General features: G+C 62.4%; 110 protein-coding genes and 1 pseudogene (1 of these 111 only partly in view). 37 read left to right on the top strand and 74 right to left on the bottom strand.

The genetic code is table 11. The features are described from left to right. Positions 1-190: 190 nt before the first annotated feature. The 11 genes from AC57B6_RS03325 to AC57B6_RS03275 all read right to left on the bottom strand — a co-directional run bounded on the left by AC57B6_RS03325 (position 191) and on the right by AC57B6_RS03275 (position 8,581). Positions 191-832 (bottom strand): glutathione S-transferase family protein, encoded by a 642-nt coding sequence (locus AC57B6_RS03325; RefSeq protein ID WP_025495952.1) that lies wholly within the window; start codon positions 830-832, stop codon positions 191-193. A 13-nt stretch (positions 833-845) separates the two neighbouring features. Beyond that, entirely contained in the window at positions 846-1,382 is a 537-nt protein-coding gene (locus AC57B6_RS03320; protein WP_025495951.1) for a chromate transporter, read from the bottom strand. Then, the gene (locus AC57B6_RS03315) at positions 1,372-1,944 is read right to left on the bottom strand and encodes a chromate transporter (RefSeq protein ID WP_025495950.1); all 573 of its coding nucleotides are present in this window, start codon (positions 1,942-1,944) and stop codon (positions 1,372-1,374) included. Before AC57B6_RS03315 ends, AC57B6_RS03320 begins: the two co-directional genes overlap by 11 nt. A 65-nt stretch (positions 1,945-2,009) precedes the next feature. After that, the gene (locus AC57B6_RS03310) at positions 2,010-3,554 is read right to left on the bottom strand and encodes a tripartite tricarboxylate transporter permease (protein ID WP_496420691.1); all 1,545 of its coding nucleotides are present in this window, start codon (positions 3,552-3,554) and stop codon (positions 2,010-2,012) included. Between the two features lie 12 nt (positions 3,555-3,566). Beyond that, positions 3,567-4,088, bottom strand: a complete 522-nt coding sequence (locus tag AC57B6_RS03305) for a tripartite tricarboxylate transporter TctB family protein (RefSeq protein ID WP_025495948.1) — start codon at positions 4,086-4,088, stop codon at positions 3,567-3,569. Positions 4,089-4,232: 144 nt separating this feature from the next. Continuing rightward, on the bottom strand, positions 4,233-4,613 hold the full coding sequence (locus AC57B6_RS03300; RefSeq protein ID WP_025495947.1) for a VOC family protein: 381 nt from the start codon (positions 4,611-4,613) through the stop codon (positions 4,233-4,235). Between the two features lie 45 nt (positions 4,614-4,658). After that, entirely contained in the window at positions 4,659-5,657 is a 999-nt protein-coding gene (locus tag AC57B6_RS03295) for a tripartite tricarboxylate transporter substrate binding protein (protein ID WP_030100173.1), read from the bottom strand. 37 nt (positions 5,658-5,694) lie between these two features. After that, positions 5,695-6,585, bottom strand: a complete 891-nt coding sequence (locus tag AC57B6_RS03290; RefSeq protein WP_496420690.1) for a substrate-binding domain-containing protein — start codon at positions 6,583-6,585, stop codon at positions 5,695-5,697. 266 nt (positions 6,586-6,851) lie between these two features. Then, on the bottom strand, positions 6,852-7,589 hold the full coding sequence (locus AC57B6_RS03285) for a GntR family transcriptional regulator (RefSeq protein ID WP_496420689.1): 738 nt from the start codon (positions 7,587-7,589) through the stop codon (positions 6,852-6,854). Between the two features lie 195 nt (positions 7,590-7,784). After that, positions 7,785-8,171: an ester cyclase gene (locus AC57B6_RS03280; protein WP_496420688.1), complete on the bottom strand. Its 387-nt coding sequence runs from the start codon at positions 8,169-8,171 to the stop codon at positions 7,785-7,787. A gap of 47 nt (positions 8,172-8,218) precedes the next feature. After that, positions 8,219-8,581 carry a hypothetical protein gene (locus AC57B6_RS03275; protein WP_025495942.1) on the bottom strand — a complete coding sequence of 121 codons (363 nt, stop codon included), beginning with the start codon at positions 8,579-8,581 and terminating at the stop codon, positions 8,219-8,221. A 254-nt stretch (positions 8,582-8,835) separates the two neighbouring features. On the opposite strand from AC57B6_RS03275, the gene AC57B6_RS03270 reads away from it, so the two are divergent. The 3 genes from AC57B6_RS03270 (at position 8,836) to AC57B6_RS03260 (ending at position 11,087) form a co-directional block, all read left to right on the top strand. Continuing rightward, the gene (locus AC57B6_RS03270; RefSeq protein ID WP_028198290.1) at positions 8,836-9,225 is read left to right on the top strand and encodes a DUF6232 family protein; all 390 of its coding nucleotides are present in this window, start codon (positions 8,836-8,838) and stop codon (positions 9,223-9,225) included. Between the two features lie 142 nt (positions 9,226-9,367). Further along, a complete protein-coding gene (locus AC57B6_RS03265) occupies positions 9,368-9,721 on the top strand; it encodes a hypothetical protein (protein WP_216751351.1) in 354 nt (117 codons plus the stop codon). A gap of 262 nt (positions 9,722-9,983) precedes the next feature. Then, positions 9,984-11,087: a hypothetical protein gene (locus AC57B6_RS03260; RefSeq protein ID WP_496420687.1), complete on the top strand. Its 1,104-nt coding sequence runs from the start codon at positions 9,984-9,986 to the stop codon at positions 11,085-11,087. Positions 11,088-11,170: 83 nt separating this feature from the next. Here the strand turns inward: AC57B6_RS03260 and AC57B6_RS03255 are convergent, their stop codons facing one another. Then, positions 11,171-13,624 carry a glycogen/starch/alpha-glucan phosphorylase gene (locus AC57B6_RS03255; RefSeq protein ID WP_496420686.1) on the bottom strand — a complete coding sequence of 818 codons (2,454 nt, stop codon included), beginning with the start codon at positions 13,622-13,624 and terminating at the stop codon, positions 11,171-11,173. A gap of 761 nt (positions 13,625-14,385) precedes the next feature. Here AC57B6_RS03255 and AC57B6_RS03250 point away from each other — a divergent pair. After that, positions 14,386-15,753: an MFS transporter gene (locus AC57B6_RS03250; protein WP_496420696.1), complete on the top strand. Its 1,368-nt coding sequence runs from the start codon at positions 14,386-14,388 to the stop codon at positions 15,751-15,753. Positions 15,754-15,849: 96 nt separating this feature from the next. Here AC57B6_RS03250 and ltaE read toward each other — a convergent pair whose 3' ends face one another. The 3 genes from ltaE to AC57B6_RS03235 form a co-directional block, all read right to left on the bottom strand. After that, complete coding sequence (ltaE, locus tag AC57B6_RS03245) at positions 15,850-16,857, bottom strand: low-specificity L-threonine aldolase (RefSeq protein WP_496420685.1); 1,008 nt, start codon at positions 16,855-16,857, stop codon at positions 15,850-15,852. A 53-nt stretch (positions 16,858-16,910) separates the two neighbouring features. Beyond that, positions 16,911-17,684: a peptidoglycan DD-metalloendopeptidase family protein gene (locus tag AC57B6_RS03240; protein WP_454807198.1), complete on the bottom strand. Its 774-nt coding sequence runs from the start codon at positions 17,682-17,684 to the stop codon at positions 16,911-16,913. A gap of 146 nt (positions 17,685-17,830) precedes the next feature. Continuing rightward, positions 17,831-18,142, bottom strand: coding sequence for a cupin domain-containing protein (locus AC57B6_RS03235; protein WP_028198297.1), 312 nt, complete (start codon positions 18,140-18,142; stop codon positions 17,831-17,833). Positions 18,143-18,391: 249 nt separating this feature from the next. Here AC57B6_RS03235 and AC57B6_RS03230 point away from each other — a divergent pair, with 249 nt between their 5' ends. After that, entirely contained in the window at positions 18,392-18,712 is a 321-nt protein-coding gene (locus AC57B6_RS03230; RefSeq protein WP_028198298.1) for a hypothetical protein, read from the top strand. Positions 18,713-18,887: 175 nt separating this feature from the next. Continuing rightward, a complete protein-coding gene (locus AC57B6_RS03225) occupies positions 18,888-19,658 on the top strand; it encodes a DUF2968 domain-containing protein (RefSeq protein ID WP_046572663.1) in 771 nt (256 codons plus the stop codon). Positions 19,659-19,814: 156 nt separating this feature from the next. On the opposite strand, the gene AC57B6_RS03220 is transcribed toward AC57B6_RS03225, so the two are convergent. The 7 genes from AC57B6_RS03220 to AC57B6_RS03190 form a co-directional block, all read right to left on the bottom strand. After that, positions 19,815-20,132 carry a DUF4148 domain-containing protein gene (locus AC57B6_RS03220; RefSeq protein WP_496420684.1) on the bottom strand — a complete coding sequence of 106 codons (318 nt, stop codon included), beginning with the start codon at positions 20,130-20,132 and terminating at the stop codon, positions 19,815-19,817. Between the two features lie 265 nt (positions 20,133-20,397). Beyond that, positions 20,398-21,807: an NADP-dependent phosphogluconate dehydrogenase gene (gene gnd / locus AC57B6_RS03215; protein ID WP_496420683.1), complete on the bottom strand. Its 1,410-nt coding sequence runs from the start codon at positions 21,805-21,807 to the stop codon at positions 20,398-20,400. A 202-nt stretch (positions 21,808-22,009) separates the two neighbouring features. Then, positions 22,010-22,633 (bottom strand): DUF938 domain-containing protein, encoded by a 624-nt coding sequence (locus AC57B6_RS03210; protein WP_030100163.1) that lies wholly within the window; start codon positions 22,631-22,633, stop codon positions 22,010-22,012. Between the two features lie 12 nt (positions 22,634-22,645). Continuing rightward, positions 22,646-23,251: a pyridoxamine 5'-phosphate oxidase family protein gene (locus tag AC57B6_RS03205; protein WP_496420682.1), complete on the bottom strand. Its 606-nt coding sequence runs from the start codon at positions 23,249-23,251 to the stop codon at positions 22,646-22,648. A gap of 125 nt (positions 23,252-23,376) precedes the next feature. Continuing rightward, positions 23,377-24,246 carry an NAD-dependent protein deacetylase gene (locus AC57B6_RS03200; protein WP_030100161.1) on the bottom strand — a complete coding sequence of 290 codons (870 nt, stop codon included), beginning with the start codon at positions 24,244-24,246 and terminating at the stop codon, positions 23,377-23,379. Positions 24,247-24,297: 51 nt separating this feature from the next. Then, entirely contained in the window at positions 24,298-24,519 is a 222-nt protein-coding gene (locus tag AC57B6_RS03195; RefSeq protein WP_030100160.1) for an oxidoreductase-like domain-containing protein, read from the bottom strand. 147 nt (positions 24,520-24,666) lie between these two features. Then, complete coding sequence (locus AC57B6_RS03190; RefSeq protein WP_028198306.1) at positions 24,667-25,431, bottom strand: SDR family oxidoreductase; 765 nt, start codon at positions 25,429-25,431, stop codon at positions 24,667-24,669. A gap of 520 nt (positions 25,432-25,951) precedes the next feature. On the opposite strand from AC57B6_RS03190, the gene AC57B6_RS03185 reads away from it, so the two are divergent. Next, the gene (locus AC57B6_RS03185; RefSeq protein WP_028198307.1) at positions 25,952-26,809 is read left to right on the top strand and encodes a polysaccharide deacetylase family protein; all 858 of its coding nucleotides are present in this window, start codon (positions 25,952-25,954) and stop codon (positions 26,807-26,809) included. A gap of 84 nt (positions 26,810-26,893) precedes the next feature. On the opposite strand, the gene AC57B6_RS03180 is transcribed toward AC57B6_RS03185, so the two are convergent. Together AC57B6_RS03180 and AC57B6_RS03175 are read right to left on the bottom strand one after the other, a co-directional pair. Next, complete coding sequence (locus AC57B6_RS03180) at positions 26,894-28,303, bottom strand: DUF2252 domain-containing protein (RefSeq protein ID WP_496420681.1); 1,410 nt, start codon at positions 28,301-28,303, stop codon at positions 26,894-26,896. 69 nt (positions 28,304-28,372) lie between these two features. Beyond that, complete coding sequence (locus AC57B6_RS03175) at positions 28,373-29,392, bottom strand: hypothetical protein (protein ID WP_474633594.1); 1,020 nt, start codon at positions 29,390-29,392, stop codon at positions 28,373-28,375. Positions 29,393-29,828: 436 nt separating this feature from the next. On the opposite strand from AC57B6_RS03175, the gene motA reads away from it, so the two are divergent. From motA to AC57B6_RS03160, 3 genes are all read left to right on the top strand, one after another. Further along, entirely contained in the window at positions 29,829-30,698 is an 870-nt protein-coding gene (gene motA / locus AC57B6_RS03170; RefSeq protein WP_030100157.1) for a flagellar motor stator protein MotA, read from the top strand. A 14-nt stretch (positions 30,699-30,712) separates the two neighbouring features. Beyond that, complete coding sequence (gene motB, locus AC57B6_RS03165; protein ID WP_183801535.1) at positions 30,713-31,702, top strand: flagellar motor protein MotB; 990 nt, start codon at positions 30,713-30,715, stop codon at positions 31,700-31,702. Between the two features lie 97 nt (positions 31,703-31,799). Continuing rightward, the gene (locus AC57B6_RS03160) at positions 31,800-32,483 is read left to right on the top strand and encodes a Pr6Pr family membrane protein (RefSeq protein WP_178370974.1); all 684 of its coding nucleotides are present in this window, start codon (positions 31,800-31,802) and stop codon (positions 32,481-32,483) included. A 116-nt stretch (positions 32,484-32,599) separates the two neighbouring features. Here AC57B6_RS03160 and mctP read toward each other — a convergent pair whose 3' ends face one another. Then, the gene (mctP, locus tag AC57B6_RS03155) at positions 32,600-34,081 is read right to left on the bottom strand and encodes a monocarboxylate uptake permease MctP (protein ID WP_030100155.1); all 1,482 of its coding nucleotides are present in this window, start codon (positions 34,079-34,081) and stop codon (positions 32,600-32,602) included. Then, positions 34,078-34,275 carry a DUF3311 domain-containing protein gene (locus tag AC57B6_RS03150; RefSeq protein WP_028198313.1) on the bottom strand — a complete coding sequence of 66 codons (198 nt, stop codon included), beginning with the start codon at positions 34,273-34,275 and terminating at the stop codon, positions 34,078-34,080. Before AC57B6_RS03150 ends, mctP begins: the two co-directional genes overlap by 4 nt. A 269-nt stretch (positions 34,276-34,544) precedes the next feature. On the opposite strand from AC57B6_RS03150, the gene AC57B6_RS03145 reads away from it, so the two are divergent. The 3 genes from AC57B6_RS03145 (at position 34,545) to AC57B6_RS03135 (ending at position 37,243) form a co-directional block, all read left to right on the top strand. After that, positions 34,545-35,954: a cache domain-containing protein gene (locus tag AC57B6_RS03145; protein WP_030100154.1), complete on the top strand. Its 1,410-nt coding sequence runs from the start codon at positions 34,545-34,547 to the stop codon at positions 35,952-35,954. 2 nt (positions 35,955-35,956) lie between these two features. Further along, positions 35,957-36,604, top strand: coding sequence for a response regulator (locus tag AC57B6_RS03140; protein WP_030100153.1), 648 nt, complete (start codon positions 35,957-35,959; stop codon positions 36,602-36,604). 96 nt (positions 36,605-36,700) lie between these two features. Further along, positions 36,701-37,243 carry a hypothetical protein gene (locus AC57B6_RS03135; protein ID WP_444513783.1) on the top strand — a complete coding sequence of 181 codons (543 nt, stop codon included), beginning with the start codon at positions 36,701-36,703 and terminating at the stop codon, positions 37,241-37,243. A gap of 3 nt (positions 37,244-37,246) precedes the next feature. Here AC57B6_RS03135 and AC57B6_RS03130 read toward each other — a convergent pair whose 3' ends face one another. From AC57B6_RS03130 to AC57B6_RS03085, 10 genes and pseudogenes are all read right to left on the bottom strand, one after another. Further along, a complete protein-coding gene (locus AC57B6_RS03130) occupies positions 37,247-38,485 on the bottom strand; it encodes an HlyD family secretion protein (protein WP_030100151.1) in 1,239 nt (412 codons plus the stop codon). Then, positions 38,486-40,030 carry an efflux transporter outer membrane subunit gene (locus AC57B6_RS03125; RefSeq protein WP_444513784.1) on the bottom strand — a complete coding sequence of 515 codons (1,545 nt, stop codon included), beginning with the start codon at positions 40,028-40,030 and terminating at the stop codon, positions 38,486-38,488. An 8-nt stretch (positions 40,031-40,038) separates the two neighbouring features. Continuing rightward, complete coding sequence (locus AC57B6_RS03120) at positions 40,039-41,073, bottom strand: glycosyltransferase family 2 protein (protein WP_496420680.1); 1,035 nt, start codon at positions 41,071-41,073, stop codon at positions 40,039-40,041. Between the two features lie 10 nt (positions 41,074-41,083). Continuing rightward, the gene (locus tag AC57B6_RS03115; RefSeq protein ID WP_260332514.1) at positions 41,084-42,595 is read right to left on the bottom strand and encodes a DHA2 family efflux MFS transporter permease subunit; all 1,512 of its coding nucleotides are present in this window, start codon (positions 42,593-42,595) and stop codon (positions 41,084-41,086) included. A gap of 83 nt (positions 42,596-42,678) precedes the next feature. Next, a complete protein-coding gene (locus AC57B6_RS03110; RefSeq protein WP_496420679.1) occupies positions 42,679-44,019 on the bottom strand; it encodes a glycosyltransferase in 1,341 nt (446 codons plus the stop codon). Positions 44,020-44,028: 9 nt separating this feature from the next. Beyond that, the gene (locus AC57B6_RS03105) at positions 44,029-44,598 is read right to left on the bottom strand and encodes a methyltransferase family protein (protein ID WP_216751365.1); all 570 of its coding nucleotides are present in this window, start codon (positions 44,596-44,598) and stop codon (positions 44,029-44,031) included. Between the two features lie 146 nt (positions 44,599-44,744). Then, positions 44,745-45,584, bottom strand: a pseudogene (locus AC57B6_RS03100) (alpha/beta fold hydrolase); the annotation flags it as partial. 643 nt (positions 45,585-46,227) lie between these two features. Then, positions 46,228-46,713 (bottom strand): hypothetical protein, encoded by a 486-nt coding sequence (locus AC57B6_RS03095; RefSeq protein ID WP_144193638.1) that lies wholly within the window; start codon positions 46,711-46,713, stop codon positions 46,228-46,230. A 22-nt stretch (positions 46,714-46,735) separates the two neighbouring features. Beyond that, a complete protein-coding gene (locus AC57B6_RS03090; RefSeq protein ID WP_216751367.1) occupies positions 46,736-47,548 on the bottom strand; it encodes an H-NS family nucleoid-associated regulatory protein in 813 nt (270 codons plus the stop codon). Between the two features lie 179 nt (positions 47,549-47,727). Continuing rightward, a complete protein-coding gene (locus AC57B6_RS03085; RefSeq protein WP_183801548.1) occupies positions 47,728-48,066 on the bottom strand; it encodes a hypothetical protein in 339 nt (112 codons plus the stop codon). A gap of 263 nt (positions 48,067-48,329) precedes the next feature. On the opposite strand from AC57B6_RS03085, the gene AC57B6_RS03080 reads away from it, so the two are divergent. Next, positions 48,330-48,653 carry a hypothetical protein gene (locus AC57B6_RS03080; RefSeq protein WP_028198325.1) on the top strand — a complete coding sequence of 108 codons (324 nt, stop codon included), beginning with the start codon at positions 48,330-48,332 and terminating at the stop codon, positions 48,651-48,653. 48 nt (positions 48,654-48,701) lie between these two features. Here AC57B6_RS03080 and AC57B6_RS03075 read toward each other — a convergent pair whose 3' ends face one another. The 3 genes from AC57B6_RS03075 to AC57B6_RS03065 form a co-directional block, all read right to left on the bottom strand. After that, positions 48,702-49,775, bottom strand: a complete 1,074-nt coding sequence (locus AC57B6_RS03075; RefSeq protein ID WP_028198326.1) for a DUF6765 family protein — start codon at positions 49,773-49,775, stop codon at positions 48,702-48,704. 390 nt (positions 49,776-50,165) lie between these two features. After that, a complete protein-coding gene (locus AC57B6_RS03070; RefSeq protein ID WP_174459555.1) occupies positions 50,166-50,513 on the bottom strand; it encodes an FKBP-type peptidyl-prolyl cis-trans isomerase in 348 nt (115 codons plus the stop codon). Positions 50,514-50,640: 127 nt separating this feature from the next. After that, positions 50,641-51,177: a MarR family winged helix-turn-helix transcriptional regulator gene (locus tag AC57B6_RS03065; RefSeq protein ID WP_042275913.1), complete on the bottom strand. Its 537-nt coding sequence runs from the start codon at positions 51,175-51,177 to the stop codon at positions 50,641-50,643. A gap of 213 nt (positions 51,178-51,390) precedes the next feature. Between AC57B6_RS03065 and AC57B6_RS03060 the strand changes: the two genes are divergently transcribed. The 5 genes from AC57B6_RS03060 (at position 51,391) to AC57B6_RS03040 (ending at position 59,549) form a co-directional block, all read left to right on the top strand. Further along, on the top strand, positions 51,391-52,962 hold the full coding sequence (locus AC57B6_RS03060) for a sulfatase-like hydrolase/transferase (protein WP_496420678.1): 1,572 nt from the start codon (positions 51,391-51,393) through the stop codon (positions 52,960-52,962). A gap of 137 nt (positions 52,963-53,099) precedes the next feature. Continuing rightward, positions 53,100-54,434, top strand: coding sequence for an MFS transporter (locus tag AC57B6_RS03055; RefSeq protein ID WP_496420677.1), 1,335 nt, complete (start codon positions 53,100-53,102; stop codon positions 54,432-54,434). A gap of 256 nt (positions 54,435-54,690) precedes the next feature. Beyond that, a complete protein-coding gene (locus AC57B6_RS03050) occupies positions 54,691-56,082 on the top strand; it encodes a hypothetical protein (RefSeq protein WP_496420676.1) in 1,392 nt (463 codons plus the stop codon). Positions 56,083-57,331: 1,249 nt separating this feature from the next. Beyond that, entirely contained in the window at positions 57,332-58,720 is a 1,389-nt protein-coding gene (locus tag AC57B6_RS03045) for an FAD-binding oxidoreductase (protein WP_496420675.1), read from the top strand. A gap of 238 nt (positions 58,721-58,958) precedes the next feature. After that, positions 58,959-59,549, top strand: a complete 591-nt coding sequence (locus AC57B6_RS03040; RefSeq protein WP_028198330.1) for a BPSL1445 family SYLF domain-containing lipoprotein — start codon at positions 58,959-58,961, stop codon at positions 59,547-59,549. Between the two features lie 84 nt (positions 59,550-59,633). On the opposite strand, the gene AC57B6_RS03035 is transcribed toward AC57B6_RS03040, so the two are convergent. Then, positions 59,634-61,193 carry a methyl-accepting chemotaxis protein gene (locus AC57B6_RS03035; protein WP_046572644.1) on the bottom strand — a complete coding sequence of 520 codons (1,560 nt, stop codon included), beginning with the start codon at positions 61,191-61,193 and terminating at the stop codon, positions 59,634-59,636. Between the two features lie 117 nt (positions 61,194-61,310). Continuing rightward, positions 61,311-61,850, bottom strand: a complete 540-nt coding sequence (locus AC57B6_RS03030; RefSeq protein ID WP_046572643.1) for a YbaK/EbsC family protein — start codon at positions 61,848-61,850, stop codon at positions 61,311-61,313. 218 nt (positions 61,851-62,068) lie between these two features. On the opposite strand from AC57B6_RS03030, the gene AC57B6_RS03025 reads away from it, so the two are divergent. Both AC57B6_RS03025 and AC57B6_RS03020 read left to right on the top strand, forming a co-directional pair. Further along, the gene (locus AC57B6_RS03025) at positions 62,069-63,385 is read left to right on the top strand and encodes a YihY/virulence factor BrkB family protein (RefSeq protein ID WP_496420674.1); all 1,317 of its coding nucleotides are present in this window, start codon (positions 62,069-62,071) and stop codon (positions 63,383-63,385) included. Positions 63,386-63,807: 422 nt separating this feature from the next. Continuing rightward, a complete protein-coding gene (locus AC57B6_RS03020; protein WP_030100135.1) occupies positions 63,808-64,992 on the top strand; it encodes a porin in 1,185 nt (394 codons plus the stop codon). A gap of 88 nt (positions 64,993-65,080) precedes the next feature. On the opposite strand, the gene ccmI is transcribed toward AC57B6_RS03020, so the two are convergent. From ccmI to pdxR, 22 genes are all read right to left on the bottom strand, one after another. Beyond that, complete coding sequence (ccmI, locus tag AC57B6_RS03015; RefSeq protein ID WP_496420673.1) at positions 65,081-66,019, bottom strand: c-type cytochrome biogenesis protein CcmI; 939 nt, start codon at positions 66,017-66,019, stop codon at positions 65,081-65,083. Beyond that, complete coding sequence (locus tag AC57B6_RS03010) at positions 66,016-66,492, bottom strand: cytochrome c-type biogenesis protein (RefSeq protein ID WP_144193972.1); 477 nt, start codon at positions 66,490-66,492, stop codon at positions 66,016-66,018. Before AC57B6_RS03010 ends, ccmI begins: the two co-directional genes overlap by 4 nt. Then, complete coding sequence (locus AC57B6_RS03005; protein ID WP_496420672.1) at positions 66,485-67,030, bottom strand: DsbE family thiol:disulfide interchange protein; 546 nt, start codon at positions 67,028-67,030, stop codon at positions 66,485-66,487. The genes AC57B6_RS03010 and AC57B6_RS03005 overlap by 8 nt, the downstream gene beginning before the upstream one ends. Further along, positions 67,027-69,195, bottom strand: coding sequence for a heme lyase CcmF/NrfE family subunit (locus AC57B6_RS03000; protein WP_496420671.1), 2,169 nt, complete (start codon positions 69,193-69,195; stop codon positions 67,027-67,029). Before AC57B6_RS03000 ends, AC57B6_RS03005 begins: the two co-directional genes overlap by 4 nt. Beyond that, on the bottom strand, positions 69,192-69,737 hold the full coding sequence (gene ccmE, locus AC57B6_RS02995; protein WP_491563951.1) for a cytochrome c maturation protein CcmE: 546 nt from the start codon (positions 69,735-69,737) through the stop codon (positions 69,192-69,194). The genes AC57B6_RS03000 and ccmE overlap by 4 nt, the downstream gene beginning before the upstream one ends. Next, positions 69,727-69,894: a hypothetical protein gene (locus AC57B6_RS02990; protein WP_167346807.1), complete on the bottom strand. Its 168-nt coding sequence runs from the start codon at positions 69,892-69,894 to the stop codon at positions 69,727-69,729. The genes ccmE and AC57B6_RS02990 overlap by 11 nt, the downstream gene beginning before the upstream one ends. After that, entirely contained in the window at positions 69,891-70,634 is a 744-nt protein-coding gene (gene ccmC, locus AC57B6_RS02985) for a heme ABC transporter permease CcmC (RefSeq protein WP_496420670.1), read from the bottom strand. The genes AC57B6_RS02990 and ccmC overlap by 4 nt, the downstream gene beginning before the upstream one ends. A 5-nt stretch (positions 70,635-70,639) precedes the next feature. Then, positions 70,640-71,308, bottom strand: a complete 669-nt coding sequence (gene ccmB, locus AC57B6_RS02980) for a heme exporter protein CcmB (protein WP_252890469.1) — start codon at positions 71,306-71,308, stop codon at positions 70,640-70,642. Then, positions 71,305-71,946, bottom strand: a complete 642-nt coding sequence (gene ccmA / locus AC57B6_RS02975; protein WP_235430046.1) for a heme ABC exporter ATP-binding protein CcmA — start codon at positions 71,944-71,946, stop codon at positions 71,305-71,307. Before ccmA ends, ccmB begins: the two co-directional genes overlap by 4 nt. Positions 71,947-72,011: 65 nt before the next feature. Continuing rightward, a complete protein-coding gene (locus tag AC57B6_RS02970) occupies positions 72,012-72,629 on the bottom strand; it encodes a NapC/NirT family cytochrome c (protein WP_496420669.1) in 618 nt (205 codons plus the stop codon). Between the two features lie 8 nt (positions 72,630-72,637). Continuing rightward, positions 72,638-73,117, bottom strand: coding sequence for a nitrate reductase cytochrome c-type subunit (locus AC57B6_RS02965; RefSeq protein ID WP_496420668.1), 480 nt, complete (start codon positions 73,115-73,117; stop codon positions 72,638-72,640). Positions 73,118-73,126: 9 nt separating this feature from the next. Further along, complete coding sequence (gene napA, locus AC57B6_RS02960; RefSeq protein ID WP_496420667.1) at positions 73,127-75,619, bottom strand: periplasmic nitrate reductase subunit alpha; 2,493 nt, start codon at positions 75,617-75,619, stop codon at positions 73,127-73,129. Continuing rightward, positions 75,591-75,926: a chaperone NapD gene (locus tag AC57B6_RS02955; protein ID WP_030100123.1), complete on the bottom strand. Its 336-nt coding sequence runs from the start codon at positions 75,924-75,926 to the stop codon at positions 75,591-75,593. The genes napA and AC57B6_RS02955 overlap by 29 nt, the downstream gene beginning before the upstream one ends. Before the next feature lie 57 nt (positions 75,927-75,983). Next, the gene (napE, locus tag AC57B6_RS02950) at positions 75,984-76,133 is read right to left on the bottom strand and encodes a periplasmic nitrate reductase, NapE protein (protein WP_030100122.1); all 150 of its coding nucleotides are present in this window, start codon (positions 76,131-76,133) and stop codon (positions 75,984-75,986) included. A 358-nt stretch (positions 76,134-76,491) separates the two neighbouring features. Next, positions 76,492-77,361: a proteasome-type protease gene (locus tag AC57B6_RS02945; RefSeq protein ID WP_106352331.1), complete on the bottom strand. Its 870-nt coding sequence runs from the start codon at positions 77,359-77,361 to the stop codon at positions 76,492-76,494. Between the two features lie 75 nt (positions 77,362-77,436). After that, complete coding sequence (locus AC57B6_RS02940; RefSeq protein WP_028198336.1) at positions 77,437-78,237, bottom strand: transglutaminase family protein; 801 nt, start codon at positions 78,235-78,237, stop codon at positions 77,437-77,439. A gap of 12 nt (positions 78,238-78,249) precedes the next feature. Further along, the gene (locus AC57B6_RS02935) at positions 78,250-79,200 is read right to left on the bottom strand and encodes an alpha-E domain-containing protein (protein WP_028198337.1); all 951 of its coding nucleotides are present in this window, start codon (positions 79,198-79,200) and stop codon (positions 78,250-78,252) included. Between the two features lie 192 nt (positions 79,201-79,392). Further along, positions 79,393-80,802: a circularly permuted type 2 ATP-grasp protein gene (locus tag AC57B6_RS02930; protein ID WP_028198338.1), complete on the bottom strand. Its 1,410-nt coding sequence runs from the start codon at positions 80,800-80,802 to the stop codon at positions 79,393-79,395. Between the two features lie 396 nt (positions 80,803-81,198). Beyond that, on the bottom strand, positions 81,199-81,651 hold the full coding sequence (locus tag AC57B6_RS02925) for an HU family DNA-binding protein (RefSeq protein ID WP_028198339.1): 453 nt from the start codon (positions 81,649-81,651) through the stop codon (positions 81,199-81,201). Positions 81,652-82,122: 471 nt separating this feature from the next. Beyond that, positions 82,123-82,881 (bottom strand): tetratricopeptide repeat protein, encoded by a 759-nt coding sequence (locus tag AC57B6_RS02920; protein WP_496420666.1) that lies wholly within the window; start codon positions 82,879-82,881, stop codon positions 82,123-82,125. Next, a complete protein-coding gene (locus tag AC57B6_RS02915) occupies positions 82,878-84,923 on the bottom strand; it encodes a bifunctional 2',3'-cyclic-nucleotide 2'-phosphodiesterase/3'-nucleotidase (RefSeq protein WP_496420695.1) in 2,046 nt (681 codons plus the stop codon). Before AC57B6_RS02915 ends, AC57B6_RS02920 begins: the two co-directional genes overlap by 4 nt. Before the next feature lie 188 nt (positions 84,924-85,111). After that, positions 85,112-86,590, bottom strand: a complete 1,479-nt coding sequence (gene pdxR / locus AC57B6_RS02910; RefSeq protein ID WP_496420665.1) for a MocR-like pyridoxine biosynthesis transcription factor PdxR — start codon at positions 86,588-86,590, stop codon at positions 85,112-85,114. A gap of 112 nt (positions 86,591-86,702) precedes the next feature. On the opposite strand from pdxR, the gene AC57B6_RS02905 reads away from it, so the two are divergent. After that, on the top strand, positions 86,703-87,140 hold the full coding sequence (locus tag AC57B6_RS02905) for a carboxymuconolactone decarboxylase family protein (RefSeq protein ID WP_496420664.1): 438 nt from the start codon (positions 86,703-86,705) through the stop codon (positions 87,138-87,140). 77 nt (positions 87,141-87,217) lie between these two features. Here AC57B6_RS02905 and AC57B6_RS02900 read toward each other — a convergent pair whose 3' ends face one another. Both AC57B6_RS02900 and AC57B6_RS02895 read right to left on the bottom strand, forming a co-directional pair. Continuing rightward, positions 87,218-88,762, bottom strand: coding sequence for a peptide MFS transporter (locus tag AC57B6_RS02900; protein WP_496420694.1), 1,545 nt, complete (start codon positions 88,760-88,762; stop codon positions 87,218-87,220). Positions 88,763-88,861: 99 nt separating this feature from the next. Then, entirely contained in the window at positions 88,862-89,395 is a 534-nt protein-coding gene (locus tag AC57B6_RS02895) for a hypothetical protein (RefSeq protein WP_253044977.1), read from the bottom strand. Between the two features lie 383 nt (positions 89,396-89,778). Between AC57B6_RS02895 and AC57B6_RS02890 the strand changes: the two genes are divergently transcribed. From AC57B6_RS02890 to AC57B6_RS02860, 7 genes are all read left to right on the top strand, one after another. Continuing rightward, positions 89,779-90,351, top strand: a complete 573-nt coding sequence (locus AC57B6_RS02890; RefSeq protein WP_028198344.1) for a cupin domain-containing protein — start codon at positions 89,779-89,781, stop codon at positions 90,349-90,351. A gap of 181 nt (positions 90,352-90,532) precedes the next feature. After that, complete coding sequence (locus tag AC57B6_RS02885) at positions 90,533-92,149, top strand: peptide ABC transporter substrate-binding protein (RefSeq protein ID WP_496420663.1); 1,617 nt, start codon at positions 90,533-90,535, stop codon at positions 92,147-92,149. A 16-nt stretch (positions 92,150-92,165) separates the two neighbouring features. Beyond that, complete coding sequence (locus tag AC57B6_RS02880) at positions 92,166-93,104, top strand: ABC transporter permease subunit (RefSeq protein WP_028198346.1); 939 nt, start codon at positions 92,166-92,168, stop codon at positions 93,102-93,104. Between the two features lie 3 nt (positions 93,105-93,107). After that, positions 93,108-94,022 (top strand): ABC transporter permease, encoded by a 915-nt coding sequence (locus AC57B6_RS02875; RefSeq protein ID WP_028198347.1) that lies wholly within the window; start codon positions 93,108-93,110, stop codon positions 94,020-94,022. A 1-nt stretch (position 94,023) separates the two neighbouring features. Continuing rightward, the gene (locus AC57B6_RS02870) at positions 94,024-95,019 is read left to right on the top strand and encodes an ABC transporter ATP-binding protein (RefSeq protein WP_178370955.1); all 996 of its coding nucleotides are present in this window, start codon (positions 94,024-94,026) and stop codon (positions 95,017-95,019) included. After that, positions 95,016-96,068, top strand: a complete 1,053-nt coding sequence (locus tag AC57B6_RS02865) for an ABC transporter ATP-binding protein (protein WP_496420662.1) — start codon at positions 95,016-95,018, stop codon at positions 96,066-96,068. The genes AC57B6_RS02870 and AC57B6_RS02865 overlap by 4 nt, the downstream gene beginning before the upstream one ends. Before the next feature lie 297 nt (positions 96,069-96,365). Next, positions 96,366-97,061 (top strand): hypothetical protein, encoded by a 696-nt coding sequence (locus AC57B6_RS02860; RefSeq protein ID WP_028198350.1) that lies wholly within the window; start codon positions 96,366-96,368, stop codon positions 97,059-97,061. Positions 97,062-97,125: 64 nt separating this feature from the next. Here AC57B6_RS02860 and AC57B6_RS02855 read toward each other — a convergent pair whose 3' ends face one another. Further along, positions 97,126-98,004 (bottom strand): IclR family transcriptional regulator, encoded by an 879-nt coding sequence (locus AC57B6_RS02855; RefSeq protein WP_030100113.1) that lies wholly within the window; start codon positions 98,002-98,004, stop codon positions 97,126-97,128. Positions 98,005-98,307: 303 nt separating this feature from the next. Here AC57B6_RS02855 and AC57B6_RS02850 point away from each other — a divergent pair, with 303 nt between their 5' ends. The 7 genes from AC57B6_RS02850 (at position 98,308) to AC57B6_RS02820 (ending at position 105,207) form a co-directional block, all read left to right on the top strand. Then, positions 98,308-99,399: an ABC transporter ATP-binding protein gene (locus AC57B6_RS02850; RefSeq protein WP_028198352.1), complete on the top strand. Its 1,092-nt coding sequence runs from the start codon at positions 98,308-98,310 to the stop codon at positions 99,397-99,399. After that, the gene (locus tag AC57B6_RS02845) at positions 99,392-100,306 is read left to right on the top strand and encodes an ABC transporter permease (protein WP_183801572.1); all 915 of its coding nucleotides are present in this window, start codon (positions 99,392-99,394) and stop codon (positions 100,304-100,306) included. The genes AC57B6_RS02850 and AC57B6_RS02845 overlap by 8 nt, the downstream gene beginning before the upstream one ends. Positions 100,307-100,322: 16 nt before the next feature. After that, positions 100,323-101,117, top strand: coding sequence for an ABC transporter permease (locus AC57B6_RS02840; protein WP_028198354.1), 795 nt, complete (start codon positions 100,323-100,325; stop codon positions 101,115-101,117). Positions 101,118-101,140: 23 nt separating this feature from the next. After that, positions 101,141-101,545 (top strand): (2Fe-2S)-binding protein, encoded by a 405-nt coding sequence (locus tag AC57B6_RS02835; RefSeq protein WP_496420693.1) that lies wholly within the window; start codon positions 101,141-101,143, stop codon positions 101,543-101,545. Continuing rightward, complete coding sequence (locus AC57B6_RS02830) at positions 101,542-102,975, top strand: FAD/NAD(P)-dependent oxidoreductase (protein ID WP_496420661.1); 1,434 nt, start codon at positions 101,542-101,544, stop codon at positions 102,973-102,975. Before AC57B6_RS02835 ends, AC57B6_RS02830 begins: the two co-directional genes overlap by 4 nt. Continuing rightward, on the top strand, positions 102,968-104,095 hold the full coding sequence (locus AC57B6_RS02825) for an NAD(P)/FAD-dependent oxidoreductase (protein ID WP_496420660.1): 1,128 nt from the start codon (positions 102,968-102,970) through the stop codon (positions 104,093-104,095). The genes AC57B6_RS02830 and AC57B6_RS02825 overlap by 8 nt, the downstream gene beginning before the upstream one ends. A gap of 65 nt (positions 104,096-104,160) precedes the next feature. After that, positions 104,161-105,207: an ABC transporter substrate-binding protein gene (locus AC57B6_RS02820; RefSeq protein ID WP_496420659.1), complete on the top strand. Its 1,047-nt coding sequence runs from the start codon at positions 104,161-104,163 to the stop codon at positions 105,205-105,207. Here the strand turns inward: AC57B6_RS02820 and AC57B6_RS02815 are convergent, their stop codons facing one another. From AC57B6_RS02815 to AC57B6_RS02795, 5 genes are all read right to left on the bottom strand, one after another. Continuing rightward, positions 105,208-105,507 carry a hypothetical protein gene (locus AC57B6_RS02815; protein WP_028198359.1) on the bottom strand — a complete coding sequence of 100 codons (300 nt, stop codon included), beginning with the start codon at positions 105,505-105,507 and terminating at the stop codon, positions 105,208-105,210. A gap of 60 nt (positions 105,508-105,567) precedes the next feature. After that, positions 105,568-106,503 carry a 2-dehydropantoate 2-reductase gene (panE, locus tag AC57B6_RS02810; protein WP_028198360.1) on the bottom strand — a complete coding sequence of 312 codons (936 nt, stop codon included), beginning with the start codon at positions 106,501-106,503 and terminating at the stop codon, positions 105,568-105,570. Between the two features lie 163 nt (positions 106,504-106,666). Beyond that, positions 106,667-107,668: a nucleoside hydrolase gene (locus tag AC57B6_RS02805; RefSeq protein WP_178370950.1), complete on the bottom strand. Its 1,002-nt coding sequence runs from the start codon at positions 107,666-107,668 to the stop codon at positions 106,667-106,669. After that, a complete protein-coding gene (locus tag AC57B6_RS02800) occupies positions 107,665-108,054 on the bottom strand; it encodes a cytidine deaminase (RefSeq protein ID WP_030100106.1) in 390 nt (129 codons plus the stop codon). Before AC57B6_RS02800 ends, AC57B6_RS02805 begins: the two co-directional genes overlap by 4 nt. A gap of 14 nt (positions 108,055-108,068) precedes the next feature. Further along, positions 108,069-109,346, bottom strand: coding sequence for a NupC/NupG family nucleoside CNT transporter (locus AC57B6_RS02795; protein WP_030100105.1), 1,278 nt, complete (start codon positions 109,344-109,346; stop codon positions 108,069-108,071). A 127-nt stretch (positions 109,347-109,473) separates the two neighbouring features. On the opposite strand from AC57B6_RS02795, the gene AC57B6_RS02790 reads away from it, so the two are divergent. Further along, a complete protein-coding gene (locus AC57B6_RS02790) occupies positions 109,474-109,602 on the top strand; it encodes a hypothetical protein (RefSeq protein ID WP_423803298.1) in 129 nt (42 codons plus the stop codon). 6 nt (positions 109,603-109,608) lie between these two features. Here AC57B6_RS02790 and AC57B6_RS02785 read toward each other — a convergent pair whose 3' ends face one another. The 3 genes from AC57B6_RS02785 to AC57B6_RS02775 form a co-directional block, all read right to left on the bottom strand. Then, positions 109,609-110,793 carry a thiolase family protein gene (locus tag AC57B6_RS02785; protein ID WP_496420658.1) on the bottom strand — a complete coding sequence of 395 codons (1,185 nt, stop codon included), beginning with the start codon at positions 110,791-110,793 and terminating at the stop codon, positions 109,609-109,611. An 84-nt stretch (positions 110,794-110,877) separates the two neighbouring features. After that, on the bottom strand, positions 110,878-112,317 hold the full coding sequence (locus tag AC57B6_RS02780; RefSeq protein ID WP_496420657.1) for an efflux transporter outer membrane subunit: 1,440 nt from the start codon (positions 112,315-112,317) through the stop codon (positions 110,878-110,880). A 10-nt stretch (positions 112,318-112,327) separates the two neighbouring features. After that, positions 112,328-113,536, bottom strand: partial view of a DHA2 family efflux MFS transporter permease subunit gene (locus tag AC57B6_RS02775; protein WP_106352317.1) — the 3' portion only. Its footprint extends 363 nt past the window's final position; the window shows 1,209 of its 1,572 coding nt (coding positions 364-1,572); the start codon falls outside the window, past its right edge; the stop codon is at positions 112,328-112,330.

The following is a 113,536-nucleotide window of genomic DNA, read 5'->3' as shown; positions in this document are numbered from 1 at the left end:
CCCCACCTCGTGGACTAAAGAAACAGCCCCGCTTTTTATTAGGATCACTGAAATTCAGTCTAGGTTGTCAAATGCGTAATGTCAACACTTTACTTTTTTACGCGCCGGCCGACTCGAGGACCATACATCCGACGCGACATACCGTTCAATTGGCCGATACCGCTGTACGTGCCGCCATTGCCTTACATCGTCATCGCTGCACGGCGATGCGATAGGCTGGACGATCAATTACTCTTCCCAGCCAGTCCACGAGGAACGGCCGTTGGGCGTACGTCCCGAGAACATCGGCGAACTCCAGCGCCAGGTCGAACCAGCGAACTGCGGCCAGCGCGACGCCTATATCCGCAACCGTAAAGTGCCGCTGCGCAAGAAAGAGTTGGTGACTCAGCGCATCATCCACAATTCGGAGCAGACGAGCAGCTTCCAGATGCGAGGCTCTTATCGCGTCGTAATTGCGCTCGGCTTCCGGCACTCGCGTGAGGCCCAGAAATGCGACCCGCAATGTGGCCCACAGCGTCCCCAGTTGCCAGTCCATCCAGCGCTCGACCTCGGCACGCGCCGCCGGATTGACCGGCAACAATGCCCTCTCCTCGCGCGATGACGCGAGATAACGAACAATAGTGTTCGACTCCCATAACACAACGTCACCGTCAACAAGTGTCGGCACGAGGCCGTTCGGATTTAGCGCAAGGAACTCCGGCGTATCTACCACGCCGAACTGCAGGCCTGCGTCGATGCGCTGAAAATCACGTCCTTCATTCAGACCGAGCTCTGCCAGACACCACATGACCTTCTGGACGTTGATCGAGTTACGTCTGCCATACAGTTCCATGGATATCTCCCGATCAAATCATTGCGCCCAGACCGGCATGCACAAGCCCTGCCGCAAACAGCACGGCGAGCGGATTCATTCTGGGCCGCGCCACGAATAGGACCAACGCAATGGCCGCGAGGCCCCAGACAGTCCACGTTGCGGACGACGAACGCAGCACCGAAAACGCACTGGCGAGAATCAGCCCGGTTGCGACCGGTGCAAGTCCGCGCTCGGCCGTTCGATGCCACGGGTGCTGCTGGTGCCGCGTCCACGCGAGCGTTGCGCCGTACGCAAGTACCGACGACGGGACAAAAAGCGCCAGCGAAGCGACAGCCGCGCCAGGCCAGCCAGCCGCTTTCCAGCCGATCAGCGTAGTGAGCAGCGCGCCAGGCCCGGGGGCGGCCCGTGATATGGCAAACATATCGACAAACTCGGCCTGTGTTACCCAGCCGTGAATCACCACCGCCTGCTGGTTGATGTCGGCGACGATACTCTGGCCGCCACCAAGCGAGAGCAGGGAAAGCGGTACAAACACAACGATCAATTGCAGATACAGGTTATCGCGCACGCTGCCCACTCCTCGAAGCAATGACCAAACCCACTGTGCCAACGATGATCGCGACCGGCACTAGCGGCAAGCGCAGGATACCGACAGCAAGGAACACGGCAAGGATCAACACCAGCGGCCAGCGCTGATCCGCAAGCAGCGCACGCGCGGTGCGCAATCCCACCGACGCGGTCATCCCCACCGCGGCAGCGGCTACACCTTCAAGAAACCGGTGTAGCCACGCAAGCTGTGAAAACTCGTGAAATATCGTCGCGAGCAACACGATTACACCCATAGGCGGGACGAGCAACGAGGTAACCGCCACCACGCTGCCGATGGCACCCTTCATTCGGTAACCCACGTAGATCGACAGATTCACGACATTGGATCCGGGCAAGATCTGCCCGAGCGTCAGCGCGCCGAGAAACTCCTCCTCGTTCATCCAGCCACGCTGCGTGACGACTTCGCGATAGATCCACGCGGATAGGCCGCCCCCGAAGCTCGTCAAGCCGACACGCGCAAACAGCAGCAGGATCTGCAGCAACGAAGCATCGGTCGCATCACGTCTCGTCGCTGCTTGCACGTTTGTCTACCTTTGTTGTCCGGGAGAGGGACTCAGACCGGGTGCGCAGCGCACCCGGAACTCATTCAATGCCGCTCGTTGGCGAGTCGATGCTCCGCCATCTGCTCCTCAGCTTCATGCAGCAGCTTCGTCGACCGCTTACGACGGCTCCAGATCGATGCGATGACGCTAATTGCCGCGCAACCAAACAGGCCGGCCGCGATGGGACTGCGTACGAACGTGCTCGGATCGCCCCCTGAAATCGTCAGCGCCTGACGGAACGACTGTTCAAGCGTATGACCGAGAATCAGGCCAAACAGCAACGGCGCCTTCGGGATGTCGAACTTGCGGAACGCGTAGCCGACGATGCCAAAGAAAAGCGCGAGAAACAGATCGAATACATCAGTGTTGAACGAGTAAACCCCAGCCGAAGCGATGACCAAAATCACACAAAGAAGCACGCCAGGCGGAACATACAGAATGCGCGAAAGGATCCCGACGAGTGGCAAATTGAGTACCAGCAGCATGATGTTGCCGATATACATGCTCGCTATCAGTCCCCACACAAGATCCGGCTGGGTATGAAACAGCATCGGCCCGGGCTGGATACCGTACATGATGAACGCACCCATGATCACCGCGGTCGCGCCGGAACCGGGGACGCCAAGGGCCAACAGATGCACGAATGCGCCACACGTATCCGCATTGGTCGCCGCCTCCGGCGCCGCGACGCCTTCGATCGCGCCCTGACCAAATTCCTCGGGATGCTTCGAGATTTTCTTCTCGAGCACATACGAGAGCATCGCCGCCAACGTGCCGCCGAGTCCGGGCGCCGCACCGCAGATGAAACCCACAATCGAGCCACGGAAGATCGCCGGACGAGCGCGGCGCCACTCCTTGCGCGTGAACCACAGCTTGCCTTCCACCCGCACCGTATGCATCGTACCGCTGAGCGTCCCTTCAACCATCCGGCTGACCTCCGAAATCGCAAAGAGGCCAACCACAACGACCAGGAAGTTCACGCGGTCCTGCAACTGTGTCAAACCGAGCGTGAAGCGCGGTACACCGCTTTGCAGATCGATACCGACCGTCGCCAGGCCGAGACCCATGAACACCGCCATCATGCCCTTGGCTAGTGAATCGCCAGTCAGCGCGCCAACGGTCGAGAGCGCAAAACAGATCAACGCGAAGTACTCCGCAGGACCAAAATGCAACGCGACGGCTGCAAGCGGGGCGGCAACGAACGAGAGCGCAGTCACGCCCATCATCCCCGCGATAAACGAACTGACAGCCGCAATCGCCAGCGTCGCAGCCGCGCGGCCCTTTCTGGCGAGCGGATAGCCGTCGAGCACAGTCATCACCGCGGCCGCGTCGCCGGGCGTATTTAACAGAATGGCTGTGACCGCGCCGCCATACATGCAGCCGTAGTAGATGCCGGTGAGCATCATGAGCGCGGAGGTCGGGTCCATGCCGAACGTGACCGGAATCAGCAGCGCGATGCCGGCAGACGGGCCGATGCCCGGCAGATGGCTGATCATCGTACCGATGAATACGCCTATGAGCGTGTAGAGAAGATGCATAGGCGTCGCGGCGACCGCGAGTCCATGCAAAATGCCATACAAACTGTCCATGATGCGAGCGCCTCAGAAAGGGAGGAAGCCCGTCGGCATCGGAACACCGAGAAGCTGGGAAAACAGCAGGTCAAAAAACACCGTAACACCCAGCGCGATCGCGAGATTCGTCTTTAGACGGTTGCGATTGAAATAGATGAGCAGGCCGAACAGGAAGATCGACGTAGCAAGGAGGTATCCGACGCGTTCGAAAGCCAGGTAGTAAAGCGCCGTCCATGCCACCATTCCAATCAGGATGAGCGGATGATTTTTCGATTCACGCGCACTACTAGCGTGCTGTACTTCGGCAGACGCTGCGGACGCAGGTCTCACGGGCGTATCGATATGCGAATGCGAGCGATGCCTGTTACGCCCTTCAAGCAGCAACGTTAGTGCGGACGCAATGAGCCCCACACCGACAAGTGCCGGAAACGCCTTAGGGCCGAGCGGGTCGCTCAGTCTGACCTCCGGCAATCGCATGTCCATGTAAAGATAGACGACGGCCAGTGTAATCACGCAGAATGCGAGCCACACGTCGCCCTTGATGCTTTTCATGTCTCCTCCGATTCGACCCCGGCACGACCGCCAGAAAGGCAGTCGCCGCCGGTTCGTATAGCAAGCGGGGCCGCGCAAGCCGCTGCAGATTACCTGTCATCCACTGCGTGCTGCCAGTGCCATTCGCGCCTTATATCCGGCGCTTCACTTTTCGTTGTAGCGGCCAGGCCTCACGACTTCAGCGATCGTGCCGTCCGGCGCGCGAAACTTGAGCGCACCCTCGCCCTTCGCGGACAGGATTTCGCCGCCGTATTGCTTGATCCGCTCAGCGGCAGCTTCCTGGTCGTCGACTGTGACGCCCCAGTGATGCAGACGCGGACCGGCTCCGGCTAGTTGAGCTTCATGCGAATCCTCGCTGTCGTACTTCATGAGGGTGAAGTCTATGTGGCCGTCGGTCATGTGGCGCGAGATGTGTTCGCGATTACGCCCGGTCTTCACTTCCGTGAAACCAAATACTTCCGTGTAGAAACGTGTGGCCGCCTCGAGGTCATCGACCTTGACTGCGAGGTGAACGATGCGTGACATATGGTTCTCCATGTCGGTAGGTGCTACGGGTTAAGGGAAAGCGCGTTATTTGGCGAGGCCGAGATCGGTCAGCAGCGGGCTGAGGCGATCACGCTCGCCGTGAAGGAAAGCTCGTGTCTGCGTACTGCTCTGATAGTCTGCAGTCCATAGATTACGCTTGACGGCCACGGCCCACAGCGGCGACGCAGTCGCTTTCTGGAGGACGTTATCCCACCATGCAATCTCCGCGGGCGTCATGTTCTTCGGACCGACCAGTACGCGCCACGTCGTGAAGGCGACGTTCGCGCCCTGCTCCTTCCAGGTCGGCACCATCGCCAGCGCACCGTCTTCCCGTTTGTCGCCGGAGATTGCAATCAGGCGCACTCGGCCCGCCTGGCTCGGCCCGAGCACAACCCCAGCCGGAGTCGCGGAGACGGTGACGTGCCCGCCCATCAGCGCGGTCATTGCCTCGCCACCCGAGTCGAAGAACACGACTTTCATCTTCTTCGGATCCTGACCCACGCTCTTGACGACAAGCGCCGCCGCGTCGTGGCTCTGCCCGCCCGGGGAACTCGACACCCCCATCGTGACCGACGAGGGGTCCTTCTTCAGCATCTGGATCAGATCCGCGCCTGACTTGATCGGCGAATCGCCGGGCGCTGAGAACACCACCTGCTCCGTGACCAACACGGCCAGCGGCGTTACATCGTCGATGCCGACGGTACTCAGTCCGGTGATGCGGTTCGTGATCAGGGGCAGCGCCTGGACGGAGACGTAATGGCCGTCGCCTTCGTGTGAATTGATGTAAGCGATGCTGACCGTGCCGCCGCCACCTGGCCGGTTCATGACGGTTACCGGTTTACTCGACAGCTTTTCCTGCTGGATGACGCTCTGAAGCGTGCGGGCTACGAGATCGAGCCCACCGCCTGGCGCGCTCGGCACGACAATCTCAATCGGCCGATGCGGTTGCCACGCGTCAGCCGCGCGGACATGTGCGGCATAGATTGAGATCAGCGCCGCGCAGACCCCCCACATGACGCCAGCTCTTCCAAGTCTCCTTCTCATTACATCGTCTCCTGTTTTTTTGGCGCTCTGTAGTCGCTTAGAAATTGAATGAGTCAAACGTACTGGCAGCGAAAAGCCGCTCCATCGGCACCTCCTCGCGAATCAGACCGTCGCTTTTGGCGTAACGCTGCAATGTATCGAGATCGGCGCGATTCTCCTTCACGCCGTAGCGCCAGTAGTCGTTACCCATCACCGATTTCACACGCTCGAATTCGGAAGTGATCCACGGATGCATGACGCGCAACGTGTCGGTGACCGCAAGTTCAGCCAACGCCAGATCCCGTGACTTCCTGAACGCCGCATATACGTTGACCGGCAGCCATGGGTGCTGGTCGACTAACGTCCGACGGATGCCGAGCATGTGCATGGGCGGAAAAAGGCCTGTCTTGCCGAACCACGCTTCCTCGTCACTCCTGAAGTCTGGAAAGAGCCGCTGTACGCGTTCGTTGCGACCGAAGCACGACGGCGGCTTCGGCGCGATTACAGCATCGATCTCACCGGCATCAAGCATTCCTGAGAGCGTCTGCTCGGCGCCTATCGGCTCGATACGGATATCTTCCGGCACGCTGTACGGGACGCGCGCCTCACGGCCCGCCTGTTCCAGCCCCCCGACAATCCAGTTCACATCGCGACTATCAACACCGTATTCGTCACCGAGCATGCCGCGCACCCAGATTCCGGCAGTTTGCTGGAAATCCGGTACGCCGATGCGACAGCCCTTGAGCGCTTGCGGAGAATCGATACCGCGATCGGTGCGCACATAGATCGCTGAATGGCGAAACGATCTCGACAAAAACACTGGCACACCGATATAGCGGCTTTCTTCACGCGCCGAAGTCAGTAGATGCGTGCCGAGCGATAACTCGGAGATGTCGAATTCGGCGTGCCGAAACGCGCGCTGAAAAATCGCTTCGGCAGGGCCGCTCATAAAATTGATCTTGCAACCTTCGATCACGACCTTTCCGTCAAGCAGAGCGCGCGTTCGATCGGTAACCTGGCAAGCCAGTGATAGTTCAAGCATAGGAAAAATTGCCGTAGGTTGATGTGAAACCCGAGCACAGCCGTCAAAGTATTTTTTGCACTACTACCAATATGGAGTACAAATTAATCCGCTTGCACTTGACCGTTGCTAGAGCAGCCATATGTATCCGTCAGGTCCTGTGAATCACTATCGGCTTGCACCGCTCTACTTCGTCAAGGCGTTGCGCTACTGGTTTCCCGGCGATCCCCATCCGCTCCGGCGGTCGCCATTCCGTCCAGCGCCATAAGCATCCGCTCCTTGCCTTTCGACACGTGGCTGAAGCTCGTTTCATAGCCCAGGGTCGCATTCCCGGACTTCAAGGCACTGACGATTTCGCGGTGCTCTTCATTCGACTCCAACAGCGCACCGCGCTGAACCAGTCCGTGCACGCGGAACAGATGAAATTCCTTGACGAAGCCGCGATACAGCTTCGTCAGCCGCGAATTGCCGGTCGAGCGCACCATGTAATCATGGAACTCCAGATTCAGCGGATCAAAGCGCGAGAAGTCGCCTTTCTCCGCGGCTTCCTGCATCTGGTCGACATACGCATCGAGTTGATTTGCCATTTCTTGCGTCAGAATCGGCGCAAGTAACGACGCTGCCAATGCCGTAAGCCCCGCGCGCAGATCGTAGACTTCGATCGCGTCGTCGCGCGTTACGCGCTGGATGAATACGCCTCGTTGCGGGATCAGGTATACGAGTCCCAATTCGGCTAGCGACCGACACGCTTCCCGTACAGGACCGCGACTTACGGAAAGCTTGTCGGCAACAGCCTTTTCGTTCAGCCGCTGTCCAGGTTTGAGCTCACCGCTCAGGATCATTCGCTCGATCTCGTGCTGGACGACACCGGTCAGCGTGTTCGCCCGAAAGTCAGCAAGAGAGACGGTGGCAGGATTGTGGTCGGTTTCCATGAAATGCAGTCTAGGGAGCCGCCGCAAAAATGTCAACATTTTATTTTTTCATTCCGCTGTCACCGGGACTCGCGTAGCAGAAGGAACATGCGTCAGTCGAGAATACCTATTCCGCCGCTAGTCGCTCCATCGATCAGGCGCTGAACGCCCAGCAGACGAGCGCTGACTCGTGCCGACGTCAGCGTCTACATGACGTTACAGCTGTTTTTCAATTGCAGCCTTATCGATGACCGACCAGACTTCCTGAATCTTGTCGCCGCGAAACTCATAGAAGACGTTTTCGGCGAACGCAACCCGTTTGCCGTTCACGGGAAGTCCGAGAAACGCACCGAGGGGAGCACAGTCGAAATGCAAACGGCTGGCAATGTGCGGCGGCTCGCAAACGAGGAGTTCAATCTCGAAGAACAAGTCCGGAATTTCGCGGAAATCTCTTTCAAGCATCTCGCGATACCCTGATGCGCCGATCGTTTTCCCGTTGTATCTCACGTCGTCGCTGACAAAACGTCCGAGCTTCGACCAGTCCTGCGCGTTCAGGCAGGCAATATAGTCTCGGTACACTTCCGAAAGATTGACTTCACCCATTGTCATTTCCAGCCGACGCCCGCGAACGCGATGTTCCCTGTACATGATCAGTGGAGTAACCGCAACCGCCCGTCCGGGTCCTGCGCAATGCGTGAACACCAATGCAGCGGTCCACCCTGCTCCGTAGACCAGTCTTCGTCCAGACAATACCGCCCGTCATCGGCAATCGACCAACGGGCCGCAGCTTTGCGTACTCCCTGTTTCGACCCGGGCTTTGGAAGTCGGCTAACTGTCGCGGTGCCGTCCGCGCCATTGGTCCATTCACGAACGCCACCGTTCTGCCCGATGCGACTCATGGTCGATCCCGGCACCGTAGAAAGCGCCTGCTCGCGCGTTAACGCCTCGCCCTCATCCGCCAACGCGCCGGCACTGATGAAGCAGACAGCCAACAATCCGATAAGAGACCGCATATTCCCTCCACATTTCTTTCGCTTTACACACGTAAGGACTCGGGAAACGCTTCTACAAAATTGCGCGGATTGACTGGCTTGCGGTTAAGTCTAGTTCACTATGTCGACATATGCATCTGAAGGGGCGATTCCGACCCGATGCGGGCAGCCAATTTCTTGAAATCGGACGCCCATCAGGCCGGCTTCAAATCCATAATATTAGTCAGCCAAAGTCTGGTACGCTGCGCCCTTTGCTACCGCTTGCATTGGACCCGATGGATACCCCTTTCAACGATCGCGGCGTGTCGGTCACGCGTAACGCACTGTCATCGGCCGGCCAGGTCTTTCCGCTACGCGACATTGTCGACGTGCAGGTCGTCACCGTGCAGAAGAACAAGGTCCTGCCATACACGATCTCGCTCTTTGGACTCGCGGGCGCGATTGTCGGCGGGATATGGCGCTCGCCCGTCGGCATGGTGTGCGGCACGATGCTGATCGTGGTTGGCTGGCTCACGTGGGCAACCCAGGACGTCACGCACCGGTTGATGGTGCAGACCGGCAATGGAGAACGTGAAGCCCTTATGAGCATCGACCGCGAGTTCGTCGAACGCGTTGCGGCGGCCGTGCACGAGGCGAAGGCAGCCGCTGCGGCGCCAAAGGCCTGAGTCGCGGACGCACGCAGAACGCCGGCGCGCGTTAACACAATTTTGATTCGCGGCGCGGCAGCTTTTGCGCGTCGTTGAGGTGCGCGCCGCTAGAGTGGTTGGGTATCAACAACGCGCGCCGCCTCGCCGAATCGGCGCAACCATGATGCTCACGTCAGTAGCAACGCCTGAAATCTCCACCACTCGCGCACCCCGTGCACCGCGCGAATTACACACTCCCCGCCGCACGCATATCGTCGTGCCGCTCGTCATCATCGACGTCACCGTGCCGGGCACCTCGTCGGCCAATGGACGGCGCGCGTTGCATGCCGCGCTCGGAGACGATCTGCGTCTGTACGTCGTGACCGTCGATCGGCAGCACGAGCGCGTGACCTTTCGTGTCGAAGTCACCTCGCGCACGCTCGACGACGTGATCGGCCTGCTGGCGGCCACGCTCGATCGCGCCACGCTCGGTCGCGCGCAAGCCACCGTGATCCGCCGCCCGCGCGTCTTTTGACATAGATCAACGTTTGCACGGACGACTGGCCAGTCGTCCGCAGACCTTTACACATCTTTGCAATTGCCCGCGAGTGGCCATGTAGAGTCGCCGCTCCTGTTACCGCGTGTCCCCTCCCGCAGGCCCTCGCAAGCGTCCCGGTTTCCCCGCCCACGCCACGGCAATCCAGTGAGATTGCCATCAGTGCTGTTCGAGTTGTCCACCCCGCAGCTCACCATGCATCGCCTTCGCCAGGGACCCGCCTTTTGCAAAGCGTGATCCTATGTCCTTGTCGTCTCTCGATGCCGCACGCCGGCATGCCGGTTCTGATTTCCTTGCTCAACTACGTCGTTCAGCCGCAGCAGCGCTGATCGCGGTGGGCGCGCTCGCCGCACTGACCGGCTGCTCCGTCACCTTCCCTACCCCCACACCGCCGCCCGCTCAGGCCGCGCTGATCAACGGCGGCAACGACGGTATGCTGATCCCGTTGCATGTGGAGCGCGCGGACGAAGATCACGCGCGTCTCGGCCTGCCGGTCCAACTCGACGGCAAGGCGTTGTACATGGCGCTCGACACCGGAACGCAAGGCACGCGGGTGCTGAAATCGGTGCTGCCCGGTTCGAACTATCCGAGTGCCGGCGGGGTGAGCTCGCTGTCGTTCGCGAACGGCGTGGAAATTCTCGGCTCGTCCATCAAGCTGCCGTTCAGCGTGGCCGGCACCAAGCCGGCGCTGATCGCTGCGCAAGCGGTGGACGTCGTGCGCTGCCTGCCGAACGCTCGCAAATGCGCCGGGATGGATGGCTACACCGGTGAATTCGGCTGGGCGTTTTCGGGCATCGTCGGTGTAGGCGCCGCGCAGCCGGACGATAGTTGCTGCACTCAACCCTTGCGCGCGTTGCCCGGCAACATCGGTCAACGCTATCTGGTGCACGCCAACTTCGCGAAGCCGTATATGGTGTTGAGCCCGTCGAATACGCTTACCAAAGACTACACGATGGTGCCGATGACAGTCTCGAAAGACGGTACGGCGCAATGGCCGCGGGGCTGCGTGAACGTAGGCGGCAAGATGACCTTCTGCGCGCCGCTGGTGTTCGCCACCGGCAGCACGGGCATGATCCGCATCGAAACCGACAAAGCGCCCAACTGGACCGGCGACGGCGAAGTGGGCAGCGTGCTCGACCAGGGCAACTATGAAGCGGCTATCGGCACGGGTTCATGGGTGCATCGTTACGAAAAAGCGCAAGTCACGATCGTCAAGGCGAAGCCGGATGCGAACCGGATCGTGGTCGGTTTGATGGCAATGCAAAATATCGATGTTCTATTCGACTTCGCGAACCGGCAGCTCGGTTTGTATGCGGCCCAGCAAAGCGAACGATTCGCCCCGTGAGATTCATCGCTCGATAAAAAGGCCGTGCGAAAAAAATCGCACGGCCTTTTTTCTTTTAAGCACGCACCACAACCGCGTTCGTATCACGCCATATTGAGCGGATTCACGTGCCAGATGTTGCGTGCATATTCGCCGATGGTGCGATCCGACGAAAACTGCCCCATGCCCGCGACATTCTCGATCGCGCTCTCGGCCCATACGCGCCGGTCAATGAACCGCGCGTCCACTTCGTCCTGTGCTTTCGCAAACGCGGCGAAATCGGCAAGCACCATATAGTGGTCGCCCCAATCCACCAACGTGTGAAAGATATCCGAGAAGCGCAGTGGATCGTCCGGCGAGAAGAAGCCCGTGCGAATCTGGTCGAGCGCCATGCGCAGTTCCGGATTCTCCTCGTATAGTTGTCGCGGCCGGTAGCCGGTGGCGCGCAGGCTGTCCACTTCGTCAGCGGTATGGCCGAAGATAAAGATGTTGTCGCGCCCTACGGCGTCGCAGATCTCGATGTTGGCGCCGTCCATCGTGCCGATCGTCAACGCGCCGTTCAGCGCGAGCTTCATGTTGCCGGTTCCAGAGGCTTCGGTGCCGGCCATCGAAATCTGCTCCGACAGATCGGCCGCCGGAATGATCAACTCAGCCACGCTCACGCCGTAGTTCGGCACAAACACCACCTTCAGACGATCGCCGATCAACGGATCGTGATTGACCTTCTCGCTGACGTCGCCGATCAGCTTGATGATCGTCTTCGCCATGCGATAGGCGGAAGCGGCCTTGCCGGCAAACAGCACCACGCGCGGCACCCAATCGCGCTCCGGATTCGCACGAATCTGGTTGTAGCGGACGATCACGTGCAGCACGTTCAGCAACTGCCGCTTGTATTCGTGAATGCGCTTGACCTGCAGATCGAACAACGCATCGGGATCGAAATGCAGCTTCGTGTGATGCGCGAGCCGCTGCACGAGCCGCAGTTTGTTCTGCCGTTTGGCTTCGCGGAAAGCGTCGATAAACGCGCTGTCGTTGCGCAGCGTGCGCAATTGGTCCAGCTCGAGCAGATTGCTGCGCCAATCCTTGCCGATCTGCTGATCGATCAGCGATGACAGTGACGGATTCGCCTGCGCCAGCCAGCGCCGCGGCGTGATGCCGTTGGTGACGTTGGTGAAACGGTCCGGATAGATGCGCGCGAAGTCGGCGAAGATATCGCGCGTCATTAACTGCGAATGGAGTTTCGATACGCCATTCACCTTGTGACTCGCGACAATCGCCAGATATGCCATCCGCACACGCCGTTGGCCATACTCGTCGACCAGCGAAATGCGGCGGATCATCTCGCCGTCATGTCCCGATTGCTCGCTGACATGCTTGAGAAATCCCGCATTGATCTCGAAGATGATCTCCAGATGACGCGGCAAAAGCCGCGCAAGCATCTCGACGTCCCACGTTTCCAGCGCTTCGGGCATCAAGGTGTGATTCGTGTACGAGAAAATTTTCGTAACGTGCTGCCATGCCTTGTCCCATGGCTGATGGTGAACGTCCACCAGCAAACGCATGAGCTCCGGAATCGCCAGCACCGGGTGCGTATCGTTCAGATGCACCGCGACTTTTTCGGAGAAACGCCCGAACGTGCTGTGCGTGCGCTGATAGCGGCGAATCAGATCCTGCATCGTCGCGGAAACAAAGAAGTATTCCTGACGAAGCCGCAACTCGCGGCCGGCCGGTGTCGAATCGTCCGGATAGAGCAGCCGTGAGACGTTCTCAGACATGTTCTTGGTGTCGACCGCGTTGCGGTAGTCGCCGCGATTGAATGCACCCAGGTCGAGCTCTTCGGTGGCACGCGCGGACCATAGGCGCAGCGTGTTCGTTGCACTGGTCGCGTAACCGGGGATCACCGTGTCGTAGGCCGTGGCATTCACATGCTCGGTGTCGATCCATTCGACATACTCGCCGCGCTGCACGGTACGTCCGCCGAAGTGCACCATGTACTTGATCTCAGGCCGCGGAAACTCCCACGGATTGCCCGCCCGCAGCCAGTAGTCCGGCGCCTCCACCTGCTCGCCGTTGACGATCTCCTGGCGGAACATGCCGTATTCGTAGCGGATGCCGTAACCGAAACCCGGAATGCCGAGCGTCGCCATCGAATCGAGAAAACAGGCCGCGAGCCGCCCGAGGCCACCGTTGCCGAGGGCAGCGTCCGGCTCGATATTCACCAACATCTCCATGTCGACGCCGAGACTCGCAAGCGCTTCCTTCATCTGATCGTGAATGCCGAGCGCGAGTAACGCGTTCGTAAACGTGCGGCCGATGAGAAATTCCATCGACAGGTAATAGACGCGCTTGACGTCCTGTTCATATTGCAGGCGCGTGGTCTTCATCCAGCGCGCGACCAGCCGGTCGCGCACGGCGAGTGCGGCGGCGTGCAGCCAGTCATGCGGGTGAGCGGTAACGGCGTCCTTGCCGACACCGTACATCATGCGATTGGAAATTGAGCGCCGTAGCGCGTCGACGGTACTGTTGAGCTGGTCGAATTCCAGATCGACGGCTGTCATCGAAGCCTCCGGGAAATAGCGACACGACCTACGCAAACCGCATGGATGACGGACGGGAGGCGCGTGCCGGTCTGGCGGGTTAACAAGCAGAGTAGGACATTTTACGGCCCGTGAACATCGGCGAGCCAGAGCGGGGGTTCACGCACATGCCATGCCTACTGGAAGGTGGCGCTTCACGGATTTTGCGCACGGACGCGGTGCAAACCGCCCGCACGCGGCACTGCGCGCGTGCATCGGCCCGCAAAACAGGCAGGCGATGGCGAGGGGTGAAGGCCCCCTGCGTCGCAGAAGCATGCACGATTATTTTTTCGATGTGTGACTGGCCGATGAATGCGTTGACTGGTTCGATGCGTGGTCAAATCGGAGCACCTCGTCTGCTGAACGGTTATGTGAAGTGAGGTGTGACAAGGTGAAACGCGTGTCAGTTCGAAGACTCGAGACCGGGTTGACCGTTAGTTGCGTGTTAGCTGCAGTTTCGCTGCGTCATAGGCAGCTTACAAAGCGCCTCCGCCCCGCCAGGCTCCCAGCACGATTTCCGCGTCTCTGTAACAATCGCTTCATTCGCCGCGCGAGCCGCCTGGAACACTGCACTCGGCCTCTGCGCGCTTCGTTCCATGCAACCCTGCCACTGGCGCGCCGCGCTGTCCTTCGGACGCGCCCGGTGCTGCGCCATGCCTAACCCGACGAGCCACGCCTTGTCCGACAAACCCAGCACTGCCCGCAGCGCAACACTCGACCAGACCTTGCCGGCAGACGGTCCGATGAGCGTGGCCAACCGCCGCGCGATGGCTGCGATCATGCTCGCGGTCGCGCTCGCCACGCTCGATACCGCGATCGCCAATACCGCCCTGCCCGCCATTGCCACGGATCTGCATGCGCAGCCCGCGGCGTCCGTGTGGATCATCAACGCCTACCAGCTCGCAATGGTCGCGACGCTGCTGCCGCTCGCCGCACTCGGCGACATCGTCGGGCATCGCAGGATTTATATCGGCGGCATTGCGCTGTTCACACTGGCGTCGCTCGCGTGCTCGCTCGCCTCGACGCTGCCGATGCTGGCCGCCGCGCGCGTGCTGCAAGGTCTCGGCGCGAGCGCGATCATGAGCGTGAACACGGCGTTGATCCGCTATTTGTATCCGCCGCATCGGCTCGGACGAGGCCTCGGCACCAATGCCTTGATCGTCGGCGTGTCGTTCGCAGTCGGGCCGACGGTGGCGTCGCTGATTCTGTCGGTGGCCGCATGGCCGTGGCTGTTCGCGGTCAACGTGCCGCTCGGCCTGCTGGCTCTGGCCTTCGCGTGGCCCGCGCTGCCGCACACCGAGCGCGGCACCCACAACTTCGATCCGGTTGCGGCGCTCCTCAACGTCATCACTTTCGCGGCACTGATCTTCGCGCTTGGCGAAGCGGCCCAGCGCGCGTCGACGCAACTGGTGCTGAGCGCCGCGGCGATCGCCGTGGTGTTCGGCGTGCTGCTGATTCGTCGCGAAGCGGGTCACCCTGCGCCGATGCTGCCGGTCGATCTATTCAAGCGGCCGGTGTTTGCGTTGTCGGCGGTGACCGCGGTGTGTTCGTTCGCCGCGCAAGGGCTGGCGTTCGTGTCGCTACCTTTCTATTTCGAGGACGTGCTGCATCGCAGCCAGGTCGAGACCGGCTTTCTGATGACGCCGTGGCCGGTGGTGGTGGCATTGGCCGCGCCGCTGGCGGGCAGTCTGTCCGACCGCTACCCGCCGGGCTTGCTCGGCGCGATCGGCCTCGCGGTGATGTCGGCGGGGATGGCGTCGCTGGCCTTGCTGCCGGTGCATCCGCACGTGCTCGACATCGGCATTCGCATGGCGATTTGCGGCGCGGGCTTCGGCTTCTTCCAGTCGCCGAACCTGAAGGCATTGATGGCGAGCGCGCCGCCCGAGCGCAGCGGCGGCGCCAGCGGCATCGTCGCGACCGCGCGGCTGCTTGGGCAAACTACCGGCGCCGCGCTGGTCGCGCTGAGCTTCGGCATTGCGGGCCGGCATGGACCGACGCTCGCGCTCAGTACCGGCGCCTTCTTCGCCGGCGCGGCGAGCCTCGCGAGCGGGCTGCGGCTGTTCGCGCCTTCGCATCGCGCGGGCGCGCATGCGAAGGCGTCGGCGGATTAGCCGACTAGCCGGACTCGGCGGACTAAGCAGAACGGGCGCGCTGCCACCGCAGCGCGCCCGTTTTTTCCCTCTGCGTGCCTCTGCCTGAGCAACCGCTCAGCGCGCGGCGAAGTACCCCTTCACGGCGGCAATAAAGGTATCGATATCCGCGCGCGACACATCTTTGTGCGTGACGAAACGCGAGGCGTAGAGCATCTGCGTAAGGATGCCGCGCTCCTTGAGCCACGCTTCGAGCGGCGCGCAATCCTGCTGCGGAAACTGCGCGAACACCATGTTGGTCGCGATCGACTGCACCTTGACGTGGTCGATTGCTTCCAGGCCGGCCGCCAGATGCGCGGCGTTCGCGTGATCGTCGGCGAGACGCTCGACGTTGTGATCCAGCGCGTACAGGCAAGCCGCCGCCAGCACGCCGGCCTGACGCATGCCGCCGCCCAGCACCTTGCGCCAGCGATGCGCCACCTCGATCAGCGCCTGGCTGCCGACCAGCACCGAGCCGACCGGCGCGCCCAGCCCCTTCGAGAAACAGATCGAGATCGAATCGAACGGTGCGCACAGCGCCGCGACCGGCTTGCCCGACGCCACTGCCGCGTTGTAGACCCGGGCGCCGTCAAGATGAACCGACAAGCCGCGCTGACGCGCCAATTGCACCGCCTCGTCGACGTAACCCGCCGGCAGCACCTTGCCGCCAATGGTGTTTTCCAGCGCCAGCAGCCGCGTGCGCGCGAAGTGGTTGTCGATCGGTTTGATCGCCGCGGCGATCTTCTCGAGCGGGATCGACCCGTCGGCGGCATTTTCGAGCGGCTGCGGCTGGATGCTGCCCAGCACCGCCGCGCCGCCGCCTTCGTACTTATAGGTGTGTGCCAACTGGCCGACGATGTATTCGTCGCCACGCGCGCAATGCGCCATCAACGCCGCCAGATTGCTTTGCGTGCCGCTCGGGAAGAACAGGCCGGCTTCCTTGCCGGCGCGCTCCGCGACCGTTGCCTGCAAACGCAGCACGGTGGGGTCGTCGCCCCAGACGTCGTCGCCCACTTCGGCGGCCGACATCGCCGCGAGCATGGCCGGGGTGGGACGGGTTACGGTATCGCTGCGCAAATCGATCATGGTGAGAGCCTTGTGTGTCCCGAGGTGTCCCGAGTTTGTATCAAAAAATTAGCTTATCCGCCCGACTTCGGCAGCCACGCAAGCGGATCGACCGGCTGGCCGTTGTGGCGCACTTCGAACTGGATCGACGCCACGCCCCGGCTATCCACGCCGACTTCGCCAATGGTCTGCCCTTGCGCGACAGCGTCGCCTTCCTTGACCAGCAGTGTACTGTTCTGTCCGTAGGCGGTAATCAGCGAGTCGTCGTGCTTGATGATGATAAGCGGGCCGTACGCTTCTATCCCCGTGCCGGCATACACCACCCGGCCGGTCGCGGCCGCCTTGACCGGGTCGCCCGGATGGCCGCCGATCACGATGCCGTTCGACTTGCCCGGCGCAAAAGTCTTCAGTATGGGACCGCGCAACGGCCATTGCAGCACGCCTTGCTGCGCGACGTCGGCCTCGCCGGGCGCACCCGGTGTCGCGGTCGCACTATTCTGACCGGCAACATTGACCGGCGGTGTCACGACACTACCCGACGCCATCGGCGGAGCTACCCGCAGAACTTGTCCGGGATTGACCGGCGAATTCGCTGCGAGACCGTTCCACGCCGCAATCTCCTGCGGCTTACGGCCGTATGCTGACGCAATGGCCGCCAGCGAGTCGCCTGGATTGACGCGGTAGTAACCGGCCGGCACCGGGACCGTGGCAAGCGTGGTCGGCCGCGACGGCGCGCTGCTGTAGAACGGCGTGCTTTCCCACGGCATCGTCGTACAGCCGCTGATCAGTACGCCGAGGGTCGCCGCGATCAGCAACCGGGTCGCCGTGAATTGCCATTGTCTTGTCATGTGATTTTCCTCGACATTTTGATTCAACCGGATTCGATCAGCCCGAAGCATTTGTCGTGCCGCACGGTGCGGGCGTCACGGCGACTGTCCATTATGCCGCCGTGTGCGCCGGCTAAGGCTCCGCCATGGGCATGGTGAGACGTGCCTCAGACACTGCCCTCGGCCTCGACCACCAGAATGCGCGCCACGCCAATGGGATGCGCGACATGTTCGGTGCCCACCGACGCGTAGAACACGTCGCCTGTTTCCAGAATCGCCGACTGCTCGACCCCGCCCTCGCGATAGCGCATCTCCACGCGGCCATCGAGCACGGCGAACACCTCCTCGCCGTCGTTGACATGCCACTTGTACGGCTGATCGGTCCAATGCAGACGCGTTGTGATGCCGCGCATATTGGCGATATCGAGCGCGCCCCAGGGACGCGTCGCGGTGAAGCTCTTGCTGCGGATGATCTTCATGGCGGATAGCTGGTTGAGAAACTTACGCTGCCGGCACCTTATCCGTGCTGCATACCGGCGTGCCCGGCCCGGCAGGATCGCGCGCTTCGACTGGCCCCATTATAGGTGCTGCGGCAAGCATGGCCGCCGACATGCGGCCGCCCAGGAGCATTAGTGTGATTATTGAATCCTTTCAGCCCTCGCCTATACTCAGTCATGCTGCCGCAACGCGCCGTAAGCAAAACGCCTGAATTCAGCGAGGAGTTGGGGATGAACAAAGCCACGTTTCTGGCCGTGCAGCTCAACGTCGACGACATTGCGGCGTCGCCGGGTTTGGTCGAATTGCTGAACACGCATCTGGTTTTCGCGGCAGACGTCGCCGAGGCCGCCGACGCATTGGTTCAACTGGCCAGCATCGCGGGATTATCCAGCGGCGTTGAAGCCAGCGTTGAGATTCCGGCTCTGGCCATCGAACGGCTGCGCGAGGCGCTCGACAATCTCAGCGGTTACGACGAATCCTGGTTGCTTGCGCTGGAACCCAGCCGCGCGCTGTTCGACGAAATCGGCCGACGGCATCGCACCCTGCATTAAAGCTGCGCTCGCGGACAACCCATCCGCACCCCCGCGCACCGACGCGCACCCCGGCGCTCCCCCAAGCGCCGACGGTCCGCCAGTTTTCGCTCACCGCCCGAACCGCCTGATCGCCCGGCATACCTGAGCGTCGGCGCCATCCGAAGGTTTCGGGCGAGTCAACCGGAGGAACGCCGTGAAAAGTCTCCTGAACCGCCGTAGCGTGCTGGCAGGCCCATCGCATCTCGTGCAGGTCTCACGAGAGAACAGCGCCGATTCCGTATCGCCGGACGACAGTGAGGAGGCCGCGCTAGCTGCGGCAGCCGGCGTCGCTCCCGCCGGCTCCGCGGCCGGCTCACCCGCGGTTGCCCCGGCTGCGGAGCCGGCACGGCCGGTGACGACGTTACGGCCGGTGCCGGTGGTGCCCTCGCAAGTCAGCGCGCGCGGCGTGCAGATGGCCGACACCGCCGAAGTCGAATGGCTCGCCGAAGAAGAGGCGCTGACGCCGTTTCGCGTATTTCGCAGCTTCGCCTATTCGGTGAGCCTGTTGTTCCACGCAAAGGAATTGACGTACTACGTCGCGCTGTATCAGGACGGCTCGTTGTGGCGCGCACTCAAAGCCGCCGACCTCGAAGCTGCGGAAACCGCCTTTCATCATTTTGAGGAACAGGCAACCCGGCTTTCGGATGGCGAGACGCGCCGCGCGCAACTCGAGGCGCAAAACGAGCAGTTGGCGCGCATGATCGCCCGCTCCGAGGCTCAGGCCGAACGGCTGCGCTCGGATCTGCAACGGCGCGGCGCACAGGAACAGACCGTGTCGAACCGGCAGCATCAGGTGCGCAAGGAAGTGTCGCAACTGGAAGCGCAACGGGTGGCCGCGCAGGCACATCTGAACAAGGCGCATCGGCAGATTCACCAGCTCAATCTGACCAGCAACGAAGGGATTCCCCATTTGCCGAACCGGTGATGCCTGCTCTGAGATTGAGCTGGGATCGAGCTGAGATAGAGCCAACGGCGAAGCAGCGCCGTGAACGACAAAACGCCGCCCGGAATTGCCGGGCGGCGTTTTTTCATTGCTCGCCGCCAATCAGCCTGGCGGCGTTTGCATAAGCTTCAGCGCGATTTAGTTGCCGAAGTAGACCGAGTTGCGGTCATTGCCGCTCACCGTACGGCCGGCTTGCGAGGTGCCTGCCATCGGTGCGCCGTAGCCGCTGTTCACAGCTTGAGCGGTGCCGTTCTGAGCATCGACACGTGCTTGTGCGGCTTGCAGGTTAGCCGGGTAGTCGACATGGTCGCCGATCGGGTTGTAACCGGCCTTTTCCAGTTGCACCAGTTGAGCGCGGACTTCAGCGCGCGTCAGGGGTTGGTTCGATTGGGCAAACGAGGCAACAGGCGCAACCAGAGCAGCGGCAACGACAACAGCAGAGATAAGGGACTTCATGATGTAAACCTCCAGAACTTGTAGTTAATGCGCTTTGGGACCTGTTGTCCGTAGCGCTTAAGTAGAAGTTTAGGAGCGTTGACATGTAGGGGAAACCCCTAAAACGACGAAACTCTATTGCGATTTTCGAAACAGTAACCGGCCCGACGTACCGCCACGCTATCAGTCCGATAGCTTTCAACAATAATCGCCTATCTCGATTTCAATCGCTCATGCGGCCCGGCGCGCCTTATGGCAAGCGCGCGCCGGGCCGCAATTCAAACGATCAATTCCAGTTCGCGTGGAAGCTGCCCGGCTTGTCGATACGCTCGAACGTATGCGCGCCGAAGAAATCGCGCTGGGCCTGTACCAGGTTTGCCGGCAGGCGTTCCGAACGATACGCGTCGAAATACGCCACGGCCGATGCGAAGGCCGGCACCGGCACGCCCGCATTGACGGCGGCAATCACGACCTCGCGCAATGCCGACTGGTAGTTCTTTGCGATGTCGCGGAAGTACGGATCGAGCAGCAGATTGGCAATCGCCTTGTCTTTCGTATAAGCGTCCGTGATCTTCTGCAGGAAGCGGGCGCGGATGATACAGCCGGCGCGGAAAATCTTCGCGATCGTGCCGTAATCGAGATGCCACTTGTACTCTTCCGAGGCCGCCCGCAGTTGCGCGAAGCCTTGTGCGTACGAAATCACCTTGCTGAAATACAGCGCACGGCGCACCGATTCGATGAAGGCGTCACGCTCCACGCCCAGCGGCTTCGCTGCCGGCCCTTCCAGCACCTTGCTCGCGGCCACGCGCTGAGTCTTCAGCGACGACAGCACGCGCGCGAACACGGCTTCCGTGATCAGCGGCAGCGGTGCGCCGAGGTCGAGCGCGTTCTGGCTGGTCCACTTGCCGGTGCCCTTCTGCGCCGCGCGATCGAGGATCACGTCGACCAGGTCCTTGCCGGTTTCTTCGTCTTTCTTGTCGAAAATCTTCGAGGTGATCTCGATCAGGTAACTGTCGAGTTCGCCCTTGTTCCATTCGGTGTAGACCTTGCCCAACTCTTCGTTCGACAGGCCGACCACCTGCTTGAGCACGGCATAGCTCTCGGCGATCAACTGCATGTCGCCATATTCGATGCCGTTGTGCACCATTTTCACGAAGTGGCCCGCGCCGTCCGGTCCCATGTACGCCACGCACGGCTCGCCGTCCGGCGCCTTGGCGGCGATCTCGGTGAGGATCGGGGCGACCAGGTCATACGCGTCGCGCTGTCCGCCCGGCATGATCGACGGGCCTTTCAATGCGCCCTCTTCGCCGCCCGACACGCCCGTGCCGATGAAATGCAGGCCGGCCTTCGCCAGTTCCTGATTACGGCGGATGGTGTCGGTGAAATGCGTATTGCCGCCGTCGATCAGGATGTCGCCCTTATCCAGCAGCGGCTTGAGCGATGCGATCGTGGCGTCGGTCGGTTCGCCCGCCTTGACCATCAGCAGAATGCGGCGCGGCTTTTCCAGCGACTCCACGAATTCTTCCAGCGTGAAAGCCGGCACCAGCTTCTTGTCCGGATATTCGGCGATGAGTTCGTCGGTTTTCTCGCGGCTACGGTTGTACACCGACACCGCGTGGCCGCGGCTTTCGATGTTGAGCGCCAGATTGCGGCCCATGACCGCTAGCCCCACCACGCCGATTGCCTGTTTGCCCATGTGAATTCTCCAGAGTCCAATGAATGTCGAGACGCCGCGCCGGAAGGAACGTCGGCGGGACGTCGAGGGTGAAAGGATAAAAGAAATGCCGGCTTGCCGCTCGCTGGCGCTCATGGGCGCCACGCAAGCGGAGCTTTGCGCCGCGCGTGGCGCTTCGGGCGTCCACGCGCGGTCAATCGTTTTGTCAGACTCGTCCGACCCGTTAGCGTTTCCTGAACACCAGACTGAAATTGTTGGCCGGCATCGCGATGGGTTCGTCGCACACCAATCCAAGCGACGCGCCCAGCGCTACCACGGTTTCCATTTCGCGAACGCCCCACGCCGGATCACGGCTGCGCAACTGCCAATCGAATGCCTCGTTGCTCGGCGAGGTATGCGCGCCGCCGCGTTTGTAAGGGCCGTACAGATACAGTACACCGCCCTCGGCAAGACGGCGGCTCGCGCCGTCGAACAGCGCTTGCGTCGCGCTCCACGGCGAGATGTGAATCATGTTGATACAGACCACGGCGTCGAGTTTGCCCTGCGCGTCGACACCCCAATCCGCCTGATGCACGTCGAGAGCCAGCGGCGCGCGCACGTTCGCCAGCCCTTCGTGCGCGGTCCATGCGGCAATCGACGCGCGTGCATCCGCATCGAGGTCGCTCGGCTGCCAGTCAAGCCCAGGAAGCGCGCTGGCGAAACACACAGCGTGCTGCCCCGTGCCGCTGGCGATTTCCAGCACGCGGCCGGTGGCGGGCAGCACCTCGCGCAATACGGCGAGAATCGGTTCGCGATTGCGTTCGGCAGACGGCGAGCGTTGCCGCAACGCCGGATGGGAATCGGTCATGTTCACTTTGTTTCAGTACAGCGCCGTTCGCACGCGTTCGGCGAGCTCACGGTCATAGGTCACCGCATCGAACTGCACGCCGTTGATGCGCCGGTGGATCTCACCCGCGCTCGGCAGGCGTGAACGTTCGACATAATGCGCCGGATCCCACAGTTTCGAGCGCACCAGCGCCTTCGAGCAATGAAAATACACCGCGTCGACGTCGATCAGCAAAACGGTGCGCGGCAGTTTACCTTCGACGGCGAAACTGTCCAGCAATTCCGGATCATTGGAAATGCGGCCGCGGCCGTTCACGCGCAAACTTTCGCCGACGCCCGGAATGATGAACAGCAGCGCCAGATGCGGCTCGGCGATGACATTGCGCAGACTGTCGACGCGATTGTTGCCGATGCGGTCCGGCAGCGCGAGCGTGCGTTCGTCGATCACGCGCACGAAACCCGGTGCGTCGCCGCGCGGTGAACAGTCGAGGCCGTCGGGACCGGCGGTGGCGAGCACCACGAAGGGCGCGACCTCGATGAACGCGCGATAGTCTTCGTTCACGTAGGGAATCTCTTTGTTCACTGCGCGCTCGTGAGGCTGACCGTAGATTGCTTCGAGCTGTTCGATCGTCGTCAACATCGGCGTTCCTTTGGTGTGGCGGTTTCTTGTGAAAGCAGCGCTGCGTGGGATAAGGATTATCGGCGATTTACGCGGGCCGCGCGGTTTCCGGCAACCAACCCACGCAACCTGCCCCCGCTGCGTAACTAGTCCAGTGCGAGACGGCCCGCGAGCGCGGTCAGCGTATCGGCACACGGTGCGGCGATTTTCAGCGACAGCAGCGGATCGGCGCGCGTGCGCCCCAGATTGATCGCAACGATCGGCTTGCCCTGCTTCTGCGCCCACACGCAGAAGCGGTAGCCGGAATAAACCATCAGCGATGAGCCGACCACCAGCACGGCGTCCGCCGCATCGAGCGCATGCGAAGCCGCTTCGACACGCTCGCGCGGCACACTTTCGCCGAAGAACACCACCGACGGTTTCAGCAAACCGCCGCAGTTCGTGCATGCCGGAACGCGAAAAGATTCCAGATCGTGCCACTCCAGATGCGCGTCGCCGTCAGCCGCGGTTTCGGCAGTGACGTTCAGCAGCGCGGGATTCCCGGCTTCGAGCGTCTGCTGGATCGACGCCCGCGTATGCTGCATGCCGCAGTCCAGGCATGTCACGCCATCAATGCCGCCGTGCAGTTCGATCACCTCGCGGCTGCCCGCGCGCTGATGCAAACCGTCGACGTTCTGCGTAACGAGCGTCGGCACATGGCCCGCTGCCTCGAGCCGCGCCAATGCGGTATGCGCGGCGTTGGGCTGCGCGTTGGCCACGACCGGCCAGCCGACCATGCTGCGGGCCCAATAGCGCTGACGCATCGCGGCCGTGCCGAGAAATTCCTGCAGCGTGATTGGCGGCGAACGCTTCCATGCGCCGTTGTCGTCGCGATAGCCTGGAATGCCTGAGTCGGTGCTAATGCCCGCGCCGGTCAGCACGAACAGACGCGGATAGCGCTGCACGAAGGTATGCAGGTCGTCCAGCGTGTGCGATGCGGTGAAGGGTTCGACGTATGCGGACTGGGGGTCGGTCATGACGGGGAGAAGGTGTGGGCTGCGGCCTGGGTGTGGAAGCTGAAACGCCAGTTAGCGGCGCGTGCGCGGCTTGCTCTGCCGCTCGCGCGCGGTTCGCGCCGCCGGCACCGCTTGCCTTGCTTGCCATTCGGCGAGCGCTGACTGATAGCGCTCGAGCGCTTCATCGTAGAGATCGAAGACACACGGATTGCAGCCGCTATGACAACAATCTTCGAGCTCGGGCTGCACGGGCGGCACCGGCTGCGGGTCGTCCTTGGGTGTGGCTCGGGGCACGGTGAATCGCTTTGTCGAAAAGGCGGGAAACGCTCAGTATAAGTTGATCTCCCGCGCGGCGCGCGGCGGCGCTCCGGGCTGAACGCGCGCCTGCAAAGCCCGCCCAGGCCGCTCCTGCAAGCCGCTCGCCCCGCGAAGCCCCGCCTTTCAGCCTCTGCCGACGAACGGCATCTTGCTCGCCATGATCGTCATGAACTGCACGTTCGCCGACAACGGCAATTCCGCCATATGCAGCACCGCGTCGGCCACATGTTGCACGTCCATCAACGGTTCGACCGCGATTTCGCCGTTTGCCTGCGGTACGCCTCGGGCCATCCGCTCGGCCATCTCCGTCGCGGCATTGCCGATGTCGATCTGCCCGCACACGATGTCGTATTTGCGGCCGTCGAGCGAAACCGCTTTCGTGATGCCGGTAATCGCGTGCTTGGTCGCGGTATAGGCGATGCTGTTCGGCCGCGGCGCATGCGCGGAAATCGAGCCGTTGTTGATGATGCGGCCGCCCCGCGGCGTCTGCGCTTTCATCAGGCCGAAGGCCGCGCGCGTGCAGAGAAACACGCCGGTAAGATTGGTGTCGACCACCGAGCGCCATTCTTCGATATCGAGTTCGTCGATATCCACCGGCGAGCCATTGCGGCCCGCGTTATTGAACAGCACGTCGAGCCGGCCTCGCCACGTGCGGATCGTGTCGAACAGCGCGGCGACGCTGTCGGCGTCCGTCACGTCGCAAGCCACGGCAAGCGCGTCGCCACCCCGTTGCCGCGCTTCTTCGGCCACGGCGTCGAGCGGCGCCTGGCGGCGGCCGGCCAGCGCGACGCTATAGCCGTGTTCCAGCAGCCTGAGCGCACAGGCTCGGCCGATGCCGCTGCCCGCGCCCGTCACCAGCGCCACTTTCCTGATTCCCGTTCCTGTCACCACGACTCTCCTTGTTGCGTAGATGCGCTGCACGCGACAGATCTGACAGGGCCACGCTGTCGATCAGTCCGGCGGATCAATGCAGCGCCCGGTCGTTCGGGTTCGCGAACAGCGACTTCCTATCCGCCGAAAGCGGATAGTTTGGCCTTAGCACCATACAGCAGCGGATCGTCCATCACAAATGCAAAGGCACGGCCGGTCTTCACGTTGAGGAAGGATTTCGAAAACGCAACCTGGCCGTTCTGGATCAGCGGAATCGATCATCCGGCGGACCGACGCAAGCGCATGGATGCCTGACCGGTAAACCCGGTGAAGTCAGCGCTGAGGGACGGGCCACGTTGCCCGGCGTGAAATCACGGACATCGCGACGCATAACGTCTTTCAACGTGCTTTCATCAGTTGTCTTTCCGGTGCAACCCGATGCCGATCGGCGCATCAATGGTATTGTTCGCCGTTGCGCGCCGCATGCGCAATTCAAGCTCTTCCCCGGATGGTGGAAGGAAGACAGGAAGCACGCTTTATGAACCAACTCTTCACACAGCCGCAAGGTGCTGAGGCCGCGCCGCAGCGCCGCTGGCCGCGCACCGGCTACCCCCCAATGCTCACGGCCACCGCCGCCTGGCACGTATTGGTGCTGGCCGGATGCCTGCTGATGCCCTCGGCGTGGCCGTGGTGGCTGGCCGCGATCTTCGCGAATCACGCTATTTTCACCGTGGCCGGCCTGCTGCCGCGCACCTCGCTGCTCGGCCCTAACTGGACTCGCCTGCCGGTCGGCGCGCGCAACGCGGACGCGATCGCATTGACCATCGACGACGGTCCCGATCCCGTCGTCACCCCGCAAGTGCTCGATCTGCTCGACGCCTTCAAGGTGCGCGCCACCTTCTTCTGCATCGGCGAGAAAGCACAACGCCATCCGGAGATCGCACGCGACATCGTTGCACGCGGCCACGCGCTGGAAAACCATTCGCAGGTTCACCTGCACACGTTCTCGATCACGTTTCCAGCCGCACTCACACGCGAAATCGACGCGGCGCAACGTACCTTCGAAGCATTGAGCGGCGAGCGCCCAATGTTCTTCCGTGCCCCGGCGGGTTTGCGCAACATCTTTCTCGAGCCCGTGCTGAGCAAGCTCGATTTGCGGCTCGCGGCGTGGACGCGGCGTGGTTACGACACGCGCGAGCGCGATCCGCAAGTCGTCGCGCACCGGCTGCTCGACGGCCTTGCCCCGCGCGACATTCTGCTGCTGCACGACGGCAATGCCGCGCTCACCATCGACGGCAAACCGTTGATACTCGCAGTCCTGCCGCGTGTGATCGACGAAGCCCGCCGGCGGCATTTGCGTTTCGTGACCCTGCGTGAAGCGCGTATCGACGACTGAATCCGCGCCCTTTCGCAGGGCTTAGCCGCTGGCCCGGCGGCGAGCCACGCAAACGCCCCCTCGCATCCTTCTCACACGCGGCGGTTACACCCGAAAATCCGCCGCCATGTCTTCGTCCGTGCGCGCCTCGAGCTCGCCGCTGCGGCAGGCTTTCAGAAACACGTCGTAATCGCGTTCCACCTGGTCCGCGTAGCTGGTGGCATAGCCGGTGAGGGATTCCGCGAACTGATCGCCACGGCCGATGTACGCACTGACTTCGATCGCCTGGCCACTTGCCTTGGCATGCGCGCGCGCCATGATCCAGCCGCACAGTTTCGCGTAGCCTTCGAGGAGGTCCGTGTCGAACAGCTCGATGTTCGCCGACAACTTCATGTCGCGCAGTTGCCGGAAGTAGAAGTGGCGCCCTGACGGCCCGCTCGCCCAGCCGAGAAAAATATCGCTCGCTGCCTGCAGCATGCGCTGCCCGCGAACCACCCGCTCGCCGTCATGCTTGAGCGAGGGCGCCTTGTAGTACTGCGCGATCACCGAAGGCCGTGCCTCCTTAATCTGGATGAACAGCGGCTTGCCCATGTGATCGACGTTCAGCAACACCAGACAACGTGTACCCACGCTGCCCACGCCCACCACCTTGAACACCAGGTCCTGTGCCGTGAAGTGGCTCAGCAACTCTCGCCGATCGTGCGACAAGGTTTTCAGGTATTCGCTCCACGTCCGCTCGATCAGCTTGCTCCAGTTGGCAGTCGTGAACCAGTCGTCGTCGGCAGAAAACAGCGTATTGACGCCATGCACATGAAAGAGCCCGGGCGGCGCATCGCGAATCGACCAGCGATTGCCATCGAATTCGGCCATTTTCTCCAGCAGACTTTCGTGGGTACGGCCCGCCGCTTTCTCCATGCCGCGGCGCACGACGCGGCGACGCTCCGGCGTCAACGCTGTCTCGGCCATCAGATCGAAGGTGATACGGTCGTACCAGAGTTCGAGCGCGCCGCATTGCGCGTATTGCGCCATACGGTCGCGATATTCGGTGGCGGCGGTCATCACCAGATGCTCGGCCGTGCCGCGGCTCAGACGCATATGACGCGCGGCCACTACGAGGCTCGCGGTCAGGCGCTTCAAGTCCCATTCGAATGGGCCCGTTGCCACTTCGTCGAAATCGTTCAGGTCGAATACGAGTTGACGCTCCGGCGTCGCGAAGCCGCCGAAATTCATCAGATGGCCGTCGCCGCATATCGGCATGGAGAGACCTGTGTCCGGCACCCGGCTCAGATCGTGAGCCTGAATGATCGCGGTGCCGCGAAAGAACGTGAATGGCGACACAGACATGCGCCCGTAGCGCAACGGCACGAGCTTTTCGACCCGCCCTTCGCTGCTTTGCTTCAGCAGCTCGATCGGGTTGCGATGCAATTCGCCCACCGTGCGATGGCTCGACCGCTTCGAGTGCTCGCGGGCGGCACGGCCACGAGCCTCCCGTTCGGCGATGGTGCTGGCTCTCATGTTCTTCTCCGGTTCTTGTATGAATTTACTATCGGTTCCAAAGACTGCTTCTGCCGGCACGGCGGGCTGTCACCAACGGTAGCCCACACCGCCGAAAATCACGTCCGAATCGCGATCATAGCTTGTGACCACCCGATTCCACGCGATCCGCGCTTCCCAATGGTCGGTCAGACGATAAGCACCGGCGATCGTCACGAGGCCGGAAAACTTCCCGGCGCCCGGCCCCGGCGACGCGCTGTTCTCGTTTTCGTTAATCGCGTAGTAAGCGCCGAGTCCGAGTCCTAGCGTTACCTTGTCGTTGAGGAAGGCACGCGTCGCCCAGAGCTGGCTGGTCACGCCGTCGCGGCGGGCCACCTTGCTGCTGCCTTCGTGAAGATAACCGAGCGTCACGTCGAGGTATTTTGCGAGACCGCGACGGTACTCGATCGCACCGCCCAGCGCGCTCGGCGAGCTGGTTGAATTGACGATGGTCTTGCCGAGATACACCGCGACTTCATTGTTGGTGACCTTGTGCGTGCTGCCGCTTGCCCAGTCGCGCGGACCGGGCGTGCCGGGAGCATCGAGCTGATAGCCGACGCCGAACATCAGGCTTGTCGCATCCGGCCCGCGTTGCACGTGCACGCGATTCAACTGCAGTTGCGTGATCCACCGGCTCGACGCGTAGTACGCCGCGCGCACGCTATACACGACACCCCAGCCATGCGTGTCCGAATAGCTTCCGCCCTGCACGGCGGTGGTGGTGTCAAAGTAACGGTATGGCCCGATGCCTGCCTGCAGGACGAACTGCGGACTTCCCACGGGAATGCGGCCCCATAGCTGGATCATCTGGCCGTCCCTGTGATGGTCCGGAATGTGTCCTTCATTGAGCCACGTGAAACTCGCGGCAAAGTATTGCCCGAGCCCTTCCTGATAATTAAATGCCCAGGTGTAGGTGTTTGTGCTGCCCGCGCGAGAGCCGCCACCGAATAGGGAAAACTCCTGCGCGTGACCCGCAGTAGACACCAGCAGAAGTCCAAACCCGGCAGCGCACGAGGCCGCCTGGATTGCCAGTCTGCGGCTCACAGCAAAGTTCAGATTCCGCTTGGGCATTGCATCTCCGGATAAGTCGCTTTGACTGCCGGCATTCATGGCCCGGCAAAAAAAACCGATTAGCGGCAAAAAGCGCCAGAACCGGCTGTCATTACAAATTGATTGCCATGCTAGCAGACCACTCGGTAAAAATGCCACCCCATGCCTTTCGAGCAATCCGGTCATGCAGCTTATTCCTCCGCCGTTCAGTCCGTGGATACAAAAACTGGTTGTGATCGCAACGACCTCCTCTGATACGACGGACAGAATTACCTGAAATTGAGCCGATGATTAACCATATGACGAATACTTAGCTTTTCACGGATGCGCGCACTTCAGACATCGCGAATCCGGCCGTTTACCAGTACATACGGAATATTAGCGGCGAGCCCACAAAATCCCTTTAAATAGGGCATGTTCTAACGAACATGCGTCGCGCAAGGTAAACGGAGAGAGCATGTTTGTCGCAATTGGCTGGGTAGTGGTAATCGCTTCTGTAATCGGCAGTTTTGTCGGTGTAGGCGGGCATCTTCCCGCGCTCATTCAACCGTTCGAACTGCTATGCATTTTTGGTGCGGCGATCGGCGCGTTCGTTGTAAGCAATCCGACCTCTACGCTGAAGAAGACCATCAAGGCCATTCCTTCGTGTTTTAAAGGTGGCGGATATACAAAGGAAAAATATCTCGAACTGATCGCGCTGCTTTACGAGTTGCTTCAGAAGGCGCGCAAGGAAGGCATGATGGCGCTCGAAACCGACGTCGCCGCGCCGGAAGAAAGTGTGCTGTTCCAGAAGTATTCGCACGTATTGAAGGACCTTCATCTGCTCGACTTCATCGTCGACTATTTACGCATGATGTCCGGCGGCAACGTGAACGTGCTTGAAGTGCAGGACCTGATGGACGAAGAACTGGCTACGCATCATGCGGAGTCGTCGGTGGCGGCCAATGCGATTCAGAAGATGGCCGACGGCTTGCCGGCATTCGGCATTGTTGCCGCCGTCATGGGTGTGGTTCATACGATGGGTTCAGTCGGCGCACCGCCGGCCGTGCTTGGCGAAATGATCGCCAGCGCCCTGGTCGGCACGTTCCTCGGCATTCTTCTCGCCTATGGTTTTATCGGGCCGGTCGCCGACCTGCTCAATGCAAAGGGTCGCGCCGAAGCCAAACCTTATCAGTGCGTGAAGGCCGTGTTGCTCGCAGCGCTTTCCGGCTATGCACCGCCAATCGCCGTCGAGTTCGGCCGCAAGGTGCTGTTCACCGCCGACCGTCCTAGCTTCCAGGAGCTCGACGACGCCGTGCGCGCCACCAAAATGCCGAAATCGGCCTGACGCGGAGCGGCATCATGAATGAAAGAAGATCGCGCGCGTCCCGGCAGGACGAGGCGCCCGCTCCCGTGATCGTGCGTCGCGCGAAAAAGGGTGACGACCATGGCGCGCATCACGGCGGCGCATGGAAAATCGCCTACGCCGACTTCGTCACTGCGATGATGGCGTTCTTCCTGCTGATGTGGCTGCTCGGTTCGACCTCGAAGTACGACAAGCAGGGTATCGAGGACTATTTCAACACCCCGCTGTCGAGCCTGCTCGGCGGCACCGAGGGCACGGCAGCAGCACGTCCTAACGTCATCCAGGGCGGCGGCCGTGACATTTCCGACAGCCGGCCCGGCGACGGCAAGAAGAGCCAGACCGAACCAACGCCGCCTGCGAAGGTTCCACCTGTCGTCGCGCCTGCGGACGCCGCACGGCTTCAGCAGTTGAAGGAGAAGCTTGGCGCCATGATCGAGCAGAGCCCGGCGTTAAGGGCATTCAGGGATCAGATTCGCATTTCGATCACGAATGAAGGTTTGCGTATCGAGATAGTCGATTCTCGGAACCGACCGATGTTTCCGTCCGGCAGTTCGAGGTTGCAGCCTTATGCCGAAACGATCCTGACGCAGATTGGCGCTGCGCTCAACGACGTGGAGAATCGCATTTCGATTGCCGGTCATACGGACGCGGTGCCGTATACCGCCGGTCCGGAGGGTTACTCGAACTGGGAGCTGTCGTCCGAGCGGGCCAATGCCGCGCGCCGCGCGTTGGTGGTCGGCGGCATGCACGACGAAAAGCTGCTGCAGGTGCGCGGACTGGCCGATGTGTTGCCACTGAACAGCAATGTCGCCGACGAGCCGACTAATCGGCGGATCAGTATTCTTGTGCTGAACAAGGCCGCGGAACTCGCGTTTTTCCACGACGGCGGCCGCACGACGATTGACGAAACGTCGCCCGCAAGTTCGGCTATACCCGACGTAGTGAGCCGTTTGCAGCCGGTCAGCGTTTCACGTAGCACACCATAGAATTTTTATTGGGCAGAGGTTGGGTGCGGATCGACTTCGGCTCGTGGGCTTTTAGTGCTTGCTGCAAAGCGCATGAGGTGTGTATAGAATCGTTCGCATGCGCCCTGCCCCAGATCATCACCATGAGCCCGAGCTTCCGCTCCACACGCCCAGCGTCTCGTCTGTGACGCTGGCGGCGATCATTGCCGTGATCGCGTGGATTTCGATCGTTGCGCAAGCCGACCTGACGATCGACCGCACGCTAGCCCGCGGGCTCGGCGTGCTTGACGGGGTTGCGCGGATGAGCAGTTACCTCACCAATCTTACGGTATTAGCGTGCGCGGTCTGCTTTACCTGCGTAGCGTTACGAGGACGCAGCCTGGCGATCATACGTTTTTTTCGACAGCCAACCGTCGTGACCGCGGTCGTTGTCTACATGGCATTTGTGGGAATTGCCTACAACCTGCTTCTACGCGGAATGTGGTCGCCGAGGGCGTACAGGCTGCTGCTCAACGAATCTTTGCACAGCGTTTTGCCGATGCTGACTGTGCTTTACTGGGTGTTATTCGTACCGCGATTTCATTTACGGTTACGGCATTGCCTGCTGTGGCTCATCTATCCCGTCGCGTACCTCGCCATCACTTTCTGGCGTGGGAGTTTGTCGGACTTTTATCCCTATCCTTTCATCAACGTCGACGTGCTCGGCGTCAGACACGTCGTCGTCAATTCCGCCCTACTGTTCGGGGGATTTCTGATGTTGATGGCCGTGTTCGTGGGGATCAACTTTAGGCGTAGACGCTGATCGCTCACCGTCAGTCCACCCAGGAAGAAAAAAGCAAGCGGTAAAAACGAGGAAAGGCGCGAACAATCGCGCCTTTCCTCAATCGATACAGTCTTACGTGCAGTTAGTGCTGCGCCTCACACCGCCGCCACAACCCTGCGCGGCGACAAAACCGACACCACAAAACTCACCACAATATTAGCTGCCAGGGCGATCAATCCGATATAAAGCGGATAGGTAGCACCACCGACATGCAAGGCAAACACCGGCTTAAGTCCTTGCGAAATAGCCAACCCAGTCCCCAGCACGATCCCCACCAGCCACCCAAGAAACAACCCTGGCGTATTCAACCGCCGCGTGTACAGCGAAAACACAATAGCCGGGAAAATCTGCAGAATCCACACCCCGCCCAGCAGTTGCAGATCAATCGCATACTGCGTCGGCAGAAACACGATAAACAGCAGCGCACCGAACTTCACGACCAGAGAAACAACCTTGGCGGTCGAAGCCTCCGCCTCAGGCGTGATATTCGGCGAGACGAGAGGACGCCACAAATTCCGCGTGAACAGATTGGCCGCGCCAATCGACATGATCGCCGCAGGCACCAACGCGCTAATCGCAATGGCCGCAGCCGCAAAGCCGACAAACCACGACGGAAACAGCGTATTGAACAGCGCCGGCACCATGTCGGACGCCGACTTGACATGCACACCGGCCGCAATCGCCATATACCCAAGCAACGCAATCAACCCGAGCAACAACGTATACGCCGGCAGGAAAATCGCATTCTTGCGCACCGTGTTAGCCGACGAGGACGACAACACCGCCGTCATCGTATGCGGATACATGAACGCCGCCAGCGCCGAGCCCAAAGCAAGCGATGCATAAGCAGTGAACTGCGTCGGCTTCAGAATGATCCCGGTCGCACCGCCCTTGGCCTTGAAATACGTATCGGCAGCGTCGAACACATGCGCATAGCCACCGAGCTTCGCCGGAATCAGCCAGACCGCCGCGATCACGACGATATAGATCATGATGTCCTTGACGAAGGCGATCATCGCCGGCGCCCGCAAACCGCTTGCATACGTGTACAACGCCAGAATCACGAAAGCGACGATCAACGGCATCTCGCCGGTCACGCCAAGCCCCTTGATCACCACCTGCATGCCCACCAGTTGAAGCGCGATATACGGCATGGTCGCGACAATACCGGTGATCGCCACCGCGGCCGGGAACCACTTGCCGCCGTATTCGCCCTGCACGTAGTCCGCTGCCGTGATGTGATTCTTCGCATGCGCGATCTTCCACAGCTTGGGCATCACCGCGAACACGAACGGATAGACAATGATGGTGTACGGCAACGCAAAGAAACCATACGCGCCCACCGAATACACCAGCGCGGGCACCGCAATCACGGTATAAGCGGTATAGAAATCGCCGCCCACGAGGAACCACGAAATCACCGTGCCGAACTGGCGGCCACCCAGGCCCCACTCGTGCAATTGCGTCAGGTCGCCCCGCTTCCAGCGCGCGGCAAAAAAACCGATCACGGTGACAAGAACAAAGAATGCGATAAAGACGGTCATCGCAACCGGGTTCACAGGATTGACATCGCTCATTTGACACCTCGGTACACGACGTAAATCAGCAGCGAGGTCAACGGAACCCACAAGAACTGATACCAGTAGAAGAACGGAAAGCCGGCGAATGAGGGCCGTGTGTCGTTATAGAACGGCAACCACAGCAACGCGATGTACGGGATCAGCAAGACGATCCATAGCCATGAACGGCCGGAAGATTGGGAGGTCTCCACGAACTTCTCCTAAGTCTATTATTGAACCCGCGCGCCTCGGCTTTTGGCCGGGCACGCGGAAAACCAGTTACCTGATATTAGACGGCAAAACCGGTGTTTGCTTTTTGCACGGCACCAATCCGCCACCGCCAGGTGCACCGCAACAACGCGCCAGAAGGCGCGGCACGCCGCGGGGATGTAGTATTCGCCTTCGTGGGCGCCGTCACAAGCGCGCAACTACGTAAGCCAGCTACGTAATACTACGTAGCCCGTCGGCCGTTCTCTCTACGATGAAACTCAAAGCAAAGATTGTCCTGCTGGCGATCGTGCCCTTTCTGGCGGCCATCGCCAGTATTGAAATCGGTGTGCGCCGGGAAGCCACGGCGCTCGCCGAAACGCAGCACGCGACCACTCAGGCCGCCTACATGGCCAGCAAGGAAATCGAGCTCAAACACTATGTCGAGCTCGCGACCACGGCGATCGCCCCGCTCTACGACGCGGGCCGTGACAACGCACGCGACGATGCGATGCTGCGCACCCGCGCGCTCGACATTCTCGAGAAAATGGACTTCGGCAAGGACGGCTACTTCTTCGTCTACGACATGCACGGCCGTACGCTGATGCATCCGCGCGAACCCGGCCTCGTCGGCCGCGACCTCTGGGCGCTGCGCGATCCGAACGGCACGCCGACGATCCAGCAACTGCTCGCCGCGGCCTCGCGCGGCGGCGGTTATGTGCGTTACGTCTGGCATCGACCATCGACGGGCAAACTGGCGTCGAAACTGGGCTACGTGGTGCCGCTCGAACGCTGGGGCTGGATGATCGGCACCGGCATCTATCTCGACGATGTCGATGCAACACTCGCGCATATCGACGCAGGCGCGGCGGCCAACATCGATCGCACGATGCAGTGGATCGACGGCATCGCGGTGGCCGGACTCTTCGTGATCGCGTTGTGTGCGCTGGTGCTCAACGTCACCGAATACCGCAGCGCGGACGCAAAACTCAAGCGGCTCGCGCAGCAGGTGGTCGACTCGCAGGAAAACGAACGGGCGCGCCTATCGCGTGAATTGCACGACGGCATTAGTCAGATGATGGTCTCCGTCAAGCTGCTACTCGAATCGGCATTGACGCGCTTCGAACGCAGCGAGGCACGTGTCCCCGCTGCAGAGGCCGCGCTATCGACAAGTATTGCGCGGCTCGGCGACACCCTGCGTGAAGTGCGCCGCATCTCTCACGCGCTGCGTCCCTCCATGCTCGACGACCTCGGCTTAGCGGCTGCCCTGGAACAGCTCACCCGCGAGTTGAGCGACCAGTCCGGCATCGAGATCGGCTTCACGCAGATCGCCCATACCCATGCCGCGTCTCTGCCGGAAACGGTGAATACCGTGCTGTTCCGTATCGCCCAGGAAGCGCTGACGAATATCGTGCGGCATGCGCGTGCATCGAGCGCGGCGCTGTCGCTGGAGGTATCGAGCGACGCGGTCACGCTGACCATTGCGGACAACGGGTGCGGTTTCGACGTCGCGCACGCACTGGTCAATCCGCACGCGGGTGTGGGCCTGCGCAATATGCGCGAGCGGCTGGACTCGCTCGGCGGCAAGCTGTCGCTTAGCTCGCAGGCCGGTCATACGATCGTGACCGCGCGCGTGCCAGTGGCAGCGTCCGTGCCTCAATCGCCGGTCTTGCAGGAAACCTGATGATGAATGACATGCCCCTCGCCATCGCACGTTTGATTCTGATCGACGACCACCCGCTGGTCCGCGACGGCTTGCGCGCCCGGCTCGAAGCCGTGCGCAACATCGAGATCGTCGGCGAAGCCGGCAATGCGCAGGAAGCGCTTGCGCTCGCCGCCAGCCACGAACCCCATCTGGTGCTGATGGACGTCGGCATGAACGGCATGAACGGTATCGCACTGGCCGGCCTGTTTCATGAGCGCTTCCCGGCAATTCGCGTGTTGATGCTGTCCATGCACGACAATCTCGAGTACGTGACCCAGGCGGTGCGCGCCGGAGCCAGCGGTTACGTACTCAAAGACTCACCGGCCACCGAAATCATTCAGGCAATCGGCGCGGTGCTGGAAGGCAAGACATATTTCAGCGCCGGGCTGGGCGCAAGATTGATTCAGGCCTCGGCGACGCAGTCGCCGATTGAACGGCTCACGCCGCGCGAGCGCGATATTCTCGATGCGCTCGCGGAAGGTCTGTCGAGCAAGCAGATCGCGCAACGCAACGATTTGTCGGTGCGCACGGTCGAAACGCATCGGCTGAATCTGAAACGCAAGCTCGATATCGAAGGCCAGGCCGAGCTGATCAAGTTCGCTGTCGAGAATCGTCGTAAGAATCGTTGAGCATCCGAACCGCCGCTGCATAATCTCGTCCAGGTAGCCGGAAATCACTGCCGTCGATCCGTCTGCCGCACGCTCAACACCCTGGAGCCGAAGACGATGAAACGCCTGATTCGACCGTACCTGGCAGGTTTTCTGGTCTGCATGGCCGCGACGCACGCCCATGGCGAAGCGCAACGCGTCAATCGCGGGCACGACCCGTTCTTTCAGATATCCAAAGCAGTCGGTGACTGCCCGGTACCGCTGGGCCCGCTCGAGACCGAACAGGAATGGCTCGACGACAGCCATTACCGGATCGAGCGCGGCAATAGCTGCTGGGTGGAAGGCCGGTGCCGTCTTTCGAACGCGTACCTGTACGACGCGGAAATCGCCGAGGCGGTGCAGCGGCGGCTCGCCAATATCAGCTACGCCACCCACTGGCGCGAACAGTCGACGCTGTGGCTCACGCTGCAACGCCGCTTCATTTACGTGCAAGGCTGCGTCGCGCCAGGCTTCGACAAACAGACGTTCCTTACGGAACTCGCGAAAACCGCGGACGTCGACCGCGTGATCGACGACACCACAAGCAACCCGCACGCAGCGGCCCTTCCCTACAGAACGCTTGCTGAGCCGGATAAACCGGTGATCGACCCCGGCAACTAGTCGCTATTGAGCAGCGCCACCCCGGTCGCTGTTGTCCCGGATGATCTGCGCGATCAACGCGTCGGCGTCGCGCGAAACGTTATCGTGGACGCGGGTACTCAACGTGGCCGCCGGCGTATCGTTGCCGATCAGATGACCGCTGCGCACGTGCGTATCCACCGACACCTGCATCGAGAGACCGAGTCGCAACGGATGCGCAGCGAGTTCGGCAGGATCGAGCGAAATCACGATCGGCACGCGCTGCACGACCTTGATCCAGTTGCCGGCCGCGTTCTGCGACGGCAACATCGAAAACGCACTACCCGTGCCCGCCGAGAAGCCTTCCACGTGCCCGTGATACACCACCTGCGAGCCATACACGTCCGACACGATGCGCACCGGCTGACCCACCCGCATGCTGCGGATCTGGCCCTCCTTGAAATTCGCTTCGACCCATAGACGCTCGAGTGGAATGATCGACATCAGGGCGAGTCCTGGCCCGACCTGCTGGCCGATTTGCACCGAGCGCTGCCCAACCGTGCCATCGACGGGAGAAACCACGGTGGTGCGCTGCAGGTTCCGATACGCAAGCCGCAACTGCGCGGCGGCTTGCAGAACCGGCGGGCTGGCCTCGACCGGAAATTTTCCGCCGAGCGCGCGGGCAGCATCGAGCTGAACTTGTGCCGAAGCGAGATTCGCTTGCGCAACCGCCACCGCCTCGCGGGCGCGCGCCAGTTCTTCCGGCGAGACCACTTCCACCGACGCATGATCGCGCGCCGCCAGCGCGCGTTGCGCCAGCGCCAGTTCGGCGCGGCGCGCATCGATCGATTGCACGTAGAGCTTGCGCGAGATCGTCGCGTTCGCCACCTGGCGCACAGCGAGTGTCAGTTGCGCTTTGGCCTGCGCGAACGCGGCGGCCGCTTCCGCGTCGTCGAGTTTGACAAGCGGCTGACCGGCGCGAACCTGACGCGTGTTGTCCACCAGAATATCGGTGACCGTGCCGGGTATCTGCGCGGCGATCTGCACGATGTTGCCCGCCACGTAGGCGTCGTCGGTCTCCTCGAAGAAGCGCGCGCTCAACCCCCAATACGTTAGCCACGCCAGACCGGCGAGCGCCACCACAGCGAAGAAGACAGCAAACCGGCGCCGCCGCGCAGTCCGTTTCGAATCGTGCGCGTCACCCGGTATGCCTGCCCCGTCTGCCGGATTTGCCTGCTGCTGGGTCCAGCCGGCGGCATGCTGTGCCTGTTTATCGTTGTGCATTCAATCGAAGTGCGTATCCGTGATGCGTGCGTGAGAGGGAAAGGTCGGCTGATAGTGCGAGATCGGCGCGCCGGCCACCTTGCGTACGTCGAAGCCGCCGCCGAGCGCGCCCACCAACGCCACCTGCAGCATTCTGCGGCGCCCCTGTAGATCGATTTGCTGCGCGCGCTCGTCGAGTAAGGACAGGTCTGCCAGCGTCACGTCCTTCTGCATGCCGATACCGCGACGGTGCCGCTCCTCTGCAATCGCGACGATCTTTGCGGCTGCGTCGACCGCGCGGGTCTGCTCCGCGGTGAGCGTATCGACCGTGCGCAACGAAGTCAGTTGACGCGCAACGTCGCCGAGTGCCTCGTCGATCGTCTTGTTGTAAAGAGCGATCGCGGCGTCGACGTTGGCGTAATCGCCGCCGAGTTGGGCGCGCAGCCGGGTCCGGTCGAAGATCGGCAAGGAGATCGCCGGTCCCACCGAGCCGGTCAGCGCCGCGCGCGAGAAAAGCGCGGCGGGCGTCAACGCCGTGAGCCCGGCAAAGGCAACCAGATTCACGTCGGGATAAAACTGCGCCCGCGTGGCGTCGATATTCGCGAGTGCGGCTTCGGCCCGCAGACGCGCCGCCACGATATCGGGCCGGCGGCCCAGCAGGTCCACCGGCAATTGCGCCGGCATTGGCGCGTCGGCAGCCGCTGCCAGTTGCGGACGATGCAGCGACAAACCCCGCTCCGCTCCGCGTCCCGTCAGCACGCCGATCTGCAGTTCGGTCAGTTTGATGCGTTCGTCGTTGAGTGCCTGCTGCGAAGCGAGCCGGCTTCGTTTAAGTGCTGCGTCGGCCGAGTCGTAAGCGTTATCGATGCCGCGCGCACCCCGCTCGCGCAACACCGCATCGACGCTATCCGCAGCCTGCTGTTTTTGCAGCAGTATGTCCTGCATGGCATATCCGCGGTCGAGTTCGCAATAGAGCGTCACGAGCGCAACGGTCAACGTGAGCCGTGCCTGCTCCGCATCGACGCGCGCCGCATCGCGTGTGGACAGCAGGCTGCCGGTCAGCGCGGCATTCTTGCCCCACAGGTCGAGCTGGTAGCTCAACCCGGCGAACAACGCCGCCGGCGAGACCACCGGATCGTTGAACAACTGCACCGGAATCTGCCGACCGCCAACCGACACATTGGCCACGTCGTCCGGTTGCGGCAAGCGGGCCTTGCTGAGCGTCGCGCCCGCCGTGCCGGTAAGGCCGGTGAGCGAAGCAAACTGTTCGAGTTGGGCCTGCGCGGTGCCCACCCTCGCCCTGGCGATCTGCAGGTCGGGACTATTCTGCAACGCCTCAGCAACCAGTTCATCCAGTTGCGGATCGCGGTAGCGTTTGACCCAATCGGGTGCGGGCCACGTGCCGTTCGCGTTCGGCCCGATAGTCTGGACAAGCGCATCGGCGGATGGTTTAAGCGGTGTAACGCTAGTGTGCAGACCCGCATCGCTCACGCAACCTGTCAGCGCCGCTGCAATGAGCAAAAGCGGTAAAAACAGCGGCAAAGAGCGCGGCAAAAGCAATTGCATAGACTGTCTCACGACTGCCAGGTACGAGATACGACACGCGCTACCGTGCGCGCTCCCGGCTCCGGCGTGCTCATCCCGGTGACCATCGCCGGGTCAGCCACAGTAGCTGCGTTAGCCGCCCTGGCCACGTTGGCCGCGAGTCGCGGACGCGTCCGCTCCAGCGGCCCCATGCGCCCGAAGAACCCATCGAAAACACCCTGCGCAATTGCTTTGAGCTTCGCCGCCTTATCTTTCTCCAGCAGCAGGATCTGCACGATTTGCCAGAGCGTCAGCACGTTCGGCACGTTCGCGACCGGCAAACGCAATCCATATTGAAGCGCCAGATGCATTGCGTTTCGCGCGCTGTAATAGCGGCGGAAACCGGGGTGATTCATCGTTGTCAATTCCAGGGAACCCAGTTTGTGACGGCTCCGCGCGCCAATCCGATGCAGCAGCACGAGCGACGGCACGACATACACTGGCACATTACGCAGTAGCGCGCGCAAGCAGTACTCGGTGTCGACATGATCGATAAACAGCGCTTCGTCGAAGCGGCCAAGCCGCGCGAACGCCTCGCGAGACACGACGCAGCCGGACGAAATCAGAAAGGCGCAGCGCTGCAACGGCGCGTCGGCCTGTATTGCCAATCTTTCGACCGCCAGCCCGCTGGTCGCGAGTTCGGGGAGGAAGCGCTGGTCGTTCTCATCGAAGATACGCGGGCCGGCGAGGAACGCCCGGCCGCTCATTGAGGCGCACCGCTCGCGCATCACCGTGAAGTAGTCGGCAGGCGCCTCGGAATCCTGGTCGAACAGCGCGACCGCCTCCACACCCGAGTCGAACAGCGTACTCAAGCCGCAATTGAAGGCGCCCGCAATGCCATTGCGATTACCGTGATGCTGCAGCGCGACGCCCGCCTCTCCCAACATCATCGCGGCGCGCGCGTCCGGCGAAGGCGAGTTGTCGACCACCAGCAGACGATCGCACCTGTCGCGCATCGCCACCGCGCGTGCGAGTTGCGCTTCGCTCGGATGAAACAGAATGATCAATGCGCCCAGGATCGTCATTGGAAGTTCCTCAGTGACCTAAAGCCATCGCCGCACCGCGCTTTGGACGCGTGAGCCACATCATCGCGGCGAGCACGAGGCAGGTGACGCTTGCCATGTAGAACATGTCGCCGGTCGCCATCATGTAAGCCTGTTGCTGCACGACGTGATGCAAGGTGGCGAGTTCGCGCGCGCCGTCGATACCCATGCCGTGCAGGCTCTGAACAAAGCGCTGCGTATTGCCGGACGATTTCGTCACCGACTGTGCGACAACGTCGTAGTGATACAGCGCGCGGTTGTCCCATAGCGTGACACTCATTGCCGTGCCGAACGCCGCCGACAGCGTGCGCAGGAAATTCGACAGACTGGAGGCCGCCGCGAGCTTGTCGTCGGACACGCGCGAAAGCGTCGCCGCGGTCAACGGAATGAAGAAGCACGGCAAGCCGATTCCCTGAACCAGACCCGGCGTGATGATCTGGGTAAAGGTCATGGTCAACGTGAAATGCGCATCCCACCACAGCACGCCCGCAAACACGAGAAAACCGAAAGTGGCCAGCACGCGTGCGTCGAAACGGGCCGCATAGATGCCAACCAGAATCGAGAACACCAGCGCCAGCACGCCGAGTGGCGCGGTGGCAAGTCCGGCCTGATACGCGGTGTAGCCCATCACGGCCTGCAGCCAGAGCGGAAAAATCACGCCGACCACCGAAAAGCTCATCATGCCAAGCGCAATGATCAGCACGCAGAACGAAAACGTACGGTCGCGGAACAGGCTCAGATCGATCACAGGATGCCGTTCGCCGGCCTCCCAGATCAACAGCGATACGATCGCCAACCCGGCGACGATCGCGAGCGTCAGGATCAGCGGCGAATCGAACCAGCCGCGATCATGTCCAAGATCCAGCACCATCTGCAGCGAGCCGACACCGACCACCAGCAGAAGAATGCCGGGCAGATCGATCGGCGCCGCCTTGGCAGCCGGTGCGTCGGGGCGCAGCATCGTCATGCACACCGCAAACGAGAAGATGCCGATCGGCAGATTGATCAGGAAGATCCACGGCCACGAAAAATTGTCGATGATCCAGCCGCCCACCACGGGGCCGAAAATCGGCGCGAGCAGGACGGTCATCGCCCATAGCGCGAGTGCCACGACGCGCTTGTCCGGGGGAAAGGTGCGCAGCAGGATCGTTTGCGAAAGCGGCACCATCGGCCCGGAGAAAAGCCCCTGCAAAGCGCGGCATACCACCAGAAGATGAAAATCGCCGGCCACGCCGCACAACAGCGACGTCAACGTGAAGAGCACCACCGCGCCGAGAAACAGCCGCGTTTCGCCGAGCCGGCGCGAGAGCCAGCCTGTCAACGGTACGGCGATAGCCGCGGCCACGGAGTACGAACTGATTACCCAAGTGCCCTGGCTATTGGACACGCCGAGGCCGCCGGAGATCGCCGGCACCGCGACGTTCGTTACCGTCGAATCCAGGACTTCGATGAAAGTGGCCAGCGACAACGCGAACGTCAGCAAGGCGAGTTGTGCGCCGCGCATACGGGGTACGCTGTGCTCGCCTGCGGAGTCCGGGCCAGGGCCAATGGCATGCCCTGTATCCGCCGACAGCGGAGGAGCGGCGCTCATACGCTATGTCCGCTGGCGGCCAGTGCCGGCGACGCCGTGCGGCCGACAGTTTGCTCGCGCACGGCGGCCGGCATGAACGCTTCGATATAGCGTGCGGCGGTCTCGCAGCCGTCCGGCGACGCCGCGAGGCGGTCCTGCACGCGTCCGCACTGGGTCGCGATCGACGGGCTGCCAAGCACTTGCCTCAAGGCACGAGCAAGCGCTTGCGGTTGCAGCGGCCTGTCCAGCCGAACGCCGCATCCACTCACGACGACACGCTGTGCGTTATCGAACTGATCGTGCGCGAACGGCGTGACCACCTGCGCAATACCGGCGGCATACGCCAGCGCAGCAGTGCCGATGCCGCCGTGATGCACGAGCGCACGGCAGCGCGGCAACAGCGTCTGCAGCGGGACGTAACGCCGCTTGAGCAACGCGCCCGGCGCGTCTGCGCGCACATCGGTCTCAATAGCAGCCGCTTCGGTTTTGGACGCATCCGGTGTCAGAAGAATGCCGCGCAGCCCACCTTCCCTCAACGCCGCGCTCACGGCATTTGCATAGCGTTCCTGATCGATCAGCGTCGAGCCCGCTGTGAAAACCACAGGCCGCTCGCCCGCAGCGAGAAATGCGTCGAGTTGCGGATCGGGCGCGATCGCGCTCGTGTCGTTGAACAGCGGAAACCCGCTGAGGCAGCGCGGCGCCGGCCAATCCGGTTGCGCTTGCGCGAACCAGTCCGGAAACAGACACAGCACACCGTCGGTCGAATGCAGCCACTCGCCAAAAATGCGCCGCACCGGTGCGAGCCCCAGTTCCGCGCGCACCCCATTCAATGCGGGGCCGCAGACCTTGTCGAGCACCTGTCGCTCGATCAGCCTCAGCAGCGCCGTTTTTACAGCCAACGGCAAGCCACGCGGAATCGTCAGACGCGGGTGGGTGGGCGGCGCATGCGCGGACAGCAGGGTCGACGGCGACACCTGCACCGACACGAACGGCACACGATACAACTCCTGCATCAGCCGTGCGGAAAAAGCCCATAACGTGCCGACCAGCACAGTATTGCTATCGGTCAACGCGGCCAGCGTGTCGAAATGCGGTCGCAGTGTCGGTGCGATCACCGCCCATAACGTCCGGAACGAAGTACGCGGATGCCATAGCGCCGGGTTCGCCATCGCCGCTTCATATTCAGCGGCGGTGCCGATTGGCACAAAAGCAAAGCCCTGGCGCACGGCAGCTTCCGCGAACGGAGGATGCGTGCAAAAGACGATCTCATGGCCGCGCGCGGCCAGCGCCGCACCGATGCCGAGCAACGGATGCACATCGCCGGCCGAGCCGATCGCGGTAATGATGACCTTCGCCATTCGGGCAGCTCAGAAGAGACCGGGAATCAGCGCAGCGACGTCGCGGCGATACTGTGAATACGCACGGCCGAAGTGCCCGGTCAGCCAGCTTTCCTCGACCCGCACCTTGTACGCCAGCGATGCGAAAATCAGCGATAGCCCGACTACGCCACGCCATTGCGCGCCGATCAGCACGGCCCCCAGAAGGGCCAGCAGGCAGCCTGTATAGATCGGATGACGAACCAGCCCGTAAGGCCCGCTGCGCACCAGTTCATGCCCTTCCTTCAGCGTGACCGACACGCTCCAGTTGGTGCCCAGATGCAGCCGCGCCCACACGGAAAAAGCAAGCCCGGCGAGGAGCACGGCGAAGCCGGCCAGCTGGAGCGGCCCGATTGCATGCAGATCGACGGACAACGCCGCTGCGGTGAAGTCCGGCAACACGATCAACGCGCCGCCGCCAATCAGCGGGATCGACTGCAACGTGCGCGACAGCGATGCCTCCTTGCGCGCGGTCTGTTTGACCCGGCTCGACGTCGCGACCCAATACAGCAGCCACAACACCCACGGTACGACAATGGCAATGCTCTGAGCGATATTCACGGTAGTTCGACCTGTTGGAACGAGTGATCGGCGGTAGTCTGCAAGGCGGCGTTTGCGATATTTGCGATGTTTGCAATAGCGGGTTGCGGCACCGGCATGGTGGGTGAGCGCGCGCCGAACGCGTCGAAGCGCTCGAGCACGCGGCCTGCCGCCTGTGCCGGCGGCGCGCCGAAGTAATCGAAAATCGCTGTCCTGACCTGGCGTAGCGCGGGCCGTCCTTCGAGATCGAGAAAGTGCCCGGCCTGCTCGATCGTGACAAACTCGGCGCGCTTCAGATGCGCGCTGAGCGAGCGGGCATCCTCAGGCGTGGTGTAGTTGTCGAGCTCGCCGTTGAGGAACTTCAATCCGCACTCGATGTTGCGAAACTCGTGCAGATAGTCCTCCGGACGAATGGCCAGAATCTGGTCGACGTGAAACGCCACCTGATCCTGCTCGTCGCGTGGGAGCGTGGAAAGATAGCGGTAGTTGTAGAGCTTCATGATGCGCGGCAGATGCTGGCCAACCGTATCGTTGAGCAGCTGCGCGGCCTTCAGATTTTCGCCGGCGGCGATGTGGTCGCGCGCCGCGGTCACATACGCGGTCATCGCCTCGTTGAGCCGCGGCGAGAACGACGCAATCACCGCGCGCCTCACGCTGGTGCGCGCGCGAGAGAGCGCAAGCAGCGACGCCACCCCGCCCCACGACACCGACAACAGGAAAGCCGGCTCGAATAAGCCTATTAGATGCAACAGAATGTCGACTTCATCATCTTTTGTAAGAACGAAGTCACACACGTTATGCGCTTTCGATTGACCCGCATAAGGTAAATCGAAACAAATCGGGTTATAGCGTTCACCGAGGTATTTGATTGTCTGCCCGAACGACGCTGTGGTAGCCAACGCGCCGTTGATCAGAATGACACTCTCGAAGGCCGGATCGAATACGTGACGTTCAACGTAGACTTTCAGGCCCGCCGGTAGCGGAACAAGGAGTTTTTCGATGGGCATGGCGTATTCGCATGCACTTGCGCAAGCAGGTGCGTACCGATACCGCGCCCGCACTCGCGGACGCCTTGCGGCCGTACTACCGGGGATCAGGCCCATGCGATCTGCCTTTGCGCCGGCAAATCCGATCCGCGACGACCGCTGCTGCACCGAAAGCATGCATCACTCGATGTGATGTATGCCGACTCTCCCTGGCGCGCGCCTGAACTCCGGCGCGCTTCAATCGAGCGTTCGATGCCTCGTAATATATTTATATGTAATTCGGCAAAGCCTGGTTCAATCTGTACCGCATGCCATCCGTTGACGCGAGTCTGCATTCACTGCGTGAAGACTTCATGTCAATATACGATGACGGAAAGCTTTTTAACACACTTCAAAAATAAAAGCTAAAAAAAGTCATTGGGCATATGTTCGAAATCCACAGAAAAATGTAATTGAAAGGAATCGGCGCCGCGTGACGCGGCGTCATGGCGCCACAGTTGCATATTGAACGACAGGACATGTGCCGGAACAGCCCGCATGCTGCGCGAGCGAGCGCAGCATGCGGGCTTGCACGCGTTGGGTAGCAGGACGTGGTGTTGTCCAGACGTCAGAACAGGACCGGGGACAAGCGGTTATACCGGCGCGCACTCGCCACCGATAGACACTACCGGACCAGCGAGAATGCTTCCCGGCTGGCAATCTCACCCGCGCCGTACACGCCAACCACCGTATAGTCGGACGCCACGCATTCGAACGTCGCGCCCTGAAACGTGATGACAAAGTGGCGTTGCACAGGACCGGGCGAAGTGACGGCCGAAATCTCGGCGGCCAGCGACGAATTCATCACTTCGTGAACCGAGTAACTACTGAGCCCAGGCGAAGCCAGCGGATGGATCTCGAGATCGGCGTCGCCTGGCGGGCCGAGCCGATGAAATACCGCATCTGGAAATAGCACGGTACAAAATGGATCGTCGTCGGAATCGAATGGTCCGAACCGTTCGAAGTCGGACTCGGCAATCGGATAAGCCAGAATCACCCGACGATCGCTGGAAACAATGAATGGTTCGGCAGCGTCGACTGCAGGCTGAGGAACAGAGTCCAGCAGGACGACATAGTCTTCCTGCTGGGGTGAATCGAGCGTGCTGGTCATCTACTTCAGAACTCCGTTGCGCTCACGCGCCGGCTTGCACCGTCGAGGTTTGCGGCGCCGCGGCAACAACCCGCTTCGCACCGGCTTTGGCTTTGCTGCCGGTCTTACGACCCGGTGTTTTCTTTGCAGCGGCGGTTTTCTTCACCGCAGCCTTCTTTGCCACGGTTTTTTTCGCAGCAGGCCTGCCGGCGCCTTTCTTTGCCGCAGTCTTTTTAGCCGCCGCGGTGCTCTTCTTTGCAGCCGCTTTGGACGCCACGGCCTTTTTCGCCGTCACGCCTTTCTTGGCAGCGACATTGCGGGTCGCGGCAGCGCCGTCGATCAGAAACTGGGTTCGGTCTTTAACCGTTGCGAGCCACGCCGGTGCCGGACCGCGTCCGCTCCAGGTGGCGCCCGTTTTCGGATCGAGATACTTCGGCGGCTGAGCACCTTTAGGCTGGCCTTTTTTCCCGGCCTTGGTGTGACTGACCGCAGCCTTGGCCGTGGACTTCAGTTCGCTCGCCCCTTCAATCAGGAATTGCGTGCGGTCTTTCACTGCGGCAATCCATGCCGGTGCGCGCCCGTGGCCTGTCCAGGTCGCGCCGGTTTTATGGTCGCGGTACTTCGGAATCGACTTGCCTGCAGCGCCTTTTGCCTTGCCACTTGCGGCACGTCCATTCAGGGCGCGCGCGGCGCGCCTCGCCTTTGCCTTTGCCTCGATGTCGGCAGTAGTCAGACCGTGCTTGAGCATCAGGTCGCGAATCTGGTCGACCGCGGCTTGTGCTTTCCTGGCGATAAGCACGTCGGCTTGTGCCTGAAGCTTCTTCAGCTTTGCCTGGATTTGCTCTAACGTGGGCATTTGATCGCTCCTTATGTAGTAATCGATCGAACTATGCCATGAATAGCGTCGGAAAGGCAGATCTATGCCGCTATAAAGGCAACAGACTCACACGAGAATGCATACCGTGGAGTACGAACCTTTCGAGTTCGCTACTGGAGAACCGTATTCTTTAGCTATTCCGATTGCCGGCGAACTACCTAAGTCGGAGTAAAAACAACAACCTGGCGATCGGCTATGTACCGCACACTGCGCATGAACCGGTACTGCTGATCGTCCGCGGTTATCCGGTTGAGTCCCAATTGCGTCAATGCCAGCATCTCGTCGGCCTGAAAGGCAGCCACTACGCCGTGATCCGTCAACTCCTCCAGCGTGCCGGACGGATCGCCAATATAGACATTGCGTACCTGCGTGCCGATCCGCATCAGAACCACACTCTCGCCTTCGTCGAGCGCCAGTTCGAGATAGCCGGCAAGCGTTCGTAATGAATCCGGTGTGGAGGCCTGGGCCTGATAGATCGCAGCATTCGATGGCGTCATTTCTGTTTCCCCATCACCCGCATAGAGAGAAGCCGGCCGCCGTGCAATGCGGCAATAACTGCTTCTACTATAGGCAAGCATTCGGAGATTCAAAGGGCGGCCATTCATTTTTTTCGCCGGTAACCCCGCGTTACCAATCTCGCAGCGCTGTTTCACCTGTGTCTGGACCGCCCTTCTACACTCCGAACCGTATTCAGAAGCAAAGCAATGACGGTTCGGCAGTACTCGAATGCATCGCACCCGAATGTGCAAGGAGAAGGAAAATGAACAAGAAGATCGTTGGCGCGGCACTTGGCCTGGCCTTTCTCGCGGCATCGTCGATAGCATCGGCGCATGTGGACATAGCCGTCGGAGTCGGCATTCCCGTCGGCGTAGTTGCGCCGCCTCCCGTTTATGCCGCACCGCCGGTCGCCTATGGTCCGGCTCCAGTCACGGTTGCCTACGATGGCTATGGTGGTTATGGTGGCTATGGAGACTGGCGCGCACGTGAGTGGCGTGAGCGCCGCGAATGGCGTGAACATGAATGGCGCCGCGAGCAATGGCGCGAGCACGAATGGCATGAACGCGGCCGCTGGGGCGGCTATTGAGATAGCGCGCTACCGCGCCATTTCCGAAGAACTCATAGTCTGGACCGTTCACGCGATCCGCAGTCCGTACGCCGGCAGAATCTCCTGCGTCGTCACGAAGCGGTGCTCCTTGACCGCGTCGTGAAAGCGCCGGTAATCACTGTTCTCAAAGACGGCGCTCCACCGGGGCCGATCCCCGCTGTCGTCGTCGGACTGCAAACCGGTAGCTTTGTATTTCCAGGAGCCGATTCCCTTGGGCACGTACTCCGGAATCGACTCTGACAGGCCGGGAATCGCGCCTGTTTTCACCGCTTCGCAAAGGGTCTGCAGGCGCTTATTGTCGTCCGGGTTCCGATTGGTGTCGAGAAGCATGGTCAGTGCGGCTCGGACATCTTCCGGCAAACCGGCGTGGTTTTCGAAATCTTCGCGCCCCGCCACGTAGGCGCGCACCGCGCGGCAAGTCATCTCGGCCGCTTGCATGAACTCGGGCAGATTGTGCCTTTTGACGCGTACATTTCTGCCGTCGGTGTAATGCCATTTCGCCCACGGCTGGTCAGGATAATGCAAGGCCGCGCCGTGACCGACAGGCAGCGCAAGCGTCAGTACATCTTCCTCGATGTGCTCGACCAGATGTTGCGTGGCGCGTTTCAGACGGGCAAACCAGCCTTCCGGCGTGCAATCTTCAGCCTCCAACATATGGACACGATTCGTCGGACTTTCGATTCCGGCGAAACCCTGGTGAGCCCACGTATCGACGTAGGTGTGAAGCGTCACACCGAGACGATGCAAAGCCGTATCGGCGCCTCGCTGCCGGATCGCCCGGCGCACCACTTCGCGGGCCACGGCGCTATCCGGCCGGCACACCGCTTTGTCTTCGAGCGTTTCCCCGACACCGGCGGGCAGAAAATGAAATGGCGCCCATACCAGCCGGTTCTGGTCATTTTCCGCGTTGGTATAGTCAAATAGTTTGTGCGCGGTGGCGAAGCGCTCGAAAGTTTCACCGCCTGAAAAACGCAGTATTCCTGACGTGGTCGCGTCGTCGACGTACTGGCAAGCATGCGCCACCGTGATTGCCTCCCCGGCTGCCATTCCGCCGATACGTGCAGCGATATAGACGACCCCGTAGTGAAAATCGATGTTCATAAAAGGCGCTCCCGACGCGCAACGAACGATGGCCAGAGATTCCGGAATGCGCAAGGCGGCAGTTGCAGCGCGGCGCACGAATAGAACGTAAACGACCGAATGCAATAGAACTTTAAAAGAAAACAATGTCGCCGGCACTCAACGAAACTCATAGGCCACGCCGACGTCACACATGATCTGATTGCGTGTGCCGTGCTACGTAACTGGAAAGCCAGTCGCAATGCGAATCGGCACGCCGTGCCGCATTGCCTCTTATTCGAACCTTCGGGCCGCAATAGCTACGGCAACGAAAGCTAATGAACGAAAAGCAGCGACGAATGCACTGCCCCAAAAGAAAAACCCCGCTTCGATCTCCGAAGCGGGGTTTTTCCTGGTGCGCATCGCGCCGTGTTACTTGACGATACCGACGAGTTCGACTTCAAACGTCAGGTCGCTATTCGCCGGGATCACACCGACGCTGCGCTCGCCATAAGCAGTGGCCGCCGGGCAGGTCAGCTTGGCCTTCTCGCCGACTTTCATTTTCTGCACGCCTTGCGTCCAGCACGGAATCACGCGATTGAGCGGGAAAGTTGCCGGGCCGCCGTGCTTCGCCGAACTGTCGAACTCCGTGCCGTTAGCGAGCGTGCCGCGATAGTTCACCTTCACGACATCGTCAGCGGACGGTTGCGGGCCCGTGCCCTGCGTCAGATGTTCAACGATTACGCCGGAAGGCAATTTTTCAGTGGTGGCAGCGGCCATTGCCGTGGAAGAAAGAACTGCCGCGGCGACCAGAGCAACGATAGATTTCAAAGCAAGTCTCCAGGTGGGTAGTGCGCGTCATTGTAGCGGATCACTTGTTGCAGCCACGGGGCTCATGCACGCAGGTTTATTCGACGTCTTCATTCAATAGCGGAATCGCCCCGGGAATTGCCCCAGGAACCGATCCAGACAGCGACTCGCTTCTGGCGATTTCGCGTTGCGTCAGTTGCGCGGCCTGCTGCTCCATCCGCTTGAGCAAGCCGTCGAGCAGATGTGCTTCTTCATTGCTCAGGCAGGCCGCGAACTCGGCGTTATAGCGTTGCCCGCTCAGGCGCGCCTGTTCGTAGGCGAGACGGCCGGCTTCAGTGAGCGTGAGCACGGTCAGCCGCTTGTTCTGCGGCAGGCGCGTTTTCGCAATCAGACCTTTATTCACCATATTGGCGACACAACGGCTCGCCACCACCATGTCGAGCGCGGCCGATTCGGCGAGCCGGGACAGACTCGTGTCGGGGTACTTGCCGACGAACGCGAGAATGCGCCAATCGCGCCGGCTAATGCCAAGTTCCCGACGAAACATCAGCCCGACGCCCTGGGTTGCCACACGCGCCAGGTTGTGAAGCCGGTAAAGCAGGAATTCATCGATGTGCTCTGGATGCTTCAGCACAGGTGTTGATCGAGGGTCGGTCGCGGACACGGTGAGCGCACATCTAACAAAGGGTTGACGGCCATTATGACGTGCTTTTGCGGCAACGGCGCCGGCCTATTGTGCATTCGCACATACATTTGATTAGGTCAATCGTCGGATTCGTTTCTAGCATCGAGTCTTCTTCCCGGTCTTTCCCATTTCAGGCCGCAAGGCCGCAGACGGTGCTTATAGATGGCGGATACCCGCAACGTTCTCTTCATCATGTGCGACCAGCTTCGCCGCGATCACCTCGGCTGCTACGGACATCCCTACCTGCAAACCCGTCATATCGACGCGCTGGCCGCGCGCGGCGTGCGTTTCGACAACGCGTTCGTCAGCTCCGGCGTGTGCGGTCCATCGCGCATGTCGTATTACACCGGCCGCACGATGAGCAGTCACGGCGCCAACTGGAACCGGGTGCCGCTCTCAATCGGGGAAATGACGCTCGGCGAATACCTGCGTCTGAATGGCCGCTCGCTCGCGCTGGCCGGCAAGACGCACGTGATGGCTGACGGCAACGGCATGCAGCGGCTCGACATCGCGCGCCAGAGTCCGCTCGGACTGCGCCTCTCGACCGGCTCGTTCGACGAACTCGACCGCTACGACGGTCACCACGAGCCCGGCAAGGAGAGCGGCTATCCGGCCTTTTTGCGTGCACACGGCTACGTCAGCGACAAACCGTGGAGCGACTTCGCAATCAGCGTGGAAGACGACAGCGGCGCGGTGCATTCCGGCTGGAAAATGCGCAACGTGCGCTGGCCGGCGCGGGTGGCCGAGCCGCATTCCGAAACGGCCTACATGACGGATCAGGCGATCCGCTACATCGAGCAGCAGGGCGACACGCCGTGGGCCTTGCATTTGTCGTACGTAAAGCCGCACTGGCCCTATGTCGCGCCGCGGCCCTATCACAATCTGTATTCGCTCGATCAATGTCTGCCGCTCGCGCGCAAGCCCGCCGAACTCGACAATGCCCATCCCGTGGTTGCCGCGTATCGCGCTCACGAAGAGAGCGCCAATTTCGCGCGCGAAGAAGTGTCGAACACCGTGCGACCCGTCTATCAAGGTCTGATCCAGCAGATCGACGACCATCTCGGCCGGCTGTGGGACACGCTCGAACGGCTGGGCCGCTGGCAAGACACGTTGATCGTCTTCACCGCCGATCACGGCGACTTCCTCGGCGATCATTGGCTCGGCGAGAAGGAACTCTTCTACGACACCGTGCAGCGCGTGCCGATGATCGTCTACGATCCGTCGACGCGAGCCGACGCCACCCGCGGTAGTGCCGAAACGCGCTTCGTATCGGGCATCGACGTGGTGCCGACGGTACTCGACGCGCTTGGCCTGCCGGCCTATGAAGAGCGCATCGACGGACACTCGGTTCTGGTACTCACGCGCGGCGAAACGGAGCATGCCGAAGGCTGGCGCGACTACGTGGTCTCCGAAGTCGACTATAGTTTCCGCCGCACACGTCTCGCACTGGGACGCAAGCCCGATGAATGCCGCGGCTGGATGGTGCGCGACACACGCTGGAAGTACATACACTGGCAAGGATATCGCCCGCAACTCTTCGATCTGGCGAACGATCCTGACGAATACAGCGATCTTGGCGCCGATGCGAGTCACGCCCCCATCCGCGCGCAAATGCATGCGAAGCTCGCCGACTGGTACGGTTCGTTGAAACAGCGCGTCACGATCGACAACCCGACGGTCGAGAGCAAGACGGACACGCACAAGGACTGGGGGGTCTTTTTCGGCGAGTGGTAGTACGGGCAACTGGCACGAAAGTACGCGCATGCGCCTCGATGAAAGCTTCAGATCGCGCCCCAGGCGCAGATTGACTCAGCGTCACACGAATAAATCATAGGCGCCCGGCACAACGTACCGGGTTGCAAGGAGACACCATGCAGCGCTCGCCCGCACTGACGCCCGACGACGCGATCTATCGCAAGATCGCGCGGCGCATCGTGCCGTTTCTATTCATCTGTTACATGGTCAATTTCATCGACCGCGTCAATATCGGGTTCGCAAAATTGCAGTTCCTGCAGGACCTGAAACTCGACGACGCAGTATTCGGCTTCGCGGCGGGAATGTTCTTCGTCGGCTACCTGCTGTTCGAGTTGCCGAGCAATCTGCTGCTGGACCGTATCGGCGTGCGCAAGACGCTGTTGCGGATCATGGTGCTGTGGGGTCTTCTGACTGTGCTGCTGATGTTCGTCAGGAGCGCGAGCGTGCTGTATCTGCTGCGTTTCCTGCTGGGCGCCGCCGAAGCCGGCTTCTTTCCCGGCATCATTCTTTATCTGACGTACTGGTTTCCCGACCGGCAACGCGGACGCATCACGAGCCTGTTCATCATGGCCGTGCCGTTGGCGGGCATCATCGGCGGCCCGCTGTCGGGCTGGATCATGGGGCATTTCCACAACATGCTCGGCTTGCGCGGCTGGCAGTGGCTATTCCTGATCGAAGGAGTGCCGGCTATCCTACTTGGCGTAATGGCGATGCTCTATCTGGACGATCGCCCAATGCACGCCAAATGGCTGAGCGACGCGGAAAAGGCCCACATCACCGCCGCGCTCGACACGGATCGACAGCAGCGCGGCGCGCGCCACGCGCCGCCCGCGCGGCTCTCCGACGTGTTGCGCAACCCGCGGATCTACCTGCTCTCGGCGATCTATTTCTGCGTGTTCATGGGGCTCAATGCGGTCGGTTTCTGGATACCAACGCTGTTGCGGCACGTCGGCGTGCAACAGATCGGCAATATCGGCTGGTTGAGCGGCGCGATTTCGGTTTGCACGGCAATCGGTATCGTGGTGATCGGACGCAGTTCGGATCGTCACGCCGAACGGCGCTGGCATGTGGCGTGCTGCGGCTTTGCGGTGGCCGGCAGTTTTCTGCTGCTGCCGCTCGCGGCGCACAGCGTGCCCTTCACCGTCGCCCTGCTGGTGGTCGCGTCGACCTGCATCTACGCGACGCTGAGCATTTTCTGGACGATCCCCACCGCGTATCTGGATGGCGGCGCAGCCGCGGCCGGTATTGCGACGATCACTGCGATCGGCGCGATCGGCGGTGCGGTGAGCCCTTCATTGGTCGGCATGCTGAAGGCCGAAACCGGCAGCGTCTACGCGGGCTTTGCCGTCATCGCGGCGCTCCTGATTGCCGGTATGGTCGCACTGCTGCGGGCCGTGCCCGCGCCGCATCGCGAAGCGGTGGGTACGGTGGGGCCGGTTGTGTTGAAGTAGGCGGGCGCGGGTTCGGGTTCTATTAATTCTGGTAGCCCGGACGGTGCATCGCGCATCCCTTTGCTGCGTCTGCGCTGTGAGCCTTGAAGTCCGCAAGCATCGTTTCGCGCTCGCGGATATCTGGGTTTGGCATCTGGAATGGGCGGGCGCGAGCGTGAGCGGATAAGTGGCCGTCCGCTTGTGTGATCCCCGCCTGGACATCAGCGCGGGAAGCCGCTTGCCGGCCGCCGCGCGCTGAGAAACGTCCCCTGGGTCAATGGCCGTGGCCGCCGCCGTAACCGCCGCCATGGCCGCCGCTGTTGCCGAAGCCACCGAAGCCGCCGCCATGGCCTTGGCCGCTGGCGCCTTTGCCGCCGTTGCCGTTGCCGTGACCGCCATCACCATGGCCACCGTCGCCGTGGCCGCCGTCGCCATGGCCGCCAGCGCCATGACCGCCATCGCCGTGGCCACCGTCACCATGGCCACCATCGCCGTGGCCGCCGTTGCCATGACCGCCATCGCCGTGGCCGCCATCACCATGACCGCCGTCGCCGTGGCCGCCAACACCATGGCCACCGTCACCATGACCGCCATCACCGTGGCCACCATCGCCGTGGCCGCCGTCGCCATGACCGCCATCACCGTGGCCGCCGTCGCCATGGCCACCACCACCGTGGCCACCGTCACCATGACCGCCATCACCATGGCCACCGTCGCCGTGGCCGCCAACACCATGGCCACCATCGCCATGACCGCCGTCGCCGTGGCCGCCAACACCATGGCCACCATCGCCGTGGCCGCCGTCGCCATGACCGCCATCACCATGGCCACCGTCACCATGGCCGCCATCACCATGGCCGCCGTTGCCATGACCGCCATCGCCGTGGCCGCCATCGCCATGACTGCCGTCGCCGTGGCCGCCATCACCGTGGCCACCGTCACCATGACCGCCGTCGCCGTGGCCGCCATCACCATGACCGCCGTCGCCGTGGCCACCGTCACCATGACCGCCATCACCATGGCCACCGTCACCATGACCGCCATCGCCATGACCGCCGTCACCATGACCGCCATCGCCATGACCGCCGTCACCATGACCGCCGTCACCATGACCGCCATCGCCATGACCGCCGTCACCATGACCGCCATCGCCATGACCGCCGTCACCATGACCGCCATCGCCATGACCGCCGTCACCATGACCGCCATCGCCATGACCGCCGTCACCATGACCGCCGTCGCCATGACCGCCGTCACCATGACCGCCGTCGCCATGACCGCCGTCACCATGACCGCCATCGCCATGACCGCCGTCACCATGACCGCCATCGCCGTCGCCACCATGGCCATGACCGCCGTGGTGCCCACCATTACCACCGCCGTCACCGCTGCCGCCTGTTCCACCACTACCAGTTCCGCCACCACCCGTTCCATCACCACCGGTCCCACCACCCGCTCCACCACCACCACCCGTCCCGCCACCACCCGCCCCGCCACCACCCGCCCCGCCACCACCCGCCCCGCCACCACCCGCGCCCCCCTTCCCGCCATCTCCACCGCTTCCCGCACTCCCAGCCCCCAGTCCGGCCGAGTTCGACGTCGACCCGCTCGAGGAACCGCCTGCGCCCACACCAGTCGCCGAAGTTCCGCTGCCATTGCTGTTCTGTGAACCCGAAGACGACGTCGCCCCCAAACCTCCTGCCGCTGCCACGCCGGCCCCACCGGCTGCACGCGACCCGCCCTCCTCCTGTTTGCAGCCTGCCGCGTCAAATAACGAACAACTGATTGGCAACGCTTGCGCAATCAGCAGCTTCGTAGAATCGGCCGACGGCGCCACAGATGTCGCCGGATTCGTTTGAGCACCCGCCATCGCCGCATAAAGGCTCACCGCGACCGCCAACACCGCTTTGCCTGTCCCCAACGCCCGTGCTTCCCCGTTTTGCTTTTTCATTTCAGTCTCCTAAACATCTATTTGGAAATACAGATCCGGATAACGATTGAATCTCTGTTCGCTGTTAAACAATGAAACTTCAAAGCCCGGTCAACATTGCCGCGCGTCGCCCCAGAAAACCCTGACGCCCGGCATCTTTCCCACGGAAAATCCCGGCGAGATTTGACTCATCCGGGGAAAACGACACGCTGTGCGCGAACAATTCCTTGAAAAGGCACAGCAGGGCCCGATGGACGTTGAAGTTATGCGCAGCACCTCGCCCTGACCGTGCGCTAGACCACGCAATGCGATATAGATGACCCGTTTCTGATTAATTGCGTCTCGCCACTGTCAAAGATCGTTAACTCTCATCCGCCGCGCTGTATTTTTTAAAAATACGTAGTCCAGATTATTATTTTCAATTTAACAAAAAAATCCCTTCTTCAGATGAATACGGCGGAGTTTTCCAGATAGCCAGGCAGCGCATCACGCAAACGAATAAGCGTTTGTCCGGACAGAAAGAAGGATCGGCAAAGACAAAAATGCGGGCAATCACACAGACACCACAAATCAGACGCGAGCGCGGCCACGCCCGCATGTCTTCAACCTGAGCGCCAGTTCAATGCACCGCGGCGCGTCACAACGCCTGAAAAGTTCGCCGGCAACGTGCTGGCCTTTCCGCCGCCTTGGACCACGCGCGGTCACAAGCCACGGTGCCCAATCGCCTCGCCTCACACCACCTTTTCCCGAAGCGTTTGCACCATCCGCCGCAGCGCCGGCTGGCGTAAATCGCACCGCAATGCGCGAACACTTACCACGCGTGCTTTCGCGCGATGCGGAGCGCAAACGCGGGTTTACCTTTGTTTGATATACGGGAGCAAGGCCGTTTACTGGACGTAACCCGAACCTGTCCAGACGCTTTCGATTTACTTTGTTCAGCTGAATTGTGTTGCGGGTGTGCGTCCCCTACTAAGTGTGGAGGTGTGTCATGGTTAGCGTGTCCAGCAGCGCCGCCGACGAGCTCAAAGCCGCAATCCGAGGCGAACTGTTATTACCCGGCGACGCCGGTTTCGACGCGGCTCGCAGCATCTGGAATGCAATGATCGACCGGCATCCTGCAATGATCCTGCGCTGCGCGGGCGTAGCCGACGTGCGCCGCGGCGTGACGTTCGCGCGCGACCACGGCCTGCCGCTCGCGGTGCACAGCGGCGGCCACAACATCGCCGGAACCGCGCTGTGCGACGACGGTCTCGTCATCGATCTGTCGCCGATGAAATCCGTCCAGATCGATCCGGTGGCAAAACGCGCGTATGTGGAACCCGGCGCGACGCTGCGCGATTTCGACCACGAGGCTCAGGCCTTCGGGCTCGCCACGCCACTTGGAATCAACTCGACCACGGGGGTGGCAGGTCTGACGCTCGGCGGCGGTTTCGGCTGGCTGAGCCGTCGATATGGCATGACCGTCGACAATCTGATTTCCGCGGACGTGGTGACTGCCGACGGCGAGCTGCGGCATGCGAGCGTCGATTCGAATGAAGATCTGTTCTGGGCGATTCGCGGTGGCGGCGGCAATTTCGGCGTCGTAACACGCTTCGAGTTCGCACTTCATCCGGTCGGGCCAGTTGTATATGGCGGCCTCGTCGTGCTGCCGCTCGATCAGGCGAAGTCTGCCCTGCAACAGTACCGCGCCGCCGCGGAGCAGATGCCGGACGAATTGAGTGTATGGGCCGTTCTGCGGCTCGCGCCGCCGCTGCCATTTCTGCCGCCCGAGGCGCACGGCAAGCCGGTCATCGTATTCGCAATGTGCTACACCGGCCCGGTTGAAAACGGCCCGTCCGTGGTGGAGAACGTGCGTGGCTTCGGCACACCGGTGGGAGAACACCTTGGGCCGATGCCGTACGCCATGTGGCAGCAGGCGTTCGATCCGCTGCTCACACCGGGCGCTCGCAACTACTGGAAGTCGCACAATCTCGACGGCATACCGGACGGTCTCGTCGACGCGTTGCTCGAAGCGATCGGCACGCTGCCTTCGCCTCAATGCGAAATTTTCTTCGGGCAGATCGGCGCGCAAACGAGCCGGGTACCGGTCGAAGCCACGGCTTATTCGAGCCGCGATACGCAATACGCCATGAACGTCCACGGCCGTTGGGACAACGCGAGCGATGACGAGCGCTGCATCGGTTGGGCAAGGGCCTTTTTCGACTCAGCCGCACCCTTCGCGCTAGGCAGCGTGTACGTCAACTTCATGACGCAGGAGGAAGGCGGACGGGTGGCTGATGCGTACGGGCCGAACTACGAACGCCTCGTCGCAGTGAAGCACCGCTACGACCCGCAGAACCTGTTCCGCCACAATCAGAATATCCGTCCGTCGGCGTAAGGATCGAGAGGGAGCGGCGTTGAGGGAAGTGAATCCACGGGTGAACGTCAGCGCATCACCGCTGTCAGATACCCAAGCCGTGGCCGTCAGGCACGCAAAATGCTGATTAGCAGGCACACCGGCCATCGGCATCGGGGCTGTCGGCGTCCGGGTGGCCGACGGGCAGTCGGCGTCACGGCATTCACTGTCAATGTCAAATTAAAAACCGCCTCTTTCATCACGCACAAGGAGAACGACCATGCGCAGACGACAATTCATTATGACCACGAGCGCCGCTTTGGCTACAGCGGGCTTTGGCCTCGCCGGCTGCACGACGACATCGTCATCCGCGAGTGGATCGCCTTCGGCCAATGCCGCCAAGCGCGACACGATCAACGCAGGGGTCGATTCCACCTTGTCGCGTCTCTACGCGAACGCCGCAGGCTCGCGCGAACTGGTCGCCAAAGCGCGCGGCGTGCTCGTGTTTCCGTCAGTGATTTCGGCTGGCTTCTGGATTGGCGCGCAGTACGGAGAAGGCGCGTTACGCGTAGGCGGCCGCACCACTGGCTACTACAGCACCGTCGCGGGCTCGTTCGGTTTGCAGATTGGCGCGCAGTCCAAGGCGCTCATCTTCCTGTTCATGACGCAAGAAGCGCTCGACAAATTCCTCAGCAGCCAGGGATGGGCGGCAGGCGCTGACGCAACCGTCGCGGTGCTGAAAATCGGCGCCAACGGCGCGGTCGATACCTCAACCGCCACCAGCCCGGTCGAAGCTTTTGTGCTGACGAACGGTGGGCTGATGGCCGGCGTGTCGCTCGAAGGCACCAAGGTCTCGCGTCTGATCATCTGAGCTAGGCGCGCTTGTCAAACACAGCGTGCCAACCATAATCAGGCACCGTCACGCGGCCGTGCAAGCGCCCGCGTGACGCCTCGATCAGCGCCCTTCCGGCAGCGTGAATACCGCAATCGCTGCCGTCAGTTGACCGGTCTGCGCCTTCAGCACATCGGCCGAAGCACTCGCTTCTTCCACTAGCGCCGCGTTCTGCTGGGTCGTCTGATCCATGCTCGCCACCGCGATATTGACCTGCTCGATGCCCGAACTTTGTTCGACCGATGCCGCGCTGATCTCACCCATGATGTCGGTCACCCGGCGCACCGCGTGCACCACTTCCTGCATCGTTTCACCCGCGCGATCCACGTACTGCGAGCCGCCTTCGATCTGCGCCGCCGACTCCTCGATCAGGGTCTTGATCTCCTTGGCCGCCGCCGCGCTGCGCTGCGCGAGGCTGCGCACTTCGCCCGCCACCACGGCGAAGCCGCGCCCCTCTTCGCCGGCGCGAGCCGCTTCGACAGCCGCGTTCAAAGCAAGAATATTGGTCTGAAAAGCGATCCCCTCGATCACGCCGATAATGTCGCCAATCCGGTGCGACGACTGCGAAATCCCCCGCATCGTCTCGACCACCTGGCCGACCACTTCGCCACCACGTGCCGCTGTCTCGGAAGCATTGTTTGCAAGCTGACTGGCCTGCTTCGCGTTGTCGGCGTTCTGCTTCACAGTCGCCGTGATCTGCTCCATGCTCGAAGCGGTCTCGCCGAGCGCGCTCGCCTGCTGCTCCGTGCGACGCGACAGGTCCGCGTTGCCCGCTGCGATCTCGTTGGAAACAGTCGAGATCAAGGTCGCGCCGCTGCGAATCTGCGTGATCGCTTGTGCCAGACGATGCTGCATGCGCTGCATCGCGGCGAGCAGGCTGACGTCGTCACCGGGTTTCGTTTCGACGACCACGTCGAGCTCGCCATCGGCGATACGCGAAGCAATCTGCGCCGCGTAGGCCGGTTCACCGCCGAGTTGCCGCAAGATGCTGCGCAGGATCACGCCGATCACCAGCGACACCAGCAGGCACAAAATCAGCGACGCGCCGACATACTGTGCGAGCGCGGTGTAGAACGCCGCGTCGATATCGTCGGTGAACACGCCGGTCACGATCGTCCAGTCCCACGGCTTGTAGAGCCGCACGTAATTGATTTTCGGCGCCATCTGATTGGAGCCCGGCTTCAGAAACTCCAGATGGATGAAGCCCTCGCCCTCGCGTTCGGCGAGATCGGAGCCGTCCTTGAACACATGGCGTCCTTTCGGGTCCGTGAAACCGCTCATGTCCTTGCCTTCGAGATCGGCCCGCACACCGTGCATCAGCACCCTGGCATGCGGGTCCTCGATCACCAGGTAGCCGCCGGCGCCGTCGTAGCGCATGGCACGCAGATCGGCCATGGCCGCGCGTTGCGCGTCGGCAAGCGGCATCGTTCCGGCTGCGGCGAGGCCGTTATAACGGTCCAGCACGCTGTAAGCGACGCTCACGACGCTTTTCAGTTCGGCCTGGCGGTCGGCGATCATCGTATCGTGCGTTTTGAAAGCACCCCACAGGCCAATCGCCAGAATTCCCGTGCACATTACCGCCAGCGCAAGCCACAGCCGCACTTTCAGGCGAAAGCGTTCCATCTCCGTATTCCTTTGGACTTGTACTTGTATTCGACGTGCCGCGTGAGAGCGGGCACTTCAACTATTTATGTCAGTCTTTGGAATAACGGCCCGGCGGCGGAAAACTTCAGCGTTTGTTCACTCGGCGGGCAGCGCCAGCGCGGCGACTTCGCAGCGCGGCCATTGCCGCAGCACGTCGGGCGCCAGCAGCAGCTTGGCTGCCCGCACCCCTGCTCCCATCACGATCTGGGCGCGCTCCATGACAGCGGCGTCGACGAGAATGCGCCAGTCGTCCGGCAAGCCGAACGCGGTAATGCCGCCGAATTCCATCCCGCTATGCTCCACGGCGGCTTCCCTTTTGGCGAACGAAAGGCGTTGCGCGCCGAGTGCCGCCTTCACCGCCCCGTTGATGTCGAGGCGCAGCGAACCGAGCGAAACCAGCGCCGCATAATGTTCGGCGCCCTCCTTCTTGTAGCGGACCACGATCGTGTTGGCGCAATCTTCCAGACCAAAGCCGTAGCGCGCGCTGAATTCGGCTGTGTCCGACGCGTCGTCGCTCACGGCAAATACGGTCACGCCCTCGGGCGGGAGATTTTCGACGACATGCGCGGGCAAATGCGCGCTCAAGTGTTCTGCGGCAATGACGTCCAGCTGTTTGACGAGTTCGTGCGAGTGCATGGTGATAAGAAGGTGTGAAGGTTCATCGGCATTCTAATGGCATGCGTGCTTGCGGCGTGTCACGCCCAGGTGCATCCGGTGCTTGTTATAGTTAGTCACAGGCACACGGTTTGCGGGACGCGTCGATACGGCGAGGGCGGCGTCGATGCCACCTCACGGTAAATTCGCGGCAAGTACATGGCGTATCCGGCGCCTGCATCCCATTGAGAAAAACGACCATGGACATCGACACGCTTTCCGCCGAGAACCTCCAGTCGGTGGCCCGCAAGCAGGCCAACTGGGCAATCGGCGCATTCAAACAGTTTGCCGAGGACCGCTGCGCGGCCATGGCCGCCAGCATCGCCTTCTATGCGGCGTTCTCGCTCGCGCCCACGCTGGTCATGGTGATCGCCGTGGCGGGCTGGTTCTTCGGCGCCGAAGCCGCGCGCGGTGAGTTGTTCAACCATATTCATGGTCTGCTCGGCGACCAGGCCGCGGCGGGCGTACAGACCATCGTCGAGAACGCTCATCACAGTGGCAGCGCCGGCGGCATCGCGGCGATCATTTCGTTCACGATGCTCGCGATCGGCGCCTCGGCAACCTTCTCGTCGCTCAATAGCGCACTCAATCTGGTGTGGCCCTATACCGGGCCCCGCTCGTCGAGCGTGATCGCACTAGTGCGCGTGCGCCTGATTTCGTTCGGCCTCGTGCTCGGCGTCGCGTTCCTGCTGATCGTCTCGCTGGTGCTCGACACGGTCATCACGTTCATCGGCAAATGGTTATGGGGCGACTCGCCGTATGTGGTGATCGGCAATCTGCTGCAACTCGGTGTCGGCCTGCTGGTGCTGGCCTTCGCCTTCGCCGGCCTGCTGAAGTTTCTACCCGACGCCAAGGTGCGCTGGCGCGATGCGTTCGTCGGCGGAGTCGTAGCCGCCGTGCTGTTCTCGGCCGGCAAGAAGCTTTTTGCGCTGTATATCGCACACGCCGGGATGGCGAGTTCGTTCGGCGCGGCGGGGTCGCTGGCGGTGCTGCTGATGTGGTTGTACTTCTCGGCCGCCGTGCTGCTGCTCGGCGCCGAGTTTTCGGCAGCACGCGGGCGCATGCACGATCCGCACGGCGGCTGGGGCATGCAGGACGAGTCGCCGCCCGGCAGCCGCGCCAAGCTCGCCTCGGTACTGGCGGCATCGACCGTATCCGCCGATGCCGTGCCGCATGCAAAGAGCAGCAAGGTTCCCACGGCCTCGGCGGCGGTAGCAGCGGTGGCGTCAGCCCCTGCCGACGCCACGTCAGCCTCGGCTTCGCCGCGAAATCGAACGCGCAAGCGGGCTTCCGCGCGAGCGGCCGCGGTGAAGATCGGCCGCTCGGTCGTGCTGGCCGAAGCCCACGCGACACGCGCCGCCGCCGTCACACTGACCAGCGCGGGCCGCACGGCCGTCGCGGCCGACCGCTATGTCCGGCGGCATCCGTGGACCTCGGTGCTGTTCGCGGCGGCAGCCGGACTGGCGGCAGCAACCGTAGCGCGCCGCAACGGAGACGATAGCGGCAGCGGCAGATGAGGCCCGAAGCGTTCTGAAGCAGGCCGGTCATGACCCGTACGTGACCGCGACCGCAGTCCGCTCAGATGGATCACAACGCGTAAATGCTGTCCAGCGCGCTCGTCAAGCACAATGCCGGTCGCTTTTTACATGGGCGCCGAAAAACAGCCGGAACGGCTAGACGACTACATTACAACGACCATTCAAACAAGCGTCCAAATTACCAGTACCGAAGCCTTCACTATCAAGGAAACAACAATAATGCGCATTTCACGATGCAATATTGCGGAAACAGCAATAATTGTTAACAGGCTTTAAATACAAGGCTTTGCGTCGTTTGTCAGTTTTTGGCGACACTCTTTTTTTTCCAGTTCTTAACGCTTCGAGCAGTGAGCTATTCTCCTTTGCGCAACAACAAACTAATCATCTGCGTGGAGAAATGGATGAAACGAATCGCCCTGTCTACCCTCTCGCTGGCGCTTCTGGGCGTCACCGGCATCGCGCATGCTCAAAGCAGCGTCACCCTGTACGGTTTGATCGATGAGTCGATCCAGTACGCTCACAATACTGTCGATGCTTCGGGCAAGAACGCCAATCAAGTCGGTCTGGTCGGCGGCAACCTGCAAGGCAACCGTTTTGGCCTGAAGGGCACGGAAGACCTCGGCGGTGGCCTGAAGGCGATTTTCCAGTTGGAAAACGGCTTTGACATCAACACCGGTAAGCTCGGTCAAGGCAACAAGATGTTCGGTCGTCAAGCCTACGTCGGCCTGACGGGCGATCAGTGGGGTACGTTCACGCTGGGTCGTCAGTACGATCCGGTGGTCGACCTGGTTCAACCGCTGACGGGTGACAACTACTTCGGTTCCACCTTCGCAACGCCGGGCGACGTTGACAACAACGACAACACCTCGCGTACGAGCAACGCTGTCAAGTACACGTCGCCGGTGTGGAGCGGCTTCCAGTTCGAAGGCATGTACGCATTCGGCGGTGTGGCCGGCGCAACGGGTTCGGGTCAAACGTGGTCGGGCGCAGCAACATACTCGACGGGTCCGTTCAGCGTGGCAGCAGGTTACTTCCGCGCCGACAATCCGAGCTCGGCCACGCCGCGCGCTGCATGGGGCGGCACGTCGGATGGTACGTTCGACAACCAGATCAGCAACATCTACGGTACGGCCAAGTCGATCGGCATCGCTCAGGTGGCAGTGCAGTACGTTGCAGGCCCGTTCACAGCCAACCTGCGCTACAGCAACGCGCAATACAAGCCGGACGCACAATCGGGCTTCGGTTCGACCGAGAAGTACAACGTTGGTGGTGCATACCTGGGTTACCAGGCAACGCCGGCAATGCTGGTCGGTCTGGGCTACGTCTATACGAAGGCTAGCGGCGACACGGACGCAACGTACCATCAAGTTTCGCTGGGCGGCGACTACAACCTGTCGAAGCGCACGGACATCTACCTGGTCGGCGCGTATCAGCACGCAAGCGGCAGCCAGCGCATTGCAAACCCGATTCCGGGCTCGACTGGCACGGTCGTCGTCGACGCCGGCGCAGCAATCGGTTCGTACGGCTACAACTCGGCAAGCAGCTCGCAAGAACTGGTTAGCCTGGGCATCCGCCACAAGTTCTAATCGAACTTGACGGACTGCTGAAGCAATACGCAGTTGAAAAGCAGCCACGGGTGCAAACCCGTGGCTGTTTTTTTTTGGTCCGGGCACGTCAATTCGACGTTGCAGCGTTCGTTGGTAAGCGGCCCGCTCGTTCCGACCCAATCGTCGGCGCTCCGCTTGCGAGCCGCCGCGCTTCGGCAACATTCGTCCGCGCCTGACCCACGATTGCCGCGCTCACGCCGGGCGCCTGTTCGAGCCGCTGCCAATACTGGATCGCACGCGGATAATCGCGCGCTTGGAACGCCGCCGACCCGGCCAGCGCTAACGCCTTAGGATTCAACGGATCGAGCGCCAACGCGGCCTCGATGCTTTCCAGCGGCGCACCCGTCAGGTCGCCGCCGTTAGCGCTCGCCAGGGCATCGGCGTAGTCGGCCAGCAATTGCGGATCGCGTGGCGTAAGCCCAAGGGCGTGCCGATATGCGGCGGCGGCATCGTCGGGCCGCTCGAGGACAGCATAGGACCGTGCCAGCATGGTCCAGCCGGCAGGGTCGTCCGGTTGCTGCCGCAATCTGGCAGCAAGGCGCCCTACCATCGCGTCCAGCGAGCCTTGAGTGGCGGCATGGCTGTCATCCGGCCCGGCGGTGCCGTCCGTCTGCACTGCCGCCGCGAGCGGGTCGCCAAGGCGCATGTACAGCACGAGCGCCGCGCTCGGCAGCAACGCCAGCAACAGCGCAGCCGTGCCCGCGCGTTGCACGACGCTGCCCGTCCGCACGGTCGTCGAGACCGGTTGCACGCCGATTTCGTCGACGAAACGCCGCTCGAGCTCACGCCGCGCGTTGCCATGCTGCGCGTCCGGCGGATCGGCCGCCGCCTGGCGTTCCAGTTCGGCCATTTCGGTCCGGAAGATGGCGGCGAGCACGACTGCGCCGCCTTCGGCACGGGCCACCGTCATGTCCTCCTCGCGCGAGCCTCGACCCAGCAGCGGCACGATCACGCACAACAGGGCCACCGCCAGCATCGCCGCGACGATCAGCCAGAATTGAATCATCTCGGTGAGCCCTCGTCAGCAGTCGCCATTAACGCTTCCACGCGACGGCGCTCGTCGTGGTCGAGCGGGCGGGCCGCAATGCCGCGCCGGCGACCGATCGCGCGCCACCCAGCCCACCCGCCGATCGCCAGCGCGGCGAACGGGCCGAACCACAGCGCCCACGTCAGTGGCTTGAGCGGCGGCCGGTACAACACAAAATCGCCATAGCGGCGCGCCATGTAGTCCCGAATCTGCGCGTCCGTGGAACCGGCCCGAACCTGCTCGCGAATGCGCTCACGCAGATCCGCGGCGAGCTCCGCATTCGAATCGGCGAGCGTCTGGTTCTGGCACACGAGGCAGCGAAAACTCTCGGCCAGACTGCGCACGCGCGCGTCGTCGGCCGCCCGGTCCGATCCGGCGGCCACGTGCAGCGAGAGCGCCAGCAGCACGAGCGCAGCGCCACGCTTCGCCCGGTTGCGCGCGCCGCTAGCCATTCGCGCCCCCGCCCTCGCGCTGCAGCTTCCTTAGCAGAGGCACGATCACGCCGTCGAGCGACGCCGCTGTCAACGGTCCCGCCTGCCGATAGCGGACGATGCCCGCGCGATCGATCACGAAGGTCTCCGGCACGCCGTATACACCGTAGTCGATCCCGGTCTGGCCGCTGCGATCGACCAGCGAAGCCGTGTATGGATCGCCCGCCTCGGCCAGCCATTGCTGCGCCGGTTGCGGATCGTCCTTGTAGTTCAGGCCGTACACCGGAGCGATGCGTCGCGCCGCCAGGTCGACCAGCACCGGCTGCTCGTCGCGACATGGCTCGCACCAGGAGGCCCATACGTTGAGCACCCATACCTGACCGCGCAACGAGCCGGATGACACACGCTCGCCGCTAGCCGCGAGACGCGGCAGATCGAACGTGGGCGCGGGCCGCCCGATCAACGCCGACGGCAACTGCCGCGGACCATGTCTGAGCCCCGCGGCCAGCAACGCTAGCAGCACGAGAAACGCGGCGAGCGGAATCAGCGCGCGTTTCATCGGCCGGCCTCGCTGATAGAACTCGCGGTCTGGGCGGCGGTCGTGCCGGCGACATCCGCCGCGGGTCGCGTGGGCCCGTTACCGGTGGCTCGCTCACGCCCACGCTCACTGTTGCGTCGCCCCCGCAGCAGGCGATATCGCCGGTCGCTGGCGGCCAGCAGCCCGCCGAATGCCATTAGCAGACAGCCACCCCAGATCCAGCGAACGAACGGCTTGATCTGGATACGCAGCGTCCAAGCACCGCCGCCGGCCGGCTCGCCCATCGCCACGTATAGATCGCGCAGCACGCCGTGATCGATGGCCGCCTCGGTCATCGGCATCTTCTGGACGAGAAACATACGCTTCTCGGGATGCATCGTAGCCACCGGGCTGCCGTCGCGGCTCACGACAACGCTCGCGCGTGTCGCCAGATAGTTCGGACCACTGACCTGAGCCACGCCTTCGAAGCGGAAGCGATACGCGCCGACTTCGACGGTTTCGCCGCTGTGCATCGCCACGTCGCGCTCCACCTGATAGCCCTTGACCATCGTCACGCCGATGATGAACACGCCGATGCCCGCATGCGCGAGCCACATCCCGTAGACCGCGCGCGGCACACGCCGCGCACGCGCGAACAACGCGGCACGCGATTGGCGCGGCGCATGGCGATCGTCTCCCGCGCCCTCTGTCGAAAACCCGATCGCGACCCCAGTCGCAGACTCAGCGGCCTCAATCGCTGACCCGGCAGCAGACTGGCGCGCCGACGCGCCAAGCCGTTCCCGCATGCTCACGGCGACGGTCGCGAAGCTCCACACCGCGAGCAGAATCCCCAGACTCACGAGCGGCCGCCAGCTGCCCAGCGCCCATGGCAGCAACAGCGCGGTCAGCACACTGACCAGCGCCGCCCAGCGCAGGCGCCGCGCCAGATCGGGCAAGCGCGCCGCACGCCAACGCGCGAGCGGCCCGATCCCCATCAGAAAGATCGCCGGCGTCATCAGCGGCACGAACACACTGTCGAAATACGGCGGTCCGACGGAAATCTTGTCGAGGCCGAGCGCGTCGAGCGCCATCGGATACAGCGTGCCGAGCAGCACCGACGCCGCCGTTACCATCAGCAGCACATTGTTCGAAAGCAGTAGCGCTTCGCGCGAAACCGGCTCGAAGCCGCCCCCCAGGCCAATTTGCGGCGCCCGCCACGCGAACAGCAGCAGCGCGCCGCCCACCACCAGCGCGAGGAACGCAAGAATGAACACGCCCCGCGTCGGATCGCTGGCGAACGCATGCACCGACGTGATGACGCCCGAGCGCACGAGGAACGTGCCGAGCAGGCTCAGTGAAAACGCGCAGATCGCCAGCAACGCGGTCCAGGCGCGAAAACTGCCGCGCCTGTCGGTCACGGCCAGCGAATGGATCAGCGCGGTACCCGCGAGCCATGGCATGAACGACGCATTTTCGACTGGATCCCAGAACCACCAGCCGCCCCAGCCGAGTTCGTAATACGCCCAACCGCTGCCGAGCATGATGCCGAGCGTGAGGAAAAGCCAGGCGGCAATCGTCCACGGACGCGACCAGCGCGCCCACGCCGCATTCAATTCGCCCGACAGGAGCGCCGCAATCGCAAACGCGAATGCAACCGAAAAACCGACATAGCCCATATAGAGCATCGGCGGGTGAATCACCATGCCCGGGTCCTGCAGGAGCGGATTCAGATCGCGGCCGTCCATCGCGGGCGGCATCAGACGGCTGAACGGGTTGGATGTGAACAGCAGGAACAGCAGGAAGCCGGCGGCGATCCAGCTCATCACCGCAAGCACGCGCGCCACCATCGGCACGGCGAGCTGGCGGCTGAAAAACGTCACCGCGACCATCCACACGGTCAGCAGCAGCACCCATAGCAGCAACGAACCTTCATGGCCGCCCCATACGGCGGCGAAACGATAGACGGCGGGCAGCGCGGAGTTGGAATTGTCGGCGACGTAGACCACCGAAAAATCATTGCTGAGAAACGACCATGCGAGGCAGGCGAACGCCAGTGCCACGAACGCGCATTGCGCGCGCGCCGCCGGCCAGGCGAGCCGCATCCATTCGACGATGCCGAGTTGCGCGCCGAGCAGCGGCAGGACTGCCGTGGTCAGTGCAAGCAGCAGCGCGAGGATCAAGGCAAAGTGACCGATCTCCGGGATCAAGGCTCAATGCCTCCTGGTTGACGATTATCGGCGCGGCGCGCGTCGTCCGGCGTGCGGGCCGTCAAGCGCAACGCCGCGGCTGCGGCAGAAGCCGCGGGCGCCGTCGGCCGCATCGCCGGCGCTTGCGCGCGGCGGACCGCTTCTGCCGCATCGGGCGGCATATATTTTTCGTCATGTTTCGCGAGGACCTCGTCGGCGTAGAACTGGCCGTCGCTGCCGAGCCGGCCCTGCGCGACCACCCCGCTGCCTTCGCGAAACAGGTCCGGCAGCACGCCGTGATAGACCACGGCCACCTGCTTGACGGTATCGGTCACGATGAAATGCACGCTCAGGCCGTCCGCGCCACGCGAAAGCGATCCGCGTTGGACCAGCCCGCCGAGACGAAACCGGCGCGCCTGCGGCAGTTGCTGCGCCGCGATCTGGCTCGGGCTCACGAAGAACGTCACATTGGCGCGAAATGCATTCAGCACCAGGGCGCAGGTCAACCCCGCAGCCAATACCGCGCCGACGATCCAGCCCAGTCGCCGGCTTCTAGCGCTCATCCGCACGCTCCGGCGCGCCGGCATCGCGCGCCGTGGCGCGAAGCCGGCCGCGCACGCGCCAGGCTTCGACGATTAGCAACCCGAAACTCACCGCGAGCGCCGCAGTCAGATAGGGGTCCTGCCCAAGCATGGCCACCGCGCCTGTCACGCTGTTCATGCGGCACGCTCCTCGAAGTTGGCTTCCCACGGCGCCGCGCGACGGCGCTCACGCATGATGGCGCGCACGCGCGTGAGCGCCACGGCAATCGCGTACGACCAGAACCCGCCGGTCATCACGACGATGCCCCACACCATCGACGCGCTCATCGACACGCCGCTGCCGAAGCTCAGCGACGGCCCCTGATGCAGCGTGTACCACCACTGCACCGAAAAATAGATGACCGGAATATTCACGACGCCGATCAGCGCCTGCGTGGCGCACGCACGGTCGGCGCGGCGCGGGTCGTCGATCGCCGCATGCAGCGCGATAAAGCCGACGTAGAGGAACAGCAGGATCAGCTCCGACGTGAGACGCGCGTCCCACACCCACCAGGCGCCCCACGTCGGCTTGCCCCACAGCGAGCCGGAGACGAGCGCGATCAAGGTGAACAGCGCGCCGGTGGGCGCCAGCGCGCGTGCCATCATCGCGGCAAGCCGCGCGTTGAGCAGCAGTGAGAGCGCGCAGTACGCGGCCATCACCAGATAGATCAGCATCGACATCCACGCCGCCGGCACATGGACGAACATGATGCGATACACGTCGCCTTGCAATGCGTCGCGCGGGGCCACCAGCAAGCCAATTGCGAGGCCCGCGAGCATCAAGAGCACGGCGGCCACGGCGAAAAACGGCACAAGCCGCGCCGCCAGCGGATCGAAGGTACGCGGCGACGCGTAGCGGAACCAGTTGGGGCGGTTCATCTTCGTTACTCCATCGTGATGCGCAAGGCGGCGGCACTGGCCCAGGGGCACAGCGAGACACCGGCGCACAGCGCTGCGCCGAGCAGCGACAGGTTGGCTGCGGACCATCCTGCGGTGGCCGCAGGATCGGCCGCGCCGACGCCGAAAATCAGCACCGGCACGTACAGCGGCAGAATCAGCAGACCGAGCAACGCGCCGCCGCCTTGCATGCCCAGCGTGAGCGCGGCGCCCATCGAGCCGATCAGGCTCAGAAGCGGCGTGCCGAGCAGCAGCGAGCCCATCAACGGCACGGTATCGCGCAAGCCGAGGTCGTACTGCAAGGCGACCACGGGCGTGAGCAGCACCAGCGCGAAGCCGCTCGTCAGCCAATGCGCTGCGATCTTGCCGAATACGATGACCGGCAGCGGTTGCGGCGACAACATCATCTGCTCGAGCGCGCCGCTCGCGAAATCGTGGCCGAACAACTGTCCGGCCGAAAGCATGGCGGCGAACAGCGCCGTCACCCACAGCACGCCAGGGGCGATCGCCCGCAGCAGCGCCGGATCGGTGCCGACCGCGAGCGGAAACAGACTCGATGCGATCACGAAGAACAGCAGAGCGCCGAGCGCAACGCTGCGCCTGCGCCAACTGAGCGCAAGTTCGCGGCGCATGACGCCAAGCGTCAGCGCGATCATGACCCGCCCCGTTCCAGATGCAGATGCTGCGTGCGCGCAGCGCCGGTCGGCAGCGGCAGATGGGTGGTCGCCACCACGATCCCGCCGTCCTGCAGATGCTCGTCGAGCGCGTCGGCAAGCCATACCCGGGCGGCATCGTCGAGTGCTTCCGCGGGCTCGTCGAGCAGCCATAACGGTTTGCGTTCCAGCATCACGCGGGCCAACGCCACCCGGCGCCGCTGCCCCTGCGACAAACTGCCGACGCAGGCGTGCCGCAGTGTCCACAGACCCGCGAGCTCCAGCACGTCGCGCTCCTGCATGCGGGCATCGCGCAAACTCTCGAGATTCACACCGAGCAGCGCCGCAAAGCGCAAATTCTCCAACACCGACAGATCGTCGCTCAGGCCGTTGCTATGACCGACATAGGCACGCTCGCGACGAAACCGCTCCGGCTGCGCGTGCACGCTCACGCCGCGCCACCGTATGCTGCCGGAAGCAGGTTGCAGCAGGCCTGCCAGCGCCCGCAGCAGCGTGGTCTTGCCGCAGCCGTTCGAGCCGTGGATCTGCAATGCCCAGCCGGCCTCGATATCGAAGCCAACGCCGTCGACGATCTCGCGCCCGCCGCGCCCGAGACTCACGCCTTCAGCGCAAAGCATCATGGGCCGTCCGCCGCCTGGCGGACGTCGTTTGATCACTGATTCGCCTGTTCATTGCACGGCTCCGCTCACTGCTTGCCCGCGTTCTGTTTGGCGTTCGCATCGAGCTGCGCCTGCGTCATGTTCGGCAACTCGTGGGCAATGCCCTTATGACAGTCGATGCAGGTCTTCTCGCCTGTCGCGAGAAAGCGCTGATGCGCCTCCTGCGCCCGCGGACTCTGCCGCGTGAAATCCATATAGTCGAACTGGTGGCAATTGCGGCACTCCAGCGAATCATTGGCCTTGAAGCGCGCCCATTCGTGCTCGGCGAGTTCCAGCCGCTTGTTCTGGAACTTCTCGCGCGTGTTCACCACGCCGAACACCTTCGCCCACACCTCCTTGGAGGCCTGCATCTTGCGGGCGATCTTGCTGGTCCACTCATGCGGCACGTGGCAATCCGAACACTTTGCGTGAAAGCCGCTGCGATTGCTGTAGTGGATGGTGGTCTTCAGTTCCGCATAGGTGTTGCCGCGCATCTCGTGACAGCCGGTGCAGAACGCTTCGGTGTTGGTCAATTCCATTGCGGTGTTGAACGCGCCCCAGAACACCACGCCCGCGATAAAACCGCCCAGGGTGAGAAAACCCAGGCTGAAATAGGTGCTCGGCCGATTGATGGTTCGCCAGTAGCGCCGGATCAGATCGCGCATGTCGGCCTCTACTTTTTGGGCTGGACAGCGGGGGGCGGCAAGCGGACGTCGGCGATATCGGCAAACGTGCTGCCGACCAGCGGCTTCGTATCGGCTTGCGGCACATGGCACTGCGTGCAGAAATAGCGTCGCGGCGCGAGGTGGCCGAGGGTATCGCCCGCACGATCGGTGTAGTGCGAAATCGCGATCGGCACCGCCCCGCTCTCTTCAGCGCGGCTGCGAGCGTGGCACGCGAGGCAGCGGTTCGCGTTGCGGTCGAGTTGATAGCCGTCGATCTTGTGCGGAATCGTCGGCGGTTGCTGGGCGTAGGCGCGGCCGCGAATCACATCCTTGTTCTCCGTGGGCGCGATCAACGGCGGCTTCGCCTCCTCGCCGAGCGGTGTAGTGCCGCGCAACGTGTCGTGAAACGGTGTCGCCGGAATGGTCGGCTGGGCACTGGCGCCCAGCGTGAGCACCAGAAAGACCGCAGGGATGAACCATGCGCGCATGGGATGCTCCTAGACTTTGACAATTTTCACCGCGCACTTCTTGTAATCGGTCTGCAGCGAAATGGGATCGGTGGCGTCGAGCGTGACCTTGTTGATCAACTGGCTCGAATCGAACCACGGCACGAACACGAGACCGCGCGGCGGCTTGTCACGGCCGCGCGTTTCGAGCCGGGTCCGGATATAGCCCCGCCGCGACATCACCTTGACCTCGGCGCCGCGCCGCAAACCCATTGCCTTGGCGTCGTCGGGGTGCATGAAGCACACCGCGTTCGGAAATGCCCGGTAGAGTTCGGGCACGCGACGCGTCATCGAGCCCGAGTGCCAATGCTCGAGCACACGGCCAGTGGCGAGCCAGAACGGGTATTCCTTGTCCGGCGATTCGGCCGGCGGCTCGTAGGGCAGCGCATAGATCACGGCGCGGCCATCCGGATTGCCATAGAACTGCCAGCCGGTGCCCGCTTTCACATAGGGATCGGAGCCTTCCTTGTAGCGCCAGCGGGTTTCCTTGCCGTCGACCACCGGCCAGCGCAAGCCGCGCGCCTTGTGATAGTCGTCGAACGGCGCGAGATCGTGACCGTGACCGCGGCCAAAGCTCGCGTATTCCTCGAACAGCCCTTTCTGGATATAGAAGCCGAACGCTTTTGCTTCGTCGTTGCGATAGGTGGAGTCGGTCTGCGACAGCGGAAATTTGTCGACCTGGCCGTTGCGGTACAGCACGTCATAAAGCGTTTTGCCCTTGTATTCGGGCTTCTGCGCGATCAAGTCGGCAGGCCACACCTCTTCCACCTTGAAGCGCCTAGAAAACTCCACCAGTTGCCACAGATCCGAGCGCGCTTCGCCGGGCGCGACCACGAGCTGGTGCCAGAATTGCGTGCGCCGCTCGGCGTTGCCATAGGCGCCTTCTTTCTCGACCCACATCGCCGACGGCAGGATCAGGTCGGCCGCCACCGCCGTGGCGGTCGGATAAACGTCCGACACCACCACGAAATTATCCGGGTTGCGATAGCCCGGCAGCACTTCCTCATTGATGTTCGCGCCGGCCTGCACGTTGTTGTTCACCTGCACCCAGTAGGCGTTGAGCTTGCCGTCATGCAGCATGCGATTCTGCAGTACCGCATGAAAACCGGGCTTGTCCGGAATCGTGCCGGACGGCAGTTTCCAGATGTGCTCGGCTTCCTCGCGATGCTTCGGGTTGGTGACGACCATGTCGGCGGGCAGCCGGTGCGAGAAGGTGCCGACTTCGCGCGCCGTGCCGCATGCGGAGGGTTGGCCGGTCAGCGAGAACGGGCTGTTGCCGGGCGTGGCGATCTTCCCTGTCAGCAGATGCAGGTTATAGACCATATTGTTGGCCCACGTGCCGCGCGTATGCTGGTTAAAACCCATGGTCCAGAACGACACCACCTTGACCTTCGGATCCGCATAGAGCTGTGCCAGCTGGTCGAGCTTGAGCTTCGGGACGCCAGACAGTTTCGTCACGTAGGCGGCGTCGTATTTCGACACGAACTTCGCGAAATCGTCGAAGGTGATCGGCTGCGAGCCGTTCGGGTCACCGGCGTTTTTGGCCGCTTTTTGCAGAGGATTTCCGGGCCGCAGACCGTAGCCGATATCCGTATTGCCCGCTTTGAACACCGTGTGCTGATCCACGAACGCGTGGTTCACATGACCGTTCCTGATAATGTAGTTGGCGATGTAGTTGAGAATCGCCAGATCGGATTGCGGCGTGAAGATGATCGTCTCGTCGGCCAGATCGAAGCTGCGGTGCTCGAAGGTCGAGAGCGTGACGACCCGGGTGGTGGGCGCGCTGAGCCGGCGGTCTGTGACCCGTGTCCACAGCACCGGGTGCATTTCGGCCATGTTCGACCCCCACAACACGAACGCATCGGTTTGCTCGATGTCGTCATAGCAGCCCATCGGCTCGTCCATGCCGAACGTCCGCATGAAGCCCGTCACCGCCGAGGCCATGCAGTGGCGCGCATTCGGATCGAGGTTGTTGGTGCGAAAGCCGGCCTTCATGAGCTTGACTGCCGCGTAGCCTTCCCACACGGTCCACTGCCCCGAGCCGAACATGCCGACCGCGGTCGGCCCTTTGGTTTTCAGCACGCGCTTGAACTGCCCGGCCATCTCGTCGAAGGCCCGGTCCCACGACACTGGCGCGAATTCACCGTTCTTGTCGTACTTGCCGTCTTTCATGCGCATGAGCGGCGTGGTCAGCCGGTCCTGGCCGTACATGATCTTCGACAGAAAGTAGCCCTTTACACAGTTCAGGCCGCGATTGACTTCCGCCTGCGGATCGCCTTGGGTCGCCACGACTCTGCCGTCCTTCACGCCGACGCTCACGCCACAACCCGTGCCGCAAAACCGGCATGGCGCCTTGGACCAGCGCAGATTGCCATCTGCAGCGCCCGCAGTAGCGGCGTCCATGCCCGGCAGCACGACGCCCGCGGCGGAAGCGGCGGTGGCCGCGGCGGTCTGCTTAATAAACGTGCGACGGGTGAGCTTCATCGGCTACCTCTTCGTCAAGCGATTCGATATCTTCATGATGCTGATAGACGAGCGCGGCACCATAAACGCCCGGCAGTGCATGAATCGCGCTCAATTGCGCGGCGACTTCGGCCGTATGAGCGCCCTCGAGCGTCACGACGAGTTTGCCCTGCTCACTTACGGCGTGAATTTCGGCTTTGGGAATCTCGGCAATGGCACGACAGACACTATCGAGTCGCGTGGCCTGAACATGCACGACAATGCCTGCAATATGTAATTCGGCGCGTGCTTCATTAGCGCATACCGCCTCTGCTGAAACGACAGACATAGCGCTACCCTCCGGTTAAATCCGGTTTATATGGGAGACGGGTAAATCAAGTGGAAATCAGTGGGGAGGTCCACTAATCAGCAACTGGTAAAACCAGACGGCGAAACCATAGCCAGCGATGAGAATCACAGTCAAAACAGGCACCATTACCACGGTGAGAAACAGAAAGCTTCGCCACTCCTCGGACTTATGAACTTCGTCGCTCATGCGGAAGCTCCTATGGCCTTTTGACCGGATTTTTCAATCATCAGGTCAATTCAGTGAAGGTATTTTTGGGCGAAGAAAGACAGGCCGTCAAGAAATATTTTTCGATTCTTACAATTTAATTCACTCAGAATTTCGACAAGAATTTCCGCAATGCCGCATTATCCATTCAGCATGTCAAACGCTGTTTTATTAAACAAAAACATTATCTTTTAAATGCGCGCAGCAATTCATTCTGGCAACCATTTTGATCAATGCCTTGCGAAAAAATGGATCCGGCGCAGCGATCGCTCCCGGGTGAAACAGATGCATGACAGCGCACGTTCCCGAAGAAAGCGGGCGCAGACGCGCCCACCGTGGCTTAGCGTTGCGCTCTAGCCTTCTCCGCCTGCGCCAAAGTCTGCGCCGGTTTTGCATCGAATTCGTGCTCCACGCCGTCCGCCCCCACCGGCGCACGATGCAGCACCAGCGCACGATCGCGTTGCAGCAGCGGCACGTTGGGCGAATCCTGCCAGTCCGGATCGGGAATCTCGCCGAATACCTGACGCAACCGCTCGCCCCACGTGCGATGAATCATCTCGAAGTAGGCATTGTCGTGATCGATCGAAACGAAGCGCGTGACGCGCAGCGAATCTTTCTCGTAGACCAGAAGATCGAGCGGCAGACCCACCGACAGATTCGAGCGCAGCGTCGAATCCATTGAAATCAGCGCGCACTTGGCCGCTTCGTCGAGCGGCGTGGACGGTGTCAGCACGCGGTCGATGATCGGCTTGCCGTACTTGGCCTCGCCGATCTGGAAATACGGGTTCACGGCCGACGCTTCAATGAAATTTCCCGCCGCGTAGATCATGAACAGGCGCGGCCGGTTGCCCGCGATCTGGCCGCCGAGAATGAAACTGCAGTTGAAGTCGACGCCGAATTCCTGCAACGCCTCGGCTTCGCGCTGATGCACACCGCGCACTGCGCGGCCGATCACGCGGGCCGCGTCGGCCATGGTCGGTGCGTTCCAGAGCGTGGGCTGGGAAGGATCGGTGGGCTCGGACAGCTCGTGCAGCACCGCTTGCGTAAGCGACAGGTTGCCGGCGCCCAGCAGCACGAGCATGCGCTCGCCCGGCTGCTCGAACACCGACATCTTGCGCGCCGTGCTGATGTGATCGACGCCCGCATTGGTGCGCGTGTCCGACAGGAACACGAGCCCGTCGTCGACGGACATGGCCACACAGTAGGTCATAGGGAAAGTACCCGCAAAAAACGACAGAACGGCGCTATTGTAATGCCGCGCGCATGCGCCGCCCTCCTGCCGCCGCTATTGCGGCGTCTGTCCACTGACCGTGACAGACACCTTGAGCTGCTCTTCCAGACCGCCGATACGCCGGCCGCGCACCGGCGCGGCAGCTTCGTAGTCGCGCGCTACGGCGAGCCGGCAGTAGATCTCGCTGGCAAACGCGGCATGCGTGACGTCGACGGAAATCCAGCCCTGGCCATCGAGCCAGACGTCGACCCAGGCATGGCTCGCGCCGTGCTCGACGTCGCCGGGTTCGATGTAGCCGCTCACATAACGCGCCGGGATGCCGCGCACGCGGCAACAGGCCAGCATCAGGTGCGCATGGTCCTGGCACACGCCGTTGCCGAGCGCGAGCGCCTCGGCGGCCGTACTGGTGACTTCGGTGACGCCGGGGTTGTACTTCACGCGCTGCACGATCTGTTCGGACAGCTCGATCAGATTGCCTGAACTCGCGAGGCTCGGCACCGATGCAGCCAGTTCGCGAACCGCCGCGTCGGCCTCCGTAAGACGTGTCGAGCAGGTGAAATGCTCGAGCGGGATCGGGCCGACCGCGTCAGGCAACAGGCCGTCTTTCAGTGCAATGGTGTCCACTTCGCCCGCCACATGCAGACGAATCTCGCCATGCGGCTTGTTGATGACGAGCGTGTGCAGCACATTGCCGTACGCATCGAAGGTGGCGTCGAGCTTGCCGGGCGCATCGATACTCCAGCGCCGCACCACCTGCGAGGCACCGCTCGAAGGGGTCAGGCGCAATTGCTGGATCGAATAATGGACAGTCGCTTCGTAGCGATAGGACGTGTCGTGGCGGATCGTCAGGTACATAAGAAAACTCCGTCAGGCGACTGGCAGCATCAGATAGGTACGCGCAACCAGATTGCCGAGCTCGAACACGCGAGCAAGGAACTGCGTCAGATAGGCGTGCAGGCCGGCTTCGAAAATCTGCCGGATGTCGGAGTACAGCAACTCGGCGCGCAGCTTGCCGGCGAACCGTTCGCACTGATTCGAGCCCGGCGTGCGCAGCATCGCCAGATTCGAGCAGACGCCTTCGAGCGAAGCGAGCAGCGAACGCGGCATCTGCTGGTTCAGGATCATCAGTTCGACGACCCGCGCCGGCGTAACGACGTCGCGATACACCTTGCGATAAATTTCCAGCGCCGACACCGAACTGAGAATCGAGGTCCAGTAATAGAAGTCTTCGAGCTGGCGTGCGGCGTCGCGTGAATTCGGCTCGACGTCGGCAAAGCGCACGTCGAGAATCCGCGCGGTGTTGTCGGCGCGTTCGAGGAAGGTGCCGAGCTGCGTGAAGAAGAACGCGTCGTCCTGCAACGCGGTGCCGATCGTCACGCCGCGCGACAGATGCGAGCGGAACTTCACCCACTCGAATAGCGCGCCCGGATTGCTCGCCGCCTGGCCGGCCAGGGAACGTTCATTGAACTCGAGCCAGGTGTCGTTGATGGTTTCCCACCATTCGGTCGTCAAGGTGCCGCGCACGGCGCGGGCATTCTCGCGCGCGGCCTGCAAACAAGAGTGAATGCTCGACGGATTGGTCGCGTCGGCCACCATGAAATCGAGCACGTGTTCGCGGGTCGGTTCGTCGTAGCGCTGTGCGAAAGCGGCTTCGAGTTCGGAGATGCGCAGCACCGAGCGTTGCGCGCGCGCCTCCTGTTCGGGCGTCTGCGGCAACAGCAGCGCCTTCAGGTTGATATCGAGCATGCGGGCGGTGTTCTCCGCGCGCTCCATGTAGCGGGCCATCCAGAAGAGGTGATCGGCGGTTCGGCTTAGCATGACGGCGTTCCGTATCTGATGACGCAAGACCTGGGCAAAAGTAAAGGTCCGCGCGGGTTATCCGTGTGCGCCGGCGGCAGTCTGACTGATCTGCCGGCGCGTCGGGTTGCGGGCGCGGCTGCCTGCCGGGCGACAGGCGTTGCTGCATGCCAACTGCGTGGCAACTGCATGGCAACCGCTGATGCAACCGCGTCAGTCGACCATCCACGTATCTTTAGTCCCGCCTCCCTGCGACGAATTGACGACCAGCGAGCCCTCCTGCAACGCCACGCGCGTGAGACCGCCCGCGCACATCGTCACGCCCTTGCCGGACAGCACGAAGGGCCGCAGGTCGATATGGCGCGGCGCGATGCCCGTTTCGACAAAAGTCGGACACGCGGAAAGCGCCAGCGTGGGCTGCGCGATATAACCCGCGGGCCGCGCGATCAGGCGCTCGCGGAACGACTCGATTTCGGCTTTCGTCGAAGCCGGTCCCACCAGCATTCCGTAACCGCCCGCGCCGTGCACTTCCTTCACCACCAGCTCCGGCAGATGCGCGAGCGTGTAGGCCAGATCGTCGGGCTTGCGGCACTGGAACGTGGGCACGTTGTTGAGGATCGGCTTCTCGCCAAGGTAGAACTCGATCATTTCCGGCACGTACGGGTAGATCGATTTGTCATCGGCGATGCCGGTGCCCATGGCGTTCGCGAGCGCCACACGTCCGGCCCGATACGCGGTCAACAGACCCGGCACGCCCAGCGCCGAATCGTTGCGGAAAGCAAGCGGATCGAGAAAATCGTCGTCGACGCGGCGATAGATCACGTCGACGCGCTTCGGCCCCTGCGTGGTGCGCATGAACACGTAGTTGTCGTCGACGAACAGGTCTTTGCCTTCCACCAGCTCGACGCCCATCTGCTGTGCGAGGAACGTGTGCTCGAAATACGCGGAGTTGTACATGCCCGGCGTGAGCACCACCACGACCGGATCGTCGACGCCTTCAGGCGCCACCGAGCGCAGTGTGTCGAGCAGCAGATCGGGATAATGCGCGACCGGCGCAATGCGGTTCTGCACGAACAGTTCGGGGAACAACCGCATCATCATCTTGCGGTTTTCCAGCATATAGGACACACCCGACGGCACCCGCAGGTTGTCTTCGAGCACGTAGAACTCGCCCTCGTCGCCCGCTCGCACCACGTCGACCCCGGCAATATGCGCGTAAACACCGAGTGGCACGTTGACGCCCTGCATTTCGGGCCGGTACTGCGCGTTGGTATAGACCTGTTCGGCAGGCACGATGCCGGCGCGCACGATGTTGCGATCGTGATAGACGTCGTGGATGAACAGATTGAGCGCCTGGACCCGCTGACGCAATCCGGCCTCCAGCGTCTGCCATTCGCTGCGCGGAATGATGCGCGGAATCAGGTCGAAGGGAATCAGCCGCTCGGTGCCGGACAAATCGCCGTTCACCGCAAAGGTGATACCGACCCGGCGAAACAGCAGGTCGGCTTCCGCACGCTTGCGTGCGATCGCCTCGTTGCCCTGCTTCACCAGCCACCGCTCAAAGCGCGCGTAGTGTGGCCGCACGGCATCGTCATGATGACGCATCTCGTCATAGCATCGCATGTCACGCCCCGCTCTTGTTGTCGGATAGAAGGCGAATGCGCTGCGCATTCGGTGTTCGACAATCGTTCAAGCAAGCGCTATGCCATTGAGCTTTTCGCGCGCCAGACACGGTGCATGCACGCTAAAAGCGCATCCCGACCGGCATGCCTCGCTGCCATCGTACTGCGACGGCTCACGATGCGCTAGTACGGTGCATAAGGGGCACCATGGCGGGCGGCGGCGAATTCGCAAGCACAGCGGGCGCGCATAAAAAAATCCCCGCGGATTCGCATCCACGGGGATTCATACAACTTGCACTACGGATCGGCTCAAACGTTAAGCACGGTTAAAAGCGCACGGTCAAAAACCAACCGTTAAAAAAGCACGCTAAAAACCGCGCCGACGCATGAAACGCGATTAGCCTGCTGCAGCGTCTTTCAGCTTCTTCAGCGGACGTGCCTTGATGCGCACGCTAGCCGGCTTGGCCGGGAACCAACGCTCTTCGCCCGAGAACGGGTCTTTGCCGAAGCGCTTCTTCTTCGCCGGCACAGCTTGCACGACGATCTTCAGAAGACCCGACAGCGTGAATTCGCCGGCGCCCTTCTTGTGCACGGCGCCGAGGATCGTGTCTTCGAGCGCGGCCAGAACAGCCTTGGCTGCCTTCGGTTCCACAGCAGCGCGTTCAGCGACGTGTGCAGCCAGCGAGGCCTTCGTGAAGGTGTCCTTGATCGGCGACGGAGCGCTGGAAGCCTTCACGGCGACCTTCTTAGCTGCGACGGCTTTCTTCGCAGGGACTTTCTTTGCAGCAACCTTCTTGGTCGGTACCGGGGCAGCAGCCTTCTTGGCCACCTTTTTTGCGGAAGTCGGCATGTTTCTCCTACCTGTAGTGGTCAGTGAATTGCACGAAGCGCACACGGTATGTGCACGCTTCAACGCCGGATTCTACAAGCGCTAATACGATTTGCGCGAATCTTTTGTGTATAACAGCGAAGGTTTGTTGCGCGGCGCAGACTGCGCAATGCATTTTGAGGCTTGTTTTAGCGGGTAAACCTGCGTCCGCGTGCAACGGCCACGCTCGCAACACAGACACGTAACGGGCGTTACAAGTCATTTCAGTGCGTAAATAGAGGCACTTTCAGCGCCGGACGACGATCGCCGACGGTCCGCTGCGGTTGCCCGTCGCCGATGGATAGCGACTCGATAACTCACTCGTCACTCGCCGAAGTGCCCGCGATGCCCGTTCACGCGACAGAAAAAACACGCCCCCTGCAGCGAAAATCTCTGCAGGGGGCGTCCAGGATGACTCCGCGACAGACAATCGCGGGCCGTTTCAATGCGCGATCATGGTCGGCTGACGTGCTTCAGATCGTGCTCGGTCTCCTTCACGTGAGCCCAGTACTCGTCCTCGTCGCGTGCCATGCCGAGCTCGCCGTTGCGATAGGCAATCGCCAGCGCCAGATTGGCCTCGGGTAACTCCGCATTGGCCGCGCGCGTCAGCCATTGCAGTGCAAGCGCGTCGTCGTGCGGCAGCGTGGCGCCGAAGCGATACTCGTTGGCGAGCTGGAATTGCGCGAGCGGCAGCCCGGCTTGCGCCGCCTGCTCCAGCCAGCGAATCGCCAGTTGAGGATTCCGCGCGACGCCATAGCCGTTGCGATAAAGCGCCGACAGATCGTAAGCAGCCTGCGCATCATGCGACGCGGCTACGCTCAGCCAGCGGCGGCTTTGCGCATAATCCGGCGCGATGCCGGGCAGCCCGCGCAGCAGCAGATGTCCGAGCGTGCCTTGCGCGGCCGGCACGCCGTCGAGCGCAAGTCCGCGATACAACTCGACGCCTTCGCGCCGCTCGTCGACTTGTGCCGAACTCACCAGCACGTCGGCCAATGCCTCGCGCGCCGCCACATTGCCGAATGCCGCGGCAATGCGCAGCCGCCACACTGGCCAGGCAGCGTGCGTCGCGGTCCCCTGCATCTGCCAGTCGTCGATCTGCACATTGGAAACCTGCGTGCCCACGACCGTGGCGAAGGTTCCGCCCGCGATCGCGACAGCCACGGCAAGCGTCGCCGCCGCGGCTGCCGGCCTCAAAGAGAAGCGCGCCATCATTGGTTCAGGTCCACCGCGTAGACTCCGAGACCCTTGCCGGTGCCGTCGTCGGCCTGAAGCTGGGTGACGTTGGTGATGCCGTAGGTCTGCGCAAGCGGCGTCAGATTCGGCGGCGCCTTGAAGGTCACCTGCCCGGCCGTCGCCACCTTCGTGAAGCGCCAGCTACGATCGCTGCCGTTGTTCGCCGCCTTGATGGACTGCAGCTTCTTGATGTACGCAATCAGGACGTCGCGGTTCGCATCCGGCGAGGCATAAATCGTCTTGCTGCCGTCCAGCCCCGGAAAACTACCGCCGCCGCTCGCGCGATAATTGTTGGTCGCGACGATGAACTGCTGCGTATCCGAGATCGCCGCGCCCTGATATTTCAGGTTGCGGATCCGGCTGCCCACGGCCTGCGTTACGTCGATTTCGTAGCTGAAATCCTTCGACGTGATCATGTCGAAGTTATAGCCCGGATAGGTACTGACGAGTGCCTGCGCCGCCGTGTTGGCCGGATCGATCTTGTTGAAACGCTTCGCCGCGGTTTCGAGCCAGGCCTTCAGATCGGCGCCCGTCACCTTCACCGCATAAATCGTGTTCGGGTAGAGGTAGAGGTCGGCGGCGTTGTTGATCGCGACATTGCCCTGCGCGACGTCGGTGAAATCGCTGCCGCCGCCAAAACCGCTCTTGAACGGCGCGCTCACCGACAATACCGGGATGCCCGCATACTGCGGCAGATTCGCGTTGACGTAATCCTGCACGTACGCCGCCTGCGCCTGATTGACGATCTCGATGGCCGAGACGTCGCCCACGTCGGCGAAGTAGCTGGTCATGCGGAAATCGGTCGTGCCGATCGGCGTTTTCACATAGTTGATGGTCGCGCTGTGTTCGGCCGCGATCGCCTGCGAGATCGTCGGATCGACTGCCACGTAGCTGTTATCCGCGTTCTGGATCGAGCGTGCTTCCGCCGTGCTCGAACTGCGGTCCACCGTCCACGTGCCGTTCGCATAGTTCAGCGCGAGCTTGATTACGCCGAGATGCTTGCCCCAGAAATTCGCCATGACGGTCGGCACGCCGTTCACGGTGCCCTTCACCTTGTCCACGCCCGGCAGATTGAATTGCGAAACCGTGCTGTTCCTGTCGGGGAACACCTGGTGGGAGTGGCCGATCAGCATCGCGTCGATGCCGGGCACCTTCGAAAGATAGTAGCTGCCGTTCTCCATCGACGGCGAATAGGTCGAATTGTCGAGCCCGCCGTGCGACATCGCGACGATGATCTGCGCGCCCTTCGCCTTCATTTCCGGCACGTACTTCGAGGCGCTTTCCACCAGCCCTTGCGTATAGACGTTGCCGTCGAGCCAGCGTTTGTCCCACGCCATGATCGCGGGCGGCGTGAAGCCGATAACCCCGATCTTCACCGGCGCGCTGACGGTCTTGCCGTCGGGCGTCGTGGCGGTCAGCGTGCGCTCAAGGATGGTGTACGGCTTGAAAATCGGCTGCTGCGATTTCGCGCCGAGCACGTTGGAGAGCACCAGCGGAAAATTCGGCCCCGCGCAGGCCGGTTGCGATGCGACCGGGCTCATGTTCGGCACGTCGAACGCGCTGCCGGTCACCTGGGCGAGGAACGGCAGGCCGTAGTTGAATTCGTGATTGCCGATCGTGCCCGCGTCGTACTTCAGCAAGTTCATCACCTTGTAGACGCCGAGCGTGGTCTTGCAGTCGATCGGTGCGACCTGCGCCTGATAGTCGGCGAGCGCCGTGCCCTGAATCGTATCGCCGTCGTCGAGCAACAGCGTGTTCGGGAATTCCTTGCGCGCCGCCGCGATCAGCGTCGCCGTGCGCTCCAGACCGAGCGACTTGTCTTCGGCCAGCTTGTAATAGTCGTAGCTGAGGATATTGGTGTGGATGTCGGTGGTTTCCAGCAGCGCGAGCGTCGCCTTGGTGCCGCTCGCCACCTGCGGCTGGGATTGCGCCGTGTCAACGTCGCTGCTGCATGCCGTGATGCCGATCGCGCTCACCGCACCTAAGGCGCCCAGGGCGCCGGCCATGCGCAACGCACGCATCCTCTTTGCTTCCATAAACGTCAGTCGCATCCCTACTATCCTCCGGTTGTTGTCTCATCGCGCTGCTCCATCCGGGAGCGGCGTTGCATTACAAACAATTACAGAGGCGCAAGGTTACGGCTGCTTTATGACAATGATTTGTATGGCTTCAGATAGGTTTAAGTAATATTCTCGTGGGCGTCAGGTGGTCAGCGCGCAAGGCGCGGCAGGATGCCGGCAAGCTTGCCGAGCGCCGCGTCGATATGCTCGACAGCGATGTTGCCGTAGCCGAACAGCACGCTCGGCTGCGGCTTCACGCGCAGATGGAAGGCGGCAAGTCCATACACACCGATCGACGCTTCACGCGCCGCACTCACGAGTCTTTCTTCGCTCAACGGCGCCTTTAGCCGCGCCGTCATATGAATTCCCGCACTCGGCACGATCGGCTCGAACCACGGCGCGAGATCGCCTCGCAGATGCTCGAGCAGCATCGCGCGGCGGGCCGCATAAGTCTTGTGCATGCGCCGCAGATGCTTGGCGAAATCGCCGTTCAGCATGAAGCGCGCAAGCGCGATTTGCGTAAGTGCGCAGCCGTGACAATCGGCGATCTGGCGAGCCTTCAGAAGCGGCCCGTAAAGCGACGCGGGCGGCACCACGTAACCCACGCGCAGCTCCGGGAAAATCGTTTTCGAGAACGTGCCCACATACGCGACGAGACCCGCGCGGTCGAGACTTTTCAGCGGCTCCATCGCCCGGCCTTCGAAGCGGTACTCGCAGTCGTAGTCGTCCTCGATGATCACGGCGCCGCGTTCCTGCGCCCATTCGAGCAGCTCAATGCGCCGCTCCAGGCTCATCGGCATACCGAGCGGGAATTGATGCGAGGGCGTCGCATAGACCACCCGCGCCTTGTCCGGCAGCTTGCGTACGATCAGGCCTTCGCTATCCACCGGCACCGGCACCACGCGTGCGCCCGCGGCCGTGAAGCACGCCTGCACCGGCGGATAGCCGGGGTCTTCGAGCGCCGCGATTTCGCCGGGCCGCAACGTGATGCGCGCGATCAGATCGAGTGCGTGCTGCGCGCCTTGCGTGACGATCACGTCGTCCCAGTTGCTCGTGACCGCGCGGTTGAACGCCAGGTAGCGCGAGATCGCGAGGCGCAGTTCCTGCTCGCCGGCCACTTCGCGATACGAGCCCGGACTGCGCGCCTGCACACGTAGCGCGTGGTTCACGCAACGGCGCCAGACATCGAAGGGGAACAGCGACTTGTCGGTCGCGCCGCCGACGAAATCGTGCGGCGACGCCACCGTGGGCATCGGCAACGAAAAGGTCTCGGGCATCTGCTCCCACAGCGGCTGCGCACGCGCCGCGGTTTTCTGTTTCGCCTTCGCGCGCTCGCGCGCCGACACGGCAGCCAGCGCATGCGACGAGCGCTGCACCGGCAGACGTTCCAGTCCATCGGCGACGAACGTGCCGGAACCGGCGCGGGCGTTCAAATAGCCTTCAGAAAGGAGCCGTTCGAATACGTCGAGCGTGGTCTTGCGCGACACGCCCAGTTGCGTGGCGAGATCGCGCGTGGACGGCAGGCGCGTGCCGCCGGCGAGACGCCCTTCGAGTATGCCGGCACGCAATTGCCGGTAGATCTGTCCAGACAGATCGTGACGCCCTTCTACCGCGATATGGATCTCCATCCAGTGGTTACCTCAAATATCCGGGAAATGGTTATTCCGAAATACCAATACCGCTCGTAAGCTTACCTCCGTCGCCGCCTTCGGAGCGGACATTTACGATAAGGAACAGCTCATGCAATCCCGTCTCGACTTCTACAAGGCCAGCCGGAGCGGCACTCGCGCGATGATCGCGCTCGAAGAAACCGTCGGCAAAAGCACGATCGACAAATCGCTCGCGGAACTGGTGCGGATTCGCGCGTCGCAGTTGAACGGCTGCGCGTTCTGCCTCGATATGCACGTGGCCGACGCTCGCAAGCACGGTGAAACCGAGCGGCGTCTGGCAACCATTGCAGCGTGGCGCGAAGCGCCGTTCTTCACCGAGCGCGAACGCGCCGCGCTCGAGTGGACCGAGTCGGTCACACTGATCGCTCAAACGCGGGTACCGGATGAAGTGTGGGAAGCGGTGAAGCCGCATTTCACCGAGCAGGAGATTAGCGACCTGACCTTGCTGATCATTGCGATCAACGGCTGGAACCGGATTGCGGTTTCATTCCGCAAATTGCCGGAGTAAACGTCGGAGTTGATCGAGCGTGACGAGTGGAAAGTGGAAAGCGGCAGCGTGGCGCCGCTCTCCGACGCAGCAGCGGCTTACTCCGCCACCGCGTCCCGCAACGCCGCCTCTTGCCGCGCATTCTCGCGCGCTTCATCGCCGCATCGCTGATGCTCACGCGAAAGCTTGCGCATCAGCGGCAACAGCAGCACGGCAATCAGCGCACCCACTGCCGCGAGCCAGCCGAGACCCGTAAACAGCTTGATGTACAACGGCAGCGATTCGAGTGGATCCATGTCGCCCTTCGGCATCTGCGCGAAATTCGCCACCACACTGCCCAGGTATTGCGACACACCGGTTGCCACGAAGTAAGCGCCCATCATGAAACCGCTCATCCGCGCCGGCACGTAGCGCGCGATCATGGCGAGACCCAGCCCGCTCACCAGCAATTCGCCGAGCGAGTACAAGCCGTAGCCGCCGACCATGAACCACGACGACACCCGTCCATTCACCGCGTAGCTGCCGCTCGCCGCATACACGAAGAAACCGGCCGCCACCACCGCGAAGCCGCATGCGTATTTGACGGCCACCGGCACGTCTTTGCCGTTCTTCGCGAGCTTCGTATAGAGCAGCGCGAGCACCGGGCTCAGCAGCATGATCCAGATCGGATTGAGCGCCTGGAATTGCGCGGCGCTCCATGTGAACAGCGTCTCGCCGAACAGGACGAAGCGCGGATCGACGTTGCGCAGCGCGAACAGCGTGAGCGAGGTCGACATCTGCACGTAGAACACGAAAAACAGGATCACCTGCGCGGTCAGGACCAGCGCGGCGATCAGACCCGAGCGCTCCGAGCGTTCGCACTTCATCAGCATATAGCCGAAGATCGCCAGAATCGCGACGCCCGCCGTGTACACGCAAGCCACCGCAATCGCCTTGTGCTGCAGCACGAACATCGTGGCCGCGCCGAGCAGGATGCCGCCCAGCACGACCGCGCCGACGCGTTTCCAGCGGATCGGTTCGGCGTCCGGCGCGGAGCCGATATGCGCGAGCGTGCGGAACATGATGAAGTAGTTCAGCACCGATAGCAGCATGCCCGCGCAGCAGACCGCGAAGGCCGTGTGCCAGCCCCAATGGTCCTTGATCCACGGCGTCGCGAGCATCGAGAACGTGGAGCCGATGTTGACCGCCATGTAGTAGATCGTGAACGCACTGTCGATGCGCGCGTCGTCGCCTTCATAGATGCGGCGCACGAGATTCGCGGCGTTCGCCTTGAAAAGCCCATTACCCACCACGATCACGCCAAGCGACGCGTACATGTAGTTCAATTGCTCATTGGGCAGCGCCAGCATGAAATAACCGGCCGCCAGCACGACCGCGCCGAAGATCATCGTACGGCGCGCGCCGAGAATCTTGTCGCCGATCCAGCCGCCGATCGACGGCGATGCGTACACCAGCGCTGTGAACGCGCCCCATGTGAGGGTGGCGTGGCTGTCGATGAAGTTCAGCTTGTCGATCATGAACAGGACCAGCAGCGCGGCCATCCCGTAGTAACCAAAGCGCTCCCACATCTCGATCAGAAAGACCGTCGAAAACGAACGGGTCTGCGAGACCGGTGCGCGCTCCGCGGGGTTGGACGAATTCATCATGTACCTCTTGTACTTACGGTTGCGGCGGCGCATGGACTGGCCATGCGGCGCGAAAAACGGATTCTGGAAAACGTTCAGCCGGCCGGACGCCGAGCGCTACGCGCATTGGCATACGCGTGCGCAATCAGTGGCGCGTTCATCTACACGTTCGTCTGGAAACTGAGCGGTGCGCTCATTTGCAGACTGACTGCAAAGCGAGACGCCAAAACCAGCAGAAAAACCAGGGGATGGGATAGAGGCCCGCCACGCGGTGCGCCCCGATGAAACACCTGTGCCCCGCAGGAAGTCCTTTTGGGGGTTTAGGGGGCGCTGCGCCACATTGGGCACTGGCTCCGGCAGGCGGAACGGGCTCAATGATAAAGCATCGCGGAACATGGGGCTCCGGCGGCCGGCGAACCAGCGGCAGCATGACGGCGGCCGCGTCTGGCGGCGAACGCTACGCTCGCGGCGGGAAAAATCGGCAATGATAGTCAAGTCCTCATGCCAGCCGGCGTTCGGATAGAACGTGCTGGACAATGCTCCGTTGCGCAGGATCGCTGCACGTGGAATGAAAAACAGCGGCCGGCATCGCGTCTGATACAAAGACGCGCCCTCGACCGCCAGGCGGCCAGATTCTGCAAATAGAAACACGATTCGTCACTCAGGGAATTCACTAGTGCCACGCCAATTACCGGTTCTTACAAGCAGTCCGCTACATTACGAAGTCCTATCTGCCTGAAAATAAGCTTTGATGTCATGCCTTTAACTAGCCGGGTACTCAACCTGCATCAATGCGCAACCATGCGCGTACCGTATGCATGCCGCAATCTTTACCGCCTGCGCTGCCCGTTTCTCGCCGAATTGCAGTCAAAACGGCTGAGGCGAATTTCAGTTCTGGCAACATAGAGCGCTGTCTCGAAAACGCGGCCCCTTGCATGACCGGGTGCTGAACAGCCCGCCAACCCGGCTTGAGCCGCAATCAAACCATATTTACTTATATCAAACAAATTTTGACGGGCTAATTTCCTCCTGCTATGGTCACGACAATTCAAAAGAACAACCCGGCACTCGAACTTGGGAGCAAGATCCGCGCGCTGCGGCAACGGCTGAAGCGCACCCTGGATGAAACGGCAACAGCGGCGGGGATTTCCAAACCGTTTCTGTCGCAAGTCGAACGCGGTCTGGCATCGCCGTCCATTACATCGCTGGCCGGCATTGCCCACGCGCTCGGGGTAACGGTGCAGTATTTCGTCGATACACCAAGCGAAGAACGCTCGGTGTGCCGCGGCGATCAGTTGAAGTTTTTCGGTTTCGCGGACTCGGCCAATCTGTTTGCACGGTTGACCAACCTGACGGGGGGCCGTCAGCTCGAAGCGATCCTCGTGAGGATGCCGCCCGGGCAGAAGCGCTCCGAAGTCACCACGCATGCCGGGGAAGAATTTATGTATGTGATCAGCGGCGAAGTATCGCTGACGCTGGAAGGCAAGACGTTCGTGCTGCACGCGGGAGACAGCGCGCATTACGAATCGACGGTGCCGCATAGCTGGGCGAATACCGCGCGTATCGAGACGGTGGTCGTCTGGGTGGGTACACCAAGACTGTTTTAAAAAGCAGGCACCTTCTCCGGTTGATCCGGTCGGGGCCTGCCTGCATTACTAAACGTAAGGAATCCTGTATGTCCCGCAACCAGCACGAGCAACAAGGGCCGCCCCGGTCCGGGTATCACGGATAACCGGGCGCCCCGGCGCCGGCGCGTTCTTCCCCCGACCTTTCCTGCGATCTCAACCGATGAAAAACCCGTTCGTCCATAGAGCGGCGCTGGCCGCGCTCGTCCTTGCGTTTCAGCCCTCCGCTTTCGCCGTCACGGTGCCCGCCGGCGTCACGCTCGCGGCCAGCCAGGAGATGACCCGCCAGGTGCCGACCGAAACCGAATCGCTCGACCCCGCGCATATTGAATCGTGGACCGGCAATACGATCGGACTCGACCTGTTTGAAGGCCTGACGCGCATGGATGCGAGCGGCGCGATCGTGCCGGGCGTCGCCGAATCTTGGTCGCGCACCGGGCCGACTACGTGGGTGTTCAAGCTGCGCCACGATGCGCGCTGGAGTAACGGCCAGCCGGTCACGGCAGCAGACTTCGTCTATTCGTGGCAACGCGTGCTCGATCCGAAGACGGGTTCCAAATACACCGTGCTGGTCGAATTCGTGAAGAACGCGAAGGCAATTCTCGCCGGCAAGGCGCCGCTCACGAGCCTCGGCGTGCGCGCCGTCGATCCTTATACGCTCGAAGTCACGACCGAAGTGCCCGCTGCCTTCTTTCCGCAGTTGACCGCCATGTCGACGATGGTCCCGGTCAATCGCGCGGTGGTTACGAAGTTCGGCGGCGACTGGACGCGTCCCGGCAACTTTGTCGGCAATGGTCCGTATACGCTGACCGACTGGCAACCGAGCAACCGTTTGGTGGCCAGCAAGAGCCCCACGTACTGGAACGCCGCCAAGGTGGTGATCACGAAAGTGACCTACCTGCCGATCGAAAACGACGAAACGGCAATGCGCATGTATCAGGCCGGCCAGTTCGATTACACGTACTCGATTCCGTCGGGCATCTTTGCGCAGGTGAGCAAGCAGTTCGGCTCCGAACTGAAACCCGGGCTGCAGATCGCCACGTACTACTACAGCCTGAACAACGCCGACCCGGACTTCAAGGACAAGCGCGTGCGCCAGGCGCTGGCGATGGTGCTGGACCGCGACCTGCTGACCAAACGTCTGACAGCAGACGGCGAAATACCGCTCTACGGTCTGGTCGCCAAGGGCACCGAAGGCTCGGCCGTGTTTACACCCGACTGGGCGAGCTGGCCAATGGCCAAACGCGTCGACTACGCGCGCAACCTGCTGAAGGCGGCCGGCTATTCGGATGCGAAGCCGCTCAGCTTCACACTCACCTACAACACCAACGACCTGCACAAGAAGGTCGCGCTGTTCGCCACCTCGGAATGGCGCACCAAGCTCGGCGTCACCGCCAGGCTCGAAAACGTCGAATACAAGGTACTGCTCAAGCAACGCCACGACGGCAAGGTGCAGGCCTCGCGCGACGGCTGGTTCGTCGATTACAACGACGCCAACTCGTTCTTCGATCTGATCCGCTGCAATAGCGTGCAGAACGATCAACACTACTGCAACCCGCAAGTCGACAAACTGATCGACGAGGGCAACCAGCAGCTCGACGACGCGAAGCGCACCGCGCTGCTCACGCAGGCGCACGATCTGGCGATGAACGACTACCCCGTGGTATCGCTCTTCCAGTATTCGGCCGACCGCCTCGTCAAACCGTATGTGGGCGGCTACAAGTCGACCAACTACCTCGACCAGCGCGCGACGCAAGACATGTATCTGATCAAGCACTGAGCGCGGGAGGACTGTCATGCTGGCCTATACGCTGCGCCGCACGCTCTGGGCGATTCCGACGATTCTCGCCGTGATCACCGCGTGCTATCTGCTGCTGCACCTCACCCCGGGCGGCCCGTTCGACACCGAGAAGCACCTGTCGGCGGCCGTGCTCGCGAACCTCAACGCCAAATATCACCTCGACGAACCGCTGTGGCTGCAGTACCTCCACTACCTCGGCTCGCTGCTGCACGGCGACCTCGGTCCGTCGTTCCGCTACGCCGACTGGTCAGTCAACGATCTGGTGTGGAAGGCCTTACCAGTGAGTCTCGGCGTGGGCGGCGTATCGGTACCGATCGCGATCGTGATCGGCGTCACGCTCGGCACGCTGGCCGCCGTGCGGCGCGATCGTTTCATCGATCACCTGGTGATGGTGCTCGGCAATATCGGCAACGTGGTGCCGCCGTTCGTGCTGGGTCCGGTGCTGGTGTGGATCTTCGCCATCCTGCTGAAGACCTCCGAGGGGCAAGGCTGGCTGCCGGCCGGCGGCTGGGGTGAAGGCGAATGGCGCTACCGCGTGCTGCCGATCGTCCTGCTCACCATCATCAACGTCGCCGCAATCGCTCGCGTGATGCGCGGCAGCATGATCGAAGTGCTGTCGGGCAACTTTATCCGCACCGCGCGCGCCAAGGGGCTGCCGGGACGCACGATTGTGTTGCGCCACGCGCTGAAGCCCGCGCTGATGCCGGTGGTGTCGCTGCTTGGTTCGATCTGCATCTCGTCGATTACGGCGGCGGTCGTCACCGAGTCGGTGTTCGCGCTGCCCGGCCTTGGTCAACTGGTCGTCAACGGTGCGATCAACCGCGACTACACCCTCGTGCTCGGCCTCGTCGTGCTGACCACCGCGGTCGCTGTCCTGTTCAATCTGCTGGTCGATCTGGCGTATGCCTGGCTCGATCCGCGCATCCGGTACTGATCCATGCCCCGCTCAATTCAATCGACTGCCGCGGCGCTCGATCCGCTCGCGGCCATTGCCCGAGCGCCGCGTTCGCGCGGACCGCTCGCCACCGCCGCGCTGCGCTTCGCGCGCAATCGCGCGGCGTTTTCCGGCTTCCTCATCCTGCTGCTGATCGTGATTGCCTGCGTGGCCGGTCCGTGGTTCCTGCCGAACAATCCGATCGACAGCGACTGGAGCGCGATCAGCCTCGCCCCCACGCTGCAGAACATGCACTGGTTCGGCACCGACGAACTCGGCCGCGATCTGCTCGCGCGCACGCTGCAAGGCGGACGCGTGTCGCTGGAAGTGGGCCTGCTCGGCACGCTGGTGTCGGGGTTGATCGGCGTGGCGTATGGCGCCACCGCCGGCTATCTGGGCGGCCGCGTCGACGCGGTGATGATGCGTATCGTCGACATGATGTACGCGATCCCCTACATGCTGATCGCGATCCTGATGATGACGATGTTCGGCCGCGCGTTCTATCTGGTCGTGCTGACGATCAGCGCGTTCTCGTGGCTCGACATGGCGCGCGTGGTGCGCGGTCAGACGTTGTCGCTACGCTCGCGCGAATTTATCGACGCCGCCCGCGCCATCGGTGTGAGTTCGCGTTCGATCATCGCGCGCCATATCGTGCCGAATCTGCTTGGCGTGGTGGTGGTCTACGCGAGCGTGACCGTGCCCAACATCGTGCTGACCGAATCCGTGCTGTCGTTTCTCGGCCTCGGCGTGCAGGAGCCCATGACGAGCTGGGGCGTGCTGATCCAGGACGGCGCGCAGAAGCTCGAATCGATGCCGTGGCTGCTGCTGTGCCCGGCGGTGATGCTGTGCGTCACCTTGTATTGCGTGAATTTCGTCGGCGACGGTCTGCGCGACGCATTCGATCCGAAGGACCGCTGACATGGCGCTACTCGAAGTCAAAGACCTGAGCGTGCGCTTTACGCGCCGCGAAGGCGCACCCGTCGACGCGGTGCAACGCGTGTCGTTTTCGCTCGAAGCGGGCCGCACGCTGGGTATCGTCGGCGAATCGGGCTCGGGCAAAAGCCAGACCGTGATGGCGCTGCTCGGCCTGCTGGCCGGCAACGGCAAGGTCTCGGGCGCGGCGACCTATCGCGGCGAAAACCTGCTGACGATGAGCGAAGCCGAGTTGAATAAAATTCGTGGCGACCGCATCGGCATGATCTTTCAGGATCCGATGACCTCGCTCAACCCGTTCCTGACGATCGAACGGCAGATGACCGAGACGCTGCAACTGCATCGCGGGATGTCGCGCCGCGAAGCACGCCGCCGTGCGATCGAAACGCTTGAAACAGTGCGTATTCCCGATGCCGCGCGGCGTATCGACATGTATCCGCACGAGTTTTCCGGCGGCATGCGGCAACGCGTGATGATCGCCATGGCACTGCTCTCCGAGCCGGAAATCCTGATCGCCGACGAGCCGACCACCGCGCTCGACGTCACCGTGCAGGCGCAGATCATCGAGTTGCTGCGCGAACTGAATCGCGAACGCGGCACCGCGATCATTCTGATCACGCACGACATGGGCGTGGTGGCCGGCTTGTGCGACGACGTGATGGTGATGTATGCCGGCCAGACCGTCGAACAGGCGAATGCCGCCACGCTATTCGCCGCGCCCACGCATCCTTACACCATCGGCCTGCTGAACGCGCTGCCGCGTCTCACCGACGACGATGACCGTCCGCTGCAAACCATTCCCGGCAACCCGCCGTTGCCCGGTGAAGTCGGCGAAGGTTGCGCATTCGCGCCGCGCTGCACGTATTGCAGCGACCGGTGCCGCGAATCGCGGCCCGCGCTCACGGCGTCGCCAATAGCCGCCGGCGCGCTGCGCGCCTGCCACCGGCCGGTGCGGGACATCATCGAGGTCCAGCACGTATGAATCCTACTTCCATGGCAAAGCAGGCTCAGGATCAGGCAACGCTGTTGTCGGTCGACAATCTCAAGGTGCAATTCGGCGTGCCGCGCGGCGGCTTTCCGTGGTCCGGCAAGGCCATGCTGCGCGCGGTGGACGGCGTGTCGTTCAGCGTGCGACGCGGCGAAACCGTGGGTCTCGTCGGCGAATCGGGTTGTGGCAAATCCACCCTCGCCCGCGCCATCATCGGCCTCACGCCGGTGGCGAGCGGCAGCGTGCGCTGGCTCGACAAGGAAACCGTGCTGCCGGGCGCAGGCCGCGATACGTCGCGTCTGCGCCGCGATGTGCAGATGATTTTCCAGGACCCGCTCGCCTCGCTCGATCCGCGCATGACGATCGAACAGATCGTCGCCGAACCCTTGCTCACGCATGGCCAGGACATTGCCCGCGCCGACGTGCAACGGCGCGTGCTGACCATGCTCGAACGCGTCGGCCTCAACGCGCAGCATCTGCGCCGCTATCCGCATGAGTTTTCCGGCGGTCAGTGTCAGCGTGTGGGCATTGCGCGGGCGTTGATCGGTGAGCCGCAACTGGTGATCTGCGACGAGCCGGTGTCGGCGCTCGATGTCTCGATCCAGGCGCAGATCGTCAACCTGTTGCGCGATCTGCAGCGCGAGCTGTCGCTCTCGCTGCTGTTCGTCGCGCACGATCTCGCGGTCGTCAAGGCCATCAGCCACCGCGTGCTGGTGATGTATCTCGGCCGCGTGATGGAGTTCGGCGACAAGCGCGACGTCTATGGCGCGCCGCGCCATCCGTATACGCGCGCGTTGCTGTCGGCGGTACCGGTGCCCGATCCGGTGGTCGAACGCGCCCGCCGTCATCTGCTGCTACGCGGCGAGATTGCGTCGCCGCTCAGTCCCCCTTCAGGTTGCGCGTTTCGCACGCGCTGCCCGGATGCGATCGAGGCCTGCGCGAGCGAGATTCCACAGCCTGTCACGCACGGCGCGAGCGCGACACGCGTCGCGTGCATTCGCGTGAACGACGCCCCGCAAAACGTCCCTCGGGGAACTCGCTAAAGAAGTTATCCCGGCAGTTCAAAACCGCATTCCCCGGCGCGGCGGCTCGTCGCGCCGTTGGATTCGCCCATGCCCCCATCGAGCCAGGCCGCAAGCAAAGGCCATCCGCTGCCGATGTCATCTGACGCGTGCTGAGACGCTCGCCCCGCGAACACAGGTGGGAAACGATTGGGAAACGTTCGCCATTTACCGTGCAAGGCAGCTCGGCGAGCAGGGACACAGGTTGCCGCAACGCAACCTGACCCGCAATCGAGTAGCAGACGCCCCCCATCAAGCGACGAGGCAGACCCTACCCCTATGGACGCAAAAGACTTCCGAAATGATCCTCATGGATTCATGCAAGACAACGTTGTGATCGTCAACCTCAGCTCGAGCGATGTGAAAAGCTTCAGTTACGACGCATCCACCAGGTCGGTTGTACGTCCAGGAAAGGACTTCCTCATCGAGGCAACGGTTCGGCCAATCGCCAACGCGACTGTGGCCGGTTGCACAGGCGAAGTCTTCTCCCTCCGGAAGGCCGACAGTTCAGTCCCGGATGACGAAAAGCGCAAAATCTATTTCGTTCCCTACGCTCAGAACTCGCTATGCGGCACGATCCTGAGCCGGCAGGCGCGATGGGTGTTTACCGCCACCATGGATGGCTGTTCGTTCGGCGTTGGATCGCAACCCGGCGATGGGACGGCCATGGTCGTGCACGCCAATGCCGGGGCCTCGGGAGGTCCAGGAGGAGGACGGGAACAGCAGGTCAAGATGCAGGCGCGCTTGCTGGAATCGACGTTCGGCACGCAGGGACACACACTGGACAGCGTGGTCGATCCCTCCTCGTACATGGTGGATGCAGGAGGAACGCCGACAACGGGCACTGACCGCATACGCTCGACGACGTTCGGCCATAGGGTTCACGGAAGATGGGTTTTCTACACGTTGCGCTATCGCGTGAGCGGCAGCGGACTGGCGCCACACTACGTTCATGAAGGGGTCCACGCGCAATAGTACCGGCGCAATCGGAATGGCTCCGCGCGCGAGTTATCGCCTCTGCGCTACCGTTCCCGCGCCCCTATCCAGCAATACGCTCGGTGGTCATGGCGCGCGATAAGCCATGCATCGGCCGGCGCAGCGCAACATCGAACGGATTGGTCTGCGGGCCGATCGCCTCTGCCTGACGGCGCAGCAACTCGACCACCATCGGCAGACGATCGTCGCCGAGACGCGCGGCCAGGGTGCCGACGCTCAACGCCGCCACTGCCACGCCGGTACGGTCCAGAATCGGCACCGCCACACCCGCCATGCCGTCGAGCACCCCGCTATTGCGGCCCGCGTAACCCAGTTGACGCACGCGTTCGATCTCGGTGCGCAAATACACTTCGTCAAGCACGCCATAGCCACGAATGCGCGGCACGTTAAAACGAATGATTTCTTCACGCTCCGCTTCCGGCAGGAACGCGAGAATCGCCAGACTCCCCTGACCGACACCCAATGCCACGCGCCCGCCGATATCGCCGGTAAAAGAGCGAATCGGAAACGGGCCTTCGCAGATGTCGAGACACACCGCGTCAAAACTGCTTTTGACCAGCAGAAAGATCGTGTCGCCGAGACTCGCGCACAAGCGCAGCAACGCCGGACGGCACAGCGTGCGCATGCCGCTCGGATTGCCCGCCTGCGCGGCGAGCGCGAAGAAATCGACGCTCAGCCGATACAGCTTCGAGTTTTCGTCCTGTTCGACGATGCCCTCGGCAATCAGCGCATGAAGTATGCGGTGCACCGTGCCTTGCGTCAGGCCCACCGCCTTCGCGAGACGCGTGACGCGGCCACCGTCGGGTTGCGCCTCGGATAACGCGCGAATCACCGCAAAGGCACGCTCCAGCATGCCGGGGCCCGGCGCGTTGCCCGTTTCAGCCAGTGCGGAATCGGCATCTCGTTTGGCGGCAGCATTCATCTCCAGCGCTCCAAATTATTTCATTGACCGGAATACTATAGAGGGTTTTATTCCTGAATGGAATCTCCCATGCGCGCCTGCTCCATTCGATCCTCGTCTTTATTCGTAGGGATTTTCCGGACATCACGCAGTGGAACAGTTAAAGGCGGTTCCATCAAATACATTCCATACAACGAAATTTTTTTCAATCTTATATCGGCAAACGGAATTTGAAATTGACGTCATGTAATTTGGCTGGATAGAGTCGGCTCCATCGAGGCAGTAGCCGATTGAACCGGTGTCGATCCATCCAAAGGCCAGATCATGTCGTTCCTCACACTCACGGACGTCGCGAAATCGTTCGGCGAACTACAGGCAGTCGCCGACGTGAACCTGTCGGTTGAAAAAGGCGAGTTCGTTTCGTTGCTCGGGCCGTCCGGCTGCGGCAAGACCACCACCTTGCAGATGATCGCGGGCTTTGTGGAAACGACGCGCGGGCGCATCACGCTCGACGGCCGCGACATCACGCACATGAAACCGAACCGGCGCGGCCTCGGCATCGTGTTCCAGAGCTATGCGCTGTTTCCGCATATGAGCGTCGCGGACAACGTCGGCTTCGGACTCGAAATGCGCAATGTCGACAAGGCCGAGCGCAAGGAGCGCGTGCGCGAAGCACTGGCGCTCGTGCGGCTCGATACGCTCGCGCACCGCTTTCCGCGCGAATTGTCCGGCGGTCAGCGGCAGCGCGTGGCGATTGCCCGTGCGATCGTGATCGCGCCGCCCGTTCTGCTGCTCGACGAACCGATGTCGAATCTCGACGCCAAACTGCGCGAAGACATGCAGTTCGAACTGCGCGCCATCCAGCGCAAGATCGGCACGACCACCATCATGGTCACGCACGACCAGTCGGAAGCGCTGTCGATCAGCGACCGCGTGGTGGTGATGGAAGCCGGCCGCATTACGCAGATCGACACGCCGTACGAAGCCTACGAGCGCCCGGAAAACAGATTCGTCTCGCAGTTCATCGGCAAGGCAAACATGCTGGCCGGCAAAGTCGTGGCGTGCGACGGCGACTCGATCCGCATCGACCTGGGCCACGATCTCGCCGAAACCGGCCGCACCGCGCAACTGCCTCTGCGCGAGCGTGCAATCGGCGTCGGCGACGCAATCACGCTGTGCATTCGTCCGGAGAAATTGCGCCTGTGCGCGCCGAACACCGGACGCTTGAGCGCCACCGTGACGAGCCGCTTCTTCCTCGGCAGCCAATGGCTGTATCGGGTGGATAGCCGGCTTGGCGAAGTGCTGGTGTGCTGCCAGAACGAAGGTACCGAGCCGCTGCCGGAAGGCGCGACGGTCGGGGTCGACTGGAACAGCGAGGCGATCCGCTTCATTCAACGGGATGCGCATCATGGCTAGCACGCTGCCCGCCTCGAAGAACAACAGCATGAAGACCGGGGATGCACGCCGCGCGCCGTGGCACGCCTTCCTGCCGTTGTGGCTGATGTGCGCGCCGGCGTTCCTGCTGTTTGTGGCGCTCGTGCTGGTGCCGCTGTTGATGACCCTGGTACTGACCTTCTACCGCTTCGATCCGTCGAGCGGTCCGATCGCCGCATTCCAGTTCGGCAACTACGCCGAAGTACTGAAATCCTCGTATTTCCACACGATCTTCCTGCGCACGTTCGGCATCGCCTTTCTGACCACCCTGCTGTGCATCGCGATCGGCACACCCGAAGCCTATGTGCTGTCACGCATGCGCGATCCGTATCGCTCGATGTTCCTGCTGATCATTCTCGCGCCGTTGCTGGTTTCGGTCGTGGTGCGCGCGTTCGGCTGGAGCATGCTGCTCAACAGCGGCGGCCTCGTGAATCAGGCATTCGCACTGGTCGGGCTGGGTCCGTACAAGCTCGAATACACCACCTTCGCGATCGTCATTGCGCTGGTGCACGTGATGCTGCCGTTCATGGTGATTCCGGTGTGGACCGCGTTGCAGAAGCTCGACCCGCAAACGGAAAATGCCGCGCTGTCGCTGATGGCATCCCCCGCCACGACCTTGCGCCGCATCGTGTTGCCGCAACTCACGCCGGGCATTCTGTCCGGCAGCCTGATGGTGTTTGGCCTCTCGGCGAGCGCGTTCGCGATTCCCGGCCTGCTCGGCGGACGGCGCCTGAAAGTCGCCGCCACCGCGGTCTATGACGAATTCCTCGGCTCGCTGAACTGGCCGCTCGGCGCAACTATCGCGCTTCTGCTGCTGGTCGCGAATCTGATCGTGATGCTCACTTACTACCGGGTTCTGGAACGCAAGTACGCCAGAAGCCTGGGCTGAACCGCGCGAGATCATCATGAGAAAAAACGGCCCCATTGCGCTGATTTTCCACACGCTGGTGATTGCGTTCGTGCTCGCACCGCTCGTGATCGTGGTGCTGGTCGCCTTCACGCCCGACGAAACGCTCACGCTCCCCACGCACGGTTTCTCGCTGCGCTGGTTCCGCGCCATCCTCGACTACCCGGATTTCATCTCGGCGTTCTTCAACAGTCTGAAGCTGGCATTTGCCTCGGCGACCCTTTCGCTGATCGTCGCGTTGCCTGCGGCGCTCGCGATCGGCCGCGCCCGCTTTCCGGGCCGTGCTTTCCTGAACGGCCTGCTGTTGTCGCCGCTGGTGATCCCCGGCCTCGTGCTCGGCATCGCGCTGCTGCGCTTCTTCGCGCTGATCGGCGCGACCGGCTCGTTCGCGTGGCTCGTGCTCGCGCACATGATCATCATCACGCCGTTCGTGATGCGGCTCGTACTGGCCTCGGTCAGCGGTCTGGACCGCAGCGTCGAACATGCCGCGCACTCGCTCGGCGCCGACGCGTGGACCACCTTCCGCCGCGTCACCTTCCCGATGATTCTGCCAGGCATTACCGGTGGCTGGCTGCTCGCGTTCATCAACAGTTTCGATGAACTGACCATGTCGATCTTCGTCACCTCGCCGCAAACCGTCACGCTGCCGGTTCGCATGTACATGTACGCGACCGAATCGATCGATCCGATGATGGCCTCCGTCTCCGCGCTGGTGATCTTCATCACCGCCGGTGCGATGCTGCTACTCGATCGCGTCTATGGGCTCAACCGGATTCTGATCGGCCAGCACTGATGTCTTCTACCGCTCTCTCACCTATGCCGTCGAATTTGCCGTCTTCCGAACCTGCCGCGCCAAAGCGCGATGCGCAATTCGTTCGCGTCGCGGAGACGCAGCGCGAAGCGCTCAGCTTTTTTATCGACGGTCACGAAGTCACCGCCTTGCAAGGCGACACATTGATGACCGCCGTGCTGATGCACCAGCGCCGTGTGCGCGAAAGCGAATTCAGCGGCGCGCCGCGCGCCGGCTTCTGCCTGATCGGCGCTTGCCAGGACTGCTGGATGCGTACCGAAGACGGGATGCGTTTGCGCGCGTGCTCGACGCCGGTGACGCAAGGCATGCGGGTTATCACGCGGCTCGCCGCAACGGCTTGCGCGACGGCATCGGCAACGCCCGCCGCAACCACCGCCTCTGCCGCGACGGTAAACGGAGACACGCAATGAGCGACGATCACCGCGTGGTTATCGTCGGTGCTGGACCGGCCGGCGTGCGCGCCGCCGAAACCCTGGTTGCCGCTGGCATCAAACCCATCGTGCTCGATGAAAATGCCCGTTGGGGCGGCCAGATCTATCGTCAGCCTCCGGCGAACGGCGCGTTCCAGCGCTCGAAAAAAACGCTGTACGGCTTTGAAGCGCGCAAAGCCGACGCGCTGCATACGACGATGGCCGCGCTTCTTCCGCACCTCGACTATCGCCCCGACACGCTGGCCTGGGCTTGTGAAGCGGGCCGGCTCGATACGCTGCATGCGGGACGGGAAATCAGCGTGCCGTTTTCGCATCTGATCATCGCCAGCGGCGCCACCGATCGCGTATTGCCGGTACCGGGTTGGACGCTGCCCGGGGTCTACACGCTGGGCGCGGCGCAAGTCGCGCTGAAGGCGCAGGGCTGTGCGATCGGACAGCGCGTGGTGCTCGCCGGCACCGGGCCGCTGCTCTATCTGGTCGCCTATCAGTACGTGAAAGCCGGCGCACAGGTGGTCGCCGTGCTCGACACGAGTCCGCTGTCGCAGCAGGTTACCGCGACGCCGAAGCTCGCGCGGCAGCCCGCTACGTTCGCCAAAGGACTTTATTACGTCGCCTGGCTGAAACTGCGCGGCGTGCGGATCGAACGCGGCGTCAGCCTCATCGGGATCCGCGGTGAACACGGTGTGAGCGGCATTGAATGGCGTGCCTCAAGCGGCCACCCGACGGCCGAAATCATGCCGTGCGATGCCGTCGGCATCAGTTTCGGCCTTAAGCCCGAAACCCAACTTGCCGATCTCGCCGGATGCCGCTTCCGTTTCGATACGCACAATCGTTGCTGGCTGCCCGAACTCGACCCTGCCGGCCGCAGCACCGTGCGCGGCATCTATCTGGCGGGCGACGGCGCGGGCATTGCCGGCGCCGACGCGGCTGAACTCGCCGGCCGCCGCACGGCGCTGGCGCTGCTCGACGATCTCGGCATCGCCCATCCACGTGGCCAAGGCATGCAAAGCGCGGCCGCCCTCGAGCGCAGCCTGCAACGTATCGCTGTATTTCGCCAGGGCATCGATGCCGCGTTTGCCCTACCCGCGCAATGCGCGGCGCAATGGCCCGACGACATGACCGTATGCCGCTGCGAAGAAATCGATGCGGGCACGTTGCGGCGCTGCATCCGCGGTGACGAAGCGAACGAGATCAATCGCCTGAAAGCGCTCACGCGAGTCGGCATGGGCCGCTGCCAGGGGCGCATGTGCGGCGAGGCTGCCTTGACGCTGCTGGCGCAGGAAACCGGTAAACCGCTTGACGCCATAGGCCGCTTACGCAGCCAGCCCCCCGTCAAACCGATTCCACTCTCGCCTGCGCTGTATGCCGAGGGCGTCGTCGACATTCCGGAGGAGGCGCGCGATGAGTGAGTCCTTGCACTACGACGTCGCGATCGCGGGCGGCGGCCTGGTCGGCTCATCGGCGGCGCTGGCGCTGGCGCGGCGCGGTCTGCGCGTCGGCCTGTTCGAGCGGCGTTATTGCGGCGCGCAGGCAAGCGGCGTGAACTACGGTGGCGTGCGCGTCCAGGGACGGTCGGCCGAACAGATGCCGCTCGCCATGCGGGCGCGGCGCATCTGGAATCGTTTGCCGGAACTGATCGGCATCGACGGCGAATTCACCGTGTCGGGACATTTGCGGCTGGCGCGCAGCGAAGCCGATCTTGCCGCGCTCGAAGCCTGGGCGGAGATGGCGCTCGGCCACGGACTGCAAGCGCAGATAATCGGTGGCGCCGCCTTCCGGCAACGCTATCCATGGCTGGGCGCTGCGGCGATCGGCGGCTCGCTGTGTGCGACCGACGGTCATGCGAATCCGCGCCTGGTGTCGCCGGCATTCGCACGCGCGGCGCGAGCCGCTGGCGCGGACGTGCGCGAGCAAACCGAACTGACCGAAATCAGTCATGACGGCACACGCTTCCAGTTACGCGCGGGCGATATGTGTATTAGCGCCGACTGGCTGATCAATTCCGCCGGCGCATGGGCGAATACCGTGGCCGGCTACTTCGGCGAAACCGCGCCGATGAAACCGATCTACCCGAACATGTGGGTCACCGAACCGCTGCCGCTTTTCATCACGCACAACCTCGGCGTGTACGGCGGCGGCATCTACGCACGGCAGGTGGCGCGCGGCAATTGCGTGATCGGCGGCGGCCGCGGGCACGGCGACGGCGAATACGGTCAACCGTCGACGGAAACGACCCGCGCCGTGATGCGCGACGCGTGCGCCCTGCTGCCCGGACTGCGCGAGGCGCTGCTGATCCGCACATGGAGCGGCGTGGAAGGCGAAACGCCCGACAGCAATCCGATCATCGGAGCAAGCCGCACAGTACCGCGTCTGTTGCATGCGTTCGGTTTTTCGGGTGGTGGATTTTTGCTGGCGCCGGGGGTCGGCGAAATCCTCGCGGATCTCGTGATCGACGGCGCCACGGCCACTCCGCTCGACGCTTTTTCGATCGATCGCTTCGCGGCTGTTGCTGCGTCGTCCGTCGCCTAATTACCGCGCGGTTTGTTGCCCGGTCATTGCCCCGTTATCGTTTAGTGAAACTCAGGAGCCTCACAATGAAACTGTTGAAGACGATCGCGGCGCTCGCCGCACTGTGCGCATTCAGTGCCACTGCGCCGGCATGGTCGGAGACCAAAACGATCTACATCGGCATGAACGGCGGTCCGATGGAGAAGGCTTATACGAGCCAGGTGCTGCCCGACTTCGAGAAAGCCAACAATGTCAAAGTGGTGGTGGTGCCCGGCACTTCGTCGGACATTCTCGCCAAGCTGCTTGCCAACAAGGCCAATCCGCAGATCCATGTGGTGTTTCTCGACGACGGCGTGATGGCACGCGCCGTCAGCATGGGCGTGTGCAAGAAGCTCGACGACTCGCCGGTGCTCAAGGAGCTCTACCCGTTCGCGCGCATGAAGGACGACATGGGCGCGGGCGTGCAACTCGGCATGACCGGCATCGCGTACAACAAGAAGCTGTTCGCTGAAAAAGGCTGGGCGCCGCCGACTTCGTGGATGGACTTTGCCGATCCGAAGTACAAGGGCAAAGTGGTATTCCAGTCCGCTTCGAGCAGCACCTTCGGCTTGCACGGCTTCCTCGCGATCAACCGTTTGATGGGCGGCAGCGAGCAGAACGTCGAACCGGGCTTCACGAAATGGGCGAGCACCGTCGGCCCGAACGTCGTGGAGTACGTGCCGAACTCGGCGAAAATTTCCGAAATGGTCCAGACCGGCGAAGCGGGCCTGTTCCCGTTGACGCCGACTGCCGTCAGCGATCTGCAGGACAAGGGCATTCCGGTCGGCTATGTGAATCCCAAGGAAGGACCGGTGTTGCTGCTGGTCGACCTGTGCGTGGTCAACAACAACCCCGATCCGCAACTGGCGCAGAAACTCGCGCAGTTCCTGCTATCCGCGCCGGCTCAGACAAAAGCCGCCGAGGCCGGCAAGCAGATTCCGACCAACCGCCTCGCGAAGATGACGCCGCCGATGCAGCAAAGCCTCGGCAGCGTCGACGACCTGGTGAAGAAAGTGACCGTGGTGGATTGGGACACGATCAATGCGCACCGTGCGCAGTGGGATACACGCTGGAACAGGCAGATCGAGCGTTAATCAGAAGATCACCGAAATCGCCACGCCCAGCCAGATCGACAGAACGCCCGCAAGAAACATGTGCCGTGCAATACGGATGCGGGCGTCGCTGGTTTCCGGTTCGACCGGGCTGGTCGCGACCCACGGCACAAGGCCGAGACAGCCGAAGCCGATCATCGCGAACAGGAACACGAAGACGTCGGACGTTTGCCATTTCGTCTGATCGTACAGGCCCCAGTAGCCGAGAAAAACAATGCCGATCGAGAAGATCGTCGCCGAAGCGGCACTGAGCGCGGGTACGGATCCAGTTGGACTCGGCATGGCTTTACCTCCGAACGTTTAGGCTGCAGTGGCCACCCTGATCGCCCGCGCACCGGTCATTCAGGAGGTACGGGTCTGCCTCGCTTCATACGTCTTCAGATGACTATAGGCGATACGCAGCAGCGACAAGCCGTGCTCGCCCTTCTGCGCGTCGCCGCCACGCGAAATCAGATCGCCGAGAATGTGATCGGCCTCGGTGTGCGAGTGGTTCTCGACGTCGCGCAACATCGAAGCGGTCAGCGGCGACGGCGTAAACAGCGTTTGGGTGGCTCTCGCGTCGAAATCGGGGCCCATCGTGAAGCCGTTGTGTTCCGCGACTCCGCGGCACTCGCCGAGCAGGTTTTCGATGATGCGCTTGCCATCCGGCGCCGCCAGAATATCGCCGACCGAACCGCGCATCAAGCACGTACTGGCCGCCAGTGTGGCGAGGAACACCCACTTTTCCCACATGCGCAGCAGGATGTTGTCGCTGACCACCGCGTCGAAGTTCGCGCCGGCCATTGCCTCCGCGATCGCCTGGACACGCTCGGACGCGCCGCCCTCCAGTTCGCCAAATGTGATCGCGTGCGTTTCGTTCAGATGCACGATGTGCTGATCCGCGTTGAGCGTCGCCGCGATCACGCATTGACCGCCCAGCACACGTGACGCACCGAACTTTTCCTTGAGCACGTCGATATGGCGCATGCCGTTGAGCATCGGCAGAATCAGCGTCGATTCGCCGACCAGCGGTGCGAAGGAATCGATCGCGTCGTCGAGACTGTAGGCTTTGCAGCTGAGCAGCACCAGATCGAACGGCTCCGCGACAACACCGGCGAGTATCGTCTTGACGTCCAGCAGGGTGAGATTGCCACGCGGGCTGTTGATGACAAGCCCGTCACGGGCGAGTTTTTCCGCCCGGCCAGCGCGCACGAGAAAGGTCACGTCCTGACCCGCCGCCGCGAGACGTCCGCCGAAATAGCCGCCTACGGCACCCGCCCCCACTACTAGAATTCGCATCTTTTGCCTCTCGATAGATTTGGGTCACGCGCACCGGGTCGATCAGCCAGCGCTTTGAGAACCGCGTACGCAGCACGTCTGCAGAAATGTAGCAAAGATTGACGATGCGCATCGGCCAGCGTGGCGGACCGGTTTGCTGCAATGCACTGTGCGTTACGTCAGATCAATTGGCGCGCCGCCAGTTCGTTCCCGGATGGTTTTGCAGCGTGCCGCAGACGGTGCCCTCGTATAGCGCGAGCATGCCGGGCACATCCACGTCGAGACAAACCACGGCCTCGGGCCGGCTGTCCCAATCCGGCGCGGGCACCGGCATCGTGGAAGGCTTCTGGATGCTTTGGCCCACCGCGATACCGTCCGTCAGCACCCGTACCGGCCCACTGCGAACCGTATAGAGATGCGGTGCCAGCACATAGGCGACCGCCGAAGAATCGTGTACGTAAATACCCTTGAGCTGCGCGCTTTGCTCATGAAAGGCCTGGTAGTGCCGCGACACGTCCCACACGAACTGCCCGGCCGCACCGCCGCGATCGCGCAGCGACGCCAGATAGTCCTCGCTCATGATGGTGCGCTGCGTGACGTCGAGGCCCACGATCACCACCGGCCACGGCGCGCCGAACACGATATCGGCCGCATCGGGATCGCCGAGGAGGTTCGCCTCGGCGGCGGGCGTTACGTTGCCGAGCACGCCATCCGTGCCGAACGCGCCACCCATCACGACCACCTGTTTGACGAGCGAAGCGATCCGCGGATCGTCGGTCAGCGCCAATGCCAGGTTCGTCAGCGGTCCGACGGCAATCAAGGTGACTTCGCCGGGATGCGCGCGCACAGTGTCGATGATGAAGCGGTGCCCGGGGCGCGCGTCGAGCGGGGCTTCAACGCCGGCTTCGATCGTGATGTTGCCGAGGCCGTTATCGCCATGAATCCACGCGAGCGGCTCGGGCGCGGCGCGCCTGAGCGGTGCGGCGGCGCCCTGCGCTACGGGCACGCCCGGCGCGAACCGCCCGGCGAGAAAACGCGCGTTACGCGTGGTGGTCTCGATCGTGGCGTTGCCGAATACGCTCGTGAGCCCCAGCAAATCGATGTCCGGATGCAGCGCCTGAAAAACCAGCGCCATCGCATCGTCCACGCCGGGATCGGTGTCGTAGATAACCTTATGCCTGCTCATAGATAGAACGCATCCGGCAATTGTTCACGGGCGGTGGTGTCGCGCGTCGCGCCATGCAGATTGCCGAGCCGGATCGGCAATTCGGGGCCGCCCAGTTCGATGATCACCTGGCGGCACGCGCCGCACGGTGCGATCGGGCCATCCGTATCGCCGATTACGGCGAGCGCGGCGAACTGGTCGCGTTGATAGCCCGCGGCAATCGCACTGAAAAACGCCGTACGTTCGGCGCAATTACACAACCCGTACGAAGCGTTCTCGACGTTGCAGCCGTCGAACACCGTGCCGTCTCTGGTCAGCAACGCCGCGCCGACCTTGAACTTCGAATAGGGCGCATAGGCCTTTTCTCGCGCCGCAGCCGCGCGTTCCAGCAGTTGTTCCATGTTCATGCAATATCCTCGATTCAATTCAGCGTCAGGAACATGCCCGCAATCGTGGCGCTCATCAGGTTCGAGAGCGTCGCGGCGAGCACCACACGCAAGCCATAGCGCGCGACTTCGGCGCGGCGTTCCGGCGCGACGGCGCTAAAGCCACCCGTCAGCACCGCGATCGACGCAAAGTTCGCGAAGCCGCACAGCGCAAACGACAGAATAGCAAGGGTACGCGGATCGAGTGCCTGCAGGCCGGCGGCGCTTACGCTCGCGGCATCTTTCAGATACGGCGACAGCGATGCATAAGCCACGAACTCGTTCAGAATGATCTTCTGGCCAAGGAAATTGCCGGCGATGCTGGCTTCGCTCCACGGCACGCCGATCAGGTACGCAAGCGGCGCGAATACCGTGCCGAGCACCGACTGCATCGACAGTTGCGGATGACCGAACCAGCCGCCTATGCCGCCGACAATACCGTTGAGCAACGCGATCAGGCCGACGAACGCAATCAGCATTGCGCCGACCATCACCGCGATTTTCAGGCCCACGGTCGCGCCGGAACTCGCGGCTTCGATCACATTCGCGGGACGCTTTTCGTCAAAGCTGAGGTGCTCGAGATGCACGCGGCTCGGTTCGGTGCTCGGGTGAATGATCTTGGCGAACAGCAAGCCGCCGGGTACCGCCATGAAAGACGCGGCCAACAGATAATCCACCCGCACACCGAGACCCGCGTAGCCCGCCAGCACCGATCCGGCAATCGCCGCCATGCCGCTCGACATCACCGCGAACAGTTCGGCGCCGGTCATGTCGCGCGTAAACGGCTTGACCACGGCAGGCATTTCGCTCTGCCCCAGGAAGATCGTGGTCACAGCCGAGAACGATTCGAGCTTCGATACGCCGAGCAGTTTCTGGAATATCGTACCGAGCACGAGCACGATCCAGCGCATCACGCCGATGTAGTACAGCACCGAAATGAGCGCGGTAACGAAGATGATGGCCGGCAGCACCCGCACCGCGAACACAAAGCCGCCGTCGCCGAAGATCTGGAACATCTTCGACTGCACGAGGCCGCCAAACAGGAACTCGATGCCCGCGTTGCCATAGTCGAGCACGTGATTGACGCCCGACGCAGCGGCCGATAGAACCGTCTTGCCGAGCGGCACGAAGAGTATGAAAGCGCCGATACCGATCTGTGCGAGCAGCGCCGGGATGACAGTCCGCAAGCGGATGGCGCGCCGGTTGGTCGAAAAGATGAAAGCGATGAGCAACAGTACGGCAATCCCAAGGACGTTTCGTGCGATCAGTGCCATATCTCTTGATGTTCTCGTGAAAGTGGCAGTGATGCTAAACGAAACCGGTGCCGGAAAAAACTCTAAACATTGCGCTGCCCGCATCTGACCGGCTCATGCTCCTCAAAGTCATTCATCGAGGCGGTCATTGTTGGATCACCGTTTCGGCCATTCGCATCTCGCCTTTCTGGTGGTGCCGATGGTGGGCGCCTTCTTTATCGACATTGCCAACGCAATCGTCATCAAGGGATTTCTGGCGCTACCGATCTTTCATTAGCCGGTCTCACAGCGCTTCCAGCGCCAGCGCAATCCCCTGGCCGCCACCGATACACAACGTGACGATGCCTCGCTTCAAGCCGTCGCGGCGCATCGAATGCAGCAGGCGTGTCGTCAATACCGCACCGGTCGCGCCGATCGGATGGCCGTGCGCAATCGCGCCACCCTGCACGTTGATCAGTTCATCCGCGATGCCGAGTCTGCGCGCTACCGCGATCGGCACGGCAGCGAAGGCTTCATTGATCTCGAAGCGTTCGACGTCGCCGAGTTCCCAACCTGCGCGCGCCAGCGCCATTTGCACGGCGGGCACCGGACCGAGGCCGAACATGCCCGGCTCGACGGCCGCGACGCCATACGCCACCAGCCGCGCGAATGGCTCGATGCCGCGCGCCTCGGCGAACCCGCGCTCAGCGACCAGCATGGCGGCCGCTCCGCTGTTTAATCCCGGCGCGTTGCCCGCGGTAATCGTGCCGTCTGGACGAAATGCCGGACGCAATCTGGCGAGCGTTTCGACCGTGGTGTCCGGGCGCGGCTGCTCGTCGCTCGCAAAATGCTGCGGACCTTTACGCCCCGGAATTTCCACCGGCACCAGTTCAGCATTGAAATCGCCGCGCGCCTGCGCCTCGGCAAAGCGCTGCTGAGAACGCGCGGCCCAACGGTCCTGCGTTTCGCGCGTGAGGTCGAACTGCGCGACGAGGTCTTCGGTATGCCAGCCCGAATGCTCGCCGGAGAAGGCGTCGTTCAGGCCGTCGCGCAGCAGGCTGTCATGGACTTGCGCGTTACCCATCCGATACCCCCAGCGGCCGCCGTCGAGCAGATAGGGCGCGCGGTCCATGTTTTCCATACCGCCGGCGACGCTTGCGTCGCCCAGGCCAAGCCAGACTTCCTGGGCCGCGGACGCAATTGCCTGCGCGCCCGAACCGCACACACGATTGACCGTCAATGCAGGCACAGCGACCGGCACGCCGCCGCCGATCGACGCCTGGCGCGCTGGATTCATCCTGTTGCCGGCCTGAATCACGTTGCCCATCACCACCGAGGCCAACGCGGCCGGATCAAGACCGCTGCGCCGCAGCGTCTCACGCACCGCCACCGCGCCCAGTTCGGTTGCGGGCACTTCTTTCAGCGATCCGCCGAACGCGCCAATCGGCGTTCTCACCGGATTGCAGATCACCACTTCCCGTGTACTCATGATTCATCTCCAGTTGGCCTGCCTGATTCACCTACGCCACCCACTCCACCCATTTCATCCATTCCACCGCCACGTCCGTGCGCATCAATTCGACGATGCCGCCGTGACCGTTTCAGGAACATCCCAGCCCCCACCGAGCGAGCGGTACAGCGCGACTGCCGCGAGCGCATGTTCGCGTTTGGCCTGATTCAACGACTCCGCGTCGCGCAGATACGCCTCCTGCGCGGCAAGCACGTCGAGGAAATCCGTCGCGCCGCCCTTGTAGAGTTCGCTCGACAAATGCAGCGCCTGGTTCGATGCATCGAGCGCGCCACCCAGCCGTTGCACCTGCACCGCGCCGCTCACCAGCTCGCTGCGGTTGTCCTCGATCTCCTTGAGCGCCTGCAACATGGTTTGCTGCAAACCGAGTTGCGACTCGCGCATCCGGCTCTCGCTCGCGTCGATATTCGCGGTGATACGGCCGGCATTGAAGATCGGACTCGTCGCGTTCAACGCGGCGCTGAAGAGGTTGTCGGTCAGCGTCGGCAAGCCGAGATAGGACGAAGCCAACAGACCGTCGGCGAGATTGAGCTTGAATTGCGGATAGCGCTGCGCTTTCGAAACACCCACTTCCGCCGCGCGCTGTTCGACCATGGCGTAGGCATTGCGTACGTCGGGCCGCTGCAACAGCGCCTCCGACGGCAGCGTCTGCGGTAAGCTTTGCGCCGGCACCGGAATGTCATGCGCCTGATGCGGATCGGCCAGCATCAAACCGTCGACGCTCTCCGGCGTGCGTCCCGAATAGACCGCGATCAGACTCAGTTGATGCTGCATGGTCGACTGCACGCGCGGAATCTGTGCCTGCAGATCCTGTAGCTGATTCTGCGCACGCGCGACGTCGAGTTGCGTCGAAAGTCCATAACGCAAACGCTGCTGCGTAAGTTTCAACGCGCGGGCGCGAATCTGTTCGTTGTCGCTGAGAATCTGCAATTGCGCTTGCGCCCAGCGCAGATCGATATACGCCGCGGCTGTATTCGCCGCGAGCGCCAGACGCAGTTGATTCAAGGCCGCTTGCCGCCCCGACACTTGCGCCTGTGCCGCGAGAACGGCAAGGCGTTCGCCGCCAAACACGTCCGGTGTCCAGCTCGCCGTCACGCCGATGCCGGCCTGACGCACATAGCCGAGCGGTGGCGGCGTATTCTGCCGGGAGTCCGCTGCATTCGCGCTCGCATCCAGTTCGGGCAGCAACGCCGCGCGATTTTGCGTCGCGATATCCTGCGCCTGCTTGACGCGTTCCACTGCGGCTTGCACATCGAGATTGCCCGTCAGCACGGAGTCCACCAGTTGATGCATGACAGGATCGCCGAATTGCGTCCACCACGCGTCCGCATTGACGCTGTCTTGAGGCGCATCGACATTCCAAGCGGCCGGCGCGACGGTCTGAACCGACTGTTTCAGGTCCGCATGCGTTTCCGGTTGCACCGCGCATGCCGCGAGTGTCAGCAACGCCGCGCTCGCGAGTACTTTGAAAACAAATGGTTTCATACTGGATTCCTCAATGAGCGTCGGGCGGCGGCGCGGTGTTGCCGAATGGGCGAGAGAGCAGCACGCTCAGCAAGCCGACCACAAAACAGAGCGACAGCGCAAAAAACGTATCGGAGAACGTAAGTACGAGCGCTTCGCGCATTAGCAGTGCATGCAACTGCCCGAGGCCCGCATTGGCCGCATTCAGCGCATCCCCGCCGACTTGCGCAAAATGCGCGCTTTGCCGCTGCAAGATCGATTCGACGACCGGACGGCCCGCGCTCAGATGTTCGTCGAGCCGCTCGTAGTGGAGATTCAAGCGGTCGTTGAGCATGGTGCTGCTCACTGCAATGCCGATTGCACCGCCCAGATTGCGCATCAGATTGAACAGCCCGCTGGCGGACCGCAGTCTCGACATCGGCAACGAACCGAGCGCCATCGTGACGATGGGTGGAATGCAGAACTGCTGGCCGATGCCACGCAACGCCTGCGGGATCAGCAGCTCCTGCCAGCCCCATTGATTGGTCAGCGGCACATACAGATAACAGCCGACGCCGAACAGCACGAGGCCGAACACCAGCAGGATCCGCATGTCGACGAAGCGCGCGACCACCGAATAGGCAACCATCGCGACCAGTTGAAAACAGCCGACCGACAGCAACGCCACGCCGATCTGCAACGAATCGAACCCGCGCACACGCGACAGGAACAAGGGCGTAAGAAACACCGCGCAGAAGATCCCGATGCCGGTGATGAACGACAGCAGGCTGCCAATGCCGAAGTTGCGGATCGCCAATGCACGCAAATCGACGATCGGCTCCTTCGCGGTGAACGCATGCACGATGAACAGGAACCCGCTGATCGCGGCGATCCATGTGCACGTCACGATCACGTCGTCGCCGAACCAGTTCTTGCGTGGTCCCTCTTCCAGCACATATTCAAGGCAGCCGAGAAAACCGGACATCAGCAGGATGCCGAGGTAGTCGCCCTTCTTCAGCAGAGACAGATCGACGTTGTCGAAGTGCACGTACTTCGGCACCATCAGCGTCACGGCCAGGCCCGGCACCAGGTTCAGATAGAACAGCCAGTGCCATGACCATTGCGACGTGATCCAGCCGCCGATCACCGGGCCGACGGTCGGTGCGAGCGTGGCAAGCGCGCTGATGGTAGTGGACGCAATCAGGCGCTGCTTGCCGGGGAACAGCACGAACGCCGTGGTGAACACCGTCGGGATCATCGC

It is taken from the genome of Paraburkholderia sp. BGA-UO-ETr-F12 (assembly GCF_059567945.1).
This window is presented reverse-complemented; position numbering and strand designations above follow the sequence as displayed.

Excerpts from the sequence above, each read along its gene's own strand:
- AC57B6_RS02920 (WP_496420666.1), bottom strand. The coding sequence starts at position 82,881 with ATGATGGCGCGCTTCTCTTTGAGGCCGGCAGCCGCGGCGGCGACGCTT.
- AC57B6_RS03070 (WP_174459555.1), bottom strand. The coding sequence starts at position 50,513 with ATGGCCGCTGCCACCACTGAAAAATTGCCTTCCGGCGTAATCGTTGAA.
- AC57B6_RS03090 (WP_216751367.1), bottom strand. The coding sequence starts at position 47,548 with ATGCCCACGTTAGAGCAAATCCAGGCAAAGCTGAAGAAGCTTCAGGCA.
- AC57B6_RS02865 (WP_496420662.1), top strand. The coding sequence starts at position 95,016 with ATGAATCCTACTTCCATGGCAAAGCAGGCTCAGGATCAGGCAACGCTG.
- AC57B6_RS02880 (WP_028198346.1), top strand. The coding sequence starts at position 92,166 with ATGCTGGCCTATACGCTGCGCCGCACGCTCTGGGCGATTCCGACGATT.
- AC57B6_RS02945 (WP_106352331.1), bottom strand. The coding sequence starts at position 77,361 with ATGACCTACTGTGTGGCCATGTCCGTCGACGACGGGCTCGTGTTCCTG.
- AC57B6_RS02785 (WP_496420658.1), bottom strand. The coding sequence starts at position 110,793 with ATGAGTACACGGGAAGTGGTGATCTGCAATCCGGTGAGAACGCCGATT.
- AC57B6_RS03120 (WP_496420680.1), bottom strand. The coding sequence starts at position 41,073 with ATGACGATCCTGGGCGCATTGATCATTCTGTTTCATCCGAGCGAAGCG.
- AC57B6_RS03275 (WP_025495942.1), bottom strand. The coding sequence starts at position 8,581 with ATGCGGTCTCTTATCGGATTGTTGGCTGTCTGCTTCATCAGTGCCGGC.
- AC57B6_RS02990 (WP_167346807.1), bottom strand. The coding sequence starts at position 69,894 with ATGAACAGCGTGACAGGCGCGGTGGCCATGCTTGGGCAGGACCCCTAT.
- AC57B6_RS03020 (WP_030100135.1), top strand. The coding sequence starts at position 63,808 with ATGAAACGAATCGCCCTGTCTACCCTCTCGCTGGCGCTTCTGGGCGTC.
- panE (WP_028198360.1), bottom strand. The coding sequence starts at position 106,503 with ATGCGAATTCTAGTAGTGGGGGCGGGTGCCGTAGGCGGCTATTTCGGC.
- AC57B6_RS02860 (WP_028198350.1), top strand. The coding sequence starts at position 96,366 with ATGGACGCAAAAGACTTCCGAAATGATCCTCATGGATTCATGCAAGAC.
- AC57B6_RS03010 (WP_144193972.1), bottom strand. The coding sequence starts at position 66,492 with ATGGCTAGCGGCGCGCGCAACCGGGCGAAGCGTGGCGCTGCGCTCGTG.
- AC57B6_RS03260 (WP_496420687.1), top strand. The coding sequence starts at position 9,984 with ATGTCCTTGTCGTCTCTCGATGCCGCACGCCGGCATGCCGGTTCTGAT.
- AC57B6_RS02925 (WP_028198339.1), bottom strand. The coding sequence starts at position 81,651 with ATGCCGACTTCCGCAAAAAAGGTGGCCAAGAAGGCTGCTGCCCCGGTA.
- AC57B6_RS03185 (WP_028198307.1), top strand. The coding sequence starts at position 25,952 with ATGAACCAACTCTTCACACAGCCGCAAGGTGCTGAGGCCGCGCCGCAG.
- AC57B6_RS02970 (WP_496420669.1), bottom strand. The coding sequence starts at position 72,629 with ATGCGCGATCTGATCCGGCGCTACTGGCGAACCATCAATCGGCCGAGC.
- AC57B6_RS03060 (WP_496420678.1), top strand. The coding sequence starts at position 51,391 with ATGGCGGATACCCGCAACGTTCTCTTCATCATGTGCGACCAGCTTCGC.
- AC57B6_RS02915 (WP_496420695.1), bottom strand. The coding sequence starts at position 84,923 with ATGCGTGCGTTGCGCATGGCCGGCGCCCTGGGCGCCTTAGGTGCGGTG.
- AC57B6_RS03300 (WP_025495947.1), bottom strand. The coding sequence starts at position 4,613 with ATGTCACGCATCGTTCACCTCGCAGTCAAGGTCGATGACCTCGAGGCG.
- AC57B6_RS02930 (WP_028198338.1), bottom strand. The coding sequence starts at position 80,802 with ATGCGATGCTATGACGAGATGCGTCATCATGACGATGCCGTGCGGCCA.
- ccmC (WP_496420670.1), bottom strand. The coding sequence starts at position 70,634 with ATGAACCGCCCCAACTGGTTCCGCTACGCGTCGCCGCGTACCTTCGAT.
- AC57B6_RS03085 (WP_183801548.1), bottom strand. The coding sequence starts at position 48,066 with ATGACGCCATCGAATGCTGCGATCTATCAGGCCCAGGCCTCCACACCG.
- AC57B6_RS03125 (WP_444513784.1), bottom strand. The coding sequence starts at position 40,030 with ATGCAATTGCTTTTGCCGCGCTCTTTGCCGCTGTTTTTACCGCTTTTG.
- AC57B6_RS02835 (WP_496420693.1), top strand. The coding sequence starts at position 101,141 with ATGCCGTCGAATTTGCCGTCTTCCGAACCTGCCGCGCCAAAGCGCGAT.
- ccmA (WP_235430046.1), bottom strand. The coding sequence starts at position 71,946 with ATGATGCTTTGCGCTGAAGGCGTGAGTCTCGGGCGCGGCGGGCGCGAG.
- AC57B6_RS02820 (WP_496420659.1), top strand. The coding sequence starts at position 104,161 with ATGAAACTGTTGAAGACGATCGCGGCGCTCGCCGCACTGTGCGCATTC.
- AC57B6_RS03290 (WP_496420690.1), bottom strand. The coding sequence starts at position 6,585 with ATGAGCGGCCCTGCCGAAGCGATTTTTCAGCGCGCGTTTCGGCACGCC.
- ccmE (WP_491563951.1), bottom strand. The coding sequence starts at position 69,737 with ATGAGCGCTAGAAGCCGGCGACTGGGCTGGATCGTCGGCGCGGTATTG.
- AC57B6_RS02825 (WP_496420660.1), top strand. The coding sequence starts at position 102,968 with ATGAGTGAGTCCTTGCACTACGACGTCGCGATCGCGGGCGGCGGCCTG.
- AC57B6_RS02845 (WP_183801572.1), top strand. The coding sequence starts at position 99,392 with ATGGCTAGCACGCTGCCCGCCTCGAAGAACAACAGCATGAAGACCGGG.
- AC57B6_RS03045 (WP_496420675.1), top strand. The coding sequence starts at position 57,332 with ATGGTTAGCGTGTCCAGCAGCGCCGCCGACGAGCTCAAAGCCGCAATC.
- AC57B6_RS03235 (WP_028198297.1), bottom strand. The coding sequence starts at position 18,142 with ATGAAGATCATCCGCAGCAAGAGCTTCACCGCGACGCGTCCCTGGGGC.
- AC57B6_RS03295 (WP_030100173.1), bottom strand. The coding sequence starts at position 5,657 with ATGAGAAGGAGACTTGGAAGAGCTGGCGTCATGTGGGGGGTCTGCGCG.
- napE (WP_030100122.1), bottom strand. The coding sequence starts at position 76,133 with ATGAGCGACGAAGTTCATAAGTCCGAGGAGTGGCGAAGCTTTCTGTTT.
- AC57B6_RS02805 (WP_178370950.1), bottom strand. The coding sequence starts at position 107,668 with ATGAGCAGGCATAAGGTTATCTACGACACCGATCCCGGCGTGGACGAT.
- AC57B6_RS03145 (WP_030100154.1), top strand. The coding sequence starts at position 34,545 with ATGAAACTCAAAGCAAAGATTGTCCTGCTGGCGATCGTGCCCTTTCTG.
- AC57B6_RS02780 (WP_496420657.1), bottom strand. The coding sequence starts at position 112,317 with ATGAAACCATTTGTTTTCAAAGTACTCGCGAGCGCGGCGTTGCTGACA.
- AC57B6_RS03310 (WP_496420691.1), bottom strand. The coding sequence starts at position 3,554 with ATGGACAGTTTGTATGGCATTTTGCATGGACTCGCGGTCGCCGCGACG.
- motA (WP_030100157.1), top strand. The coding sequence starts at position 29,829 with ATGTTTGTCGCAATTGGCTGGGTAGTGGTAATCGCTTCTGTAATCGGC.
- AC57B6_RS03035 (WP_046572644.1), bottom strand. The coding sequence starts at position 61,193 with ATGGAACGCTTTCGCCTGAAAGTGCGGCTGTGGCTTGCGCTGGCGGTA.
- ccmB (WP_252890469.1), bottom strand. The coding sequence starts at position 71,308 with ATGATCGCGCTGACGCTTGGCGTCATGCGCCGCGAACTTGCGCTCAGT.
- AC57B6_RS03050 (WP_496420676.1), top strand. The coding sequence starts at position 54,691 with ATGGCCGTGGCCGCCGCCGTAACCGCCGCCATGGCCGCCGCTGTTGCC.
- AC57B6_RS02815 (WP_028198359.1), bottom strand. The coding sequence starts at position 105,507 with ATGCCGAGTCCAACTGGATCCGTACCCGCGCTCAGTGCCGCTTCGGCG.
- AC57B6_RS03130 (WP_030100151.1), bottom strand. The coding sequence starts at position 38,485 with ATGCACAACGATAAACAGGCACAGCATGCCGCCGGCTGGACCCAGCAG.
- napA (WP_496420667.1), bottom strand. The coding sequence starts at position 75,619 with ATGAAGCTCACCCGTCGCACGTTTATTAAGCAGACCGCCGCGGCCACC.
- ltaE (WP_496420685.1), bottom strand. The coding sequence starts at position 16,857 with ATGATCGATTTGCGCAGCGATACCGTAACCCGTCCCACCCCGGCCATG.
- AC57B6_RS03140 (WP_030100153.1), top strand. The coding sequence starts at position 35,957 with ATGAATGACATGCCCCTCGCCATCGCACGTTTGATTCTGATCGACGAC.
- AC57B6_RS03280 (WP_496420688.1), bottom strand. The coding sequence starts at position 8,171 with ATGGGTGAAGTCAATCTTTCGGAAGTGTACCGAGACTATATTGCCTGC.
- AC57B6_RS02875 (WP_028198347.1), top strand. The coding sequence starts at position 93,108 with ATGCCCCGCTCAATTCAATCGACTGCCGCGGCGCTCGATCCGCTCGCG.
- AC57B6_RS03205 (WP_496420682.1), bottom strand. The coding sequence starts at position 23,251 with ATGTTGACGACGATCGAACAGCTCGAAGCAATCTACGGTCAGCCTCAC.
- AC57B6_RS03025 (WP_496420674.1), top strand. The coding sequence starts at position 62,069 with ATGGACATCGACACGCTTTCCGCCGAGAACCTCCAGTCGGTGGCCCGC.
- pdxR (WP_496420665.1), bottom strand. The coding sequence starts at position 86,590 with ATGGAGATCCATATCGCGGTAGAAGGGCGTCACGATCTGTCTGGACAG.
- AC57B6_RS02940 (WP_028198336.1), bottom strand. The coding sequence starts at position 78,237 with ATGTACCTGACGATCCGCCACGACACGTCCTATCGCTACGAAGCGACT.
- AC57B6_RS02890 (WP_028198344.1), top strand. The coding sequence starts at position 89,779 with ATGGTCACGACAATTCAAAAGAACAACCCGGCACTCGAACTTGGGAGC.
- AC57B6_RS03110 (WP_496420679.1), bottom strand. The coding sequence starts at position 44,019 with ATGGCGAAGGTCATCATTACCGCGATCGGCTCGGCCGGCGATGTGCAT.
- AC57B6_RS02935 (WP_028198337.1), bottom strand. The coding sequence starts at position 79,200 with ATGCTAAGCCGAACCGCCGATCACCTCTTCTGGATGGCCCGCTACATG.
- AC57B6_RS03265 (WP_216751351.1), top strand. The coding sequence starts at position 9,368 with ATGATGCTCACGTCAGTAGCAACGCCTGAAATCTCCACCACTCGCGCA.
- AC57B6_RS02885 (WP_496420663.1), top strand. The coding sequence starts at position 90,533 with ATGAAAAACCCGTTCGTCCATAGAGCGGCGCTGGCCGCGCTCGTCCTT.
- AC57B6_RS03305 (WP_025495948.1), bottom strand. The coding sequence starts at position 4,088 with ATGAAAAGCATCAAGGGCGACGTGTGGCTCGCATTCTGCGTGATTACA.
- AC57B6_RS02870 (WP_178370955.1), top strand. The coding sequence starts at position 94,024 with ATGGCGCTACTCGAAGTCAAAGACCTGAGCGTGCGCTTTACGCGCCGC.
- AC57B6_RS03250 (WP_496420696.1), top strand. The coding sequence starts at position 14,386 with ATGAGCGTGGCCAACCGCCGCGCGATGGCTGCGATCATGCTCGCGGTC.
- AC57B6_RS03095 (WP_144193638.1), bottom strand. The coding sequence starts at position 46,713 with ATGACCAGCACGCTCGATTCACCCCAGCAGGAAGACTATGTCGTCCTG.
- AC57B6_RS03200 (WP_030100161.1), bottom strand. The coding sequence starts at position 24,246 with ATGACCGACCCCCAGTCCGCATACGTCGAACCCTTCACCGCATCGCAC.
- AC57B6_RS03175 (WP_474633594.1), bottom strand. The coding sequence starts at position 29,392 with ATGCCCAAGCGGAATCTGAACTTTGCTGTGAGCCGCAGACTGGCAATC.
- AC57B6_RS02965 (WP_496420668.1), bottom strand. The coding sequence starts at position 73,117 with ATGCGCGCATGGTTCATCCCTGCGGTCTTTCTGGTGCTCACGCTGGGC.
- AC57B6_RS03040 (WP_028198330.1), top strand. The coding sequence starts at position 58,959 with ATGCGCAGACGACAATTCATTATGACCACGAGCGCCGCTTTGGCTACA.
- AC57B6_RS02840 (WP_028198354.1), top strand. The coding sequence starts at position 100,323 with ATGAGAAAAAACGGCCCCATTGCGCTGATTTTCCACACGCTGGTGATT.
- AC57B6_RS02955 (WP_030100123.1), bottom strand. The coding sequence starts at position 75,926 with ATGTCTGTCGTTTCAGCAGAGGCGGTATGCGCTAATGAAGCACGCGCC.
- AC57B6_RS02830 (WP_496420661.1), top strand. The coding sequence starts at position 101,542 with ATGAGCGACGATCACCGCGTGGTTATCGTCGGTGCTGGACCGGCCGGC.
- AC57B6_RS02905 (WP_496420664.1), top strand. The coding sequence starts at position 86,703 with ATGCAATCCCGTCTCGACTTCTACAAGGCCAGCCGGAGCGGCACTCGC.
- AC57B6_RS03055 (WP_496420677.1), top strand. The coding sequence starts at position 53,100 with ATGCAGCGCTCGCCCGCACTGACGCCCGACGACGCGATCTATCGCAAG.
- motB (WP_183801535.1), top strand. The coding sequence starts at position 30,713 with ATGAATGAAAGAAGATCGCGCGCGTCCCGGCAGGACGAGGCGCCCGCT.
- AC57B6_RS03325 (WP_025495952.1), bottom strand. The coding sequence starts at position 832 with ATGGAACTGTATGGCAGACGTAACTCGATCAACGTCCAGAAGGTCATG.
- gnd (WP_496420683.1), bottom strand. The coding sequence starts at position 21,807 with ATGGGCAAACAGGCAATCGGCGTGGTGGGGCTAGCGGTCATGGGCCGC.
- AC57B6_RS03135 (WP_444513783.1), top strand. The coding sequence starts at position 36,701 with ATGAAACGCCTGATTCGACCGTACCTGGCAGGTTTTCTGGTCTGCATG.
- AC57B6_RS03180 (WP_496420681.1), bottom strand. The coding sequence starts at position 28,303 with ATGAGAGCCAGCACCATCGCCGAACGGGAGGCTCGTGGCCGTGCCGCC.
- AC57B6_RS03030 (WP_046572643.1), bottom strand. The coding sequence starts at position 61,850 with ATGCACTCGCACGAACTCGTCAAACAGCTGGACGTCATTGCCGCAGAA.
- AC57B6_RS03230 (WP_028198298.1), top strand. The coding sequence starts at position 18,392 with ATGAACAAAGCCACGTTTCTGGCCGTGCAGCTCAACGTCGACGACATT.
- AC57B6_RS03160 (WP_178370974.1), top strand. The coding sequence starts at position 31,800 with ATGCGCCCTGCCCCAGATCATCACCATGAGCCCGAGCTTCCGCTCCAC.
- AC57B6_RS02800 (WP_030100106.1), bottom strand. The coding sequence starts at position 108,054 with ATGAACATGGAACAACTGCTGGAACGCGCGGCTGCGGCGCGAGAAAAG.
- AC57B6_RS03075 (WP_028198326.1), bottom strand. The coding sequence starts at position 49,775 with ATGAACATCGATTTTCACTACGGGGTCGTCTATATCGCTGCACGTATC.
- AC57B6_RS03005 (WP_496420672.1), bottom strand. The coding sequence starts at position 67,030 with ATGAAACGCGCGCTGATTCCGCTCGCCGCGTTTCTCGTGCTGCTAGCG.
- mctP (WP_030100155.1), bottom strand. The coding sequence starts at position 34,081 with ATGAGCGATGTCAATCCTGTGAACCCGGTTGCGATGACCGTCTTTATC.
- AC57B6_RS03220 (WP_496420684.1), bottom strand. The coding sequence starts at position 20,132 with ATGAAGTCCCTTATCTCTGCTGTTGTCGTTGCCGCTGCTCTGGTTGCG.
- AC57B6_RS02855 (WP_030100113.1), bottom strand. The coding sequence starts at position 98,004 with ATGAATGCTGCCGCCAAACGAGATGCCGATTCCGCACTGGCTGAAACG.
- AC57B6_RS03210 (WP_030100163.1), bottom strand. The coding sequence starts at position 22,633 with ATGACCGATTCCCATCCGGCGTTGCGGCAACGCTCGCCGTCTGCCGAA.
- AC57B6_RS03270 (WP_028198290.1), top strand. The coding sequence starts at position 8,836 with ATGGATACCCCTTTCAACGATCGCGGCGTGTCGGTCACGCGTAACGCA.
- AC57B6_RS03255 (WP_496420686.1), bottom strand. The coding sequence starts at position 13,624 with ATGACAGCCGTCGATCTGGAATTCGACCAGCTCAACAGTACCGTCGAC.
- AC57B6_RS02850 (WP_028198352.1), top strand. The coding sequence starts at position 98,308 with ATGTCGTTCCTCACACTCACGGACGTCGCGAAATCGTTCGGCGAACTA.
- AC57B6_RS03115 (WP_260332514.1), bottom strand. The coding sequence starts at position 42,595 with ATGCGCGGCGCACAACTCGCCTTGCTGACGTTCGCGTTGTCGCTGGCC.
- AC57B6_RS02900 (WP_496420694.1), bottom strand. The coding sequence starts at position 88,762 with ATGAATTCGTCCAACCCCGCGGAGCGCGCACCGGTCTCGCAGACCCGT.
- AC57B6_RS03285 (WP_496420689.1), bottom strand. The coding sequence starts at position 7,589 with ATGGAAACCGACCACAATCCTGCCACCGTCTCTCTTGCTGACTTTCGG.
- AC57B6_RS03240 (WP_454807198.1), bottom strand. The coding sequence starts at position 17,684 with ATGACAAGACAATGGCAATTCACGGCGACCCGGTTGCTGATCGCGGCG.
- AC57B6_RS02795 (WP_030100105.1), bottom strand. The coding sequence starts at position 109,346 with ATGGCACTGATCGCACGAAACGTCCTTGGGATTGCCGTACTGTTGCTC.
- AC57B6_RS03080 (WP_028198325.1), top strand. The coding sequence starts at position 48,330 with ATGAACAAGAAGATCGTTGGCGCGGCACTTGGCCTGGCCTTTCTCGCG.
- ccmI (WP_496420673.1), bottom strand. The coding sequence starts at position 66,019 with ATGATTCAATTCTGGCTGATCGTCGCGGCGATGCTGGCGGTGGCCCTG.